Genomic DNA, 110,536 nt, shown 5'->3' with positions numbered 1-110,536 from the left:
CGTATACGTCCCCATACCCCTTGCACAGCGTGAACGTACGGCCGCCTGGCACTGCGACGCGCGTCTCATCGATACCGTCGCCCGCTTCGGCGAGCCATTCCAGGCGCCTGCCCCGGTCCGCGACTACGAGCCTCAGTCCGATGGCGCGGCGTCGATGCTCGCGCTCCGGCTCGTGGAGGGTGCCGTCCCAGTCATCGGCGAGCCGCTTGACCAGGCTGGCGATCAGAGTGTCGCCCGTATCCAGGGCGCTGGCAAGCTCATCCATGAGCCGAGGCGACAGGTGCCGGTCCCGCCCTGCTGTCCACACGCGCAGGCGCCGCAGCAACTCGCGTCCGGAAACCTTGTCGGGGTTGAGCGGCCGCAAGCGGGTGGCGGCGAAAAACCGGGTGAGGATCTGCCGGTCAGAGCCGCGCACCAGCGCCTGCGAGATAGGGAAGCCGATCTTCCAGTAGTACTCGTCAGTGCTGATCGTGCTGGTGCCGTAGAGACCGCCCGTCTCCTCAAGCCAGGTGTCCAGCTCCTCCCACATCCCTGCCACGTCCTCAAACGCGTGCACAAGTTTGTGGGCTCGAGGGGTAGAGGGCTGTTCGCCGAACAGCTGGCTCCACCGCCCGTAGAAGTTGCTCCTCAGCATGCCGTCAGAGGACTCCATGCAGGTAGCAGCCAGCACGGACAGGGCCAGCACCGGCAGGCTCGGCGGCGGGCCCACACTCCCGTTTTGCTCCCACATTTCGCACTCGCGCTGAATGCGGCTGAGCAGCGGCCTGTGCGGATCGCTCCAGTTAAGTTCGCCGACGACAGCCTGGGCAAGGCCCGTTCCTATGCGTTCGGCCAGCTCCCGTTCAAGCTCGGCATCGACGTACAGGACGGTGCTTCGCAGCGCATTGCCCGCACCGAAGAACTCTGCGCAGAGCACGTCGTGCCACTGCTTGTACTCGGACCCCATCAAACCTTTCCAGCTTCCCCACCCACAGCCGCGCGCCCCGTCTGCTGCTGCGGACACGCTCTTGCGTCCCGCCTCGGCAGCGGCCCCGCCATCCGCCCAGCTCAACCCACGCTACTCATGCAGCCCTTCGCGCGATAGGCAAAGGCGCTTGTTCGTCGCTCTTGCGGCCTACTGGCGCATCACTGCCGGGCCCCTCCGCCGATCGAAGCCCGGAGTCTGCTGCCGACGCCAACTGACTTCCCATCAACCAAACGGCATGACAATTGAGGAACCTCACAACAGTCCCCTCAGCCCGGAGAGATGCAAGAATAAGAACCGGTGGACACAGAATATCCACGACCTCTCCACAACATGAGGCACATGCCGCAATCGTGATGTTGCCTAGCGGGCAAGAAAGGCCAGAACAGGCACCACATCGTTCCGCCCTCCTGCCGCCATGCACCACTCCGGAGGCATGCCCCTTCCTGTCCATCCGCCCTGTATACGCAGCCGCCTATGCAGTCGACAGGGTTGAGGTGCGGCCACCAACGCGAGCATGTTGGGTGCTCAGCTCGCACGATCACCGCAGGCTGGTAGGAGTTTCAGTGAACCGCACACCGCACTGCTGGCCCCGGGGCCCCTTCCCAGTCCGCCGAGCGGCTTACAAAGCACCCGTGGACTACCTGTGGACGAAGCGCGCGCCGTCTGTGGTTCATAGGCCTGTGACCTGCTCGAACCTCGGAACCCGTAAGGCCCTCCGGAGCCGTGTGCGCAGGTTCGAATCCTGCCGGGGGCACCCTTTCTGAGGTGCCCAAAGACCCCGTCACCAGCGGAGACGCTGAGGCCGGGGTCTTTGCGTGTGTACCGGAAGCGCTGCTGTCTCCCACCCCTCCAAGACTGGTGCACCGAACAGCACAGACGCTTCCCCGGCCCACCCGCGACAGGCCACGGCCTGAATGCGGAACCGTCTATTCCCTGGGGCCCCGGGCACGCGGTGTGCATGGCATTGGCGCGTTCGCTTCCCGACGGCCCTGCCGAGTGGTGGATCTTCCTCGGCACGTTTGTTCTGTACGTGGTCGCCCGTTGGTTCTTCGCCTGGCAGCAGGCGCGCCGCGAGGGCGACAGACATCCGATGCGCGCCGCGTTGGCCGAGGAGGACGACCCGGACGCACTGAGAGCGGCATCGGTGGGTGGCTTCCGCTCCTACCGTCAGTTCTTCGGCTTCGCCGTCGGCACCCTCGCCGTGGTCCTGGTCGCCACGCTGACAGAGGGGCGGCTCCGTGTCGCCCTGCTGTGGATCGTCATTCCGATGCTGGTCATCGCCCTGTCCTACCTCGACTTCTGGCAGGCCCGGAAGGCGCGCTCAAGGACCGTTTGGACGGCCACGCGTTAGACGGTCACGCGTTCTGCGTTCTCGCCCCCGTCCCGGCGCGATGCCTTGACGGCGCGATGCCTTGACGACGCGTCGCGCCCCCGCGGGCGGCTACTCCCGGCCATCTCATCAACCGGACCGAACGGCCACCGCATGCGGGTCTTTCGGCCCCTGCTTCGGTCCGCCGGGGCCGCTGGATGGTCGAGGGGTGGCGCGATCGCGTCCACGCTGTACAACTGTCGGCTGGTGATGGCCATGCGCCGAACGCTTCTCCCCGCCCTGGTCCTGACCGTGGTTGCCGCCACTGCCACCGCCTGCGCCCCGCCGAGCACCGGAGGGACCGCCACCCCGTCGACATCGACATCGACGTCGGTGACCACGACCGTGGCCACAGCCACAGCCACAGCCACAGCCACGACAGCCCCCTCTCCCCCGCCGACCTCCGCACAGGGGCCACGTGGGCCCGGCGCCGTGGTCAGGGCCTACTACGACGCCATCAACGCGCACCACTACCGCACCGCCTGGAACCTCGGCGGCAAGCAGTTCAGCCCGACGTACGGCAGCTTCGTGGCCGCCTTCGCCGGCACGGCCCACGATCGCCTCCAGGTACTCCGGGTGTCCGGACCGACTGTGGCGGTCAGGCTGGAGGCCACGCAGACCTCCGGTGCGGTCAAGGTCTACAGCGGTACGTATCAGGTGTCGGGTGGAGTGATCACCGGCGCCAGCATGCGTCAGGTCGGGCTGTCCCCACCGAGCCGCACGCCGTCGTCTTCCCCGGGCGGCTTCGTGCACCCGGGTGCCTTCTGCTCTTCCGTGGGCGCGACCGGGTTCACCGACCGTGGGACTCCGATGGTGTGCTCGCTCAGGGCCGGCGACGACTACGCCCGGTGGCGGCACCGGTGAACGCCGTCGCATCACAACGCGGTGGCCGCAGCAGCAACCGCCGTCCCAAGCCGCCGTCCCAAAACCAGCCTCCCTGCACACCGCGCCGCCCGTCTCCAGCCGCTCCCCCGGTCGCCCCGGCACCCCCGGAGACCCACATCACAACCCGCAGGAGAACAAGCTCACAGCCGTTTCCTCTGCTGCTCCTTCGGGCGTCTGGCCTAGCATCCGAGCATGACGGTCCTGCCTGACGACGGGCTCTCGCTGGCCGCCGAGTTCCCTGACGCAACCCATGAGCAGTGGCAACACCTGGTGGCGGGTGTGCTGCGCAAGTCGGGCAAGGACGTCTCGGGTACGGCCGCTGAGGATGCTCTGTCCACTGCCCTGGAGGACGGGTTGCGTACCCGTCCTCTCTACACCGCGCGCGATGCCGCGCCCAATTCCGGTATGCCCGGGTTCGCCCCGTTTGTGCGAGGCGGTCGGCCCGAGGGCAGCACCGCCGGCGGCTGGGATTTGCGGCAGCGGCACACGACGGCCGCCGACGGCCTCGTGCTCGCGGATCTGGAGAACGGCGTCACCTCGCTCTGGCTGGTCCTCGGCGAGGGCGGCATCCCGGTGTCGGAGCTCGGGCGGGTTCTCGACGGTGTCTATCTCGATCTCGCTCCCGTCGTTCTCGACGCGGGAAGTGAAGTTCCCGCCGCCGCACGTGAGTTGCTGCGGATCTACGAGGAGCGCGGTGTCTCCGCGGACGCCGTCCGCGGCAGCCTCGGTGCCGATCCACTCGGGCACGAGGCTCGTACGGGGCGGGCGTACGACTTCGCCGACGTCGTACCCCTCGCACAGCTCTGCTCCGAACGGTACCCGGGGCTCCGCGCCCTGACCGTGGACGCGCTGCCCTATCACGAGGCCGGCGGCTCGGCCGCCCAGGAGCTCGGCTGTTCGCTCGCCACCGGTGTCGCCTGTCTGCGCGAGCTGACCGCGGCCGGGCTGACCGTCGAACAGGCCACCGCCCAACTGGAGTTCCGGTACGCCGCCACCGCCGACCAGTTCCTGACCATCACCAAGCTGCGCGCCGCGCGCCGGCTGTGGGCGCGGGTGACCGAGGTGTGCGGGGCGCCCGGTGCGCAGGTGCAGCATGCCGTCACCTCGCCGGTGATGATGACCCGGCGGGACCCCTGGGTGAACATGCTGCGGACGACGATCGCCACGCTGGCCGCCGGCGTCGGTGGTGCCGACGCGGTGACCGTGCTGCCCTTCGACGACGCGCTCGGCCTGCCCGACGCGTTCGCGCGGCGCATCGCCCGCAACACGTCGACGATCCTCATCGAGGAGTCGCATCTGGCCCGGGTCATCGACCCGGCGGGCGGCTCCTGGTACGTGGAGCGGCTGACGGACGAACTCGCCCACGCCGGCTGGGAGTTCTTCCAGCGGATCGAGCAGGCGGGCGGCCAGGCCGCCGCGTTGCGTTCCGGGCAGATCGAGCGGGATCTGGCCGCGACCTGGGAAGCGCGTGCCGGCAAGCTCGCCAAGCGGCGCGAACCCGTCACCGGAGTCAGCGAGTTCCCGTTCCTCGCCGAGCAGGCCGTCGTACGGGAGCCCGCTCCCGAGCCCCGGTCCGGCGGTCTTCCGCGCGTCCGTCGCGACGAGGCGTACGAGGCGCTGCGCGCCCGGTCGGACGCCCACCTCGCCGCCACCGGGTCCCGGCCGCGGATCTTCCTGGCCGCGCTCGGCCCGGCCGCCGCCCACACCGCGCGCCTCACCTTCGCCTCGAACCTCTTCCAGGCCGGCGGTATCGAGGCCGTGGCGGAGGGCACGTTCGAGGAGAGCGGCGCCACCGAGGTGTGCCTGTGCTCCAGCGACGCGCTGTACGAGGAGCGGGCCGCGACCGTGGCCGGCGAGTTCAAGTCGGCCGGCGCCAGGCATGTGTTCCTCGCGGGCCGCCCCGGGCAGTACGCCGATGTCGACAGTTACGTCTTCGCGGGCTGCGACGCCGTCGCCGTGCTGTCCGCCGCCCTCGACCGCATGGGAGTGTCCTGATGTCCGTCCCTTCCATTCCCGACTTCTCCGGGATCGAGCTGGGGACCCCGGCCACCGCCGGCGGCGCCGAGGAGTGGCGTACGGCGGTCAAGCAGGCGACGGGCGGGGACGAGCCGCTGTGGGAGACGCCGGAGGGCATCGCGGTCAAGCCGCTGTACACCGGGCGTGACCTGGAGGGCCTGGACTTCCTCGGCACGTACCCGGGTATGGCGCCGTATCTGCGCGGGCCGTACCCGACGATGTACGTCAACCAGCCGTGGACCATCCGCCAGTACGCGGGCTTCTCGACCGCCGAGGAGTCCAACGCCTTCTACCGGCGCAATCTGGCGGCCGGCCAGAAGGGTCTGTCGGTCGCGTTCGACCTGCCCACGCACCGGGGTTACGACAGCGATCACCCGCGCGTGACGGGCGACGTCGGTATGGCGGGTGTCGCCATCGACTCGATCTACGACATGCGGCAGCTCTTCGACGGCATCCCGCTGGACAGGATGACCGTGTCGATGACGATGAACGGCGCCGTTCTGCCGGTGCTGGCGCTGTACATCGTCGCCGCGGAGGAACAGGGCGTAGCGCCCGAGAAGTTGGCCGGGACCATCCAGAACGACATCCTCAAGGAGTTCATGGTCCGCAACACCTACATCTATCCGCCGAAGCCGTCGATACGGATCATCTCCGACATCTTCGCCTTCACCTCGCAGCGGATGCCGCGCTACAACTCCATCTCCATCTCCGGCTATCACATCCAGGAGGCCGGTGCCACGGCCGACCTGGAGCTGGCGTACACGCTCGCCGACGGGGTGGAGTACATCCGTGCCGGGCGTGAAGCCGGCCTGGACGTGGACGCGTTCGCGCCGCGGCTGTCGTTCTTCTGGGCGATCGGCATGAACTTCTTCATGGAGGTCGCCAAGCTTCGGGCGGCGCGGCTGCTGTGGGCGAAGCTGGTGAAGCAGTTCGACCCGAAGAACACCAAGTCCCTTTCGCTGCGCACCCATTCGCAGACCTCGGGCTGGTCGCTGACCGCGCAGGACGTGTTCAACAACGTCACGCGTACGTGCGTCGAGGCGATGGCGGCCACGCAGGGCCACACGCAGTCACTGCACACCAACGCGCTCGACGAGGCGCTCGCGCTGCCCACCGACTTCTCGGCCCGCATCGCGCGCAACACGCAGCTGCTGATCCAGCAGGAGTCGGGTACGACGCGGTCGATCGACCCGTGGGGCGGCAGCGCCTACGTGGAGAAGCTGACGTACGACCTCGCCCGCCGCGCCTGGCAGCACATCCAGGAGGTCGAGGCGGCGGGTGGCATGGCGAAGGCGATCGACGCCGGCATCCCCAAGCTGCGCATCGAGGAGGCCGCGGCCCGTACGCAGGCCCGGATCGACTCCGGGCGGCAGCCCGTCATCGGCGTCAACAAGTACCGCGTCGAGAGCGACGAGCAGATCGACGTGCTCAAGGTCGACAACTCCTCCGTACGGACGCAGCAGATCGAGAAGCTGCGGCGGCTGCGGGCGGAGCGGGACGAGACCGCGTGCCAGGACGCGCTGGACGCGCTGACGCGGGCCGCCGGGGGCGAGGGCAACCTGCTGGAGCTGGCGGTGAACGCCGCCCGGGCCAAGGCCACCGTCGGGGAGATCTCGGACGCGCTGGAGAAGGTGTACGGCCGGCACGCGAGCCAGATCCGTACCATCACCGGCGTGTACCGCAACGAAGCCGGGGAGTCGCCGTCCGTGGACCGTACCCGCACGCTCGTGTCCGCCTTCGAGGAGGCCGAGGGGCGCCGCCCGCGCATCCTGGTCGCCAAGATGGGCCAGGACGGCCATGACCGGGGGCAGAAGGTGATCGCGACCGCGTTCGCCGACCTCGGCTTCGACGTGGACGTCGGCCCGCTGTTCCAGACACCGGCCGAGGTGGCGCGTCAGGCCGTCGAGGCGGACGTGCACATCGTCGGGGTGTCGTCGCTGGCCGCCGGGCATCTCACGCTGGTGCCGGCGCTGCGCGACGCACTCGCCGAGGAGGGGCGCGAGGACATCATGATCGTGGTGGGCGGAGTGATCCCGCCGCAGGACGTGCCGACGCTGCTGGAGATGGGTGCGGCGGCCGTCTTCCCGCCCGGGACGGTGATCCCGGACGCGGCACATGATCTCGTACGGCGGCTGGCGGACGGCCTCGGGCATCAGCTGTGATCGAAGTCGACACGTATGTGAAGGGTGTGCTCGACGGGAAGCGTGCGATCGTTGCGCGCGCCATCACGCTCGCCGAGTCCACCCGTCCGCAACACCGGGTGCTGGCACAGCAGTTGCTGACCGAGCTGCTGCCGTACAGCGGGAAGGCGCGGCGGATCGGGGTCAGCGGGGTGCCGGGGGTCGGGAAGTCGACGTTCATCGACGCGTTCGGGACGATGCTGACCGGGCTCGGGTACCGGGTCGCGGTGCTGGCGGTGGACCCGTCGTCCACCCGCACCGGAGGCTCCATCCTCGGTGACAAGACGCGTATGGAACGTCTGGCCGTGGACCCCGCGGCCTTCATCCGGCCCTCCCCCACGGCCGGAACGCTGGGCGGGGTGGCCAAGGCGACGCGTGAGTCGATCGTCGTGATGGAGGCGGCCGGCTACGACGTGATCCTGGTGGAGACGGTCGGTGTCGGGCAGTCGGAGACCGCGGTCGCCAACATGGTCGACTCCTTCCTGCTGTTGACGCTGGCGCGCACGGGCGACCAGCTGCAGGGCATCAAGAAGGGTGTCCTGGAACTGGCCGACGTGATCGCCGTCAACAAGGCGGACGGGCCGCACGAGCGCGATGCCCGCGCCGCCGCGCGGGAGTTGGCGGGTGCGTTGCGCCTGATGCACGGCAAGGACGCCGCGTGGACGCCGCCGGTCCTGCACTGCAGCGCTCGCGAGTCGACGGGCCTCGAGACCGTCTGGGAGCGCGTCGAACAGCACCGCACCCTCCTCGACACCACGGGCCGCCTCGCCACCAAGCGCCGCGACCAGCAGGTCGACTGGACCTGGACCATGGTCCACGACGAACTCCTCGACCGCCTGCGCAACGACCCCTCCGTACGATCCCTCGCACCGAACCTCGAACAGCAGGTCCGCGACGGCGAGTTGACGGCGACGCTCGCGGCGGAGCGGATCCTCGCGGCGTTTCGGTGGGCCGAGGGGAGCGGGGCCACTCCCTGAGCCCGACGCCGGGGCGCCGGCGCCCCGAAGCTCGCTCGGAACGGGAACGTTTTCAGCTGGTCAGCACACTAGCGGGCTGGCCCGGTGGGCGTGTCGGTTGCGGATGGCGAAGACTGGCGGCGAGGAGCTCGAGCGTCGTAGGTGATGTCACGCTTCACGCCGTGCGCTTGCGTGACGTCGTCTTCTTCGCCGGGGTCTTCTTCGCCGCGGTCTTTTTCGCTGCCGTCTTCTTCGTGCTCTGTGTGGACTTCGCTGCCGTCTTCTTCGCCGCGGTCTTCTTGGCGGCCGACTTCTTCGCCTTCGAGCGTGGGAGGCGTGTGACTTCGGCATCCTTCGCGGGGGGTTCGCCGCGGGATTCCTTGGCGGCCTTGACGCTGTTCTCGAGGGCTGCCATCAGGTCGAGGACCTTGCCGCCCCGGGCCGGTTCGGGGGACTCCGGGGGCGCCTCGCCGGCCGCCTTCGCCGCCACGACCTCCTCCAGGGCCTCGCGGTACTCGTCGTGGAGTTCTTCGAGGTCGATCTCGCCCAGGGTGTCCATCAGGGCGTCCGCGAGGTCGAGTTCCTTGGCGTTGACCGTGACGTCCGTCTCCGGGGCGACGCCCTCGGGGGTGCGTACCTCGTCCGGCCACAGGAGGCCGTGCATGGCGATGGCGTCACCGACCACCCGCAGCATGCCCAGCCGTTCCTTGCCCCGTAGGGCGAACTTCGCGATGGCCACCTTGTGGCTGCGCTTCAGGGCCTCCCGCAGCAGGATGTACGGCTTGGCCGCCGGCGCGCCGCCCGCCGCGAGGTAGTACGCCGCGTCCATCTGGAGCGGGTCGATGCGGTCCGCCGGCACGAAGGCCACGATCTCGATCGTCCTGGCGGTGGGCAGCGGCAGGTGGGACAGGTCCTCGTCCGTGATCGGGATGATCGTGCCGCCCGCGTCCTCGTAGCCCTTGCCGATCTCCGCCCCGCTCACCTCCTTCTCCTCCAGCTCGCAGAACTTGCGATAGCGGATGCGACCGCCGTCCTCCACATGGATCTGACGGAAGGAGATGGAGTGGTTCTCGGTGGCGTTGACGAGCTTGATCGGGATGCTGACCAGGCCGAACGAGATGGCGCCGTTCCATATGGATCGCACGTGCAGCACCCTTTCGCTCTTTTTGCACCATTCCCTGCCGGTTTGCATGAGATTCTCATCGTATGACGCCGATCACGGAGGTGGCGGGAAGGCGCCTCGCGCTCAGCAACCTGGAAAAGGTGCTGTATCCCGCCACCGGATTCACCAAGGGCGAGGTGCTGCACTACTACGCCACCACCGCCGAGGCCCTGCTGCCCCACCTGCGGAATCGCCCCGTCTCGTTCCTGCGGTACCCCGACGGACCGGACGGCCAGGTCTTCTTCACCAAGAACGTGCCCCCGGGTACGCCCGACTGGGTCACCACCGCCGAGGTGCCGCGCACGGAGGGTCCGGCGCGGATGGTGCTCGTACAGGACCTGCCGAGCCTGATGTGGGCGGCCAACCTCGTCACCGAGTTCCACACGCATCAGTGGGTCGCCGGGGATCCGGGGGCCGCCGACCGGATCGTCTTCGACCTCGACCCCGGCGCGCCCGCCGACGTCGTCGACTGCTGCCAGGTCGCCCTCTGGCTGCGCGAGCGGCTCGCGGCCGACGGCATCGAGTCGTACGCCAAGACCTCCGGCTCCAAGGGGCTGCATCTGCTCGCCGCCGTCCGGCCGACCCCGTCCGAGCAGGTCAGCGACTATGCCAAGGGCCTCGCCGTGGAGGCGGAGCGCGCCATGCCCAAGCTCGTCCTGCACCGGATGACGCGCAGCCTGAGGCCCGGCAAGGTGTTCGTCGACTGGAGCCAGAACGCGGCCCGCAAGACCACCGCCACGCCCTACACGCTGCGCGCCCGGAGCGAGCCCACCGTCTCCGCACCGGTGACCTGGAGCGAGGTCGAGGCGTGCGGGGCACCGGCCCAGCTCACCTTCCTGGCCGCGGACATCGCCCCCCGCGTACAGGACTACGGCGACCTGCTGGCCCCGCTGCTCGACACGGACGGCGCCGGCTCACTTCCCTGACCCGGCTCACTTCCCCGACCCGGCTCACTTCCCCGACCCGGGTCGGCCCCACGCGGGCCGGACTCACTCGGATCAGCCCCCACGCGGGCCGGACCAGTCAGGCCAGATCTACTCAGGCCAGCGCCACGCGCCTCAGCCCCACCCGCCTCAGACCCACGCGCCTCAGACCCACCCGCCTCAGACCCACCCGCCTCAGACCCACCCGCCTCAGACCCACGCGCCTCAGACCCGCCTCCACGTCCGCCGGTCCCGCGCCATCGCGTGCAGCGCCTCCACGTCCGCCGGTTTCAGGACACCGCCGAGGCGGCTCAGGCCCGTGAGGTCCGTGTCGCGCAGCACGCGGACCTCGCGGAGCGGGGCCGGGACCGAGACGTCCGCGGGCTCCGTGAGGGCCAAAACCGGGTGGACCTCAGCCGTCAGCGCGTACGCCGCCCGGTCCGCGTCGGCGCGGACGCGGCGCAGCAGCGGCTCGGGCTCGCGGCGGCCCAGCGTGACCATGGGGTCCGCGACCGTCACCCGCTGCTTGCGGGCGTACAGCGTGTGGACGGCGTACAGACCGCCCGGGCCGATCGCCAGATGGTGGATGCGGTCGCCGCCGGGCAGCGGGACCGAGTGCAGGGCGTGCCAGCCCGCGCCGTCGAGGGCGTCCAGGGCCTCGCCGACCGACTGCTCCGCCGCCAGCGCCTTGCGGCGCGGGTCCGGGCGCAGCCGGTGGGCCGGGCCGGGTTCCCGGTCCAGGGCGATCAGCAGCGCCTCGCCGGGGCGGTTGGGCGCCAGGTCGTCGTCCGGGTGGAGGGAGAGCCGGGCCAGCTCGGCCGGGGTCGGGACCGGCGGCGGGCCGACCGTCACCGGGCCGGTGAGGAAGGGGCCCAGCGCTTTGAGCACGCCGTCCTCCTCGCCCTCGCTGAGCAGGTTGACCCGTGCGGCCTCGCGGTCGTACCAGGCGATGTTCCGCCCGTCCGTGTGGCAAACGTAGAGCCGCTCCTGGCCGTGTCGCCAGGACGGTATGACTCGCAGTCCGGTCATTGCGCCATCACCCCTGACCATGGGAACAGGCGGGGTGCTCCCCAGGCAAGAAGACGGCTACCTTTGGGAGGAGTTGGGAGGGGGACTTGGGGAGGCGTTGTTGCGTACCCGCAGGAAGCAGCCCGACGTACCGGCTCCGGACAGTCCATGGAGCGAGATCGTGCCCGGTCTGTGGATGGGCGGGCACCAGTTCAGGAACCGCACGGGCGATCTGGAGTTCGCCGTCGTACGGGACGAGTTCGATCTTGTGCAGACCCTGCTGAGACTGCCCGGACACGGGCCCGATCCCGGTGTGGAGCACCACGTCTGGGCGATACCGGACGGGCCGCTGGACGGCACGCAGCTCGCGGGCGTGATGCGTCTGGCACAGGCCGCGAGCGAGGCACTGGACGAGGGCCGCAAGGTCCTCGTCCGCTGTTACCACGGCTACAACCGCTCGGGGCTGGTGATCGCGCACGCCCTGGTGCGCCGCGGGCACTCCGCGGAGCAGGCGATCCGGCTGATCCGGTCCCGCCGCTCGCCGTGGGCGCTGCACAACGAGCTGTTCGTGGAGTATCTGCGGGCGGGGCTGCCGACGGCCCGGCTGCTGGAGGAGCTGGCGGAGTAGCGAGGTAATCGTTTCGCCGGACGAATAGGGTGGGCCGGGTCAGCGATCGTTACCAGCCACAGGAGTACTGTGCTCCGTTTCCGCGCCGCACGCACCGCGCTCGCCGTCGCCGTACTCGGCGCGCTGGCGTCGGGCTGCGGCGACGCGGGCGGGCTGAAGGGCGCGGGACCGGCCGCGACCGCGACCAGCCCGGCCAAGCTGTGGCCGAGCCTGACGCCCGCGTCCAGCCCGGCCTGGAAGTACGACAACGGCGACGCCGAGACCATGAAGGGCGTGACGGCCCCCGGCGGCGACCTGCGCAAGGTGGATCCGGCGGCGCTCGTGCGGGCGGAGATCGCCCAGCACCCGGACGACTACGCCGGCTCGAAGGCGCCGTACCGCGTCACGGTGCGCCGGATGGCCTACTGCGGCAAGGAGCCGGCGGACCCGAGGTGCCCCCTGCTCAAGCCGTACTACCGCGACATCACCGGCGACGGGCGCCCCGACCTGACGCTGGGCTTCCGGCTGCTGCCCGGCACCCAGACGGCCGTGCGCGTCTACACCGTCCAGGGCGGCCGGGTGATCCAGGTGATGTCCAACAACGACGCCGTGAGCGGGGTCGAGCTGGCCGGGCGCTCCGTGATCATCCATGCGCCGTCCGACCTCTCCGACTACGAGTACCGGTTCCAGTGGACCTGGGACCCGGATCAGCGGGTCATGCTGCTCACGCACGACGAGATGCTGCACATCGGCAAGCGCGAGCGCCCGTCGCAGCCGTCGGCGACGCCCTCCGTGGCACCCTCCTCCGCGTCCCCCTCGGCCACTCCATGACGGGACTCGGGCTCCCCCAGTGGGCCGGCACGCTCGCCGTGAAGGCGGCCGTCTTCATCACCGTGATGTGCTGCGCGCTCGCCGCGATGCTCGGCGTGCTCGTGCACGTCTCGGTCACCAACCAGACCGTCGGCCAGGCCCGCAGGCTCGCGCTGGCGCGGCTGTCGGACGCGACGAAGGCGTACGAGGCCGGGGACACGCTGCTGCCGGGCACGGGTGTCGATCCGCCGGGCCTGCCGAGGGCGCTGCGGGCGAAGGCGGTGGCCGGGGACCGCGGCACGATGGTCTCCGACCTGCACGGGCATCCCACGATGTGGGCGGCGGGTCCCGCCGACCGGCACCGGGCGCTGGCCGTCCAGGTCGACTACGCGCAGCAGTCCCGGACGATCGCCGGGCTCGACCGGGCGATCCTGTGGTCGTCGGGTCTGGCGATCGGGGTGACGCTGCTGATCGGCGCGTTCTCGGTGACCCGGGTGACCCGGCGGCTGCACGCCACGGCGCAGGTGGCCCGGCGGATCAGCGCGGGCGACCTGGACGCGCGCGTCGACGATCCCCGGACGAAGGATCCGACGCACCCTCAGGACGAGGTGGCCGCGGTCGCCGCCGCGCTGGACTCCATGGCGGCCTCGCTCCAGGGCAAGCTGCTGAGCGAGCAGCGGTTCACCGCGGACGTGGCGCACGAGCTGCGCACCCCGCTGACCGGGCTGCACGCGGCGGCCGAGCTGCTGCCGCCGGGGCGGCCGACGGAGCTGGTGCGGGACCGGGTGGCCGCGTTGCGCACGCTCACCGAGGACCTGCTGGAGATCTCCCGGCTGGACACCGGCCGGGAGCGGCTGGAACTCGACGCGGAGCAACTGGGCGCGCTGGCGGCCCGGGTGGTGCGCGCGTCCGGCACCGACACCTCGGTCGTCGTCCTGAAGGACGCCCGGGCGGAGACGGACCGGCGGCGCCTGGAGCGGGTCCTGGGCAACCTGGTCGCGAACGCCCACAAGCACGGACGCGCGCCCGTGTCCCTGACGGTCGACGGGCCGGTGGTGACCGTACGGGACCACGGCGACGGGTATCCGGACTACCTCCTCGAGCACGGCCCGCAGCGGTTCCGCACCGAGGGCGGCGCGAAGGGGCACGGGCTCGGGCTGACCATCGCCGCGGGCCAGGCGGAGGTGCTGGGTGCGCGGCTGACGTTCGCGAACGCCGTGGACGGCGGGGCCGTCGCGACGCTGACGCTCCCGTAGGACCGCGGGACGGGTGCGCTCCACTGGCCCACCACGACGCGCGACCCTCCAGCACTGCTCCTAACGTGGCGGTTAGTCAGCTTCGCCCCCATTTGTGGAGGTATCGGCAATGTCCCTGCGCACCCTTCTCACCCGCGTCGCGATAACCACCGCCGCCGGCGCTCTCATCACCTCCGTGGCCGTCGCGCCGGCGCTCGCGGACGACGACTGGGACGGCGGTGGCGGCGACTCCTCGGCCGGTTCGGCCGGTTCGGACCAGCACGACGGCTGGGACCAGGGCGGCGACCAGGGCGGCGACCAGCACCACTCCCAAGGCGTGGTCACCGCGGGCGAACTGCTGCTGCGCAGCGCGCCGAACCGCGGCAGCCAGGTGATCCGCGTGGTCCACCGCGGCCAGCGGGTCTCCATCTTCTGCAAGACACCGGGCCAGAGCGTGCAGGGCAACAACCTCTGGTACCTCCTCACGGACGGGACATGGGCATGGGGTTCGGCCCGCTACATCGAGACGATCGGGACTCCGCCGCGCTGGTGCTGACGGCCCGGGAGCAGGCAGGTTCCGCCGTACGCGCGGTCCGCCTGCCCCGGCGCCGCGGCATCGAACTCGCCCTCGTCGTCATCGCCGTCCTGCTCTCCGTGTACGGCTACTGCGCCGTCGGCCTCGCCAGGACCGGCACCGTCCCGCCCGGCGCCGCGGGCTACGGCGCCGGGCTCGGCGTGCTCGCGCTCCTCGCGCACACCGCGGTACGGCTGCGCGCCCCGTACGCCGATCCGCTGCTGCTGCCCATCGGCGTCCTGCTCAACGGTCTCGGTCTGGTGCTGATCTACCGGCTCGACCTGGAAACCCCGCACGACCACGCGGCCCCCACCCAGCTCGTGTGGTCCACGCTGGGCATGACCCTGTTCACCGTGATCGTCCTGATGCTCCGCGACCACCGGCTGCTCCAGCGCTACGCCTACGTCTGCGTCGTCGCCGCCCTCGCCCTGCTGCTGCTCCCGATCCTCTTCCCGGCCGTCAACGGCGCCCGCATCTGGATCCGGATCGCCGGATTCTCCATCCAGCCGGGCGAGTTCGCGAAGGTGCTGCTGGCGGTCTTCTTCGCCGCGTACCTCGCGGCCAACGGCAACGCGCTCGCCTACGCCGGCCGCCAGATCTGGCGGTTCCGGCGTCTGCAGCTCCCCACCGGCCGGGTGCTCGGCCCGATCCTCGCCATCTGGCTGCTGAGCGTCGGCGTGCTGGTGCTGGAGCGCGACCTCGGCACCTCGCTGCTGTTCTTCGGCCTGTTCGTGGTCCTGCTCTACGTCGCCACCGGCCGCATCGGCTGGATCGCCGTCGGCCTGCTGCTGGCGGCCCTCGGCGCGGTGGCCGTCGGCTGGCTGGAGCCGCATGTGCACGGCCGGGTCCAGGACTGGCTGCACCCCTTCGCGTCGATCGACGCCGGCCAGGGCCCCAACCAGATCGCCCAGTCGCTGTTCGCCTTCGCCGCGGGCGGAGCCCTCGGCACCGGCCTGGGCCTCGGCCACGGGATTCTCATCGGCTTCGCGGCGAAGTCCGACTTCATCCTCGCGACGGCCGGCGAGGAGCTGGGCCTGGCGGGCCTGTCCGCGCTCTTCCTCCTCTACGGCCTCCTCGTGGAGCGCGGCTTCCGGGCCGGACTCGCGCTGCGCGACCCCTTCGGCCGGCTGCTGGCGGTCGGGCTGGCCTCGATCGTGGCGCTCCAGGTGTTCGTGATCGCGGGCGGGGTGACCGGCCTCATCCCGCTGACCGGCATGGCGATGCCGTTCCTCGCGCAGGGCGGCTCGTCGGTGGTCACCAACTGGGCGATCGTGGCACTGCTGATCCGGGTGAGCGACTCGGCACGCAGCCAGTACGACGGGCAGGCGGTGCCCTGATGACGAAGCACATCCGGCACGCCGGCTTCTTCTGCGTCCTCCTGCTGGCCGCGCTCCTGGTCAACGCGGCCCGCATCCAGATCGTCAAGGCCCGCTCCTACGACGACAACCACGCCAACCGCCGCTCCCAGATCGCCCGTTACCACCAGCCGCGCGGCGACATCCTGGTCGGCGGCGAGCCGGTCACCGGCTCCCGGGACTCCGGCGAGCAGCTCCGCTACGAACGGACGTACCGGGACGGCCCGTTGTACGCACCCGTCACCGGCTTCGCCTCGCAGGTGTACGGCACGACCCTGCTGGAGCACGTCAAGGACTCGGTCCTGTCCGGCACCGACCCGGCGCTCTCGCCGTTCCCCCTGGTGAACGGCCTGACGCGGGCCCGCAGCCGGGGCGGCGACATCGTGACGACGCTCGACCCGGCGGCCCAGCGGGCGGCGTACGAGGGACTCGACGGGCGCAAGGGCGCGGTGGCGGCGATCGAGCCGGCGACCGGCCGGGTGCTGGCGCTGGTGTCGAGTCCCTCCTACGACCCGAGCGCGCTGTCGGGGAACGCCGCGGCGACGGCCCGCTCCTGGGCGCGGCTGAACGCCGATCCGGACAAGCCGATGCTCAACCGGGCGGTGCGGCAGACGTATCCCCCGGGGTCGACCTTCAAGGTGGTCACCGCGGCGGCGGCGCTGGACGCCGGCGTCGTCACCGATCTCGACAAGCCGACCGACTCGCCCGACCCCTATCCGCTGCCGGGCACCCGGACCACCCTGATGAACGAGGGCGACGGATGCGGGGACGCCCCGCTGCGGGACGCCTTCGAATGGTCCTGCAACACCGTGTTCGCGAAGCTCGGCGTGGACGTGGGCATGGCGAACATGGCGAGGACGGCGCGGGCCTTCGGCTTCAACGACACGCGGCAGCGGATCCCCTTCTCCGTGGCGCCGAGCACGTTCGACACCTCGATGGACCGGGCGCAGCTCGCGCTGTCCTCGATCGGGCAGTACAACACGCGGGCCACGCCGCTGCAGATGGCGATGGTCGCGGCGGCGGTGGCGAACCGCGGGCAGGTGCGCTCGCCGTACCTGGTGGAGCGGACGACCACGAACGAGGGCGCGACGGTGGCCACGGCGGGTTCGCGTCCCGCACGCGCCGCGATGCGCCCGGAGACGGCCGACCGGATGAAGGAGCTGATGGAGGACGTCGTGACGGAGGGCACCGGCACGAACGCCGCGATCCCCGGCGCGATCGTCGGCGGCAAGACCGGCACCGCCCAGCACGGTATCGGCAACGCCGGGATTCCGTACGCCTGGTTCGTGTCGTGGGCGCAGGCCGAGGGAGATCAGAATCCGAAGGTCGCGGTCGCCGTGGTGGTGGAGGACGGCTCGGCGGAGCGCGGGGACATCACCGGGGGCGGGGTGGCGGCCCCGATCGCCCGGGGTGTGATGGAGGCGGTGCTGAACTCCAAGGAATGAGACGGGGGTTACGGCCCGGCCGGCTCCCGACCTAACGTTCGGTACATGACTTCGGCCATCGGATACGAACTCGCCCAGGTGAACATCGCCCGTCTCAAGGCCCCGCTGGATTCCCCGCAGTTGAAGGACTTCGTCGACAGCCTCGACCCCGTGAACGCCGATGCCGACACCGCGGACGGTTTCGTCTGGCGCCTGGAGGGCGAAGGCGGCGACGCGACCGATGTGGCCGTCTTCGGCGACGAGTGGCTGATCATCAACATGTCGGTGTGGCGGGACACGAACGCACTGACCGCGTTCATGTACCAGGGCCGCCATCGCGAGATGCTGGCCCGTCGGCGCGAGTGGTTCGAGCGGATCCAGGAGGCGATGGTGGCCATGTGGTGGGTGCCGGCCGGGCACCGCCCGACGGTCGCGGAGGCCGAGGCGCGGCTGCTGCACCTGCGCGCCAACGGCCCCACGCCGTACGCCTTCACGCTGCGGACGCCGTTCCCGGCGCAGGGCGCGGAGCCGGTGGCGCTGGAGGTGCCGGTGGCGCCGGTGGTGCCGGTGGTGCCGGACGGGCTGGGCTGCTCGGTCTAGCGCCCCGCCGGCCGGCGCCCCGCCGCTCTAGCGTCCCGCCGCTCTAGCGTCCCGCCTCGATCGCGTCCGTCACCTCGGCCACGCGCTCCTGCTCCTCCGCGGCGAAGCGTTCCGCGTCCAGCTGTTCGGCGATCTCCTCGTCCTGGGCCATCAGCAGGTCCAGGTTGGAGTCGCCGAGTTCGAAGACGCCCATGTCGACGTACGCCTCCTGCAGGCGCTTGCCCCACAGGCCGATGTCCTTGACGCAGGGAACGATGCGGGAGAAGAGCAACTTGCGGAACAGCGCGAGGAATTCGGACTGCTCGCTGTACTCCTCCGCCTCGGCCTTCGGGATGCCGAAGTTCTCCAGGACCTCGACCCCGCGCAGCCGGTCGCGCATCAGGTAGCAGCCCTCGATGACGAACTCCTCGCGCTCGCGCAGTTCGGCGTCGCTCAGCTGCTTGTAGTAGTCGCGCAGCGCCATCCGCCCGAAGGCCACGTGCCGGGCCTCGTCCTGCATGACGTAGGCGAGGATCTGCTTGGGCAGGGGCTTGTCGGTGGTGTCCCTGATCATGCCGAAGGCGGCGAGGGCCAGGCCCTCGATCAGGACCTGCATGCCGAGGTAGGGCATGTCCCAGCGGCTGTCGCGCAGTGTGTCGCCCAGCAGGGACTGGAGGTTGTCGTTGATCGGGTAGAGCATCCCGACCTTCTCGTGCAGGAAGCGGCCGTAGATCTCCGCGTGCCGCGCCTCGTCCATCGTCTGGGTCGCCGAGTAGAACTTCGCGTCCAGGTCCGGGACCGACTCCACGATCCGCGCCGCGCAGACCATCGCGCCCTGCTCGCCGTGCAGGAACTGGCTGAACTGCCAGGAGGCGTAGTGCTTGCGCAGCTCGCCCTTGTCCTTCTCGGTGAGCTTCGCCCAGTGCTTGGTGCCGTACAGCGACATCGACTCGTCCGGGGTGCCGAGCGGGTCGCACGGGTCGACCTCCAGGTCCCAGTCGATCCGCTTCTGCCCGTCCCACTGCTTGTCCTTGCCCTTCTGGTACAGGGCGAGCAGACGGTCCCGGCCGTCGTCGTACTCCCAGCTGAACCGGGCAGCGCCGTTCGCAGGTACCTGCCAGTGGGGGTCACCGGGATCCATGGCGTACAGGTCGAAAGTCGGCATGCCCGCAGGCTCACACGTGGTAGACGCGGGGTCAACAAGTCGCGCACAGGGGATTGACGAGCTTGCTGACAAGCAGTCTCATAACCGATGGAGGACGTGACCCCCGGTAACAAGGTGGATGAACCATGACGATCCTGACGGAAGCGGACGCGCTGGAAGGGCTGCGCGACGCACTCGGAGCGCTCAAGGACCGCGAACAGGTGGCCGAGCGGCTCCTCGCCTCCTCCGCCAAGCACTCCTTCGACCCGGACAAGGAACTGGACTGGGACGCGCCCTTCGAGGAGGGCAAGTGGTTCTGGCCGCCGGAGCTGGTGTCGCTGTACGACACCCCGATGTGGAAGCGGATGAGCGAGGAGCAGCAGATCCTGCTCTCCCAGCACGAGGCCGCGGCCCTCGCCTCGCTCGGCATCTGGTTCGAGATCATCCTGATGCAGCTGCTGTGCCGGCACATCTACGACAAGGCGGCCACGAGCGCGCACGTGCGGTACGCGCTCACCGAGATCGAGGACGAGTGCCGGCACTCGAAGATGTTCGCCCGGCTGATCTCGCACGGCGGCACCCCCTGGTACCCGGTCTCCCGGGCGCACCAGAACCTGGGCCGCCTGTTCAAGACGATCTCGACCACGCCCGGGTCCTTCACCGCGACACTGCTCGGCGAGGAGGTCCTCGACTGGATGCAGCGGCTGACCTTCCCGGACGAGCGGGTGCAGCCTCTGATCCGCGGCGTCACACGCATCCACGTGGTCGAGGAGGCCCGGCACGTGCGGTACGCCCGCGAGGAGCTGCGGCGGCAGATGATGACCGCGCCGAGGTGGTCGCAGGAGTTCACGCGGGTCACCTCCGGTGAGTTCGCGCGGGTCTTCTCCGTCGCCTTCGTGAACCCCGACGTCTACACGAACGTGGGACTGGACAAGCGGGAGGCCATGGCGCAGGTGAAGGCGAGCGGGCACCGGCGGGAGGTCATGCAGACCGGCGCGGGCCGGCTGACCGACTTCCTGGACGAGATCGGGGTGCTGCGCGGCGTGGGACGCCGGTTGTGGAGGTCGTCCGGTCTCCTGGCGTAGGAGACGTGCAGGCGGGCGGTTACGCTGCGAGGCATGACCCCGCCCGCCGCCACCCCCGCCTACCGCCGCCTGAGCGTCGAGGAGCGACGCAGTCAGCTCCTCGACTCCGCGCTCGGGCTCTTCGCGCACCGCGCCCCCGAGGACGTCTCCCTCGACGACGTGGCGGAGGCGGCCGGGGTGTCGCGGCCGCTGGTGTACCGGTACTTCCCGGGCGGCAAGCAGCAGCTGTACGAGGCGGCGCTCAGGTCGGCCGCCGACGAACTGGAGAAGTGCTTCGACGAGCCGCGGGAGGGCTCGCTCCTCCCCCGGCTGGCGCGGGCCCTCGACCGCTATCTGGCGTTCGTCGACGAGCACGACGCCGGATTCAGCGCGCTGCTCCAGGGCGGCAGCGTGGTCGAGACGTCCCGTACGACCGCCATCGTGGACGGCGTGCGCCGGGCCGCCGCCGAGCACATCCTCAGCCACCTGGGCGTCACCGGCCCCGGCCTGCGGCTGCGCATGACCGTGCGGATGTGGATCACCGCGGTCGAGGCTGCGTCCCTGATCTGGCTCGACGAGGACAAGCAGCCGCCCCTGGACGAGCTGCGGGACTGGCTGGTCGACCAGTTCGTGGCCGTGCTCTCGGTGACCGCGGGCCGGGACGCCCAGACCGCCGCGCTGGTGCAGGCGATGGCGAAGGATGTCTGACACTGGTGCCGTGAAGAGCGAAGACACCCCGTTCGAGGGCGGCCCGCTGGACGGCCGCGTCCTGCCCGTCCTCGTGGGCCCCACCGGGCACCCGCCGAAGACGTACCGCATCCCGATCCCGGACGCCGCCGGCGGCCCGCCCACCATGGTCGTCTACCGGCGGGTCCAGCGCGGCCACAGCAGGCGGCTCGGACTGCCCCAGGGCTGGAAGTACGAGTACGACCCCACCGGCAGGGTCGACAGGCCGAAGTGGCCGTGGTCCAAGCCGGAGGTCAGGCCGGACGCCACGCCGGGCGGCGGGCCGGACGACACCGACGGGTGACGAGGTTGCGCCGAACCGCGCACACCCGGCGCGTGTCCGCGGCGCGGCCGTCAACACCTCACTGTGCGGAGCGGAAGGGCTGCCCCGCACCGGAGGTGATGGCGTGTCAGGAAAGGTTCTCCGTCTGGTGTGCACGGCGGCGGTGACCGCCGGCTGCGTCCTCGCGCCGCTGCCCGCCACGGCCGCGCCCCCGCCCGATCCCGGCGGCGCCGGCGTCGCACAGCAGCTGACGGACCTTCAGCAGCTGTACCGGCAGGCCGAGCAGGCCACCGAGACCTACGACGCCACCGCGGAGAAGCTGAAGAAGCAGCGCGCCGAGGTGGCCCGGCTGGACGGCGCGCTCGCCAAGGTCCGCCTCTCGCTCCAGGACAGCCGGGGCGCGGCGGGGCGGCTGGCCCGGCAGCAGTACCAGAACAGCACCGACATCTCCCCGTACGTACGGCTGCTGCTCGCCCGCGATCCGCAGCAGGCGCTCGACCAGGGCCATGTGATCGGCCGGCTGGCGCGGGAGCGGGCCGAGACGGTGGGCCGGCTCACCGGCACCGAGAAGCGGGCCGGCGCGCTCGCGCGTGCCGCCCGTAAGGCCCTCGACCAGCAACTCTCCCTCGCCGCACGGCAGAAGAAGGACCGGGACGACGTCCAGGGGCGGCTGAAGAAGGTCGAGGAGCTGCTCGTCTCCCTCACCCCCGAACAGATCTCCGCGCTGGGCGAGTTGGAGAAGAGCGGGGTCGACAAGGCGCAGCGGACCCTGGTCGCGTCCGGAGCGCTGGACGACAACCGGCCGCCCTCACCGGAGGGCGACCGCGCGGTGCGCTACGCCGTACGCCAGCTCGGCAAGCCGTACCGGTGGGGCGCCGAGGGCCCGGCGTCCTACGACTGCTCGGGCCTGACGTCGAAGGCCTGGGACCGGGCGGGCACCCCGATCCCGCGCACCAGCCAGGAGCAGTGGGCACAGCTGCCGAGGGTTCCCCTCGAGCAGCTGCGCCCCGGTGACCTGGTGGTCTACTTCCCCGAGGCCACCCACGTCGCGATGTACGTGGGCCGCGGCATGGTCATCCAGGCCCCCCGCACCGGCGAGAAGATCAAGGTCTCCCCGATCGCGACCTACCCGATCCTCGGAGCCCTGCGTCCGGACGAGCGCGACACCTAGGGCCTGTCGTTTGGATCATGCCGGCGTCGCGGGGTATGACACGCACATCTGCCGCGTTGTCGTCAGTCGCCGACGCTCCGCGTCGACTCCTCCTCCGCCTTGCAGCTGCACGCGCCATACCCCGCTCGGGTCGGCTCGCAAGCGCAGTCTCTCTCAGCCGTCCTGATCCAAACGACAGGCCCTAGGCGCCCGCCACGGACGCGAGGTACGCCTCCGTCTTGTCCGGCTCGTAGAAGAAGTTCTCGAAGTCGGCCGGGTCGTTGAAGGCGTTGGCGAAGCGGTCGGCGACCGGCTGGAGCTGGCCTGCGGCGCCGATGAGGTTGAGGATGTGCTCCGGCGGCGGGGCGAGCATCGCGTTGGTCCACTTGGTGACGTGCTGGGCGGTGTTCCAGTAGCGGTCGAACGTCGCCTGCATCCAGCTCTCGTCGAACTCCTTCTCGCCGTGCTCGACGATCGAGGCGAGGTACGCGGCCGCGCACTTGGAGGCCGAGTTGGAACCCTGGCCGGTGATCGGGTCGTTGGCGACGACGACGTCCGCGACGCCGAGCACCAGGCCGCCGCCGGGGAGCCGGCCGACGGGGTTGCGGACGGTGGGCGCGTAGCGGCCGGCCAGCGTGCCGCCCGCGTCGGTCAGTTCGACCTTGGTCGCCCGCGCGTACTCCCAGGGCGTGAACTTCTCCATGAGTTCCAGGGTCAGGGAGAGGTGCTCCGCCGGGTCCTTGACGCCGTTGAAGACGTCGAGCGGGCCACCGGGTATGCCCTCCCAGAACAGGATGTCCGCCGGGCCGGAGGTGGTGAGCGTCGGCATGACGAAGAGCTCGCCGACCCCGGGGACCAGGTTGCAGCGGACGGCTAGGAAGTCCGGGTGCTCCGGGCGGGGACCGAGACCGTGGACGTACGACACCGCCAGGGCCCGCTGCGGCTCGCTGTACGGCGAACGGGACGCGTCCCGGCCGAACATGGACACCAGCTCGCCCTTGCCCGCCGACACCAGCACCAGGTCGTACGTACGGGAGAAGTAGTCGAGGTCGGAGACCGCCGCGCCGTGGATGACCAGCTGGCCGCCGCGCTGCGCGAACGTCTCCATCCAGCCGGCCATCTTCACCCGCTGGTCGACCGACTGCGCGTACCCGTCCAGCTTGCCCACCCAGTCGATGGCACGGGCCGCGGGGCCCTCGCCCCAGGAGCCCGGGGCCGCGACCGAGACGCCGAGTCCCTCGATCTTCGGGGCCTGGGACTCCCAGAAGTTCAGCTGGAGATCGCGCTCGTGCTGCAGCGCCGTGTGGAACATGCACTGCGTGGACATGACCCGGCCGGAACGGATCTCGTCCGCCGTCCGGTTCGACATCAGGGTGACCTCGTACCCGTGCGACTGGAGGCCGAGGGCGAGCTGGAGACCGGACTGGCCGGCTCCGACGACGAGTATCTTCCGCATGCGGGTGAGGCTCCTAACGGGGTTTCACTCGGGTGTTTCGTCGAGCGCGTGGCCCACGAGGGACAGGAGGGTCTCGATCACCGAGATCCGGCGGCGCGCATCCATGATCATTACAGGTATGTGCGCGGGGATCGTCAATGCCTCCCGCACGTCCGCCGGTTCGAACAGCTCGCTGCCGTCGAAGTGGTTGACCGCGACGACGTACGGCAGCCCGCAGCTCTCGAAGTAGTCGAGCGCCGGGAAGCAGTCCTTCAGGCGGCGGGTGTCGGCCAGCACCACGGCGCCGATCGCACCGCGCACCAGGTCGTCCCACATGAACCAGAACCGCTGCTGGCCCGGCGTGCCGAACAGGTAGAGCACCAGGTCGTCGTCGAGCGTGAGACGGCCGAAGTCCATCGCCACGGTGGTGGTCAGCTTGCCGGGCGTCGAGGTGAGGTCGTCGGTCTCCTCGCTCGCCTCGGTCATCAGCGCCTCGGTCTGCAGGGGCGTGATCTCCGAGACGGCGGTGACCAGCGTGGTCTTGCCGACGCCGAAGCCTCCCGCCACGACTATCTTCGTCGCGATCGGGGCACGGGTGCGGTCCGTCTGCCAGGACTGCAGGTTCTCGTCCTCGTCGGCGAGCGGGGTGACGCCGGCGGCGGTGGCGGCGTCAGAGACGGCGGAGTCCATTCAGCACCCTTTCCAGCAGAGCGCGGTCCGGGCGGCCCGTGCCGTGACCGGTCCCGGTGCCGTACACACGGATCTTTCCCTGGTCCGCGAGATCGCTGAGCAGCACGCGGACCACGCCGAGCGGCATCTTCAGCAGCGCGGCGATCTCGGCCACCGTGCGCATACGGCGGCACAGTTCGACGATGGCCAGCATCTCGGGCATCACGCGGCCGCCGTTGCCGCCGTTCGTGAGTTCCTTGCGCTCCTCGGGGGCCTCCAGCGCGGCCACGAACGTCTCCACCAGGAGGACGTGGCCGAAGCGGGTACGGCCGCCGGTGAGCGAGTAGGGGCGTACGCGGGCCGGCTTGCGCTCGGCGCCGCGGACGGGGAGTTTCTTCGGCGAACTGCTCATCGGGCGCTCCCGGCGGACTCCTGCTCGAGGGATTTTCGTAGCTCGGTGCGGAGTTCGGGGGTCAGCACATGGCCGGCGCGGCCGACGAAGAGCGCCATGTGATACGCCACCACGCTCATGTCGCAGTCCGCGGAGCCGTGCACGCCGAGCAGCGAGCCGTCGCTGATCGACATCACGAACAGGCTGCCCTCGTCCATCGCGACCATCGTGTGCTTCACCCTGCCGGAGTCCATCAGCTTCGCCGCACCGATGGTGAGGCTGCCGATGCCGGAGACGATGGTGGCGAGGTCGGCGGCCGAGCCCCGGGGGCCGGACCGCCGCTGCTGGGCCACGGTCTTGGCCTCGGCGTTGCGGCCGGGGTCGGAGGAGAGCAGCAGCAGGCCGTCGGAGGAGACCACCGCGACCGACTGGATGCCCGGCACCTCCTCGACCAGGTTGGTCAGCAGCCAGTGCAGATTCCGGGCTTCACTGCTCAGTCCGAAGGTACTGGGCGCGCTCAACTGCTTGCCTCCTCGACAGTGCCCCCCGTGGCTTCTTCGGATACAGCTGTTTCGGTGGTCGGCACCTCGTTCTGGGCCGTCCTTTCGGCGATCTCCGCCTCTACGTCGCGGTAGCCGGCCTGCGCGCCCTGGCGGAAGCCGCCGAGTCTCCTGCGGAGGGCTTCCGCGTTGACGGAGCGGGGGCGTTGGGGCGCGGTCTCGGTCGGCGCGGTGATCTTGGGTGTGCGCTTGGGGAGACCCTTTGCGGTTACGGGTTCTTCTTCGTCCGGGGTGCGCTGGTGTTCCGCCTCGGCCTCGGCCTCGGCGGGTGCGGGTACCGGTGGCTGGGGTGGCGGCAACGGGTCCGGGTCCGTGGGCTGGAGCGGGATCAGCAGCTCCATCGTGGTCTCGGCCGGGGTCGGCGCGTGCTCGTCGGCCTCCGCGTCGGCTTCCGCGTCGGCGGCCTGCCGTGCGGCCTTCTCCGCCAGGGCGACCAGCGGGTCGGCCGCCGTGTGGCGGGCGTACAGCTCGTTGGAGTTGGCCTCGGCGTCGGCGCCCGGGAGGGAGAAGGAGTGGGCGGAGCCGGACACCGGTGCGGACGCGGCCGGGACCGCGGCCGAGGGGGCCGCCGCCAGCAGTGCCTTCTGCAGGACCACGACCGCCGCCACGCCGCCCTGCTTCTGCTCGCGCAACTGCACGCGGAGGCCGTGGCGGTGGGCGAGGCGGGCGACGACGTAGAGGCCGAGGCCGAGGCCCTCCTCGCCCTCGTGGTCGTAGGGCGAGTCCGGGTCGAACTCGGCGAGGCGGGCGTTGAGGCGGGTCATGCGCTCGCCGGTCATGCCGATGCCCTCGTCCTGGACGGAGAGCATGACCTCGCCGTTCTCCAGGAGCCAGCCGGAGATCTCGACGGGCCGGTCGGGCGGGGAGAACGTGGTGGCGTTCTCCATCAGTTCGGCCAGCAGGTGGGACAGGTCGTCGGCGGCGAAGCCCGCGATGTGCGCGTGCGGCGGCAGCACGGAGATGCGGACGCGCTCGTAGCGCTCGATCTCGCTGACCGCGGCGCGTACGACGTCGATCAGCGGGACGGGGTGCGCGCTCTGCTGCACGTGCTCGGTGCCGGCGAGGACGAGGAGGTTCTCGCTGTGCCGGCGCATCACCGTGGCGAAGTGGTCGAGCTTGAAGAGGGTGGCGAGGCGGTCCGGGTCGTGCTCGCGCTCCTCCAGGCCCTCGATGACGCCCAGCTGACGCTCGACCAGGCCGAGGGTGCGCAGGGCGAGGTTCACGAACGTGCCGCCGATGCTCTCCCGCAGCCGCTCCAACTGGGCGGCGGAACCGGCGAGTTCGGAGCGCAGCTCCTCGCGGGCGTCGGCCATCCGCTGGCGCTGCCCGACCAGGTGCTTGCGGTCGGCCTCCAGGGTGGCGATGCGCTCGTGCAGGGCGGCGGCGTGCGCGTGCAGGGCGTTGACGGAGCGCACGACCTGGGCGAACTCGTCGTTGCGGCCGGTGAAGGTGACCGGTTCCTCGGCGGCGGGGTTCTCCGCCTGGGCGAGGCGGGCGGAGCCGCGGCGCAGGACGGACAGCGGGCGGGTCAGGCTGCGCGCCATGGCCGTGGCGAAGCCGACGGCGACCAGCATCAGGACGCCGAGGACGGCGATACGGAGCTCCAGCGCGCTGACGTCGTCGTCGCGCAGCTGGGCCAGATCCTTGGTGCGGCGGTCGTAGAGGGCGGACTCCGCGCCGCGCATGGCGTCGATACGGGCGGAGAGCGCGGCGTCGGCCTTCGAGGCGCTGGTGCCGAGTTCGGAGGTGGAGAGCGTCGGCTGGTCGGTCAGCGAGCCGAGGTACTTCTCCGCGGAGTCGACCTCGGGGCCGGTGACCGTGGAGTCGTAGGAGTCGCGGGCGGACTTGGGCGCGGTGTCGCGGAAGTCGGCGAGGGCCGCGTCGGAGCGCAGGCGGGCCTGCTGGGCGGCGGCGGTCAGCGCGTCGCGCTGTTCGGTGTCGGCCGCCGTGGAGGTGGAGGTCCGCACCGGCAGGCCGGTGGTGGGGCTGATCACCGTCTGGGTGGACGAGGGGACGTTGAGGGCCGCGACCAGGAGCCCGCGGGCGGCGGCGGACTGCTGCACGGCGGAGTCCAGCTCGGCGAGCGAGTACGCGCCCGATCCGGCGCGGGGCGGCATCTGCTCCGCCAGCTGCTCGGCGAGCCGGTGCAGTTCGGTGATGGCCGTGGAGTACGCGCCGTGCGCCTCCAGGGCGCTGTTCTTGCCCGTGAGCGCGGAGCGGCGCAGGGCCGCGATGCCGTCGAGGTCGCCGCGGAGGGACGGGGAGATGTCGGGGTCGTTCAGCAACTCCTCGACCTGGCGGTCCACTCGCGCGCTCGCCTGCTCGCCGGGCGCCTTGGACTTGGGGCGGCCGGCGGCGATGTACGAGGTCACCTCGTCCCGCTCGTCGGCGAGCGAGTGGGCGAGGACGAGGGCGTTCTGGGTCTGCCCGGCGAGCGTCACCAGGTCCTGGGAGTCCGAGAGTTGCGCGGAGGCGGCGAAGACGGAGGGAAGTCCTGCCCCGGCGATGGCCGCGGCCACGACGGCCACGGCGACGACGAGACGGTTGCGGACGTGCGTGGGGCGGCCCTTGCCGGTGGTGGTGCTGCCGGGCGTGCGCTCCGCCTCCGTTGCGGGGTCCGTCTGCTTGCCTGTGCGACGAGGCCGCGTCTTCTGCACCGGTGCTCGCATTCCTGACTCGTGATACTCATGGGCCCGGGTGACGCTCCGTCAACTCTTGCCGACCGGGCGCTCCCTCGGTACGGTCCCCGACCCTCCCAGTGCCGGTGGGCAGTGGCCGAGCATCACCTGACCCGCCACCCGAAGGAGTGAACATCGGAGGGGAGTTGGCGAGCAAGTTCCACGGGCGCGTGCAGCGGCCGCGCGCGGCGGGCCGGTTGGACGTCCGCACGAGACGGTGGCAATATTCGCCGACACGGGTTCCCGGAACAACGGATTCCACCTCAAATCAGACGTCTGACCTGCGCGAGTGGACCCATTCGGCAACCAGTGTCGGTCTTTTGCGAACCTTGTGAAGACGTCGTGCAGACTGGCCGAATGCATACGGAAGTTGTTTCGGAGCCCGGCGATCCGGCCCGCCCCAACGAGGACTTCGCGGCTGTCGCGCTGCCCGCTTCCGGCCAGGGCGGCGCCGTCGTCGTACTGGACGGGGTGACGCCTCCGCGCGGCGGGACGGGTTGTCTGCATTCCGTTCCCTGGTACATCGCGCGGCTGGGCGGGGCGCTGACCGAACTGACCCTTTCCCTCCCGGATGTTCCACTGTCCGAGGTGCTTTCCCGCGCCATCGCCCGCACAGCCGCAGCACATGCCGCCACTTGTGACCTTTCTCACCCACGCACCCCTCAGGCAACGGTGGTTGTGGCGCGCTGGGGGACGGAGGCCGTCGAGTACCTGGTTCTGTCGGACTCCGCGCTGCTCCTGGAGTCGTCGGAAGGCTCGGTGACGGCGGTGCTGGACGACCGCCTGTCCCGCCTCCCGCGCTCGTCCCTGGCCACGGACGCGATCGTGGACTCGACGGTCCGCAACAAGGAGGGCGGCTTCTTCACGGCGGCGGCGGATCCGGCGGTCGCGGACCGCGCGGTCACGGGCACGCTCCCCCGCCGGGAGGTACGCGCCCTCGCGGCCCTCACCGACGGCGCCACGCGCTGGGTGGAGAAGTTCCACGAGGGCACCTGGGAGGACTGCTTCCGCCTCCTGCACAAGGAGGGCGCCCGCGCCCTGGTCCGACGGGTCCGCACCCTGGAGACCACCGACACGGAACGGGTGTTCCTGCGGCGCAGCAAGACGCATGACGACGCGACGGTGGTGCTGGTGGGACTGTGAGCCGGGCGCCTGCGGCGGGCGTCGCGACCCGAGCGGTCACACCCCAGCGGCCGGGCCGCGACGGGGCGGAGACCCAAGCGGAGACCCGAGGGACTTCGAGCCCTAACGGCCGCGCACGGCGATCGTCCCCAGCCGACCGTGACCCGCGCGACGGCACCACCAAAGGGCTCGCGCCCCGTTCGCTACTTCTCCATGCCCCGGTTCAACTGGCCCAGCAGGCGCGCGAGTTCCGCGACCTCGTGGCGGTTCCAGTGGTTGAGCTGGCTGACGTAGCGGGCCCGGCGGGCGTCGCGGACCTTGCGGACGCGCTCGTGGCCCTCGGCCGTGAGGTGGACCAGCCAGGCGCGGCCGTCGGCGGGGTCGGGTTCGCGGGCGACCAGGCCGAGGTCCTCCAGGGCGCGCAGCTGGCGGGACATGGTGGCCTTGCCGACGCCGATGTAGGCGGCGAGTTCCGTGGCGCGCTGGCGGCCGCACTCGTCGAGGCGGATCAGCAGGCCGTACGCCGCCGACTCCAGATCGGGGTGGACCTCGCGGGCCATCTCCCCCTGGTTGGCGCGGGCGCGCCGGAACAGGATCGTCAACTCGCGTTCCAGAGACAGGTATTCCTGGTCTGCACCACTCGGTGACGTTTGAGCCGGGAGCCGGCGCTCGTCCCCGTTTTCGCTTTCGTGCACGTCAGTCCCTGCCTCGGTTTTCCTGAACCTGAAAGTTTCCGCCAAACCCCGTCATTGCCGCAGCTCCCCAAGTATTTCGCAGGGCTAGACCAACGGCAGCCTCCGACCCCTCTTCCACGCGCTCTTCTACGTGCGTAGCTTCGATACCAGGCACCGACTGACATGCCCACGCCATTGCTCCCGATGGCCGGGCACCGGCCCCGTACGGCCCTCCCGCCGCACGGGCGCCCTCCCCCACAGAGCATCACCGACCTCTCGGAGGCACGCCATGCCCGTGCACAGACCCGGATCGGTACACCCCCGGCGCCCCTTGCTCGCCGGGCTCCTGCTCGCCGCCCTCTCGCTCGCCTTCGCCGTCCCCGCCGTCCCCGCCTCCGCGGCGGACACCCCCGCCCGCGGCTCGGCCCGCATGGGCATGGGTGTCGCCGCCCACGACGGCAGCGGCTCCGCCCCCGCCTCCACCGTCGCCACCCAGACCGAGGGCGTCGACGTCTCCGGCTACCAGGGCAACGTCGCCTGGTCGACCCTGTGGAGCAGCGGGGTCAAGTGGGCGTACACCAAGGCGACCGAAGGCACGTACTACACGAACCCCTACTTCGCCCAGCAGTACAACGGCTCGTACAACGTCGGCATGATCCGCGGCGCGTACCACTTCGCCACCCCTGACACCACCAGCGGCGCTACCCAGGCCAACTACTTCGTCGACCACGGCGGCGGCTGGTCCAAGGACGGCAAGACCCTCCCCGGCGTCCTCGACATCGAGTGGAACCCCTACGGCGCCGAGTGCTACGGCAAGTCGGCGAGCGCGATGGTCAGCTGGATCGCCGACTTCCTGAACACCTACAAGTCCCGCACGGGACGGGACGCCGTGATCTACACGGCCACCAGCTGGTGGACCGACTGCACCGGCAACTACGGCGGCTTCGCGGCCGCCAACCCGCTGTGGATCGCCCGGTACGCGTCGACCGTGGGGACGCTGCCGGCCGGCTGGGGCTACTACACGATGTGGCAGTACACCTCGTCCGGGCCGACCGTCGGCGATCACGACAAGTTCAACGGCGCCCTCGACCGGGTCGTCGCCCTCGCCAACGGCTGACGCACGGCCGGACGGCCGGCGCGAGAAGAAGGCCCGGGCCTCCTCACGGGACCCGGGCCTTCCCTCATCCGGTGCCGTCCGTCACGCCGCCACCGGAACCTCCGGCGCCGCCTCGCTCGTGGCGGCCGCGAGCGCCAGCTCCAGGACCTGGCGGACGTCGGTCACGGCGTGGACGTCGAGCTTGTCCAGCACCTCGGCCGGGACGTCGTCCAGGTCGGCCTCGTTGCGCTTGGGGATGATCACGGTCGTCACCCCGGCGCGGTGCGCGGCGAGCAGCTTCTGCTTCACGCCGCCGATCGGCAGCACCCGGCCGGTCAGCGAGACCTCGCCGGTCATGGCCACGTCCGTACGGACCAGCCGGCCCGACAGCAGCGACGCCAGCGCCGTCGTCATCGTGACGCCGGCACTCGGCCCGTCCTTCGGGACCGCGCCCGCCGGGAAGTGGATGTGCACACCGCGGTCCTTCAGGTCCGCGACCGGCAGCTCCAGCTCGGCGCCGTGGCTACGCAGGAAGCTCAGCGCGATCTGCGCCGACTCCTTCATCACGTCGCCCAGCTGACCGGTGAGGGTCAGGCCCGCCGCGCCCGTCTCCGGGTCGGCGAGCGAGGCCTCCACGAAGAGGACGTCACCGCCGGCGCCGGTCACCGCGAGGCCCGTCGCCACGCCCGGGACCGCCGTACGGCGCTCCGCCGGGTCCTGCGCGGCCTCCGGGACGTGGTGCGGCCGTCCGATCAGGGCGCGCAGGTCTGCGTCCGTGATGGTGAACGGCAGCTCCCGGTCGCCCAGTTCGTGCTGCGCCGCGACCTTGCGGAGCAGCCGGGCGATCGAACGCTCCAGGGTGCGCACACCCGCCTCGCGCGTGTACTCGCCGGCGAGCTTGCGCAGGGCGCTCTCGTCCAGGGTCACCTCGTCCTTGTCCAGGCCCGCCCGCTCCAGCTGGCGCGGGAGCAGGTGGTCGCGGGCGATGACGACCTTCTCGTCCTCGGTGTATCCGTCCAGGCGCACGAGTTCCATACGGTCGAGGAGGGCTTCCGGGATTGCCTCCAGGACGTTCGCCGTGGCCAGGAACACCACGTCCGACAGATCGAGCTCGACCTCGAGGTAGTGGTCGCGGAAGGTGTGGTTCTGCGCCGGGTCCAGGACCTCCAGGAGGGCGGCCGCCGGGTCGCCCCGGAAGTCGGACCCCACCTTGTCGATCTCGTCGAGCAGGACGACCGGGTTCATCGAACCGGCCTCCTTGATCGCGCGCACGATCCGGCCGGGCAGCGCGCCCACGTACGTACGGCGGTGGCCGCGGATCTCGGCCTCGTCGCGGACGCCGCCGAGGGCGACGCGGACGAACTTGCGGCCCATGGCGTGCGCGACCGACTCGCCGAGCGAGGTCTTGCCGACGCCGGGCGGGCCGACGAGGGCCAGGACGGCTCCGCCGCGCCGGCCGCCGATGACGCCGAGACCGCGGTCGGTACGGCGCTTGCGCACCGCCAGGTACTCGGTGATCCGCTCCTTCACGTCCTCCAGGCCGGAGTGCTCGGCGTCCAGGACGGCCTTGGCGCCCTGGATGTCGTACGCGTCCTCGGTCCGCTCGTTCCAGGGCAGTTCGAGGACCGTGTCCAGCCAGGTGCGGATCCAGGAGCCCTCGGGCGACTGGTCGCTGGAGCGCTCGAGCTTGTCGACCTCCTTGAGGGCGGCCTCCCGGACGCTCTCCGGCAGGTCGGCGGCCTCGACCCGGGCGCGGTAGTCGTCGGACTCCTCGGCCGAGTCCTTGCCGTCGCCGTTCAGCTCGCGCAGTTCCTTGCGCACGGCCTCCAGCTGACGGCGCAGCAGGAACTCCCGCTGCTGCTTGTCGACGCCCTCCTGGACGTCCTTGGCGATGGTCTCGGCCACGTCCTGCTCGGCCAGGTGGTCGCGCAGCTGCTGGGTGGCGAGCTTGAGACGGGCGACCGGGTCGGCCGTCTCCAGCAGTTCGATCTTCTGGTCGGTGGTCAGGAAGGGCGAGTAGCCGGAGTTGTCGGCCAGCTGGGACACGTCGTCGATGGCCTGCACACGGTCCACGACCTGCCAGGCGCCGCGCTTGCGCAGCCAGGCGGTGGCGAGGGCCTTGTACTCCTTGACCAGTTCGGTGACGTGACCGGGCAGCGGCTCGGGCACGCTCTCGTCGATCCTCGTCCCCTCGACCCACAGCGCCGCACCCGGCCCGGTGGTGCCGGCACCGATCTGCACGCGGCCGCGGCCGCGGATCAGTGCGCCCGGGTCACCGTCGGCCAGCCGGCCGACCTGCTCGACCGTGCCGAGCACGCCGGTGCTCGGGTAGGTGCCGTCGACCCGTGGAACGAGCAGGACCTTCGGCTTTCCCGGTTCGGACCGGGCGGCGGCCTGGGCGGCCTCCACCGCGGCGCGTACGTCGGCGTCGTTCAGGTCCAGCGGTACCACCATGCCGGGGAGCACTACCTCGTCGTCGAGCGGCAGTACGGGCAGAGTGAGCGAAGTGGACGTCGAAGCCATGATCTCCCCTTCGGCAGTCAAGTTGAGTTATGCCGACTCAATGCGTGGGGCTCCGCCGTTGTTCCCGGGTGTCCGTACCGTTCGCTGTCAGCGATCACAAGGGGGCAGGAGAGCCTACGACTCCCGGTGCCAGCGCCTGATCAGCGGCCAGGTCGCGACGCCTATCGCCAGCGAGATCAGATGGCCCCAGCTCGTCATCGGGTCGGTGAACTCGAGCAGGCTCTGCACCAGCATGCCGCCGAACAGGGCCAGCACCGGCCAGCGCAGCCACGGCCTGAGCAGTCCCGCGAGGGCGCCCACGCTGGCGGCGACGCCGAAGCTGATGCCGTAGTCGAGGCGGTGCAGGGAGCTGTCGGGGAGGTGGCCCACCAGGACCGCGAGGCCGACGGTGCCCTCGGTCGCGACGGTGGCGAGGACGTGCCCGGCCAGGAAGACGACCGCCGTGCGCGCCCCGCCTATCCGCCGCTCCAGCGCGGTCAGGACGAGCAGGAAGCAGAAGACGTACGGCGAGACGAGCCCGCCCGCCACCCACAGCGCGCTCGCCAGCAGCACCAGGGCGGGTGACTTCATCAGGTGCGCCACATCGGTGCTGGACGCCTGCTGCAGGGACTGCACGAGAGAGGCGGAGGCGTACGTGCCGAGCAGGGAGGTCAGGGCCAGGACGGCCGCGTAGCCGAAGGTGAACGGGGTGCCGGCGGGCGTCGGCAGGAGGCGCCAGGGGCGGCTCAGGACCCGGGCGAACGGGGCGGGCGCGACGGTGCCGGCGAGGTTCGGCCCGCCGCGCTGACGCGGCATCCCGTCCAGGAGTTCGGATACATCGGGAAGGGGCGCGGCCGAGGGGTCCGTTCCGGCCGTCGCGGTGGGTTCCACGGTGAGGCGCTCCTTCCGTCGCGCACCACCCTTCGCAACCACAGGGGCCTCTGTCTGTGACCGACACCACGCGGGAGCCGATTCACAGCAACCTCTCAAGCTTCTGTCGCGTCCGGCTGCCCGGGTGTCCGGAGGCGGCTCACGGCCTGAGGAGGGTCACCTCCCTTGCGTGGGCCGCGCGAGTCGCCTGGTCCCAGTCGCCGGTGCAGTACAACGACGCCTCGCCGATGGCGCCGTCACGCAGCTCGGCGCGCATCAACTCCCTGCAGTACCAGGTGCCTTGCCCGTCCACCCAGGACTCCTCGAACTCCATCACGAACCCGGTGGGAGTGGGGTCCACACGGTGCCGGGGCACCGTGCCGCGGGCGGGGTGGCTGCGCCGGCGCAGGGCGACGAGCTCGTCGCGCCCCCGGGTCTGCAGCCGCCACTGCGGGAGGGTCAGGTCGAGGAGGACGTCGTCCGTGAACAGCCCCTCGGGGGCGGTGTTGGACTCCAGGAACCGCACGAAGAGACCCGCGAGTTGCCCGATCCGGGTGTCGGTCCCGGTGGTCATGACGTCGCCCCCGCGAGGTTGCGTCCGACGACCTCCATCGTGCGGTTCAGCTCCGCGGTGGGGCTGAACTCGACGACCTCGGTGCCGGCGAAGACGAGCGGGAGGTGGCCGGGTGCGCCGTAGTAGGCGTCGCCGGCGTTGAAGACCTCGTCGTGGTCGGCGTACCGGAACACGATCCGGCCGGAGAGGACCTGGCCCCAGTGCGGGCACTGGCAGCGGTCGTCGGGCAGGCCCCGGAAGAGCGGGGCGGGGTCCATGTCCTGCTTCGTGGTCTCGTAGGAGACCGTGTACGGGCCGATCTCGGCGTAGCGTCCCTCGATGACGGGCTCGTCGACCTTGAGCTCGGCCTCGGCCTTGGTGGTGCGCGGCATGGTGTCCTGCCTTCCCTCGGAGCCTTGCGCCTCGGCGCTTCACTCAGAAGGCGTGAGATCGGGCGGCACGGTGTGAGGCGTGGCCTCACAGCCGCCACCCGGGCGGCTGTTCGGGCTCGTAGACGCAGAGGGTGCCGGTGCGCAGGGCCGTCGCGAGGTGGCGGCCGAGTTCGGGGTGGACGTCGGTGACGCGCCGCACCGCGGCCCGGATGCGGGCGGTGACGGCGGTACGGGCCCGTTCGGCGTGCGAGCCGGTGCGGCGCACCCGGCCCCCGATGCCGTACGCGGCCGCGAGCTGCCCGACGAGCGCGTCCCGTTCCACGGCGATCCGCTCCGAGCGCCCGGCGTCCCCGGCCTCGTCGGCGTCCCGGGCCTCCTCCTCCAGCTCCCGCAGCCGGCGCCGGTAGGCGGCCCGGGCGGTGGCGTCGACGACCTCGCCGGTGTCGCCCTGGGCACGCAACGCCCCGGCGTCCTGGCCGGTGGCGTCCGGCACCGCCAGCTCGACGGCGGGTACCGGTGTGCCGGGACGGGCGAGGAGGACGGCGATGTCGTGCAGGCCCTTGCTGTCCGGGAGCCGTACGTCGCGGCCGGCGTAGCGGAGATGCCAGAGGGGGCCTTCGCGGCGGAAGAGAGAGGTGTCGGCAGCGGGCGGGCGCGGCAGGGGCGCGGACCCCGTGACGCCTGTGCCCGCGCGCCCCTCGTCCGCGGTCTCCGCCGCGATGCGCTCCGTCAGGGCCGCGGTCTCCGCCGCGATGCGCTCCGTCAGCGCCACCGCGCCCGCCGCTTCGGCGGCCCGCAGCGCCCGCTCCCGGTGCTCGCGGGTGCGGTGCGGGTCCCCGAGGGCCGCCGCCAGCAGGGCGAGATGGCGGTCGACCGGGCCGCGTACCGCCGCGCCGATGCCCTCCACCGCGAACAGGCCGGCGTAGGGGACGAGCAGGTCGTAGAGATGGGACGCGCAGGGGTGGGAGCCCACGGCGGCCACCGTCTCCGCGGCCTGCGCCACCATCGGGAGCCACTCGCTGTCGCGGGGCGCCCCGCCGAGCCGGGGTGCGACGGCCGAGAGGCGGCGGGCGGCCTCGTCGGGGCGACCGGACTGCGCCGCCACGAGGGCGAGCGAGACGCGCGGCCACAGCATCGGGGACCGCTCCAGGACGGACGCGGCGGACCGCACCCGTTCCACGCCGGCCGTGTCGCCCGTGTCGGCGTACAGGCACCAGCGCTGGGTGACGGCGAGCAGGCCCGCGTTGCCGCTGCCGGCCCTGCGGCCCAGCTCCTCCACCTCGTCGAGCGCGGCCGCGCAGTCGTCGTAGCGGCCCTCCATCAACGCGCGCGTGCCGCGCCACAGCGGCACGTACCAGGCGTACAGGGGTCGTCTGAGCGGGCGCACGGACGTCTCGTACGCCGCTGCCTCCGCGTCGGCCTCGGCGAACGCGCCCGTCTCCATCAGGGCGACCAGCCGCAGCCGCCGGCCGAGGAGTTCGAGCACCGGGTCGCGCAGGTCGCGGGCGGTCGTCACGATCTGCCCGGTCCAGGCGAGGCGGTCCCGGCAGTGGTCGGGGCCGGGCCGTGCGTCGCACAGTGCGGCCAGCGCCGGGCCGATCGTCGCGGGGTCGCCTGTCTCGCGCGCGGTGCGGACGGCCTCCTCGGCGAGCGCGATCCGGTGCTTCTCCGGTTCCACGAGCCCGGCCGCGAGGGACAACCGCGCGGTGACGGCGGCACGCAGGGCGGCATGCCGGGGCTCGGCGGCGAGCGCGGCGCGCGCCTCGGTCAGCAGATCGAGCTGCTCACGGTCCTCCAGATCGACCTCGAACCCCACCGCCCCGGTGCCGAGCCCCAGCGCGGCCCGCGCCAGCAGATCCTCCCGCCCGGCCTCCCGCGCCAGCCCGGCGGCCGCGAGCAACGCCTCCCGCGCGGCCTCGCGCTCCCCGGCCCCGAGCCGGGCGGAACCGAGCCCGAGCAGCGCCTCGGCGATCCCGACGCGTACGGCGGGGGGCGCGGGCGTCCCTTCGTCCCCGCTCCCCGCCTCCCCTGCCGTGGCCCACGCCTCCGCCTCCCGCTCGTACCACCGGGCCGCGTCCTCGAACGCGCACAGCCCCTCCGCCCGGACCGCCGCCTCGCGCGCGAACCGCGCGGCCTCCCCCGCGTGTTCGGGGCCGGAGAGCAGGAGGTGGTGTGCGACCTCCGCGGGAGCGGTGTCGCGGCCGCGGCGGGCGTAGCCGGCCAGGACCTGGGCTGCGGCGCGGTGCAGGGCGGTGCGTTCGGCGGGGGCGAGGGTGTCGTGGACCGCGTCGCGGAGCAGATCGTGCCGGAAGGAGCCGCGGTCTGCCCCCGCCTCGGCCAGCAGTCCGGCCCCGGCGGCCTCGCCGAGCAGCGCGCGCACCTCGCCCAGCGGCACCTCCGCGGTCTCCGCGAGCACGTCCAGCCGAAAGCGGGTGCCGAGGACTGCAGCCACGTCCAGCACCCGCGCGGCCCGCGGCGTGAGGTCCTCCAGCCGGTCGCGTACGGCGTCCCGGACGGCGACCGAGGAGCGGCCGGTGCCGTCCCAACTGCCGCGGCGCAGCAGCTCGGTGACGAAGAACGCGTCGCCGCCCGTCCGCCGTACCAGCGAAGACAGCGCGTCCGGCGCGGGTGCCGCCCCCGTCGCCGCCTCCACCAGCGCCGCGACGTCCCGCTCGGGCAGCGGCCCGAGCGGCAGCGACCGCCCCCGGCGCAGCAGTTGCGCACGGGCCCAGCCGCGTCCGGCGCCCGCGCCCTGTTGCCAGGCCGTGTCGTCGTCACGGGCCGTCGCAAGGAGCAGCACCCCGCAGGTGCGGGCCGCGTCGGCGGTCTCCAGCAGCAGCCGCAGCGAGGACGCGTCGGCGGCGTGCACGTCGTCCAGTACGAGGAGCAGCGGCCCGCGCAGGGCGGCCGTGGCCAGCACTTCGGCCACGTCGCCCGCGAGCCGCAGCCGTGCCGTCTCCGGGTCGGTTCCGCGCGGGACGGCCGGGGCCGACCCGGCCACCAGGGCCCGCAGCGGCGGCGAGGCGGTCACCAGCCGCCCGCAGCGCACGTCGTCGGCGACCAGCTCCCGCAGCAGCCGCGACCACGGGCGGAAGGCGCGCCCGGCCGTCTGCGGCGGGCACCACGTCCACCGGGTGCGGAACGCGTCCGCGTGCGCGGCGGCCTCCTCGGCGGTACGGGTCTTGCCCGCGCCGGCGGGTCCGGTGAGCGTCACGAGTCCGCCCCGGCCGGACGCGGCGCGTTCCAGGGCGGCCCGCAGCTCGCCCAGCACGTCCTCGCGTCCCACGAACGGGTAATTCGCGGCCATGGCAGCCACCACGCACTTCTCGCCGGCCTCGCGGGCCTCCCGGTGCTTCGAGCGTAGGCACGGACGGCGGCCCGCGCGAGGCGCGCGCCGCACCGGCCCCGCGACCCCGCGGCCTCCAGGAAATTCCCCTGGCCGCGACCCCCGGTTCGGGCAGGATGGCACCATGACCGCCACCTACGACACCCCTGTGGTCCTGGACCGTCGCGAGGGCCCGTACGGCGAGGTCGTGCTGCGCCGGCACGGCGCGTTGCTGCAGATCATCGCCAACGGCTGCTTCCTGATGGACACCTCGGACGGCCGCTCGGAGCGGCTGCTCGTGGACGCCGCGCGCGACGCCCTGGGCCCCCGCCCGCGGCCACACGTGCTGATCGGCGGGCTCGGTGTGGGGTTCTCGCTCGCACACGCGGCGGCCGACCCGTACTGGGGGGCGATCACGGTCGTGGAACGCGAGCGCGCCATCGTCGACTGGCACCGCGACGGGCCCCTCGCCGCCCTTTCGGCGCAGGCCGTCGCCGACCGGCGCACGGAGATCGTCGAGGCGGATCTGATCACGTTCGTGAATGAGACATCCGCCACGTACGACGCCCTGTGCCTGGACATCGACAACGGCCCCGACTGGACCGTCACCGAGGGCAACGAGGGCCTCTACTCGCCGGCCGGACTCACAAGCTGCGCAAGGGTGTTGAAGCCGGACGGCATCCTGGCCGTCTGGTCGGCACAACCCTCTCCGGATTTCGAAGAAACCTTGTGGAATGCCGGGTTCCAGCGGGTGCGTACCGAAGAGATCCCGGTTGCCCGGGGCGTTCCGGACGTCGTCCACATCGCCGTCCGACCTGGATAGCCGCGGGACGGTGACTCCCCGTACTCTGCTTCTCTGGCGCGGATCATTCAAGCGTCAATCGCAAGCATGCGCAGGCAAAGCCAGTCAGAAGGAATGACCCCACGCATTCCGGAAAGCAACTCAGGGGCGGGCGATGGAGCAGACCCACACATCCCACAACGGCACGACGGCGACGCCGGGCGCACAGCGCCGGGTCCTGGTGGTCGAGGACGACCCGACCATCGTCGAAGCCATCGCGACCCGCCTGCGCGCCGAGGGCTTCCTCGTGCAGACCGCGGGCGACGGCCCGGCCGCCGTCGACACCGCCGAGGCCTGGCAGCCCGACCTGCTGATCCTCGACATCATGCTGCCCGGCTTCGACGGTCTGGAGGTCTGCCGGCGCGTGCAGGCCGCCCGTCCGGTGCCGGTGCTGATGCTCACCGCGCGCGACGACGAGACCGACATGCTGGTCGGGCTCGGGGTCGGTGCCGACGACTACATGACCAAGCCGTTCTCCATGCGGGAGCTGGCCGCACGCGTGCACGTGCTGCTGCGCCGGGTGGAGCGCGCCGCGCTGGCGGCGGCGACACCGAGGAGCGGCATCCTGCGCCTCGGCGAGCTGGAGATCGACCACGCGCAGCGCCGGGTGCGCGTGCACTCGGAGGACGTGCACCTCACGCCCACCGAGTTCGACCTGCTGGTGTGCCTGGCGAACACCCCGCGCGCGGTGCTCTCCCGTGAGCAGCTGCTGGCCGAGGTGTGGGACTGGGCGGACGCCTCGGGCACCCGCACCGTCGACAGCCACATCAAGGCGCTGCGCCGGAAGATCGGCGCCGAGCGGATCCGCACGGTGCACGGCGTGGGCTACGCGCTGGAGACCCCGACGCCATGAGCGGCGGGCCGGCCGCACGGAGAAGCCCCGGGGAGCCCTGGGGCGGTCTGCGCCCGTTCTCGATCAAGACGAAGCTGGGCGCACTGGTCGTCATCGCGGTCCTCATCACCACCGGGCTGATGATGATCGCGATGCGCACGGCGACGGAGCTGCGCTTCATCACCGTCTTCTCGATGGTCGCCACCCTGCTCATCACGCAGTTCGTGGCCCACTCCCTCACCGCACCGCTGGACGACATGAACGCCGTCGCCCGCGCCATCTCGCACGGCGACTACACCCGCCGGGTGCGCGAGAACCGCCGCGACGAACTGGGCGACCTGGCGCAGACGATCAACCGCATGGCCGACGACCTGGAGGCCCAGGAGCGGCAGCGCAAGGAGCTGGTGGCGAACGTCTCGCACGAGCTGCGCACCCCGATCGCGGGCCTGAGGGCGGTCCTGGAGAACATCGTGGACGGCGTCTCGCCCGCCGACCCCGAGACCATGCGCACGGCGCTGAAGCAGACCGAGCGGCTCGGCCGGCTCGTGGAGACGCTGCTGGACCTCTCCCGGCTGGACAACGGCGTCGTACCGCTGCGCCGCCGCCGCTTCGAGGTGTGGCCGTACCTGTCGGGCGTGCTCAAGGAGGCCAACATGGCCGTGCCCGCGCGCGCGGGCATCGCCTCCGGCTCCGGCACCCACACGCGTACGGACGTCCATCTGCACCTCGACGTCTCCCCGCCGGAGCTGACGGCGCACGCGGACCCCGAGCGGATCCACCAGGTAGTGGCAAATCTCATCGACAACGCGGTCAAGCACAGCCCGCCGCACGGCCGGGTGACCGTGCGGGCGCGGCGCGGCCAGCAGCCCGAGTCGCTGGAGCTGGAGGTGCTCGACGAGGGCCCCGGCATTCCCCGCTCGGAATGGCACCGCGTCTTCGAGCGGTTCAACCGCGGCAGCGCGGGCGCGTCCAACGGTCAGGGCGGCGACGGCGGTACGGGACTCGGTCTTGCGATCGCGCGCTGGGCCGTCGACCTGCACGGTGGCGGGATCGGCGTGGCCGAATCGGAACGGGGTTGCCGGATTCGTGTCACTCTTCCGGGAGAGACATCCGTTCTGAGTTGACGTAAGGTCCGAACCGGAGCCCCAAGATCCACGAGCGTCCGCGCTGACGGACACGTGTGATCAGGCACACGCCCCGCAGACCGGGCGCGACGGGCCTACTCAGGCGTTTGCCATCCCCCTTGTTTCGAAGCGGAACCCCGCTTGTTTCCCGCCATTTCCAGGCCCGAAACACGGTTTCCGGTGTGACTTACACGACGATGAACCGGCCCGGCCTGACCTTAGGGGTCTTGGGGGCGTAGCCTTAATTCCCGCTGTCCATCACCTTGTGAAGCGGAAGAGGGCGGTTGCCGCCGTGTCGCCACAGTCCCCCAGTAACTCGAGCATCTCGACCGACGCCGACCAAGCGGGCAAGAACCCCGCGGCCGCGTTCGGTCCCAACGAGTGGCTCGTCGACGAGATCTATCAGCAGTACCTCCAGGACCCGAATTCGGTAGACCGAGCCTGGTGGGACTTCTTCGCCGACTACAAGCCCGGGGCTGCGGCCTCGGCTCCGGCGGGTACTGCGGCCGCGGGGGCCGCAGGGACCACCGCCCCGGCGCCCGCGCCCGCCGCTCCGGCCCCGGCCGCACCCGCGGCTCCGGCTCCCGCGCCGGCCCCCGCGGCCCCGAAGCCCGCGGCCGCGGCTCCCGCACCCGCGCAGCCGGCCGCCGCGAAGGCACCTGCCCCGGCTCCGGCCAAGCCCGCCGCCGCCAGGCCGGCGGCCAAGGCCGAGCCCGCGACGGCGTCCGCCGGCGGCCCCGAGCTGGTGACCCTGCGCGGCCCCTCCGCCGCCGTGGCGAAGAACATGAACGCCTCGCTGGAGCTGCCCACGGCCACGTCCGTGCGCGCGGTCCCGGTGAAGCTGCTGTTCGACAACCGCATCGTCATCAACAACCACCTGAAGCGCGCCCGGGGCGGGAAGATCTCCTTCACGCACCTGATCGGCTACGCGATGGTGCAGGCCATCAAGGCCATGCCGACGATGAACCACTCCTTCGCGGAGAAGGACGGCAAGCCGACCCTGGTCAAGCCGGAGCACGTCAACCTCGGCCTCGCCATCGACCTGGTGAAGCCCAACGGCGACCGCCAGCTCGTCGTCGCGGCCATCAAGAAGGCCGAGACGCTGAACTTCTTCGAGTTCTGGCAGGCCTATGAGGACATCGTCCGCCGCGCCCGCGAGGGCAAGCTGACGATGGACGACTTCTCCGGCGTGACGGTCTCCCTGACCAACCCCGGCGGCCTCGGCACCGTCCACTCGGTCCCGCGCCTGATGCCCGGCCAGTCGGTGATCATGGGCGTCGGCTCCATGGACTACCCGGCCGAGTTCCAGGGCACCAGCCAGGACACCCTCAACAAGCTCGGTGTCTCCAAGGTCATGACCCTCACGTCGACCTACGACCACCGGGTCATCCAGGGCGCCGCCTCCGGCGAGTTCCTGCGCCAGGTCGCGAACCTGCTGCTCGGCGAGAGCGGCTTCTACGACGAGATCTTCGAGGCCCTGCGCATCCCCTACGAGCCGGTCCGCTGGCTCAAGGACATCGACGCCTCGCACGACGACGACGTCACCAAGGCCGCCCGGGTCTTCGAGCTGATCCACTCCTACCGGGTCCGCGGCCACGTCATGGCCGACACCGACCCGCTGGAGTACCGCCAGCGCAAGCACCCCGACCTGGACATCACCGAGCACGGCCTCACGCTGTGGGACCTGGAGCGCGAGTTCGCCGTCGGCGGCTTCTCCGGCAAGTCCCTGATGAAGCTGCGCGACATCCTCGGCGTGCTGCGCGACTCGTACTGCCGCACCATCGGCATCGAGTTCATGCACATCCAGGACCCCAAGCAGCGCAAGTGGATCCAGGACCGCGTGGAGCGCCCGCACTCCAAGCCGGAGCGCGAGGAGCAACTGCGCATCCTGCGCCGGCTGAACGCCGCGGAGGCCTTCGAGACCTTCCTGCAGACGAAGTACGTCGGCCAGAAGCGCTTCTCCCTGGAGGGCGGCGAGTCCGTCATCCCGCTGCTGGACGCGGTCCTCGACAGCGCTGCGGAGTCCCGCCTGGACGAGGTGGTCATCGGCATGGCCCACCGCGGCCGGCTGAACGTGCTGGCCAACATCGTCGGCAAGTCGTACGCCCAGATCTTCCGCGAGTTCGAGGGCAACCTCGACCCGAAGTCGATGCACGGCTCCGGCGACGTGAAGTACCACCTGGGCGCCCAGGGCACCTTCACCGGCCTGGACGGCGAGCAGATCAAGGTCTCGCTGGCCGCCAACCCCTCCCACCTGGAGACGGTCGACCCGGTCATCGAGGGCATCGTCCGCGCCAAGCAGGACATCATCAACAAGGGCGGCACGGACTTCACCGTCCTGCCGGTCGCCCTGCACGGCGACGCGGCCTTCGCGGGCCAGGGCGTGGTGGCCGAGACCCTGAACATGTCGCAGCTGCGCGGCTACCGCACGGGCGGCACGGTCCACATCGTCATCAACAACCAGGTCGGCTTCACCGCCGCCCCGGAGTCCTCGCGTTCGTCGATGTACGCGACCGACGTGGCCCGCATGATCGAGGCCCCGATCTTCCACGTGAACGGCGACGACCCGGAGGCCGTGGTCCGCGTCGCGCGGCTCGCCTTCGAGTTCCGCCAGGCGTTCAACAAGGACGTGGTGATCGACCTCATCTGCTACCGCCGCCGCGGTCACAACGAGTCCGACAACCCGGCCTTCACCCAGCCGCTGATGTACGACCTGATCGACAAGAAGCGCTCGGTGCGCAAGCTCTACACCGAGTCCCTGATCGGTCGCGGCGACATCACCCTGGAAGAGGCCGAGCAGGCCCTCCAGGACTACCAGGGCCAGCTGGAGAAGGTCTTCACCGAGGTCCGCGAGGCCACGTCCCAGCCGGGCGTCTCCCCGGTGTCGGACCCGCAGGCCGAGTTCCCGGTGCCGGTGACCACCGCGATCACCTCGGAGGTCGTGAAGCGGATCGCCGAGTCCCAGGTCAACATCCCCGACCACTTCCACGTCCACCCGCGTCTGCTGCCGCAGCTGCAGCGCCGGGCGTCGATGGTCGAGGACGGCACGATCGACTGGGGCATGGGCGAGACCCTCGCCATCGGCTCGCTGCTGCTGGAGGGCACCCCGGTCCGGCTGTCCGGCCAGGACTCGCGCCGTGGCACCTTCGGCCAGCGCCACGCGGTCCTCATCGACCGTGAGACGGGCGAGGACTTCACCCCGCTCCAGTACCTCGCCGAGGAGCAGTCCCGCTACAACGTCTACGACTCCCTGCTCTCCGAGTACGCGGTCATGGGCTTCGAGTACGGCTACTCGCTGGCCCGCCCCGACGCGCTCGTGATGTGGGAGGCGCAGTTCGGCGACTTCGTCAACGGCGCGCAGACGGTGGTCGACGAGTACATCTCGGCAGCCGAGCAGAAGTGGGGCCAGACGTCCGGCGTCACGCTCCTGCTCCCGCACGGCTACGAGGGCCAGGGCCCGGACCACTCCTCGGCCCGCGTCGAGCGCTTCCTCCAGCTCTGCGCCCAGAACAACATGACGGTCGCGATGCCGACCCTGCCGTCGAACTACTTCCACCTCCTGCGGTGGCAGGTGCACAACCCGCACCACAAGCCGCTGGTGGTCTTCACCCCGAAGTCGATGCTGCGCCTGAAGGCCGCCGCGTCGAAGACGGAGGAGTTCACGTCGGGTCAGTTCCGCCCGGTCATCGGCGACTCGTCGGTCGACCCGGCCGCGGTCCGCAAGGTCGTCTTCGTGTCGGGCAAGCTGTACTACGACCTGGAGGCCGAGCGCACCAAGCGCGGCGCCACGGACATCGCGATCGTCCGCGTCGAGCGGCTCTACCCGCTGCCGGGCGCCGAGCTGCAGGCGGAGATCGCCAAGTACCCGAACGTCGAGAAGTACCTGTGGGCCCAGGAGGAGCCGGCGAACCAGGGTCCCTGGCCGTTCATCGCCCTCAACCTGATCGACCACCTGGACCTCGCGGTCGGCGCGGACATTCCGCACGGCGAGCGGCTGCGGCGCATCTCGCGCCCGCACGGCTCTTCGCCGGCGGTCGGTTCCGCGAAGCGGCACCAGGCCGAGCAGGAGCAGCTGGTGCGTGAGGTGTTCGAGGCGTAGGCCCCGGCCTCAGGGCAACCGCGAGGGCCCGGCACCGAGTTCTTCGACTCGGTGCCGGGCCCTCGGCGTTCCGCGGACTACTCGTCGTCCTCGTCGTCCAGCCGGGCCAGCCACGTCGCCAGCCGCTCGACCGGCACCTCGAAGTCCGGGTTCAGGTCGACGAACGTCCGCAGCTGCTCGGCGAGCCACTCGAAGGTGACCTCTTCCTCGCCGCGCCGCTTCTCCAGCTCCTCGATACCGCGGTCGGTGAAGTACATGGGGTTTCTCCTGCTGCATCCGTACGTCGGGGTCCGGACACAAGCCTAAGCAGACGACGGCGGAGGCCGGACACGGTCCTCACCACCCGGCGTCAGTCGCGCGGCCTCATCAGCTCGTACGCCACCCCCGCCATCCCCTGCCCCAGCAACAACAGCCCCGCCACGATCCGGCCCGCGCTGCGCCTGCGTACGCCCCACACCGTGAGGGGAAGACCCGTGGCGACCTGGGCGAGGGTCAGGGCGCGCGACCGCGAGGTGCCGGACCAGGGCATCCAGGGGGCGAGGCGGCTGCCGTCGAGGGCGTCCAGTCCCGTGCGGACCGCCTCGGGCCAGCCGGGGCGTTCGACGGCGCGGGTGTCCGGACGGGCACCGGCAAACTCGCGGAGGCGGTCGGCGGGCTCGCCGGGGGCGAGGCCGGCGGGCAGGGAGACTCCCGCGCGCGTGAGGACCGCGAGCAGGGCACGCAGGCGCGCGGAGGCGTCGGCGCCGGGGTCGGCCTCCGTCAGGTCGTCCAGGGCCTGCACGTCCAGCACCGGGTCCAGGCCCAGACGGGCCGCGAACGTGCGCATCGCCTCGTCCTCGCCGGCCGGGGTGCCGTTCGCGAGCCAGACGTAGCCGACGGGACGGCGGAAACCGGAGGCGAGGGTGTAGCCGGCGCGGTCGGCGTCCCACCACAGCGCGAGTACGGGCCAGGGGGCGCCGACGGCGAGCGCGGTGGCCCAGCCGGTCAGGACGCGGTCGACGGGTTCGCCGCCGTCCCGCCATGGCCTGCCCTCGGGGACCAGGACGCTCCAGGTGTCGCCCGCGCCGGTGAGCAGCATCGGCTCGCTCAGCAGACGGGCCGCGAGGGCGACGGATTCGGGCACCGCCCGGCAGAGCAGCAGGGCGCCGGGCGAGGGACCGGTGGGACCGGCCGGACCGGTGCCGGGGACTTCCGTCGACATGCTCACAAACTAGGGCGATTCCGCTCCTTGGTCATTTTCGGGGAGTCACGGGTCACCAGAACGGGTGTCTTGACTTTCCCGGTCCGCGATATATCGTGAATTGCAGGAGACGCGATATGGCGCGTTGCGACGGGGAGGTCTGCACCATGTCCGAGTGGTCCGTCACGGAACCCAGGAAGCTGACGTTCGACGAGCCCGTGCGCGAACTCCACGTACGCATCGTCAACGGAACGGTGAACGTGGTGGGGACGGACGAAGGTTCCGCCCGCCTCGAAGTCACCCAGATCGAAGGCCCGCCCCTCCATGTGACCCAGCTGGGCGGCATCCTCACCGTGGCCTACGACGACCTGCCCTGGAAGGGCTTCCTCAAGTGGCTCGACCGCAAGGGCTGGCGGCGCAGCACCGTCGTCTCCCTCGCCGTCCCGGCCGACACCCGCGTCGAGGTGGGCGTCGTCGGCGCCACGGCCGTGGTCTCCGGGCTGGAGGGGAGCGCGGAGGTCAAGGGCGTCACCGGCGACACCACGCTGGTGCGGCTGACCGGCCGGGTCCGCGCGGACACCGTCTCGGGGAACGTGGAGGCGCAGGCCCTCAGCGGGGATCTGCGGTTCAACTCCGTCTCGGGCGATCTGACGGTCGTCGAGGCCGGTTCGTCCGTCAAGGCGGACTCCGTGAGCGGCTCGATGATCGTCGATCTCGATCCGGCAGGCCGCCCGACCGACATCAACCTGACCAGCGTCTCGGGCGAGATCGCCATCCGGCTGCCCCACCCGGTGGACGCGGAGGTGGAGGCGAACACCGCGAGCGGCACGGTCTCCAACGCCTTCGAGGATCTGCGGGTCGGCGGCCAGTGGGGCGCCAAGCGGATCACCGGCCGGCTCGGCGCGGGCAACGGCACCCTGAAGGCGACGACGGTCTCCGGCTCGATCGCCCTGCTGCGCAGGCCCCCGGCCGAGGACGACGTCTGGGACGTGGAGCCCGAGGACACCGGCCCCGAGAGCACCGGCCCGGAGGACGTCCCGGGCGAGGACATACGGCCGCCGGAGCAGGACACCGCCACCGCGGCCGGTCCGGCGAGCACCCCGGCGGACGAACCGCACGGCGACTCGGGGGACAATTCCGGTTCCGGCGCGGGCGACGGTCCGACCGACGCCCCGGCCGACGGCACGACCGACAAGAAGGTGCTCTGACATGCCCCCCGTCTTCGCCCACGGCCGCCTCCGCCTCTACCTGCTGAAGCTGCTGGACGAGGCCCCACGCCACGGTTACGAGGTGATCCGCCTCCTCGAGGAGCGCTTCCAGGGGCTGTACGCACCGTCGGCGGGCACCGTCTACCCCCGGCTGTCCAAACTGGAGGCCGAGGGCCTGGTCACCCACACCACCGAGGGCGGCCGCAAGGTGTACGCCATCACGGACGCCGGCCGCGCCGAACTGGCCGACCGCAGCGGTGAACTGGCCGACCTGGAGCTGGAGATCCGCGAGTCGGTCGCGGAGCTCGCCGCCGAGATCCAGGCCGATGTGCGGGGAGCCGCGGGTGATCTGCGGCGCGAGATGCGGGCCGCGGCCAGCGAGGCGCGCCGTGGCGGCACCACGGGGCGCGGCGAGAAGGACAGCCCCCTCGGCGACTTCGCGGACTACGCCGACAAGGAGTCGTGGCGCGCCGCGAAGGAGGAGATGCGGCGCGTGAAGCAGGAGTGGAAGGAGCAGGCCCGGCGCGCCAAGGACGAGAGCCGCCGCTCCCGCGAGGAGGCCCAGCGGGCCCGCCGCCAGGCCAAGGAGGCTCAGGAGCGGGCCCGGGCGCAGGCGCAGGAGGAGCTGCAGCGCATCGGCCGGCGGGTGCAGGAACAGGTGCAGGACCACTTCGCGCGCGGTGACTGGCCGACGGGGGTGCGCGAGGGCCTGACCGAACTGGCCAAGGAGTTCGGGGAGTTCGGGAAGGACTTCGGCAAGGAGTTCGGCAAGGACTTCGGGTTCGGACGGGGCGGCACGGGCGCCTCGGCGCCGCGGCCGGAGTACTCGTCCACCCCGGAGGACTTCCCCGCCGGGTACGAACCGGCCTGGGCGCACGAGGAGTCCAGCGGCGACGCCGCCCGCGACCTCGACCGCCTGCTCGACCGCTTCCGGGACGACATCCGCGACGCGGCCCGCGACCACGGCGTAACCGACGAGCAGTTGCGCGATGCGCGCGGCCATCTCTCGACGGCGGCGGCACACATCGGCGCGATACTGCGCCGGCCCAAGGTCTGAGTCGGCAGGACAGGCAGTCGGCAGGGCAGGCACCGGCACGGCCGAGCGGCCCGCCCGCTCAGCCCGCCTTGGCCTGCCCGTCGCCGTACAGGAGGCGGATCAGCGACTCGTGGGTCACCCCGTGGCCGGCGAGGACCTCGGCGGGGACGCCGGGGCGATCGGTCAGGGCCAGGAGGACGTGCTCGTCGCCGATGTGGCGGTCACCGTGGGCGACGGCGGTGTGCAGCGACCTCTCGAGGACCTGTTTGGCGCTGCGGCCGAAGGTGCGGCGGCCCGGCCACCAGCCCTTGTCCTTGCGGTCGCCGGACATCGCGCCCACGCCGTGCACCTCCTCGACCCGGGCGACGATCTCCGACACGTCGATCCCCAGTCCGGCGAGGGCGTCGGCGTCGGCCTGCGAGAGCCCGGCCCGCCGCCGCGCCTCGGCGACGGCCTCCCGTACAGACTCCTTGCGCTCACCGGCCAGCCCGAGCGAGGCCAGGGCGAACGACGCGCGGCTGCCCTCACGTTCGAGCAGCGCGAGCAGCATGTGCTCGGCTTCGACACACGGCGCCCCCGCCCGCTCGGCCTGCCCGACCGCCCCCTGCACCACCTCGCGGGCGTCCTTCGTGAACCGCTCGAACATCAATGCCTCCCGTACTTCTTGTGCACGGCCTGCCTGCTGACCCCGAGTTCCGCGGCGATCTCCTGCCACGACCAGCCCTGGTTGCGCGCGCTGCGCACCTGTACCGACTCCAGCTGCTCCAGCAGCCGGCGCAGTGCGGCGACGGCACGCAGTCCGATCCGTGGATCACGGTCACCGGCGCGCTCGGCGAGGTCTGTCGCTTCGGTCATGCTGTCAACTTACGTTGACAGTCCGCATCCGTCAACCCCGGTTGACAATGACGCCCGCGGAAACGCGAACGGCGGGCTCGGAAACCCGAACCCGCCGCCCGGAGAAGGCTAGAGAGAAAACCCGAGAAAACCGGGGAGAGGGAGAACGTCAGCCGTTGGTGAGCACGATCTTGCCGAACTGCCCGCCCGACTCCATCCGTTCGAAGCCCTCGCGCGCCCGGTCCATCGGCAGCACCTCGTCGATGACGGGGCGGACGCCCGTGGCGGCGCAGAAGGAGAGCAGGTCCTCCAGCTCGTCCTTGGTGCCCATCGTGGAACCGACGATCTTGAGTTCCAGGAAGAAGACGCGGGTGAGTTCGGCGTGCGAGGGCCGGTCACCGCTCGTCGCACCCGAGATGACGAGCGTGCCGCCGGGCTTCAGCGACTTCACCGAGTGGGACCAGGTGGCGGCGCCGACGGTCTCGATGACGGCGTCGACGCGCTGCGGCAGCCGGGCGCCGGACTCCACCGCCTCGACGGCGCCCAGTTCGAGCGCCCGCTTGCGCTTGGCCTCGTCGCGGCTGGTGGCGAAGACCCGCAGCCCCGCCGCCTTGCCGAGCACGATCGCGGCCGTGGCGACACCGCCGCCCGCGCCCTGGACGAGGACCGAGTCGCCCGGCCGCACGCCCGCGTTGGTGAAGAGCATGCGGTACGCCGTCAGCCACGCCGTGGGCAGACAGGCGGCCTCCTCGAAGGAAAGCTCCTTGGGCTTGGGCAGGACGTTCCAGGTCGGCACCGCGACCTGCTCGGCGAAGGTGCCCTGGTAGCGCTCCGTGAGGATGGAGCGAGGCTCCTTGGGGCCCACGCCGTGACCGCTCTGCCCGATCACGGAGTGCAGCACGACCTCGTTGCCGTCCTCGTCGACGCCGGCGGCGTCACAGCCGAGGATCATCGGCAGCCGGTCCTCCGGGAGGCCGACGCCCCGAAGCGACCAGAGGTCATGGTGGTTGAGGGAGGCGGCCCTGACGTTGACGGTGCTCCAGCCGGGACGGGCCTCGGGAGCGGGACGCTCCCCCAACTCGAGGCCGCTCAGCGGCTGGTCGCGGTCGATTCGGGCGGCGTAGACGGCGAACATGACGTTGACGATAGGTGGCGTTTGCAGCCGACGGAACAACAGCGCGCTGTGACACACGCCCTCTTGCCAAGGTGACGTGCTCGTTCGGTCACCTGAACGGGTGGGCGGGTGGGTAAAGAAATGGCCCCGCCGAAAGGACGGGGCCATCAAGCGGACGGCACGTCAGCGCCGCGCGACGCCTTCCGCCCGGGCCGCGGCGGCGACAGCCGCCGTGACGGCCGGAGCGACCCGCTCGTCGAAGGGCGAGGGGATGACGTAGTCCGCGGCGAGGTCGTCCCCGACGACCCCGGCCAGCGCCTCCGCGGCCGCGATCTTCATGCCCTCGGTGATCCGGGAGGCACGCACCTGCAGCGCGCCCGCGAAGATGCCCGGGAACGCCAGCACGTTGTTGATCTGGTTCGGGAAGTCCGAACGGCCGGTCGCCACGACCGCCGCGTACTTGTGCGCGACGTCCGGGTGCACCTCGGGGTTCGGGTTGGCCATGGCGAAGACGAACGCGCCCTCGGCCATCGAGGCGACGGCCTTCTCCGCGACCGTGCCGCCGGAGACGCCGATGAAGACGTCCGCGCCCTCCAGAGCCGCCTCCAGCGACCCGGTGATACCGGCCTTGTTGGTGAAGGAGGCGACCTCACGCTTGACCGGCGTCAGGTCCTCGCGGTCCGCCGAGACGACGCCCTTGCGGTCGGCGACGGCCACGTCGCCGATGCCGGCCTCGATCAGCATCTTGGCGATCGCGACACCGGCCGCACCGGCGCCCGAGATGACGGCTCGCAGGTCCCCGATGGCCCGCCCGCTCAGCCGCGCGGCGTTGCGCAGCGCGGCGAGCGTCACGACCGCCGTGCCGTGCTGGTCGTCGTGGAAGACCGGGATGTCGAGCCGCTCCTGCAGCTTGCGCTCGATCTCGAAGCACCGGGGTGCCGAGATGTCCTCCAGGTTGACGCCACCGAAGGACGGGGCGAGGCGCACGACCGTCTCGACGATCTCGTCGACGTCCGTGCACGCGAGCGCGATCGGCACCGCGTCGACGCCGCCGAACTGCTTGAACAGAATCGCCTTGCCCTCCATCACCGGAAGGGAGGCCTCGGGGCCGATGTCCCCGAGTCCGAGCACCGCCGTGCCGTCCGTGACGACGGCCACGACGGACGACTTCCACGTGTAGTCGTGGACGAGCGCAGGCTGCTCGGCGATCGCGGTGCACACCCGCGCGACGCCGGGTGTGTACGCGAGGGACAGGTCGTCCTTGTCACGGACCGGCACGGTGGCCTGCACAGCCATCTTGCCGCCGCGGTGCAGCGCGAACACCGAATCGAAGGAATCGAGGGGCTCAGCCCCGTCCTGATCCGTACTGTTGTCGCTGCGAGGATTGACGATCTCCGCTGCCACTTTGTCTTACCCCTTAGATCTTCATTGGTTGAGGGTGGCCACTCCTGGTGAGGGGTGGGCGGGACCGCGTATGCCCGATCTGTTGATGCGTACGGGTCATACGCGACGGGCGCGCCGCACACGCGCCCCGAGCCCCGGATGAGGGGTGTAAAGAACCTTCTTACCGGACGGACCGTACCGAGGACGAGCCCATTAAGTGGAAGGTCACATCCGGGGGCCGGAAGGTCACGTCTCGGTGACAAGAATCGTCACGAAATAGAGGGACACGTCCGCGACGAACCCTTGACCAGCGGTCGAACAGTGATCAACACCTCGGGGTGTGTTCCCGAATCCTGAGATACGGCGAAGATCTTCCGGCCGGAACGCCGGATTCCCGCAGATGGTCCGGTCATGTTGTACCGACCTGAGGCGGTTCGGGGGTCACCCGTTATCCGATTTTGACATGGCTGGCCCCCTGAACGGATGAGTCCGAATGGCAAGATGCCGTAAACACACGAGGTCGCGACACCCGATGGTGTGTGTTCTCGTCGACCCATCGGCAACTCCACCCTTCCGCCGGAGGAACCCAAAATGGCCGCAAGCTCCACCCGTCGTTCGACCGCCGCACGCACCCGTCTGGCAGCGGTCGGTGCGATCGCGGTCGCAGGCACCCTGATCCTCACCGGCTGCGGTGACCAGACCAAGAACAAGAACAGCGGCGGCAGCAGCAGCGCCGCGGCGAGTTCGGCCCCGCTGGCGAGCAAGCTGCCCGCGTCGATCCGCGACAAGGGCGTGGTCAAGGTCGGCTCGGACATCGCGTACGCGCCGGTCGAGTTCAAGGACAGCTCCGGCCAGACGGTCGGCATCGACCCCGACCTCGCCGCCGCCATGGGCAAGCAGCTCGGCGTGAAGTTCGACTTCGAGAACGGCACCTTCGACACCCTGATCACCGGTCTGCGCTCCAAGCGCTACGACATCGCCATGTCCGCGATGACCGACACCAAGGACCGCCAGCAGGGCATCGACTCCACCACCGGCAAGAAGGTCGGCGAGGGCGTCGACTTCGTCGACTACTTCAACGCCGGTGTCTCGATCTACACCAAGAAGGGCAACGACCAGGGCATCAAGACCTGGGCCGACCTTTGCGGCAAGAAGATCGCGGTGCAGCGCGGCACGGTCTCCGAGGACCTCGCCAAGGCCGAGGCCAAGAAGTGCCCGGCCGGCAAGAAGCTCGCCATCGAGTCCTTCGACAACGACCAGCAGGCCCAGACCCGTGTCCGCGCGGGCGGTGCCCAGGCCGGCTCCTCCGACTTCCCGGTCGCCGCGTACGCCGTGAAGACCTCCGGTGGCGGCAAGGACTTCCAGATCGTCGGCGAGCAGGTCGAGGCCGCCCCGTACGGCATCGCGGTCGCCAAGGGCAACACCCAGCTGCGCGACGCTCTCCAGGCCGCGATGGACGCCATCATCAAGAACGGCGAGTACGACAAGATCATCCAGAAGTGGGGCGTCGCCGCCGGTGCCGTGAAGGCCTCCGCGATCAACGGCGGCAAGTGACCGCGGCCCGCGGCCACTGAAAGGCAACACCCGTGACTGCAGACACCGAGAAGACGACGGGGACCGGGGGCACTCCCCCGGCCGGGGCGGAGGCCATCAAGGCCATCCCGGTCCGGCACTACGGCCGGTACATCTCCGCCGTGATCGCGATCGCCGTACTGGTCGCGATCATCTACGCATTCAGCCAAGGCAAGATCAACTGGGGCGCCGTCCCGAACTACTTCTTCGACAACCGCATCCTCAAGGGCGTCGGCCAGACGATGCTCCTGACGGTGGTGTCGATGGTGATCGGCATCGCCGGCGGCATCGTGCTCGCCGTCATGCGCCTGTCGAAGAACCCGGTGACCTCGTCCATCGCCTGGTTCTACATCTGGTTCTTCCGCGGTACACCGGTCCTGGTCCAGCTGTTCGTCTGGTTCAACCTGGGTCTGGTCTTCGAGTACGTCAACCTCGGGCCGATCTACAAGAACTACTGGTCGGACTTCATGACGCCGTTCCTGACGGCGCTGCTCGGCCTCGGCCTCAACGAGGCCGCGTACATGGCGGAGATCTGCCGCGCCGGCCTGCTCTCGGTCGACGAGGGCCAGACCGAGGCCTCGCACGCGCTCGGCATGAGCCACGGCAAGACCCTGCGGCGCATCATCATCCCGCAGGCGATGCGCGTGATCGTGCCGCCCACGGGCAACGAGGTCATCAACATGCTGAAGACCACGTCGCTGGTCTCGGCGGTCCAGTACTACGAGCTCCTGCGCTACGCCCAGGACATCGGCCAGACCTCCGGCGCCCCGGTGGAGATGCTGTTCCTGGCCGCGGCCTGGTACCTGATCCTCACCTCGGTCCTGAGCGTCGGGCAGTACTACATCGAGCGGTACTACGCACGCGGCTCCAGCCGCAGTCTGCCGCCCACGCCGTGGCAGCGGATCAAGTCCAACCTGGCGCCCGTGTTCAGCCGGAAGGGGGTCACGGCATGACCGGCAAGCTGAGCAAGTCGGACACGACCGTGCGCGACGCCGGCATCCCGATGGTCAAGGCCGAGGGCGTCCACAAGTCGTTCGGTGCCCTCGAGGTCCTCCAGGGCATCGATCTGGAGGTCAAGTCCGGCGAGGTGTTCTGCCTCATCGGTCCCTCCGGCTCCGGCAAGTCGACCTTCCTCCGGTGCATCAACCACCTGGAGAAGATCAACGCCGGCCGCCTGTACGTCGACGGCGAGCTCGTCGGCTACCAGCAGCGGGGCGACAAGCTGTACGAGCTCAAGGACAGCGAGGTCTCGGTCAAGCGCCGGGACATCGGCATGGTCTTCCAGCGCTTCAACCTGTTCCCGCACATGACGGCGCTGGAAAACGTCATGGAGGCGCCGGTGCAGGTCAAGGGCATCAACAAGGCCCAGGCCAGGGAGCGCGCCCAGCAGCTGCTGGAGCGTGTGGGGCTCGCCGACAAGGCCGCCAGCTACCCCTCGCAGCTCTCCGGCGGCCAGCAGCAGCGCGTGGCCATCGCCCGGGCGCTCGCCATGGACCCGAAGCTGATGCTCTTCGACGAGCCGACCTCGGCCCTCGACCCGGAGCTGGTCGGCGACGTCCTGGACGTCATGCGCGACCTCGCCGAGTCCGGCATGACGATGATCGTCGTCACCCACGAGATGGGCTTCGCCCGCGAGGTCGGCGACAGCCTGGTCTTCATGGACGGCGGCGTGGTGGTCGAGTCCGGCAACCCGCGCGACGTCCTGACCAATCCGCAGCACGAGCGAACGCAGTCATTCCTGTCCAAGGTGCTCTGAGGACTGCCCGAAATGGCGGATGCCGCCCACCCCGGCCGGGGTGGGCGGCATCCGCCATTTCGGGTCACTACAGGTACACGAAGGTCGTGAACTGCCCCTTACCGTGGAAGTCCTCGGCGTCGTAGCGCTTGTTGACCACTTTCCCCTTCGGGCAGGGGTAGACCTTCTTGGAGACGATCTTCTCGCCCGTGGTGATCGCCGTGATGCGGATCTTGCACTTCGGGTGGTCCTTCCCCATGGAGACGATCGCGTACGGGTGCCCGACGTGCGTGGCCTTTCCTCCTGTGAGTGAGCGCAGCCCATAGGCCGCCTGAACACCCGGGAGGATGATCACTACGGCCATCTCGTTGCGGGCCGCGCCGTGACATGGATCATCTACTTCAGCGCCAGCAGCAACGTGTCCGACGGCGAGCACCACACCGGCCGCGCCTCGCCGAAACCGTGCTCCAGCAGCACGCGCGCGTGCCACTGCGCCGACGGCATGTCGCCGTCAGCGTGGTCGCCGTAGATCTCGAAGCGGCGGGCCGTCGGGCCGGCGAGGGCGGGGTCCTTCGCGGCGAGCTGCCACCACTCCGCCCAGTCGAGGGCGCCGTCGCGCATGGCCTGATCCATGCGGGCGTGGCGCTGGACACGCTCGGCCGCGTTGATCCGGGGGGTGGTCTCGTCGATCATGTGGTCGGCGTTCATGAAGACGCCGCCGTGGCGGACGAGGGCCTCGATGCGGCCGTAGAGGGCGGCCAGGGGGTCGCTGTGCAGCCAGTGGAGGGCCGTGGCGGTGAGGACCGCGTCGTACGTCTCGTACGGCAGCCGCGCCGGCCAGGCCGGGTCCTTGAGGTCGGCCTCGACGAAGGTGACCCGGTCGTCGTCCTCGAAGGTGCCGCGGGCGATGGCCAGCAGTGCGGGGTCGAGGTCGATCCCGGTGCTGGTGGCCTTCGGGAAACGGCGCAGCAGCCGCGCCGTGATGCTGCCGGTGCCGCAGGCGAGGTCCAGGACGCGCGGCTCGGAACCGACGCAGGCCTCGACCATGTCGAGCATGATGTCGAACCGCTGCTCGCGGTCCGGCATGTACCACTCCTGCTGCCGGTCCCAGCTCTCCTGCCAGGCCTGCCAGTCCGTACCCGTCGTACCGGTTCCGGTCGTCGTGGTCATGGAATCCCCTCTTCTCCACCCATGCGTAATACCCTGGGAGCGTAGGCAGCTGTTACCTCCTCCCGCACACGACCATAGAGCGCCTCCGTAAGGACTACAAGTGGAACTGGCCTATTACTCGGACTACGCCGTACGTCTCGTCAACAGCGAGGAGCCGGCCCGGGGCAAGGACTCCCTGACCTCGGTCGAGGCCGTCCGCGAACTGTTCGGCGCCAACCAGTCGGCGGCCCGGCGCGCCACCGACGCCGACGTGACGCGGTTCCGTTCGGTCCGGGCGCGGCTGAGGTCCGTGTTCGAGGCGGCGGACAAGGGGGACGAGACGCTGGCGGTGGACCTGCTCAACTCGCTGCTGCTGGAGTTCCCGGTGAGCCCGCAGATCTCGGGGCACGACCACCGGGACGACGACGGCCGCCCGCTGTGGCACATGCACCTGGCGGACCACCCGTCGAACGCCACCGCGGGCTTCGCGGCCATCGCGGCGATGGGTCTGGCCTTCCATCTGACGGAGTACGGCGTCGACCGTCTCGGCCTGTGCGAGGCGGCTCCGTGCCGCAACGCATACCTGGACACCTCGACCAACCGCTCCCGCCGTTACTGCTCCGACCGCTGCGCGACCCGCGCCAACGTGGCCGCCTACCGCGCCCGCAAGCGCCTGGAGGCGGACCGGTCCGGCAGTACGGGCCTGGCGGCCGACAGCACCCAGCGGGCGAGCGCGAACGGCGAGCGCTGATCGCCCTTGAGGGGCCGGTATCGAAAGCGGACCTTGCCCAGCACCAGGTCCTCGGGCACGGTCCCGTAGTCCGTGCTGTCACCGCCTGCGTAGGAGTTGTCGCCGAGCACCCACCAGCCGCCGTCCCGGTACTCCGCCGCGCGCTTGACGACGAGCAGGTCCTGCTGGAAGGGATGGCGCAGAATGACCACGTCCCCGGGCCTGATCCGGGCCCCGTAGTGCACCACGAGGCGGTCCCCGTGGTGGAGCGTGGGCACCATGGACGGCCCGGTCACCTCGGCCGTCCCGAAGGGCAGCAGCGCCCGCCCACGCTCGATCTCCTGCGACAGCTCCGGCATACCCGGCACCTCCCCGGTACGTTCCTCCACCAGTCTCAGTCTGACCCCGGACTTTTGTCCTAAGCCCATGGGGGCACTCGCGAATTCGGCTCCTCCAGGGAGTAATGTCGCACCTGAGAAGACGATCACGAGGAAGGAACGCTTCATGCTTTCCCGCCTGTTTGCCCCCAAGGTCAAGGTCAGCGCGCACTGCGACCTGCCCTGCGGCGTGTACGACCCGGCCCAGGCCCGCATCGAGGCGGAGTCCGTGAAGGCCATTCAGGAGAAGATGGCCGGCAACGACGACCCGCACTTCCAGGCGCGTGCCACCGTCATCAAGGAGCAGCGTGCCGAGCTCGCGAAGCACCACGTCTCCGTGCTGTGGAGCGACTACTTCAAGCCCCCGCACTTCGAGAAGTACCCGGAGCTGCACCAGCTGGTCAACGACGCCCTGAAGGCCCTCTCGGCCGCCAAGGGATCGACCGACCCGGCCACGGGCCAGAAGGCCCTGGACTACATCGCCCAGATCGACAAGATCTTCTGGGAGACCAAGAAGGCTTGATCTTCGATCACCGTTTGACCTGCGATTTCCTTGGTCGTTTGGTCTTCCGGTCCGCACCCGGTCCGCAGGCCGCCGAGTACGGCGTCCATGACGGTCCGGGTGCGGTCTTCTTCGCCCGGCCACAGGTGGGCGTAGATCCGCAGCGTGATGACGGCAGCGGCGAAGAAGTGGCGCAGGTCGTGGGTCACCATGTACGGCAGCTCGACGGGCTTGCGGCCCTCGCGCGCGGTGACTCGTTCTCCGCTGCTTGGAGCGTTGCGGGCGCAGTCCCACTCCGTCTTCCAACGGCGGTCGTTGAACGACCCTCCCTACTCCATCGTGAACACCGTGGGCGGGGCGACCTCCTCGTCCGGCATGGGCGGGAGGGTGATCCGGCGGCACGGACTGGCCGCGATGACCTTGTCCTCGACGGCTGCGGTCATGAGGCGCACGAGGACGTCGTAGACGGTGCGCACGCTGCCGGGGCCGAGCGGCTCCGGACGGGCTCTTGGAGAGCACCCGGAGGTCGTTGCGGCGTATCCCCGCCATGGCGGGGAGCCGAGCGCCGGGACGAGGTGGAGCCGTAGCGCGTTGTCGGTGACGCGGTCACCAGCCTCGCCGGCGATGAGTGACTCCCGCACTTCTTCGCGTACGTCTCGAACGTGATCCGTCTGCGCGGCCATCGTCGGGCGGCTCGCCTTCGACGGCGCCATCATCCAGACCGGCAGTCCTGCCGCCTCGCTCACACCAACGCCCACGCGGAGCGAGCCGAGGCCGGCTGAAAGGGCCGGTCCGCCGGGTCACCGCCCGGCAGACCGGACGGCCTGACATCTGCTTCCTGATCACAGTGGATCTGATCACAGTGGATCATCAGCGGATGTGGCCGACGACCGAGCCGCCGCAATGGCAAGCAGTTCGGTGGCGGTGCGGCTGCCGTCGACCGGAACGGGCGAGTTCATCAGCCAGTCGGCGGTGTCGGCCGCCGCCGTGGGCGGAATGACGAGGAGGGTGCGGAACCCGTCACGATAGGAGCAGAGCGAGATCACGTTTTGCTCCTGGCCGGTCACCGACCACCCGGCGGTCACATAACCCCTGCCGACGGCGATCTGGTGCGGGATACGGGGCCACAGCTGGATCCCCAGAATGACTCTGGTGATGGTGCCCACCCCGTCCATCGCTTCCACCAGAAGGGGCAGTTCTTCGACGAGATCGCGGGAGTAGGGCCACCATGCTCCGTCGAGTCCGCCCGGGACGCCTTCGTACGGGGCCAGCGAAAGCCGCACTGGCAGCGGTGAGGAAAGTCGCGCGGAACGATCGGCAGTCGGTTCCATGACGTGAACCTGCCCCCGGGCACAGTCCGACCGGCCCGGCATTGTTGTTCACCGAGAACGGCACCGGCATGACCGCCTGCGCACGCAATGCCCTCGGCGTCCACGAGACTACTCCCAGCGAACTCGCCGGAATCGCGCACGCATGGGCCCACAGGCGCTGGAATGCCGCCGGCCAGGGCCCTTTGAGCGCCTGACCAGGGATACACGGACGCCTGTCCCCCGAAAAAGGGCCGTGCCGCCCCGCAGCGTGCCCAGAGGCGTCCAACGGGTCGCGGTGCCCGGCCACTGACGGGTGTCGAGCATCCAGTCAGCTGCTCCCTCTGGTAAGCGTGCGCGGCCCTCGCGGATCAGCGACTCGCGGAGTACGCCGAACAACGTTCTGCGCGTCACCGAGTACAAGCCCGAGAGGGAAGCCCTCGGCGCGCCGGCGGTCGAGATCCGCCTCTTGACCGCCCAGGGCACTTGGCCACGTGCCCTGGCAGACGTCGCCCCGAGCGGACGAGAATGGGTGACAGCAGGAGGCAGCGGCTTGTGGGAAGGTTGCCCCCGGATCACTGCCGGAGGTGAGTGGGGCATGACTGAACTGCCGCGCGAGGAGCAGCTGGCGGCGGCATTCGTCGACCTCGCCGACACATTGGTGCAGGACTTCGACGTCATCAACTTCCTCCATTCGCTCGCCGAACACTGTGTGAGCCTGTTGGAGGTCTCGGCGGCCGGGGTCCTGCTGGCCACTCCCGGCGGCCAGCTGGTGGACGCCGCGGCCTCGGACGAGCGCACCCGCCGGCTGGAACTGGCCAGCATCGAGTGGGACGAGGGTCCCTGCCGTGACTGCGTCCGGACCAAGAAGCAGATCCCCGACGTACCGCTGGCGACCAAAGCAGCCACGATGCGCTGGCCTCGGTTCGCGCCGCGGGCCGTGGAGGCCGGCTTCACCTCGGTCGTGGCTGCTCCACTCCGGCTGCACGACCAGGTGATCGGGGCCCTCAATCTCTTCCGGGACCGCCCCGGCCCCCTGGACGACTCCCAGCTGCGGCTCGGTCAGGCGCTGGCCGACACCGCGACGATCGGCGTGCTTCAGCAGAGGGCGGTGAGTGAGCAGATGACCGTGACAGCGCAGCTGCAGGCCGCCCTGGACAGCCGGGTCATCATTGAGCAGGCCAAGGGCTACCTGGCCAACCGCCGTGGCATCGGTGTCGAGGAGGCGTTCACCCTCATGCGCCGCCATGCGCGCGATCACCGGACGCGGCTCACCGAGATCGCTCGCCAGGTGCTGCAGGGCACGGCCGACGCATCGCTCCTCCCGCGGCGTGATCGGTGAAGACCCGCCCTATCTGCCCTGGCTGGTGGGTCGGTCCTCGTCTGAACTGCGTGGCGCCGGGAAGGGGGCGGTTGCGGTGACCCATCCGGTGATGGCCGACTACCTGCGCGCCCTCAGCTCACACACCGGCCCCGGCCTGGCACCGCTGCCCCTCTCAGCCTGCGCCGACATGCTGGGCCTGGACGGCCTCGGTCTGCTCCTCTCACCCGGCGACCGAACCGAACTGGTGCAGTCCTTCGGCGAGCGCACGCTCGCGCTGGAGGATCTGCAGCAAGTCCAGGGCCAAGGCCCCAGCCTGGACGCCGCTCGCCACGGAGCCCTGATGCTGCTGCCCGACGTGGCCGACACCGCCACGTTCGCCACCGTCCGCTGGCCGTCCCTGTCCGGCGCCATCGAGGCGCTGGGCGTACGCGCGGTGTTCTCCTTCCCCCTGCGCATCGGGGTCATCGCGCTCGGCGCGCTCACCGGTCATCGGACCCGACCCGGACCGATGACCACCGACCAGCTCACCGACGCCTTCAGCCTGGCCGACACCCTCGCCCAGATCGCCATCACCACCGCCGCCCACGCCGACCTGCCCCACACTCCGCTCATCGACGACCCCGGTCTCCACTTCGCCGAGGTACATCAGGCCACCGGCATGCTCGCCGACGCGCTGGACACCGACTGCGACCACGCCCTGATCCGGCTGCGCGGCTACGCCTTCAGCCACGACCGACCGCTCCTGGACGTCGCCCGGGACGTACTGACCCGCCGGCTGCGCCTGGAGGTCAACGGCGAGAGCACCCCCTGACTCCGCCTCGGTCGGCGATACGGCGATTCGGCGGCCCGGCCACCTTCGCTCCTGGTGCCGGCTCCCAGGCCAGACATGGCCGGAAGTGGCCGGAGCCGCACCGCCGTCGACGCGGCTCCGACCCTCGCCCCGCCGGTTCGTCCTCGACCGTCGCGACCCGTCGCCACCCATCGAGAAAAGGCCGGGTCGGTGACCTACAGGGACGATCCCCGCAGGTCACCGACCTGGCATGAAGGGGCCCGGCCGGAAGACCGGCCGGGCCCCTTCAGCTCGTCCGGCGGCCGTCGTCGTCCTCGCCCGCCTCCAGGAGGCCGGCCGCCGCGCCCACGATCCTGGGGTCGGGGCTGCCGACGACCTCCTCGTCCTTGTCGCTGTAGTCGAAGCGGGCCAGGACGCTGCGCATGGCCTCGACGCGGGCCCGCTTCTTGTCGTTGCTCTTCACCACCGTCCAGGGCGCGTGCTCGGTGTCCGTTCGCGGAACATGGCGACCTTCGCGGCGGTGTAGTCGTCCCAGCGCTCCAGGGACGCGAGGTCCATGGGGCTGAGCTTCCACTGCCGTACGGGGTCGACCTGGCGGATGGTGAAGCGGGTGCGCTGCTCGCCCTGGGAGACCGAGAACCAGAACTTCACCAGGTCGACGCCGTCGTCCACGAGCATCCGCTCGAACGCCGGCGCCTGGCGCATGAAGCGCCGGTACTCGTCGTCCGAGCAGAAGCCCATGACCCGTTCGACGCCGGCCCGGTTGTACCAGGAGCGGTCGAACATCACGATCTCGCCCGCGGTCGGCAGATGCTCCACGTACCGCTGGAAGTACCACTGGCCGCTCTCGCGCTCGGTCGGCTTCACCAGCGCCACCACCCGTGCGCCACGCGGGTTGAGGTGCTCCGTGAACCGCTTGATGGTGCCGCCCTTGCCGGCCGCGTCCCGTCCCTCGAAGACGATGACGATCCGGCGCCCCGTCTCCTTGACCCAGGTCTGCAGCTTCAGCAGCTCGATCTGCTGGAGCCGCTTGTGCCACTCGTACTCCTTGCGCTCCATCCGGTGGCCGTACGGGTAGTTCTCCCGCCAGGTGTCGACCGGGGACCCGTCGGGGCGGATGAGTACGGGCTCGTCGGGGTCGCTGTAGTCGACCGTCAGGTCGGCCCGTTCGGACAGCAGGTCCGGCGTCGTCATCCAGTCCTCCTCAACAGCTCGGTCGGTCGATCGGTCAGTGGAACTGCGGCACGATCAGACAGATGCCGTACACCACCACGGCCGCGCAGGCCAGGAAGCACAGGCCCGCCTGCGCCCTGCCGAGCGACGACGCGCCGCCTCCGTCCTCGCGCGCGCCCTCGTGGCGGGCGAGGCCGAGGACGCCGAGGGCGAAGACGACGACCACGGCGACCGTGACCCCGATGCTCACCGCGGTCACCTTGCCCAGTGCACTCCAGTCCAGATCCATGACTCTCTCTCCTGACTCAGGCGGCCGTGCCGACGGGGGCCGGCGTGGCGCTGACGGCCACCTCGTGGTGGTCGTTGACGTTGTCGGCGTGGACGGGGTTGCGGCGCGAGAGCAGGACGATGCCCGCGGCGACCGCGGCGCCCACCAGTGCGACCACGACGATGCCGAAGGTGCCGCCGTGCTTGACGACGCTCGCCGAGATGCCGCCGACCAGCGCGGCGCAGGGCAGCGTGATCAGCCAGGCGGCGGCCATGCGTCCGGCAACGCCCCAGCGGACCTCCGCCAGCCGCCGGCCGAGGCCCGCGCCGAGGATCGAGCCGGAGGCGACCTGCGTGGTGGACAGGGCGAAGCCGAGGTGCGCGGAGGTGAGGATGACGGCCGTGGAGGCCGTCTCGGCGGCGAAGCCCTGCGGGGACTGGATCTCGGTGAGGCCCTTGCCCATCGTGCGGATGATGCGCCAGCCGCCGATGTAGGTGCCGAGGCCGATGGCGAGACCGGCGGTGGCGATCACCCACACCGGCGGGCCGGCGTCGTGGTCGAGGGCGCCCGCCGAGATCAGGGTCAGCGTGATGATGCCCATGGTCTTCTGCGCGTCGTTGGTGCCGTGGGCGAGCGAGACCAGCGAGGCGGAGCCGATCTGGCCGAACCGGAAGCCCTTGCTGACGGGCTCCCTCCGGGCGCGGGCGGTGAGCCTGTAGGCGACGTAGGTGGCGATCAGGGCGGCGACGCCGGCCACGACCGGCGAGGCGACGGCGGGGATCAGGATCTTCTCGACAACCTTGTCGAAGTGCACGGCGTCGGAGCCCGCGCCGACCCACACGGCGCCGATCAGCCCGCCGAACAGGGCGTGCGAGGAACTGGACGGCAGACCGACCAGCCAGGTGAGCAGGTTCCACAGGATCGCCCCGATCAGCCCCGCGAAGATCATCGCCGGGGAGACGAGCGTGTCGTCCACGATGCCGCCGGAGATCGTCCTGGCGACCTCGGTGGACAGGAACGCGCCGACGATGTTCAGCACGCCGCTGATGAGCACCGCGACCTTCGGTGTGAGCGCTCCGGTGGCGATGGACGTGGCCATCGCGTTCGCGGTGTCGTGGAATCCGTTGGTGAAGTCGAAAGCGAGAGCCGTGACGATCACGACCGCAACGAGGAACGTGATGTGGTCCATTCCATTAGGGGAACAAGCGCTTTCATACGGCAGGCGAACGCGAGGCGAAGCGCGTGCCAGGTCGCGGCACCCGGCCGGTGAGCACCGTGCGATGCTGACGTGGTGAACCGTGAGGATCTGGTACGCCTGCGCCAGGCGCGCGACCGCATGGACCGGGAGTACGCCGAGCCGCTCGACATAGCCGCCCTCGCCCGCACCGCCCTGATGTCGCCGGGCCACTTCCAGCGCAGCTTCCGAGATGCCTACGGCGAGACCCCGTACGGCTATCTCATGACCCGCCGGGTCGAACGCGCCAAGGCCCTGCTGCGCCGCGGCGACATGACCGTGACGGAGGTCTGCATGGCGGTGGGCTGCACCTCCCTCGGCTCCTTCAGCGCCCGCTTCACGGAGCTGGTGGGCGAGACACCGAGCTCCTACCGGGCCCGCTCGCACGAGGAGAGTGCGGAGATCCCGCCCTGCGTGGCGCGGGCGTACACGCGCCCGAGACGGGCGTAGCACCCCTGACGACCTTAGGTTGGACTCATGGACCTGAGACTGAGCAACTGTTTCATCGCCGTCGACGACCACGACAAGGCCGTCGCCTTCTACTGCGACGTCCTTGGCCTGGAGATCCGCAACGACGTCAAGTACGAGGGGATGCGGTGGGTGACCGTCGGGTCGCCGCTGCAGCCGGACGTGTCGATCGTCCTGGAGCCGCCCGCGGCCAACCCCGACCTCTCCCCCGCCGACCGGGCCGCGATGGAGCAGCTGCTGGCCAAGGGCATGCTGCGGGGGGTCAACTTCACCACCGAGGACTGCGACGCCCTCTTCGCCCGCGTCCGGGAATCGGGCGCCGAGGTGATCCAGGAGCCGACGGACATGCCGTACGGCGTCCGGGACTGCGCCTTCCGCGATCCGGCGGGGAACATGCTGCGGTTCATGGAGCGTGCCGCCTGAGCACGCGCGGCGCCACGCGTCATTCGTCCAACCGGGCCGCCCGCCCGCGCAGATAGCGCTGTTCGGGCAGGCTCAGTGTCTGCGCGGCCGCCGACTCGTAGGCGCGGCGGGCCCCGGCCAAGTCGCCCGCGCGCTCCAGGAGATGGCCGCGGGCCGCGTCGAGGCGGTGGCCCGGCTCCGGGCCCAGCAGATCCAGTTCGGCGAGCCCGGCCCGCGGTCCGTCCACCATGGCGAGGGCCACGGCGCGGTTGAGGCGTTCGACGGGGCCCGGGACCTGACGGACCAGCACCTCGTAGAGGCCGAGGATCTGCAGCCAGTCGGTCTCGGCCGCGGACGGCGCCTCGTCGTGCAGGGCGGCGATGGCGGCCCGCACCTGGTAGGGGCCCGCGACGCACCGGGACAGCGCCCCCGTGACCAGCGCGACGCCCTCCTCGATCGCCGCCTTGTCCCAGCGGGAGCGGTCCTGCTCGTCGAGGGGCACGAGTTCGCCGTGCGCGCCGGTGCGGGCGTCGCGGCGGGCGTCGGTGAGCAGCATCAGGGCCAGCAGACCGGCCACCTCGCCGTCACCGGGCAGCAGCCGGTGGACGCCACGGGTCAACCGGACGGCCTCGCCCGCCAGTTCACGGCGCTGCAGGCTCGCGCCGGACGTCGCCGTGTAGCCCTCGTTGAAGATCAGGTAGAGGGTGTGCAGGACGGCGGGCAGCCGGATCTCCCAGTGGTCCGGGCGCCCGAAACGCACGCCCCGCAGCTTCTGTTTGGCCCGGCTGATCCGCTGCGCCATGGTCGCCTCGGGGACCAGGTACGCGCGGGCGATCTCCGCGGTCGTCAGGCCCCCGACCGCGCGCAGGGTGAGCGCGATCCGGGCGGGCGGGGCGAGGTCGGGATGGCAGCACAGGAACAGGAGCGTGAGGGTGTCGTCCTCGCGCGGCGCGCGGTCCTGCCCGGTCGCGAGCCGCTCGGTGAGCGCCGCCGCGCGCTCTTCCCGCGCCCGCCGCGCCTCCTCCGACCGCAGCGCGTCGGTCAGCCGCCGCGCGGCCACCTTGATCAGCCAGCCGCGCGGGTTGTCCGGCAGGCCCGCCGCGGGCCACTGCGCGGCCGCCGCCAGCAACGCCTCCTGTACGGCGTCCTCGGCGGCGTCGAAGTGGCCGTAGCGCCGCACCAGCGCGCCGAGGACCTGCGGCGCGTGCAGGCGCAGCAGGTCCTCGACCTCGGTGGGCGTGTCCATGGGGGTGCTCGGACGCCGGGACGGACTCACACGTCCGCGGAGATGCTGTCGATGGGCCGGATCACCACCGGGTAGGTGGGCGCCCCGGCTGGCTGGGGGCACTGCAGGACGCGCTCGGCGATCTCGGTGACGCGCTCCAGGCTCGCGCAGTCCAGGACCCAGTAGCCGGCCAGCAGTTCCTTGGTCTCGCTGTACGGGCCGTCCGTGATCACGCTCCTGCCGTCCTCGCCCAGGCCGACGAACCGGGTCTTCGCCGGCTCGGTCAGGCCCTGCCCGTCGACCATCTCGCCGGACTCGGCGAGGTCGTCGTTGAGCGCGCCCATGAAGGCGTACATGGCCTGGACCTCCTCCTGGGTCCAGGCCGGGGAGTGCTCGTTGCCCTTGCCCTGCATGGCCTCGTAGTCCGCCTGCGAGCCCTGCACCATGACCAGGTACTTCATCGTTCCGCTCCTTCGGCTCTCGCCGCCCGTGGCGGGCGGCTCTCACACGGGACGTCGGAGCCGGGCCGGGATTCTCGACACCGGGTTCGGAGAATTCCGGGGGCGGGGTTCAGGGTTGCGGCGCGGCCGTCTCTCCGGGCTCCTCGCCTACGCCCTCGTGGCCGCGCGCCTCGCAATCGGAAACGTGGGCCTCGCACTCGGGATTGCGGCATGGGCCCGCCACCCAGCGCGGGACCCACACGCCCAGCGTCTTGTGGCGCCTGACTACGCTCTCCACGGGCTGTCCGCACACCGGACAGTGGTGTTCTGAGCTGCCCATGCCCTCAGCGTAGGACGGTCGGCGCCCGCGCGCGTCCGTACGGACGAGCACGCCGTCGCCGAGGGTGCGCCGACCCTGGTCAGCCGCGCGGGTCGCGCCACATCGGCCACATCTGCGGGCCGTCGGGGAGGTCGAGGGGGCGGTCGGCGAGATCGAAGCCGAGGCGCTCGTACAGTGCCCGGCTGCGGGCGTTGCTGGCCTCCAGATAGGCGGGCAGGCCCTCGCGGTCGCAGCGGTCGAGGACGTGCCGGACGAGCTTCGTGCCCAGTCCCTCGCCCTGCCGTTCCGGCGTCACGCCGATCATCCACAGGTACTCGTGGGCGCGCCCGGCCGGGTGGGCCTCCGCCGTCAGCCGCCCTATCAGCTCGATGCGCTCGTTCCCGGGGTCGACGGCTTCCCGGAGCTGTGCGAACCCGTCGTCCTCGCCACCGTGCTCCTCGGCGGGCACGGACAGCCACAGCGCGCACGCGCTGCCGTCCTCGGTGACGTCGATCCGGCCCTCCTCCAGCACGATCGCGGTGAACGCGGCCATCAGCCGGTGGTGCGTCGTACGGCGGTACTCGTCCCCGGGAAAGACCCAGCCGCTGACCGGATCGTCCTGGAACGCCTCGTCCAGCAGCCGCACGACCAGCTCCCGGTCCCCCTCGTCCGCCGTGCGGATCGCCACGCCCATGCCCCGTCCCTCCACCTCAACCGACCTTGGCCGTACGGCTGTTGAGCCTATACGGGACCGTGCGGCCGGCAAGCCGAAGGGGCGGGCCCCGCACACCGTGGGGATGTGCGGGACCCGCCGGGCCGGAGCCACGGGGCCGTGCGGGGTCAGGAGCCGCACGGCCCCGGCGGGCTCCGGGGTTCGGGGTGTCGCGGTCAGCTGCTGCGCCGTGTCACGAACTCCAGCAGCGCGAGCAGCCCGCCCGCCTCCGCCGGGTCGGCCACCACCCGGGACAGCTCGCCCATCGCGCGGGCCATCCGGTCGGCGGCCTGCATCTGCGCCCAGTCACGTCCGCCGGCCTGCTCTACGGCGAGCGCCGTGCGCGCGATCTCCTCCTCGTCCTCCTTCTCGTACGGCATCGCATACAGCTCGGCCAGTTCGGAGGCCGCCGGGGTGCCCGAGGTGAGCGCGGCGACCACCGGCAGGGACTTCTTGCGGGCCGCCAGGTCCGCGCCGGCGGGTTTCCCGGTGCGGTGCGGATCGCCCCATATGCCGATGACGTCGTCGATGAGCTGGAAGGCGAGACCGGCCTGGCGGCCGAACGCGTCCAGCGCCTCGACGTCCTCACGCGACGCTCCCGCGTACAGCCCGCCCAGCGCGCAGGCGCATCCGATCAGCGCGCCCGTCTTGGCCTCGGCCATGGTGAGCACCTCGTCGAGGGTGACCTCGCCCGGGCCGCGCCGCTCCATCGCCGTGTCCGAGTGCTGACCCGCGCACAGCTCGACGACGCAGGCCGCGATCCGGGCGGCGGCCGGAGAGGACGCCGGGTGCGGGTCCTCGGCGAGCATCCCGAGGGCCAGGGCCTGCAGGGCGTCCCCGGCGAGGATCGCGTCGGCGTCACCGAACACCGTCCACGCGGTGGGCCGGTGGCGGCGGGTGGTGTCCCGGTCCATCACGTCGTCGTGCAGCAGCGTGAAGTTGTGCACCAGCTCCACCGCCGCGGCCGCCCTGACGGCAGCCTCGCGCGCCGCCGGCCCACCGAGCGCGGCGGCCGCGGTGAGGACGAGCGCGGGGCGGATCGCCTTGCCCGCGTTGCCCGCGGCCGGGGTGCCGTCCGCGTGCTCCCAGCCGAAGTGGTAGAGCGCGATCCGGCGCATGGAGCCGGGCAACGAGGCGATGGCGGCGCGCAGTTCGGGGTCGACGGACGCCCGGGTGCGCTCAAGGATCACGGCCGCCTCGTGCCCGTCGAGCGGCTGCGCGGCCGGGACGTGCTGTTTCGCCTCCGTGAGGAACTCGGCCATGGGATCTCCCTCGGTCAGTTCGCGGACGGTGGCAGTTCCGCTCCGGCTGGGCGCATACGACCGGGATCTACCCACGCCGGTGGGCCCGGACACGGCCTCCAGGTGCCGAAACGTCACCTCCAGCGGCCGATCTCGACGTTCTCCAGGACGCCGAGCGCGTCCGGCACCAGGACCGCGGCCGAGTAGTACGCCGTCACCAGGTACTTGATGATCGCCTGCTCATTGATACCCATGAAGCGCACGGACAGGCTCGGCTCGATCTCGTCCGGGAGACCGGCCTGCTGGAGCCCGATGACGCCCTGCTCGGCCTCGCCGGTACGCATGGCGATGATGGAGGTCGTACGAGCCTCGGAGACCGGGATCTTGTTGCACGGGTAGATCGGCACACCGCGCCACGTCGGGATGCGGTTGCCCGCCACCTCCAGGGTCTCGGGGACGAGTCCGCGCTTGTTCAGCTCGCGGCCGATCGCGGAGATCGCGCGCGGGTGGGCGAGCAGCATCTTGGTGCCGCGGCGCCGGCTGAGCAGCTCGTCCAGGTCGTCGGGGCTGGGCACGCCGTCGTGCGGCTGGAGCCGCTGGTCGTATTCGCAGTTGTGCAGCATGCCGAACTCGCGGTTGTTGACCAGCTCGTGCTCCTGGCGCTCCTTCAACGCCTCCACGGTGAGCCGGAGTTGCTGCTCGGTCTGGTTCATCGGCTGGTTGTACAGGTCGGCCACGCGTGAGTGGATGCGCAGCACGGTCTGGGCGATGCTCAGTTCGTACTCGCGGGGCCTCGCCTCGTAGTCGACGAAGGTGTGCGGGATGTCCGGCTCGCCGCTGTGGCCCGCGGCGAGGTCGACGACCTTCTCGCCGTACTTGTTGGTGCGCTGCTCGGGGATCGCGCGCAGCTCCTGGAGGTGCTCGCGCAGGGAGTCGGAGCGCTCCGCGACCTGCTCGAGGTCCTGACGGGACAGGCTCAGCACCGTGCACGCGGTGTCCGCGCGGGCCGTGTACTCCCAGATGGCTTCCGGGTCGAGCAGCGAGGCGTCGCCGAAGTAGGAGCCGTCGGCGAGCACGCCGAGCACCGCGTCGTCGCCGTAGGGGCCCGTGCCGATCTTCTCGACCCTGCCGTGCGCCAGCAGGTGGACCTCGTCGGACCGGCTCCCGAACGAGGCGATCACGGAACCGGGCGCGAACTCCTGCTGGCGGCAGCGCTGGGCCAGCTCGGCGAGCACCTCCTCGTCCTCGTACGACCGCAGTGCGGGGAGTTCGCCGAGTTCGGCCGGGATGACCTCGACGCGGTCACCGGTCTTCACGAACGTGATGCGGCCGTCCCCCACGGCGTAGGTCAGTCGCCGGTTGACCCGGTACGTACCGCCCTGGACGTTGACCCACGGCAGCATCCGCAGCAGCCAGCGCGAGCTGATCTCCTGCATCTGGGGCGCGGACTTGGTGGTGGTGGCCAGGTTCCGTGCGGCGGCCGTGCCGAGGCTCTGCTGCGGCTTGCCCTGTTCCGAACGGACCTCTTCGCCTACCGACATATGAGAATTGCCCTCCCGGTCTTGCGGCGACGCGGACGGCGCCGTGCATCGCGACTTGCACGGACCAGCCTTCCATCACGGAGCGTGCCGGTGCCATTACACGATCGAGCGGGGTTGGATCTTCGCGCGGCTGGGCACAAATGGGGCTCCTGTCCGACGACCGCATGCGCGAGGTGGCCGGATCCGGCCCCTCCGGATCGCGACGATGTGTGACCGAGTGCTCACTGTCGGTACAACCCCGAGCACGGAGGGTCGCGTCGGGCGGCCGTCGGCACAGCATGAAGGAGGCGGTCATGGCCACACCCATGTCCGCAGGAAGTTTCCTGGCCGCCCTGCGGGCGGAGGGCCTCACGGTCGTCGGGGTCGGCGACTGGGAGCATCACAATCGCAACGAGAGGGGCCCGTGGGGCCCGGTGCACGGCGTCATGATCCATCACACCGTGACGAGCGGCAGCGACCGCACCGTCGAGCTGTGCAGGGACGGCTACGCCGACCTGCCCGGCCCGCTGTGCCACGGCGTGATCACCAAGGACGGCAGAATCCACCTGGTCGGCTACGGCCGCGCCAACCACGCCGGCCTCGGCGACGACGACGTGCTGCGCGCGGTGATCGCCGAGAAGGCGCTCCCGCCGGACAACGAGGCGAACACCGACGGCAACCGCTACTTCTACGGCTTCGAGTGCGAGAACCTCGGCAACGGCGAGGACCCCTGGCCCGCGGCCCAGCTGACGGCCATCGAGCAGGCGGCCGCGGCGCTGTGCAGGCACCACGGGTGGACGGAACGGTCGGTGATCGGCCATCTGGAGTGGCAGCCGGGGAAGGTGGATCCGCGCGGGTTCACGATGGCCTGGCTGCGCGAGCGGGTGCGGGATCGGCTGAAGTAGCCGGGGCGCGGTGTGCGAAGGCGCCGGTCGGGGCGTGACAATGCTGCCGTGAGCAGCCCCGACGCCCCCGACCTCGCCGCCCTGGGTCCTCGGCTGCCCTCACCTCTGCGGGAGGCCGAGGACGACCGCTTCGCCCGCCGCGGCCTGCGCCTGCTGCTCAAGCGCGACGATCTCATCCACCCGGAGCTGATCGGCAACAAGTGGCGCAAGCTCGCGCCCAACCTGGCCGCCGCGCACGGCCGTACGGTTCTCACCTTCGGCGGCGCCTACTCCAACCACCTGCGCGCCGCGGCCGCCGCGGGCCGCCTGCTCGGGCTGCCCACGGTGGGCGTGGTCCGCGGCCAGGAGCTGGCCGGCCGCCCCCTCAACCCGTCCCTGGCCCGGTGCGCGGCCGACGGCATGCGGCTGCACTTCGTCGACAGGTCCACGTACCGCCGCAAGACCGAACCGGACGTCCTCGCGCGCGTGCTGCGCGCGGCCGGCGCCGAGGACGCCTACGTCGTCCCGGAGGGCGGCAGCAACACCGAAGCCGTACGGGGCTGCCGGGCCCTGGGCGAGGAGCTGCGCGGCCGCGCGGACGTCGTCGCGCTGGCCTGCGGCACCGGCGGCACGCTGGCCGGGCTGGCCGCGGGGCTGGCCCCCGGTCAGCGCGCGCTCGGCATACCCGTCCTCAAGGGCGGCTTCCTGGCCGCCGACACGGCAGAGCTCCAGCAGCGGGCGTTCGGCGGCCGGCGCGGCGAGTGGGCCCTCGACGACCGCTTCCACTTCGGCGGTTACGCCCGCACCTCCGCCGGGCTCGACGCGTTCGCCGAGGACTTCGAGAACCGTCACGGCCTCCCGGTCGAACGTCTTTATGTCGCCAAGTTGCTGTACGGACTTGTCGCCCTCGCGGAAGAGGGCGCGTTCCCTCGCGGGACGGCGGTGGCGGCCGTGATCACCGGGCGGCCCTTTCCGTAGACCGCCGCCGCCCGTCCGCGCTCCCCGCAGGCCGACACGGCTCAGCCCTGCGCCGTCTCCCGGTAGGCCGCCGCCTCCTCCAGGTCCAGCCGGCGCAGCAGCGTCCGCAGCATCTCGTCGTCGATGTAGCGGCCGTCCCGCAGTCTCACGAACATCGCGCGCTCGGCGCCGATCATCTCCCGGGACAGCCGGCGGTAGGTGTCGTCGACGGATTCACCGGTGACCGGGTTGGTCTGCCCCAGGCGTTCCCAGACGGCGTTGCGGCGGCGCTCCAGGACCTGGCGCAGGCGGTCGGCCAGCGGCGGCGGGATGGCGTTGCGCTCGTCCGCGAGGAGCTCGTCCAGGCGCCGCTCGGCGACGCGGGAGGCCTGGGCCTGGGCGTTGGCCTCCGCGAGGGTCTCGGCCTGCACGTCCCGGCCGGGGAACTTCAGCAGGCGGATCAGCGGGGCCAGGGTGAGCCCCTGCACCACCAGGGTGCCGATCACGGTCGTGAAGGTCAGGAAGAGGATGAGGTTGCGCTGCGGGAAGGGGCCGCCGCCGTGCACGGTCAGCGGGATCGAGAAGGCGATGGCGAGTGAGACGACGCCCCGCATGGCGGCCCAGGACATGACGACAGGCCCTCTCCAGGTGGGGTTGTCCTCGCGTTCCCTGATCCGCGCGGAGAGCATGCGGGGGACGAAGGTGCCCGGATACACCCAGACGAACCGGCTCACCACGACCACGAGGAAGACGACCAGCGCGTACCAGACGGCGTCGACGCCCTTGTACTCGCCGAGCCCCTTGAGGACGACCGGCAGCTGAAGGCCGATGAGCGCGAAGACCGCGGACTCCAGGACGAAGGCGACCACCTTCCACACCGCCTCCTCCTGGAGTCGGGTGGCGAAGTCGACCTCCCACGCGCGGTGTCCGATGTAGAGGGCGACGACCACGACCGCGAGGACACCGGAGGCGTGCACCTGCTCGGCGACGGCGTAGGCGACGAACGGGATCAGCAGGGACATGGTGTTCTGGAGCAGCGCTTCCTTGATGTGGGTGCGCAGCCAGTGGATCGGCGCCATCAGCACCAGTCCGACCACGACGCCGCCGACCGCCGCCAGCAGGAACTCGCCGATCCCGCCGATCCAGGAGGCACCCTCGCCGACGGCGGCCGCGAGGGCCACCCGGTAGGCGGTGATCGCGGTGGCGTCGTTCAGCAGCGACTCGCCCTGGAGGATGGTGGTGATCCGGGACGGCAGCCCCACCCGGCGGGCGACGGCCGCCGCCGCGACCGCGTCCGTCGGCGCCACCACGGCGCCGAGCACGAGCGCCGCGGTCAGCGGCAGTCCGGGGACGACGAGATAGGCGATCCAGCCCACGACGAAGGTCGCGAACAGCACGTACCCCACCGACAGCAGCGCCACCGGCCGCACCGTGGCCCGCAGATCTAGGTACGAGCTCTCGACGGCCTCCTTGTGCAGCAGCGGCGGCAGCACCAGGGGCAGCACGATCTCCGGGTCCAGGGTGTAGTCCGGCACCCCTGGCACGTAGGAGACGGCGAGCCCCACCGCCACGAGCAGCAGCGGGGCCGGCACCGGGGTGCGCCGGGCGACCGCGGCGATCGCGGTGCTGCCCGCCACCAGCAACAGCAGTGGCATCACGTCCATCGTCCTCGCCCGCCCTCGTTTTTCCGCGCGGTCCCCCGCACACCCGTCGTAATCTGGCAATCATGAAACAGTGCACGCATGCCGACGCGCTGCCCGACCCGCGACCCGGTCCGCTCAGCGAGACGTGCGAGGAGTGCCTGCGCGACGGCACCCACCCGGTCCAGCTGCGGTTGTGCCTCACCTGCGGCCATGTCGCCTGCTGCGATTCCTCACCGAACCGGCATGCAACGATCCACCACAAGGACACGGGCCATCCGATCATGCAGACCTTCGAGCCCGGTGAGAACTGGCGTTGGTGCTTCGTGGACCACGTTCTCGTGTGACCCTGGACGACCGGGGCGCGTCCCACGAGCCGGACGGTTCGACCGTCTGACGTCTGGGTACGTCAACCCGGCGCGCGTTCTTCCCATTTGGAGCCGCAGACCTCTAGACACGGAGCGTATCCACAGTTTTACTGTGAGTGACGGCAAGGGGTTGGGGTCCCGGGGACAGGAAACTTGAGAGCGCGATAGCGTCACCGCTGAACCACACATCGCGTTATCCCGGGGGGCGACCCTCGGCCCCGATTAGCTTGTACCACCTTGGAGGTGAGGGTGTCCCAGATCGCAGGCGAGCCCGCGACCCAGGACTTCGTGGAAGTCCGGCTGCCGGCTGCGGGTGCCTACCTGTCGGTGCTGCGTACGGCGACTGCCGGTCTCGCGGCGCGCTTGGACTTCACCCTCGACGAGATCGAGGACCTTCGCATCGCGGTGGACGAGGCCTGCGCGATCCTGCTCCAGCAGGCCGTGCCCGGCTCGGTGCTCAGCTGCGTCTTCCGGCTCGTCGACGACTCGCTCGAGGTCACCGTCTCGGCCCCGACCACGGACGGCCATGCTCCCTCGCGGGACACCTTCGCCTGGACCGTCCTGTCCGCGCTCGCGGGCAAGGTCTCCTCGGCCGTGGATGAGGACAAAACCGTTTCGATCAGCCTCTACAAACAGCGCGGCGCGGGACCCGGGCCGGCGTGAGGACAGGGGACGGGCCGGTGCGTGACGAAGAGCGCGGCACACGAGAGCTGCCGGCCGAGGGCACAGGCGGGTCCCGACGCGTGCGGGACGCCGCCGGCGGCACCGACGGGATCGACGGCATCCCCGAGCAGGCCCGGCCGCATCCGGAGGAAGACTCCGCGGCACCCGGCTTCCCGCAGGACGCGCAGCGGGAACGCGAAGGTGCCGTGCAGAGCACGCCTCCGGCCGGGCAGCACGGGGTCACCCCGGTCCGAGCAGGGGCGAGGGCTCGGAGAAGGGCGACGGGCGGGACGATGAGCGAGCACGAGCGAAACGCCGAGGGCGACGGCCAGGACCAGCCGAGCGTGCAGCAGGCCACACAGCACGACGCGCAGGACCGCAGCGGTGCCCGCGCGATGTTCGTCGAGCTGCGCATGCTGAAGGACGGCAGCGCGGAGTACGCGGAGCTGCGCAACAAGCTGGTCCGCATGCACCTGCCGCTCGTCGAGCACCTGGCGCGCCGTTTCCGCAACCGCGGCGAGCCGCTGGACGACCTCACCCAGGTCGCCACCATCGGTCTGATCAAGTCGGTCGACCGCTTCGACCCGGAGCGCGGCGTGGAGTTCTCCACGTACGCGACCCCGACGGTCGTCGGCGAGATCAAGCGCCACTTCCGTGACAAGGGCTGGGCGGTGCGGGTGCCGCGGCGCCTGCAGGAGCTGCGCCTCGCGCTCACCACGGCGACCGCCGAGCTCTCCCAGCAGCACGGCCGCTCCCCCACGGTCCACGAGCTCGCCGAGAAGCTGGCGATCTCGGAGGAGGAGGTCCTGGAGGGCCTGGAGTCGGCCAACGCCTACTCCACCCTGTCGCTGGACGTCCCCGACACCGACGACGAGTCACCGGCGGTCGCGGACACGCTCGGCGCCGAGGACGAGGCCCTGGAGGGGGTGGAGTACCGGGAGTCGCTCAAGCCGCTCCTGGAAGACCTTCCGCCCCGGGAGAAGCGCATCCTGCTGCTGCGTTTCTTCGGCAACATGACCCAGTCGCAGATCGCCCAGGAGGTCGGCATCTCGCAGATGCACGTCTCCCGGCTGCTGGCCCGCACCCTGGCCCAGCTGCGCGAGAAGCTTCTGGTGGAGGAGTAGAGCTCCGGCGAGAAGCGAGACTACCGCTTGCCGTCCTGCGCGCGGCCCGGGCCCCGGATCCCGAGGGCCTGGGTCGTGGCGGGATTGATCAGCAGGACGAGCGCGATGACGGCGACGACCGCGATCGCGATGCCCGCCGGGATGGCCACGCTGTCGGCCTGCAGCAGGTTGTAGGCCACCGGCAGCGCCATGATCTGGGTGATGACGGCGGGGCCGCGGCTCCAGCTGCGCCGGGCGAGCAGTCCCCGGGCGGCCAGCAGCGGCAGCAGGGCGAGAACGACGAGCGTGATGCCGCCGGTGACGGCGGACCGACGGTCGTCCGGGTTGCCGGCCAGTCCCTCGACGAGCATCCAGACGCCCCCCGCGACCAGCGCGAACCCCTCCAGCCCGGCGAGCGCCGCGGCATACGTCAGGCGGCGCGGGCGGGGACCGGCCTCTTCCTCGGTGGCGGGGGTCTTCTCACTGGTCACCTCAGAAGGGTAGCCCCGGGGGCGCGGGCCCCCGGGGCGAGGTTGAGCGGGCACCCCGTGGTGAGCCTCACGCCCTCACCTCTTACCTGATCCCTACCTCGCCCTGTGCCCGGTACTTCCCAGTAGGTACGCTGCCCTTCATGCGTGCACTTCTCGTGGTCAATCCAGCTGCAACCACCACAAGCGCACGTAGGCGCGACGTTCTGATCCACGCGCTCGCGAGCGAGATGAAGCTCGAGGTGGTCATGACGGAGTACCGCGGCCACGCGCGCGACCTCGGCCGGCAGGCGGCGGAGAGCGACGACATCGACCTGGTCGTGGCCCTCGGCGGCGACGGCACGGTGAACGAGGTGGTCAACGGCCTGCTCCACAACGGCCCCGACCCGGAGCGCCTCCCCCGCCTCGCCGTGGTCCCCGGCGGCTCCACCAATGTCTTCGCCCGCGCCCTGGGCCTGCCCAACGACGCCGTCGACGCGACCGGCGCACTGCTGGACGCACTGCGGGAGGGCAGCGAACGCACCGTCGGCATGGGCATCGCCGCGGGCACCCCGGGCACCGAGGACGAGGCGGTGCCGGCCCGCTGGTTCACCTTCTGCGCGGGGCTCGGCTTCGACGCGGGCGTGGTCGGCCGGGTCGAGCAGCAGCGGGAGCAGGGCAAGAAGTCCACGCACGCCCTTTACCTCCGCCAGGTCGTACAGCAGTTCCTTCAGGAACCGCACCGCCGGCACGGCACCATCACGCTGGAGCGGCCGGGCCAGGACCCGGTGAACGATCTGGTGCTCTCCATAATCTGCAACACCTCGCCCTGGACGTATCTGGGCAATCGTCCGGTGTACGCGGCGCCTAAGGCTTCGTTCGACACCGGGCTCGACGTACTCGGTCTCAACCGTATGTCGACCGTCTCGGTTGCCCGGTATGCGACCCAGTTGCTCACTTCGTCCCCCGAACGCGGCGCTCATGGAAAGCACACCGTGTCGCTGCACGACCTGGACCAGTTCACCTTGCATTCGAAGGCGCCTCTACCCCTTCAGATGGACGGCGACCACCTGGGACTGCGTACGAGCGTGACGTTCACAGGCGTACGCCGTGCACTGCGTGTGATTGTGTGAGCAGAAAGGGCTGAAGTCCTTTCACTCGAACGTTTAGGCCAGGATCCACCCCATGGAAGTACGGCTGTGACCTAGTCGACACCGAGGAATCAAAAAAAACTTTCCGGAAGGGGTTGTATCCGCCGCTGAGGTTTGCGAGTCTCTACGTGGCGGTCGGGACAGCCCGCAACACCAGCGTCCACAGGCCACCGGAACCCCTCTTCACATCAAAGGACCACACCGGGGAGACTCGGCGGTAGGCCCTTCACTTGTTGAGGGATTCGTGAAAGCGTTCACATTCACAAGCAACCCGCATGTAATACCAAGGAGAGGTAGCAGCCATGGACTGGCGTCACAACGCCGTTTGCCGCGAGGAAGACCCCGAGCTCTTCTTCCCCATCGGCAACACCGGTCCTGCGCTGCTGCAGATCGAGGAAGCCAAGGCCGTCTGCCGTCGCTGCCCCGTTATGGATCAGTGTCTGCAGTGGGCGCTCGAGTCCGGTCAGGACTCCGGCGTCTGGGGTGGTCTCAGCGAGGACGAGCGTCGCGCGATGAAGCGCCGTGCCGCCCGCAACCGGGCCCGTCAGGCTTCTGCCTGACACACCCGCCCCGCGACAGCCTGAGCTTGGCGGCGCGTACAGCGAGTACGCATCTCCCGCCCCCGAGCCGCAGCGCGCAGTACCCCCGATGCGCAGCACAAGCTGGCAACGAGCATTTCAGCCCCGGACCTCATGGTCCGGGGCTTCTTGCTGTGCACCGCCGGGGCGGGAACGTCCGTACGCGGCGGTCTACTTGTCCGCCTGCACCGGCACGTCCAGGATCACCCGGGTGCCGCGCTCCGGCGCCGGGACCATGTCGAACGTGCCGCCCAACTCCCCTTCCACCAGGGTCCGTACGATCTGCAGACCCAGGTTGCCCGAGGTGTGCGGGTCGAAGCCCTCGGGGAGACCGACGCCGTCGTCCTGGACGGTGACCAGGAGGCGGGCCTCCTTCGAGGTGCCGCCGCGGACCGCCGAGACCTCGACCGTACCGGTGTCCCCCTCGCGGAAGCCGTGTTCGAGGGCGTTCTGCAGAACCTCCGTCAGGACCATCGACAGCGGGGTGGCCACCTCGGCGTCCAGGATGCCGAAGCGTCCGCTGCGCCGGCCGGTGACCTTGCCCGGGGAGATCTCGGCGACCATCGCCAGGACGCGGTCGGCGATGTCGTCGAACTCCACGCGCTCGTCCAGGTTCTGGGAGAGCGTCTCGTGCACGATCGCGATCGATCCGACCCGGCGGACCGCTTCTTCGAGAGCCTCCCGGCCGCGGTCGGACTCGATGCGCCGGGCCTGCAGACGCAACAGCGCGGCGACCGTCTGGAGGTTGTTCTTCACCCGGTGGTGGATCTCCCGGATGGTCGCGTCCTTGGTGATCAACTCGCGCTCGCGGCGGCGCAGTTCGGTGACGTCGCGGAGCAGGACCAGCGAACCGATGCGCGTGCCCTTGGGCTTGAGCGGGATCGCGCGGAACTGGATGACCCCGTCGTGCGCCTCGATCTCGAACTCGCGCGGCGCCCAGCCGCTGGCCACCTTGGCGAGCGCCTCGTCCACCGGGCCGCGGGTCGGGGCGAGTTCGGCGGTGGTCTTGCCGAGGTGCTGTCCGACCAGGTCGGAGGCGAGGCCCATGCGGTGGTAGGCGGAGAGCCCGTTCGGGGAGGCGTACTGGACGATGCCGTCCGCGTCGAGCCGGATCAGGCCGTCACCGACGCGCGGCGCGGCGTCCATGTCCATCTGCTGGTCGGGGAACGGGAAGGAGCCGGCCGCGATCATCTGCGCCAGGTCCGAGGCGCTCTGCAGATAGGTCAGTTCGAGGCGGCTCGGGGTGCGCACCGTGAGCAGGTTGGTGTTGCGCGCGATGACGCCGAGGACGCGGCCCTCCCGTCGTACGGGGATCGACTCGACCCGGACCGGGACCTCCTCGCGCCACTCCGGATCGCCCTCGCGCACGATGCGGCCCTCGTCGAGCGCCGCGTCCAGCATGGGGCGGCGGCCGCGCGGGACGAGGTGGCCGACCATGTCGTCCTGATACGAGGTGGGGCCGGTGTTGGGGCGCATCTGGGCGACCGAGACGTACCGGGTGCCGTCGCGGGTGGGGACCCACAGGACGAGGTCGGCGAAGGAGAGGTCGGACAGCAGCTGCCACTCCGAGACCAGCAGATGGAGCCACTCGAGGTCGGAGTCGTCGAGTGCGGTGTGCTGGCGGACCAGTTCGTTCATGGAGGGCACGTGTGCGAGCGTACCTGGCGGTTTGTACGGCTCCGAAATATGCGCTCCCCCGAAGACACCCGCGGGCCGCGGCGCCTGGGAGGGACCCTCAACCCTCCCGGCACCGCAGCCCGGAGCAACATCGGCCGTGGGGTGTGCGGTCCCGGTCGGCCGAAGGATGAGGACCCGGGGCAGTCAGGGCAGAGAGCTCCGGTTCCTCCGTCCGTCCTCCTGTGCGGGGAGGACGGAAGCTCGCTTGCTTCGCACGCTGGACTCAAGTGCTTCAACGCAATTGTGGACTAGACCACTCTGTGTGTCCATGCGTTGAAGGCTGTTTGTTGTTGTCGTTCTGCGGCCGCTGCGACTACCAGGACGCCCTGGCATCCAGCACGCAGCCTAACCCTTGTGGGTTCATGTGCGCGGCCAGATGGCCATGGCAATTTCGGCGAGCGCCTCGAGTTCCGCGCGGCTCGCGCCGTCGCGTGCCTGCTGGGACATGCCCTGCATGACCGCGCCCGTGTGCCGGGCGAGTGCGGCGGCGTTCGTGCCGGCCGGCAGCTCCCCCGCGGCGATGCCCGCCCTTGTACGACTCTCGAAGGCGGCGATGTCGGCGTTGCGCCGCTCGCGCAGGGACGCCTCGACCTCGGGACTCGTGCAGTTCGTGGCGGCGTGGACGACGAGGCAGCCGCGCGGACGGCCGGGGGCCGTGTACTGGGCGGCGGCCTCGCGCAGCATCCGCTCGACGGCCGCGCGGGCGGTGGGCTCCTCGGCGAGGGCCCGGTGGGCGAAGGAGCCGTAGCGCGCGCAGTACGAGGTCACGACCTCCTCGAACAGGGCCCGCTTGTCGCCGAAGGCCGCGTACAGACTCGGTGCGCCGATGCCCATGACGCGGGTGAGGCCGGAGACCGAGGTCGCCTCGTACCCGTGCTCCCAGAAGGCCATGAGCGCCTTCTCCAGCGCGGTCCCGCGGTCGAAGGACCGGGGACGGCCGCGCGGCCTGGACGCTGCGCCGGCCTTCGTCCTGGTCTCCTCGCTGCCCACCATGGGGCGAATTGTATAGCGGGTGCTAGAGAAATGGTTCAGTGCGTCTCCGTCACCTTCGCCAGTGCGCGCGGCGCGTCCGGGTCCTGGCCCCGGGCGATGGTGATCTCGTGGGCGAGGAGTTGCAGCGGGATGATCTCCAGGATCGGCTGGACCTCCTCGGCCACGCCCTCGGTGGGCAGGACGAAGCCGGCGGAGGCCTGCTCGACCTGGCTCCGGGGGCCGACGACGAACAGGTCGGCCCCGCGCCCGCGCAGCCGGTCGAGGACGGGCTGGAGGGCCTCGCCGCCCCTGCCGTCGGTGACGACCGCGATGACCGGTGAGACGTTGTCGACCATGGCGAGCGGGCCGTGCAGGAGGTCCGCGCCCGAGTAGGAGAGGGCGGGGATGTAGCTGGTCTCCATGAGCTTGAGGGCGGCCTCCTTCGCCGTGGGGTAGCCGTAGCCGCGGGAGGTGATGACCATGCGTTCGGCGAAGCGGTAGCGGGCGGCGAGGGCGCGGACCTCGTCCTGACGGCCGAGCAGCTGCTCGGCGAGGCCCGGCAGCACCTTCGCGGCACCGCCGTCGCCGCCGCGCAGCCCTTCGACGAAGAGGTACAGGGCGAGGAGGGAGGCCGTGTAGGTCTTGGTCGCGGGGAGGGCCTTCTCCGGCCCGGCCATGATGTCGACGTGGTACTCGGAGACGCCGGCCAGCGGTGAGTCGGGGTTGTTGGTCACGGCGAGGGTGATCGCTCCGGCCTCGCGGGCGGCGCGGGTCGAGGCCACCAGGTCCGGGGAGCCGCCGGACTGGCTGACGGTGATCACCAGGACGTCGGTGAGGTCGGGGCGGGCGCCGTACGCCGTGGTGGTGGACATCGACGAGAGACCGCAGGGCAGGCCGAGGCGGATCTCCAGGAGGTACTTGGCGTAGAGGGCGGCGTTGTCGGAGGTGCCGCGGGCGGTCAGCAGGACGAAGCGGGGCTTGCGGGCGGCGATGTCCCGGGCCACCTCCCGGATTGCGGGGGCGCCCTCGTCGAGAAGGCGGCGCAGCACGGCGGGCTGCTCGGCCATCTCACGGGCCATGATCCGGCCGGGGGCGTCGTGCCGGGGGTCCGGTGCCGGGGCCGGCGTCGTGGCGGTCATGGTGGGTTCCTCCTGGATCTCGCGGCTTGCCGAGCGGGTACCACGGCGCGGCGGCACCGCGCCCCATTCCACTCCCCCGGCGCGAATGATGCCTGTCCTTCCCATGGAATGGCGATGTCCTCCTGGCCGCCCGCGGGGAAGGAGCGGCGGTTGTCCACCCCTGGGGCGAGGGGGCCGATTCTGTTAGATTGGTCTAAACCACACAGCCCTTCAGATCGGCAGGCCCAGCGTGGAAGTTGTCATCGTTCCGGACGCCAAGTCGGGCGGCGAGCTCATCGCCGAGGCCATGGCGCAGCTCCTGAGCCGCAGGCCCGACGCGCTGCTCGGAGTGGCCACGGGCTCCACCCCGCTGCCCGTCTACGAGGCGCTGGCGGCCAAGGTGAGCTCCGGTGCCGTGGACGTCTCGCGGGCGCGGATCGCCCAGCTCGACGAGTACGTGGGCCTGCCGGCCGAGCATCCTGAGTCCTACCGTTCGGTGCTCGGGCGCGAGGTGCTGGAGCCGCTCGGGATCGGGATGGACGCGTTCATGGGTCCCGACGGGACGGCCGCGGACGTGCAGGGGGCGTGCGAGGCGTACGACAAGGCGCTGGCCGGGGCCGGCGGGGTGGATCTTCAGCTGCTCGGGATCGGGACCGACGGGCACATCGGGTTCAACGAGCCGTGTTCGTCGCTGGCCTCGCGGACCCGGATCAAGACGCTGACCGAGCAGACGCGGATCGACAACGCGCGCTTCTTCGGCGGCGACATCGAGCAGGTGCCGCATCACGTCATCACGCAGGGCATCGGGACGATCCTGGAGGCCCGGCACCTGGTGCTGCTGGCGACGGGTGAGGGCAAGGCGGACGCGGTCGCCGCGACCGTGGAGGGGCCGGTGGCCGCGGTGTGCCCGGCCTCCGCGCTGCAGCTGCACCCGCATGCGACGGTCGTGGTCGACGAAGGGGCCGCGTCCAAGCTGAAGCTGGCGGACTACTTCCGGCACACGTTCGCCGACAAGCCGGCGTGGCAGGGGATCTGAGCCGCTCACGCTCGCCGCACGCGCGAAGGCGCCGGGCCCGTCGCCGGGTCCGGCGCCTTCCGTCTGCACTGCCTCCGCGCGGCCGCCCGCGGGCGAGCGGCCCAGGCGGTCGATTCAGCCGATGCCCGCGATGACCTCCGCCGCCGCCCGGCCGCAGACGCGGGCGGCGCCGTGGGTGGCGATGTGCAGGGCGCCCCGGGGAGCGGCCTGCGGGAGACCCATCTCGACCACCACGGTGTCGGGCCGGGCCGCCAGCAGGGTGTCGAGGGCGGTCGCCATCCAGGGGTGGCGGTGCTCGTCGCGGACCACGGCCACGATGCGGCGGGAGCCGGCCGCGGCCAGGGCCGCGCTCCCCGCGTCCTCGCCGGAGAAGCTGCCGGTCTCGGTGCCGGGGAGGAGGCGGAAGAGTTCCGCCGCGACGCCCCAGGGGGTCTGGTCGCCGACCGCGAAGTTGGCGGCGGGGGTGAGGGCGGCGACGTAGGGCGGCTCGGTGAGCGGGGTGAAGTGCCCGGCCGCGGTCACCTTCACGGCGCGGCGGGCCGCGCGCAGGCCCACCTCGTCGTCGGGGGTGCGGTCCGGGTCGGTCTTCGCCGCCTCCGCGGTCCAGCGGGCCAGGGACCGTACGCGTGCGGCGGCGTCCGCGAGGCGCTCCTCGGGGAGTTCGCCGGCGCGCACCGCCGAGACGAGGGCGTCGCGCAGGCGCCGTACCGTCTCCTCGTCGGAGAGGCCGCCGCCCACGCAGATCGCGTCGGCGCCGGCGGCCACGGCGAGGACGCTGCCCCGCTCGATGCCGTACGTGCTCGCGATGGCCTTCATCTCCATGCCGTCGGTGACGATGAGGCCGTCGTAGCCGAGTTCGCCGCGGAGCAGTCCGGTGAGCGCGCGGGGCGACAGCGTCGCCGGGCGGTCCGGGTCCAGGGCGGGGACGAGGATGTGCGCGCTCATCACGGCGCGGCTGCCCGCGGCGATGGCGGCGCGGAAGGGGGTCAGGTCGCGGGCGTCGAGCACCGAGGCTGCCACGTCGATCCGCGGCAGCGCGTCGTGGGAGTCGACGGCCGTGTCGCCGTGGCCCGGGAAGTGCTTGGTGCAGGCGGCGACGCCGGCGGACTGCAGGCCGGTGACGTAGGCGGCGGTGTGCCGGGCGACCAGGTCGGTGTCGGCGCCGAAGGAGCGGACACCGATCACCGGGTTCTCGGGGTTGGAGTTCACGTCGGCCGACGGGGCCCAGTTGAGGTTCACCCCGCAGGCGGCCAGGCGGCGGCCGAGCTCGGCGGCCACCTCGCGGGTGAGCTCCACGTCGTCCACCGCGCCCAGCGCGTTGTTGCCGGGGAAGGAGGAGCCGGTCCGCACCTCGAGGCGGGTCACGTCCCCGCCCTCCTCGTCGATGGCGACCAGGACGTCGTCCCGTTCGGCCCGCAACTGCGCGGTCAGGGCGGCCACTTGCTCGGGCGTGGCGATGTTGCGGCCGAACAGGCCGACCGAGGCGAGCCCCTCGCCGAGGCGGCGCAGCACCCAGTCGGGGGCGGTGGTCCCGGTGAACCCGGGCTGGAGGATGGTCAGCGCGTCCCGTGTGAGGGTGTCGGTGCCGCTGGCGAATGTCGTCATCGGGTGGCGTTATCCCTTCACTGCGCCCGCGGTCAGCCCCGCGGCCATCTTGCGCTGGACGAGGAGGAACAGCACGACGATCGGCACGGCCATCATCGTGGCTCCCGCCATCATCGGGGCGTATTCGGTGCCGTGCTTGGTGGTGAAGTTGCCGAGCCAGACGGTCGCGGTCTGGTGCTTCTGGCTGAGCAGCATGAGGGCGTAGAGGTACTCGTTCCAGGCCTGGATGAAGGCGTAGACCGAGGTGGCGACCATGCCGGGGGCGAGCAGCGGGAAGACCACGCGGATGAAGGCGCTGGTGCGGCTGCACCCGTCGACCATCGCCGCCTCCTCCAGCTCCTTGGGGATGTTGACGATGAAGCCGCGCAGCGTCCACACCGTGAAGGGGAGGATGAAGGTCAGGTACGTGATGATCAGGCCCGTGAGCTTGTCGTACTGCTCCAGGTCGTTCAGCAGCAGGAAGACCGGGATGATCATGGCGACCAGCGGGACCATCTGCACCGCCAGGATGCCGACGATGACCACCTTGCGGCCGCGGAAGGCGAACCGGGAGATGGCGAGGGCGGCCAGCACGCCGACGATCATGCCGATCACGACGACCGCGAGCGACACGATGAGGCTGCGGCCGACCGGGCCCCAGAAGTCCGCGATGTCCAGTGCCCGGCGGAAGTTGTCGAGCGTGAACCCGGTCGGGAACAGGCTCGGGTCCGGGTCGATGGCGTCCTTCGCCGGCTTGAAGGCCGTGTTGAGCATCCAGTAGAGCGGGAAGCCGGCGACCAGGAAGACGAGGAGACCGAGCAGGTTCCAGCCGAGCCGGGACGTTCCGCGACGCCGGCCGGCCGTGGTGACGGCGCTGCCGCCCGTGGTGGCGGCGCTCATGCCGGTCATTCGACCTCTCCGATCTTCAGCATCTGACGCATGTAGACGGCGACGACACCGAGCAGCAGCAGCACGGTCAGCAGGGCGATCGCCGAGCCCTGGGCGTAGTCGTTGACCACGAACGCCCGGTCGTAGGAATAGGTGTTGAGGATCTGGAACTCGGGCTCCGGGTGGCCGCCGCGCATCACGAAGACCTGCGGGAAGACGCCCATGTCCCAGATCACCGACAGGGTCGTGAGCATCACGATGATCGGCTTCAGGATGGGCAGGGTGACATAGCGGAAGACGCCCAGGGCGCCCGCGCCGTCGAGCCGCGCCGCCTCCTCCAGCTCCTTCGGGACCTGCGTGAGGCCCGCGCTGAGCGTGATGACGACGAAGGGCACGGCGCCCCACACCACGAGCAGCATGATCACGGCCAGCCCCTGGGGCCCGCTCGCGAACCAGTTGTGGCCGACCATGTCGACGCCGGGGAGCTTGCTCAGCACCGCGTTGAGGACGCCGTAGTCAGAGTCGAAGAGCCACTTGAAGACCGTCGTGGCCACGATGACCGGCATGCCCCAGCTGGCGATCAGCACGATGTTGATCATCGTCTTCACCCAGCCGGACACCTTCTGCAGCAGCAGGGCGACGAGCATGCCGAGGACCATCGTGAGGATCACGCAGCCGGCCGCGAAGACGATGGTCCGCAGGACCACGGTCCAGAACTCGCTGTCGCCCAGCACCTTGGAGAAGTTGTCGAAGCCGACCCACTCGGCGGGCTTGAAGCCCCACAGCTGGGACTGGCCGAAGTTCTGGAAGGAGAGCGTGACCAGCCGGAAGAGCGGATACGCCATCACCAGGGCGAGGACCAGCAGGCAGGGCGCGAGCAGCAGCCACGGCGTGGCCGCGCCGCCCGAGGTCCGGGCTCTGCGTGGGTTCTTCGCGACCGGCGGTGGTGGCGCCTGCCGCGGCGGCGGCACCTTGGCGGGGGTGGTCGTGTCTGCGGCACTCATGGCGCGCTCCTCAGCGGTCCCTCAGGTCGTACGAAAGCGGAGCCCGTATGTCGTACGGGAAGCAGGGCCCCCGGCCGTCGAGGCCGTACGGGGCCCTGCTGCGAAGGTCACTTGGTGTTGATGACCTTGTCGATCGCGGTGTCCGCCTCCTTCGCGGCGGCCTCGACCGACTTCTTGCCGGTGCCGATGTTCTGCAGCATCGTCTGCAGGACCTGGGCCTTCTCGACCTGACCCCAGCCGGGGGCCATCGGGACGAACCAGTTGGACTCGGCGGCGGTGGCCGGGACCACGGTGGCCGGGTCGTTCTTCAGGGACGCGAGGTCCGTCTTGTTGTTGGGCAGGTTGCCCTTGGCCATCAGGGCCTTCTGGCCGGAGGGACCGGTGAAGGCGTTGATCCACTCGGCGGCGACGGCCTGCGCCTTGGACTTCACCGGGACGGCGAGGTCCGAACCGCCCAGGAAGACGGGCATGTTCTTGCCGGACGGACCCGGCATCACGAAGTTCTCGAGGTTGTTCTTGAGCTTGCCGGTCTTGTCGTTCTTCGGGTCGGCGGAGGTCGCGCCCTCCCAGGCCGCGCCGAAGATCATGCCGGACTTGCCCTGGCCGTAGACGATGTAACGGTCCGACTCGTCCTTGGTCTTGTCGCCGTGCATGTACTTGTCGACGACGTTCTTGAACTCGGTGAGGCCCTTGATGGACTCCGGCGAGGACAGGTTGGCCTTCCACTGGCCGCCGTCCTCCTTGGCGATGGAGCCGCCGGCGTCGTAGACGAAGGACATGGCCGCGTACCAGTCACGGGTGGGCTGGTACCAGGCGGAGAACTTGTCGCCCTCCTTCTTCTGCACCTTGTCCAGGGCGGCGGTGAGCTCGGCGTACGTCTTCGGCGGGGTCTTCACGCCGGCCGAGGCGAAGACGTCCTTGCGCCAGTTGCCGACACGGCCGCCCGCGTAGTACGGGACACCGTAGGTCTTGCCGTCGTACGTCACGGAGGCCTTGAGGCCGTCCAGCCAGGCGGAGGAGTTGGTGAACTTCGCCGGGTCGACGGGCGCGAAGGCGCCCTTGACCATGTAGCCCAGCATCTCGGTGTTGCCCATCTCGACCACGTCGGGGGCCTTGTCGGTGGCGAGGACCGCGTCGAGCTTGGTGTTCTTGTCCGGCCAGCCGTAGTACTCGTGGTTGATCTTGATGCCGGGGTGCTTCTTCTTCACCGCGGCGTCGGCGGACTTCACCAGGTCCGGCCAGTTGTTCTGGGCGTCCACGGTGAGCCAGACGGTCAGCTCCTTGGCGTCCGCGCCGCTGCTGGAAGAGCCTTTGTCGTCGTTGCCACCGCACGCCGCGATGGAGACCATCATGCCCGCGATACCGATCGCGGCTATGAGCTTGCGCTTCACGCCACCCTCCTCAGGGATGCCCACACCTCCCGCCCCCCAGGCCGGGACCTGAACCAATGGTGTAGACCAGTAGGGGGAGCTTGGACCAGACCAGAAGACCTGTCAAGGGTGCTTGAAACGCCTCTGACCAGCCGTTATGCGACCTACATATGCAAGAACCTTTAAGTAAGAAGGCAGCGAAAACACCGATGCCGGAGTACTCTCTTCCGCTAGACCATTTGACCTGTGGACTAGACCAAAAGAGACGGCGCCGGTATACAGAAGGGATCACGAAGTGACCCGCATCCGGAGCCGGGAAGGCAGAGCATGAGCACCGAGGTCAGCAGTGCGGAGAACGAGGGTGGAGCGAGTGTCCGTACCGCGCGCGTGCCCAAGTACTACCGCCTGAAGAAGCACCTGCTCGAGATGACGGAGACGCAGTCGCCCGGCACCCCGGTGCCGCCCGAGCGCACCCTGGCCGCCGAGTTCGACACCTCCCGCACCACGGTGCGCCAGGCCCTCCAGGAGCTGGTGGTCGAGGGCCGGCTGGAGCGGATCCAGGGCAAGGGCACCTTCGTGGCCAAGCCCAAGGTCTCGCAGGCGCTGCAACTCACCTCGTACACCGAGGACATGCGCGCCCAGGGCCTGGAGCCGACCTCCCAGCTGCTGGACATCGGCTACATCACGGCCGACGACCGCCTCGCCGAGCTCCTCGACATCACGGCGGGCGGCCGGGTGCTGCGCATCGAGCGCCTGCGCATGGCCAACGCCGAGCCGATGGCGATCGAGACGACCCACCTCAGCGCCAAGCGCTTCCCCGCCCTGCGCCGGTCACTGGTCAAGTACACCTCTCTCTACACCGCCCTCGCCGAGGTCTACGACGTCCATCTCGCCGAGGCCGAGGAGACCATCGAGACCTCGCTGGCCACCCCGCGCGAGGCCGGCCTGCTCGGCACCGACGTGGGGCTGCCGATGCTGATGCTCTCCCGCCACTCGCTGGACCGGAACGGGCAGCCGGTGGAGTGGGTGCGCTCGGTGTACCGCGGCGACCGCTACAAGTTCGTCGCACGCCTCAAGCGCCCCCAGGACTAGGGCCTGTCCGCTCGCAGTACCGGGAACTGTCCACCCGCGACCGGGCCTTCACTGAATCGATATACCGATATGCGGACGGGGTCTTCCGCTTCCGGGACACGGTGACCTAGATTGCCTGCGCATTACACAGGTGATCACAGGTGAACGCGAGGGGACGGAGCCGCACGATGTCCGAAGTGCCCGAAGTAAGACCGCCGGTGGTGACCCCGATGCGTGTGGTCATCGCCATCTGCCTGATCGCACCGTTCGTCGCGATGCTCTGGGTCGGCTCGTACTCCAAGTCCGATCCGGAGTTCATCGGCATCCCGTTCTTCTACTGGTACCAGATGCTCTGGGTGCTGATCTCCACCGCGCTGACGATGACGGCGTATCAGCTGTGGCAGCGTGACCAGCGCGCCCGTGCCTCGCAGAAGGGCGGTGCGTCGGAATGAAGGACGGCGTGAACGGCGTCGCGCTCGGCGTCTTCATCTTCTTCTTCGTGGCCGTGACGGCCATGGGCTTCCTGGCGGCACGCTGGCGCAAGGCCGAGAACGAGCACTCCCTCGACGAATGGGGCCTGGGCGGCCGGTCGTTCGGCACCTGGGTCACCTGGTTCCTGCTCGGCGGTGACCTCTACACGGCGTACACGTTCGTCGCCGTACCCGCGGCGATCTACGCGGCGGGCGCGGCCGGCTTCTTCGCGGTGCCGTACACCATCCTGGTCTACCCGCTGATCTTCACGTTCCTGCCCCGCCTGTGGTCGGTCTCCCACCGGCACGGGTACGTGACGACCTCGGACTTCGTGCGCGGCCGCTTCGGCTCGAAGGGCCTGTCGCTGGCCGTCGCGGTCACCGGCATCCTCGCGACCATGCCGTACATCGCGCTCCAACTGGTCGGCATCCAGGCCGTACTGGACGTGATGGGAGTCGGCGGCGGCGACAACACGAACTGGTTCGTGAAGGACCTGCCGCTGCTGATCGCGTTCGGTGTCCTCGCGGCGTACACCTACTCCTCGGGTCTGCGGGCCCCCGCCCTGATCGCGTTCGTGAAGGACGCGCTGATCTACATCGTCATCGCGGTGGCGATCATCTACATCCCGATCAAGCTCGGCGGCTTCGACGACATCTTCGCGAAGGCGGGCGCGGCGTTCGCGCAGACCAACCCGGCGACCGGCAAGCCGCGCGGTGCGCTCGTGCCGCCGGAGGCGGGTCAATGGACGTACGCCACGCTGGCGTTGGGCTCCGCGCTGGCGCTCTTCATGTACCCGCACTCGATCACCGCGACGCTGTCCTCGCGCAGCCGTGAGGTGATCCGACGCAACACCACGATCCTGCCGCTGTACTCCCTGATGCTGGGTCTGCTGGCGCTGCTGGGCTTCATGGCGATCGCGGCCGGCGTCAAGGTCACCAACGGGCAGCTGGCGATCCCGCAGCTGTTCGAGAACATGTTCCCCGACTGGTTCGCGGGTGTGGCCTTCGCGGCCATCGGCATCGGCGCGCTGGTGCCGGCGGCGATCATGTCGATCGCGGCCGCGAACCTCTTCACCCGCAACATCTACCGGGACTTCATCAAACCGGACGCCACACCGAAGCAGGAGGCCCAGGTCTCCAAGATCGTGTCGCTGCTGGTGAAGGTCGGCGCGCTGGTCTTCGTCCTCACCATGGACAAGACGGTCGCCATCAACTTCCAGCTCCTGGGCGGCATCTGGATCCTGCAGACCTTCCCGTCCCTGGTCGGCGGCCTGTTCACCCGCTGGTTCCACCGCTGGGCGCTGCTCGGCGGCTGGGCGGTCGGCATGATCTACGGCACCGTCGCCGCGTACGGTGTCGCCTCGCCGACCCAGAAGCACTTCGGCGGCTCGGCGAAGGAGATCCCCGGGATCGGCGAGATCGGCTACATCGGCCTGACCGCGTTCGTCATGAACGTGGTGGTGACGGTGGTCCTGACCTTCGTCCTCAAGGCCGTGAAGGCCCCGGAGGGCATCGACGAGACCGCGGCGGACGACTACACCGTGGACGCCGGCGCCCCGGGCGTGCAGGTGGAACTGCCGCCCGCGACGGCGGCGGAGTCGCGCTAGCAGGTGCGCTGTTCAACGGGCCGCCGGGGAAACCCGGCGGCCCGTTGCCGTACCCCGGAGGGTCCGCGTTCCGGAGCGGGACCGGCAGCCGGTCCCCGGCTGCGACTTCACGCTCCTCACCCATGAGTTGACGCTCCGAGATCACCGCGACACAACATATGGGGGTGCTTCTCACACCCGGCACAAGATGTATGCTCATGCTCGCTGTCGCCGCAGGGGAATCCGGTGCGAATCCGGAACTGTCCCGCAACGGTGTACTCATGCGTGTTCGCACACGTATGGGCGTCAGTCCGAGGACCTGTCGACAGTGCGCCCGGCCACCGTGGCCCGGGTGCTTCGACGTCCGGGCCTCGTGGAGTGGGCCGGTGGACGCGGCGCCGTCGTGCGCTCGTGGCTGCCCCCGCCCTCCGCAAGGCCCCCGTGCCGAGCGAGGGAGAGCCCCACGTGACCATCGCGCCAGCCGAACCGGCTTCAGCGACCCCGTCTGCGACAGCGGCCGCCGCCGACGGTCCCGGTGCCGCACTGCTGCGGACCCTGACCGAGCTGACCGCCGACCTCCCCGACGCCGACCCCGGCCGGGTCGCCGCCGCCGCGTTGCGCGGACGCTCGGCGCGGGCGGACGAGACGGAACTGCGCGAGCTGGCCACGGAGGCGGCCGCCGGCCTCATCTCGGAGGACCCCGCCTACTCGCGGCTGGCCGCGCGGCTGCTGACGGTCTCCATCGCCGCGGAGGCCGCCTCGCAAGGCGTCACGTGCTTCACCGGGTCGGTCGCCGTCGGGCACCGCGAAGGTCTCATCGCCGACCGCACGGCGGAGTTCGCCCGTCTGCACGCCGCCCGTCTCGACGCGCTCGTGGACCCTCAAGGGGACGACCGATTCGGCTACTTCGGCCTGCGCACCCTGTACAGCCGCTACCTCCTGCGGCACCCCATCACCCGCAAGGTGATCGAGACGCCGCAGTTCTTCATGCTGCGGGTGGCGGCCGGCCTCGCCGAGGACGACACCGTGCGCTCCGTCGGTGAAGTCGCCGCGCTCTACGGCCTGATGAGCCGCCTCGACTACCTCCCCTCCTCCCCGACGCTCTTCAACTCCGGTACGCGGCACCCCCAGATGTCGTCCTGCTACCTCCTCGACTCCCCCAAGGACGAGCTGGACTCCATCTACGACCGCTACCACCAGGTCGCCCGTCTCTCCAAGCACGCCGGCGGCATCGGGCTGTCGTACTCCCGTATCCGCTCGCGGGGTTCACTGATCCGCGGCACCAACGGGCACTCCAACGGCATCGTCCCGTTCCTGAAGACCCTGGACGCCTCGGTCGCCGCCGTGAACCAGGGCGGCCGGCGCAAGGGCGCGGCCGCGGTCTACCTGGAGACCTGGCACTCCGACATCGAGGAGTTCCTGGAGCTGCGCGACAACACCGGTGAGGACGCCCGCCGTACGCACAACCTGAACCTCGCGCACTGGATCCCGGACGAGTTCATGCGCCGGGTCGACGCCGACGCCGAGTGGTCGCTGTTCTCCCCGGCGGACGTGCCGGAGCTGGTCGACCTGTGGGGCGAGGAGTTCGACGCGGCGTACCGCCGGGCGGAGGCCGAGGGCCTGGCCCGCAGGACCGTGCCGGCCCGCGAGCTCTACGGCCGGATGATGCGCACCCTGGCCCAGACCGGCAACGGCTGGATGACCTTCAAGGACGCCGCCAACCGCACCGCCAACCAGACGGCCGAGCCGGGCCGCGTCGTCCACTCCTCCAATCTCTGCACGGAGATCCTGGAAGTCACGGACGACGGCGAGACAGCGGTCTGCAACCTGGGCTCGGTGAACCTCGGCGCCTTCGTCCAAGGCGGTGACCTGGACTGGGAGCGGCTGGACGAGACCGTCCGCACGGCGGTCACCTTCCTGGACCGCGTGGTCGACATCAACTTCTACCCGACCGAGCAGGCGGGCCGCTCCAATGCGCGCTGGCGCCCCGTCGGGCTCGGCGCGATGGGCCTGCAGGACGTCTTCTTCAAGCTGCGGCTGCCCTTCGACTCCCCCGAGGCCAAGGCCCTGTCCACCCGTATCGCCGAGCGCATCATGCTCGCCGCGTACGAGGCGTCCGCCGACCTCGCCGAGCGCAACGGACGGCTGCCGGCCTGGGAGCAGACCCGTACGGCCCGCGGCGTCCTGCACCCCGACCACTACGGCGTGGAGCCGGCCTGGCCGGAGCGCTGGGCGGCGCTGCGGGACCGTGTCGCCGCCGTCGGCCTGCGCAACTCCCTGCTCCTCGCCATCGCGCCGACCGCCACCATCGCGTCCATCGCCGGCGTGTACGAGTGCATCGAGCCGCAGGTGTCGAACCTCTTCAAGCGCGAGACCCTGTCCGGCGAATTCCTCCAGGTGAACTCGTACTTGGTCAACGACCTGAAGGAACTCGGCGTCTGGGACGCCCGCAGCCGCGAGGCGCTGCGCGAGGCCAGCGGCTCGGTGCAGGACTTCGCCTGGATCCCGGAGGAGGTACGGCGCCTGTACCGCACGGCGTGGGAGATTCCGCAGCGCGGCCTGATCGACATGGCCGCGGCGCGCACCCCGTACCTGGACCAGTCCCAGTCCCTGAACCTCTTCCTGGAGACGCCGACCATCGGCAAGCTCTCCTCGATGTACGCGTACGCCTGGAAACAGGGTCTGAAGACGACGTACTACCTGCGCTCGCGCCCGGCGACCCGCATCGCCCGCGCGGCCCGCGCCGCCGTCCCCGTCCAGCAGGCCGCCGACCCCGAGGCGGTCGCCTGCTCCCTGGAAAACCCCGAGTCCTGCGAGGCCTGCCAGTAATGACGACCCAGAACAAGAACCTGCTCGACCCCGGCTTCGAGCTGACTCTGCGCCCGATGCGCTACCCGGACTTCTACGAGCGCTACCGGGACGCCATCAAGAACACCTGGACCGTGGAGGAGGTCGACCTCCACTCGGACGTGGCCGACCTGGCCAAGCTCAGTCCCGCCGAGCAGCATCTGATCGGCCGGCTGGTCGCCTTCTTCGCGACGGGCGACTCGATCGTGGCGAACAACCTGGTGCTGACGCTGTACAAGCACATCAACTCCCCCGAGGCGCGGCTCTACCTGAGCCGCCAGCTCTTCGAGGAGGCCGTGCACGTCCAGTTCTATCTGACGCTCCTGGACACCTACCTCCCCGACCCGGAGGACCGCACGGCGGCCTTCGCGGCGGTGGAGAACATCCCCTCCATCCGCGAGAAGGCCGGGTTCTGCTTCAAGTGGATGGACTCGGTGGAGAAGCTGGACCGCCTGGAGTCGAAGGCCGACCGCCGCCGCTTCCTGCTCAACCTCATCTGCTTCGCCGCGTGCATCGAGGGCCTGTTCTTCTACGGCGCCTTCGCCTACGTGTACTGGTTCCGCAGCCGCGGCCTGCTGCACGGCCTCGCCACCGGCACCAACTGGGTGTTCCGCGACGAGACGATGCACATGTCCTTCGCCTTCGACGTGGTCGACACCGTGCGCAAGGAGGAGCCGGAGCTCTTCGACGACGGGCTCCAGCAGCAGGTGACGGACATGCTGCGCGAGGCCGTCGAGGGCGAGCTGCAGTTCGCCCGCGACCTGTGCGGTGACGGCCTGCCCGGCATGAACACCGAATCGATGCGCCAGTACCTCGAGTGCGTCGCCGACCAGCGCCTGACCCGCCTCGGCTTCGCCCCGGTGTACGGCAGCGAGAACCCCTTCTCCTTCATGGAGTTGCAGGGCGTGCAGGAGCTGACCAACTTCTTCGAGCGGCGCCCGTCGGCGTACCAGGTGGCCGTGGAGGGCACGGTCGACCTCGACGAGGACTTCTGACGTCACCTTCCGGGACGGCCCATGGAGCATCCATGGGCCGTCCATGGACCTTCTATGGAGCGGCAAAGTTATCGGGGCCGCTCTGGTTCAGCCTCCCGAACCGGGACTACGTTCTCGCCGTCAAAAGTGTCATGCCCGCGACGACACCGCCGCCGCTACGCGCGTCACTGGCCTGCCATCAGCGTCGAGAACCCCACTCCAACGACGGAGGCAGTACCCCCATGCGTGAAAAGCCCAGACGGAGCCTGCGAAGACTCCTGACCACCGTCATACCCGCCCTCGCCCTCGGTCTCGCCGGACTCGTCGCGGCACCGGCACACGCGGCGCCCGCGGTCTCGCACCCCTCCCCCGTCACACAGAACGCGAAGGCCCTCACCTCCCCCGACCGGCAGACCTTCCACCCGACCGGCACGGCCGGCCAGAAGGTGCCGACCGCCCACCTGTGCGCCACCGCGCAGCCCGGTCACGCGTCCTGCTTCGCCCAGCGCCGCACCGACATCAAGCAGCGGCTGGCCTCCGCGCTCGCCGCGGCGGCGCCCTCCGGCCTCGGCCCGGCCAACCTGCACAGCGCCTACAACCTGCCTTCAACAGGCGGATCCGGCCTGACGGTCGCCGTCGTCGACGCCTACAACGACCCCAACGCCGAGTCGGACCTGGCGACCTACCGCTCGCAGTACGGCCTGTCCTCCTGCACCAAGGCCAACGGCTGCTTCAAGCAGGTCAGCCAGACCGGCTCCACCACCTCGCTGCCGACCAACGACACCGGCTGGGCGGGCGAGGAGGCGCTGGACATCGACATGGTCAGCGCGGTCTGCCCGAACTGCAGCATCATGCTGGTCGAGGCGAACTCCGCGAACGACACCGACCTCGGCATCGCCGAGAACGAGGCCGTGTCGCTCGGTGCCAAGTTCGTCTCCAACAGCTGGGGCGGCAGCGAGTCCTCCTCGCAGACCAGCGAGGACACCTCGTACTTCAAGCACCCGGGCGTCGCGATCACCGTCTCCTCCGGTGACTCCGCCTACGGTGCCGAGTACCCGGCTACCTCGCAGTACGTGACCGCCGTCGGCGGCACCGCGCTCTCCACCTCCTCCAACTCCCGCGGCTGGACCGAGTCCGTGTGGAAGACGAGCAGCACCGAGGGCACCGGCTCCGGCTGCTCCGCGTACGACCCCAAGCCGAGCTGGCAGACCGACACCGGGTGCAGCAAGCGCATGGAGGCCGACGTCTCCGCGGTCGCCGACCCGGCCACCGGCGTGGCGGTCTACGACACCTACGGCGGCTCCGGCTGGGCGGTCTACGGCGGTACGAGCGCCTCGTCGCCGATCATCGCCGGCGTCTACGCGCTGGCCGGCACCCCGGGCTCCAGCGACTACCCGGCGAAGTACCCCTACAGCCACACCGGCAACCTGTACGACGTGACCAGCGGCAACAACGGCTCCTGCTCCCCGTCGTACTTCTGCACCGCGGCCACCGGCTACGACGGCCCGACCGGCTGGGGCACCCCCAACGGCACCACCGCCTTCGCCACCGGCACCAGCTCCGGCAACACGGTGACCGTCACCAACCCGGGCAGCCAGTCCACGGCGACCGGCAGCTCGGCGAGCCTGCAGATCAGCGCGTCCGACAGCGCGGGCGCCGCGCTCACCTACAGCGCCACCGGCCTGCCGACCGGGCTGTCCATCAACAGCTCGACCGGCCTGATCTCCGGTACGGCGTCCACCGCGGGCACCTACCAGGTCACCGTCACCGCGAAGGACAGCACGGGCGCCTCGGGTTCGACCTCCTTCACCTGGACGGTCGGCTCCGGTGGCGGCACCTGCACCTCGGCCCAGCTTCTGGGCAACCAGGGCTTCGAGTCGGGCAACACCGGCTGGACCGCGTCCAGCGGGGTCATCACCAACGACACCGGTGAGGCCGCGCACGGCGGTTCGTACTACGCCTGGATGGACGGCTACGGCAGCACCCACACCGACACCCTGTCCCAGTCGGTGACCGTACCCACCGGCTGCAAGGCGACCTTCACCTTCTACCTGCACATCGACACGTCGGAGACCGGCAGCACTGCCTACGACAAGCTGACGGTCACCGCCGGATCGAAGACCCTGGCGACGTACTCCAACGTCAACGCCGCCTCCGGGTACGCCCAGAAGTCCTTCGACCTGTCCTCGCTCGCCGGGTCCACCGTCACCGTGAAGTTCAGCGGTGTCGAGGACTCCTCCCTGCAGACCAGCTTCGTCGTCGACGACACGGCACTGACGACCAGCTGACCGACGTCACACCCCGGGCCCCGGCCGCCGCCTTCGCGGCCGGGGCTCCGGCGTGGAACGGGCGTGGATCCGGGCGGGCCGGTGACACGTCAGAGGGAAGAGGAGGCCCCCATGCGCCGAACGATCCCCCACACGACCCTGGCACTCGCCGCGCTCGCTCTCGTCCTGGCCGGCTGCGGCGGCCAGTCCGACAGCGGCAAGGGCGGCAGCAGCAGCGTGTCGTCCTCCCCCACCCCCACGACGAGTGCGTCCACCCGCCCGACGGGCAGTCCCACGGGATGTGCCGTGGCGTCCACGCTCACCGCCCACGACAGCGGCCGCACCGTGTGCCTGGCCGTGGGCGAGACGATCCGCATCAGCCTCGACGGCACCGCCAAGCGGCCCTGGAAGCCGGTCGCCGTCAAGGGCTCGGGGCTTCAGGCCGCCAACAGCGGCTTCGTCCTCCAGCCCGGTGACGCGAGCGCCGCCTACAAGGCCGTCTCGGCAGGCAGGACCCGGCTCGAGTCCACACGGCCCCTGTGTGCCGCGCAGACCGGCCGGGTCTCGTGCCTGGGTCTTCAGGAGTGGTGGGTCACCGTGGTCGTGAGGTAGCGCTGAGCGCGGGCGGATCGCCCGGTCGGCCCGAGCACCTCCGGCTCGCGGCGCCCTCGCCCGGCCTCACGGAGCTGCCGGTCGATACGACGGTCGCGCGCGATGCCGATCACCGACGGGAGAACCATCAGGACGAGGATTCCGAGAACGGTCAGCATTCCGATCAGTCCTTCGATGTGTGCCGTATCCATAGACACCACTGTCGCGCCGTTAGCTCCTTACAAACAGTGGCAGGACTGCCGTAGACCCTCGATTTACTGCCACGAACGAGGCACACTGGAGAGATGCTGCAGAACGTCGCCGCCGTCGTCCTGGACGGCGTGAATCCCTTCGAACTGGCCGTCGTCTGCGAGGTGTTCGGCATCGATCGCAGCGACGACGGACTGCCCGTGTACGACTTCGCGGTCGCCTCGGCCGAGGGGCCGCTGCTGAACACGCGCGCGGGCTTCTCCATGAACATCGCGCACGGCCTGGAGCGGCTGGAGGAGGCGGATCTGATCGCCGTGCCGGCCGGCGCCCGCTACGGAAGCCGGGAGTTCCCGCCCGAGCTGCTCGAGGCGCTGCGTCGCGGGGTCGGGCGCGGCGCCCGGGTGCTCAGCGTCTGCTCCGGCGTCTTCGTGCTCGCCGCGGCCGGGCTGCTGGACGACCGCCGCTGCGCCGTGCACTGGCACGACGCCGACCAGCTGGCCCTGGCGTATCCGCGGCTGACCGTCGAGCCCGACGTCCTGTACGTCGACGAGGACCCGGTGATCACCTCCGCGGGCACCGCCGCCGGCATCGACGCCTGTCTGCACATCGTGCGCAAGGAGCAGGGCCCGGAGGTCGCCAACAAGATCGCCCGGCGCATGGTGGTGCCGCCGCACCGCGACGGCGGGCAGGCCCAGTACATCGAGCGGCCGCTGCCCCGGTCGCACGGCGACACCGTCGCCGAGGTGCTGGTGTGGATGGAGCGGCATCTCGACGAGGAGGTCACCGTCGAGCAGCTCGCCGCGCGCGCCCACATGTCGCCGCGCACCTTCGCCCGCCGCTTCCAGCAGGAGACGGGCACCACTCCGTACCGCTGGATCCTGCGGCAACGGGTGCTGCTGGCCCAGCGGTTGCTGGAGGGGACGGACGAGACGGTGGACGCCATCGCCTGGCGGGCCGGGTTCGGCAACGCGGCGGCGCTGCGCCACCAGTTCGTCCAGGCGATCGGCACCACACCGAACGCCTACCGGCGCACGTTCAGGGGCCCCGAGGCGGCCGCCTGACGGCGTCAGTCGTTCGCGACCACGGGGTAGCGGGGCTCGTTCTCGGCCATCTGCCGCAGCGCGTCCTTGCGTTCACGCTTGGAGAGGCGGTCGATGTAGAGGTAGCCGTAGAGGTGGTCGGTCTCGTGCTGGAGGCACCGGGCGAAGTAGCCGGTGCCGCGGACCTTGATCGGGTTGCCCTTCTCGTCCTGCCCGGTCACCTCGGCGTAGTCCGGGCGGGCCAGCGGCGCGTACGCCGTCGGCACGGACAGGCAGCCCTCGTTGCTGTCGTCCAGCCGGCGCTTCTCGGCGGGCAGGTCGACCAGCTTGGGGTTGCAGACGACACCGACGTGCCGCAGGCCCTCGTCGTCGCCGCAGTCGTAGACGAAGACCTTCAGGTCGACGCCGATCTGGTTGGCGGCCAGGCCCACGCCCTCGGCGGTGCGCTGTGAGGCGAACATGTCCGCGACCAGCTGCTCCAGCTCGGGGCCGAACTCCGTGACGTCCCTGCACTCCTTGTGCAGCACCGGGTTGCCGACGACCGTGATCGGCCGCGACGTGCCCCGCTCGCGCCAGGCGGCCTCGCGCTCCTCGGTCTCCTGGGAGTCGATGACGAAGCCCTCGTCGTCCACGGGGAGCACGCCCGCGTGCTGCTGATCGGTGTCCTGCTGCGCCATGACCGACGTATGCCTTCCTGAAAACCGGGGTGTGATGCTGATACAGGGTACGGGGGACGCGCCCCTCCGGGGGCGCGGGGAACTGCGCGACCAGCCACGACGAAACCGGCACCCGGCAACGGCGTCAGCAGACCTCCTCGAGATCCCGCCAGTCCCGGGAGTCGGGGCTGTCGGCGACCCACCCGTCCAGCAACCCCCGCACCAGCGCGGCCGGCGCGGCCACGCCGCACTCCCGCTCCGGCACCCACAGCTGCCCGTCCGTCCGGTGCCCCAGCGGCCCCGGATGCCCCGGCTCGCTGTGGTCGTGCGGGTCGAGATGCTCACCGTCACCCTCGTCCGAGGGCATACGGGACTCCGAACACATACGGCACAGCAGGCGCACCGACGACGACCAGTCCTCGGCCGCGAAGCCCGCGTCGGCCGCGAGCTGCTCCAGGGCGTCCCGGTCCGCCTCCGTGGCGGCCTCCAGCAGCACCACCCAGGTCGGCACCGGCGAGGGCGCCCACAGCTCGATCTCGTCGAAGACCGGGTACGAGTGCCCGGCCGCGGTGGTCCGCTCGCCGTGCGGCACCCCGTCGTGCAGCACGACCTCGCCCCAGCGCCGCCCGGAGGACGGCAGCGGAATGGACAGCACCTCGATCCGGGCGGGGTCGAGGCGCCGGCCCCACACCACCTCGGCCTCCCCCTCGGGGGACAGCCGTACGGCCGCGCTGCCCAGGTCCATGCCCACCGGCTCACCGGCCGAGGTGCCCGCGCCCGGCGCCTGAAGCCCGTACGCCTGCCAGGCCCGCCGGGCCAGCGGCCAGTCCTGGAGGGCGGTGGCGGCGATACCGACGTTCCACCAGTCGGGCGCCCCGGTCTCCCGGTCCAGCAGCGCGACGGCACGCAGACCGGCCGCGCGCGCCTGCTCCCAGTCGTGCCGGAACTTGTGCAGCAGGGCGAGGTTGAACCAGGACTCCGACAGCCAGGGCTCCAGGTCGGCGGCACGTGTCAGCAGCGCGCCCGCGTCCTCGTACCGGCCATCGCCGATCAGGGTGAACGCGCGGTCTGTGGCCTGCCGCCAGGAGGCGGAGGGCCGGTGCCGTCCCTTGCCGAAGATCCTCACGATTCCCGCCTGCCAGTTCCTTGGAGTGGGCTGGCTAGTGCTGCCCCCCAACACCCTCTCATTCGCATCCAACCACGTACGGCTGGAAGGCCGCTCATTACCCATGGGTTACCCAGCCGAAGGCAAGGTCAGACTGTCTCTTGCGAGGACCCGGGCGAGCGATTCCACCACTTCGGGCGCGTACTCCTCCGCCGTGGCGAGCCGCAGTTCCTCCAGGGCCGTGAGGGGGCCGCCGGGCCCGGCGTCGCGCGCCTTCTCCTCGTAGGCGTTCACGGCCCGCACGATCCGGGCGGCGACGGGCTGCTCCCGGTAGGGGTCGGCCTGCCGCTCGACGACCACGGCGACCGCCGCGTCGACCCCGGTCTGGCGCACGACCGCCCCGCCGAGCAGGGCGATCCGCCGCTGCTCGGCCGTGGGCAGCAGCGCGGTGGCGCCCGCCGGTACCGGGTCGACCAGGCTGAGCTGGCCGATGTCGTGCATCAGGGCCGCGTACTCCAGCACGGTCAGCTCGGGCCGGGTGAGCCCGAGGTCCCGGCCGACGGCTCGGCTGAGGCCCGCCACCCGCCGGGCGTGCCCCGCGGGGGTGTACCCGGCGATCTCGGTGGCGCGGGCGAGGGAGGCGATGGTCTGCCGGTTGGTGGTCCGCACGGCGGCGTACCGGCGGAAGGACAGCTGGGTGAGCAGCAGCGGCAGGGAGAACACGGGCAGCGCCCACAGCCCGGCGACCGCGACCGCCAGCGCCATCACCGCGCCCGTGGCGCACACCGCCGAGCCGATGCCGAGGAGGGCGTGCAGTTCGTCACGCAGCAGCGGGCCGAAGGGCCATTCGGTCCGGGCGTGCGCCAGCGCGGCGGCGAGCACGGCGTCGCACAGCGCGGTGAGGGCGAGCAGGGCCAGGAGCAGCAGCGCGTACGCCGGACCGTGCCAGGCGTCGAACACGCCCCGGCTGTAGAGGGGTTGGAAGCACACGGCGGCGAACCCGACGGTGAGGACGCGCCGTGCGAGGTGGTCGAGCACGGGCCCCTGCCCGCGTGCGACGTGCGGCACGCTGCCGAGCAGGGCGGCCGCGAGGACGACGGCGACGACCTGGGTGACGCCGTGGTGGGTGGGCCGCCCGGCGTCCTCTCCGAGCAGCGCGTACGACAGGGCCCCGGCGGCCCCGAGCGGTGCGGCCTCCCGGACCCGGGCGCCGGTCCAGCGGCTGAGCTCCCCGACGGTCACGAGCACGCCGAAGGCGAGCGCGGTGGGGCGCTCCTGGAGGCCCGTCCGGCAGGTGACGGCGAGGGAGCCCGCGGCGAGGAGGGCGGCGGCGGTGTGGATGAGGACCGTCAGCGGTGGACGGCGGCTCATCGGTGGGCTCTCGGGCGGTCGGCGACGGGCGCCGCCGGTGCCGGGACGGGCGGCTGCTCCTGTGCGGTGACCGCCGGGTGCCAGCCGTGGCGGCCGAGCGCCCGCACCAGTGCGGTGACCATCCGCGGGTCGAACTGCGAGCCCGCGCACCGCTGAAGCTCCTCCAGAGCGACCGGCACGGGCCGGGCCCGCCGGTAGGAGCGCGTGGACGTCATGGCGTCGAAGGCGTCCGCCACGGCCACCACCCGCGCCGACTCCGGGATCTGGACGCCCACCAGCCCGTACGGGTAGCCGCTGCCGTCCAGCCGCTCGTGATGGTGCAGGACGGCGGCGCGGGCCTCACCCAGAAAACCGATTCCGCGCACCATCTCGTGGCCGTACTCGGGGTGCAGCTCGATCACCCGCCGCTCCTCGGGAGTCAGCGGTCCGTCCTTGCGCAACAGCCGTGTGGGGACGCCGAGTTTGCCCACGTCGTGCAGGATTCCGGCGAACCGCAGCACCTCGGTGCGCCCGTCGTCCAGGCCGAGTTCACGCGCGATCATCATCGACGCCTGGCCGACGCGCTCGCTGTGGCCGCGGGTGTACTCGTCCTTGATGTCGACGGCCTGTACGAGCGCGCGGATCGTCGCCTGGTGGGCGGCGCGCTCGCGGTGGTACTGCGCGAAGGCCCACCAGGACACGCACATCGGGAGCAGCACGAGCAGCGCGGCGACGGGGCCGTACGGGCTGCGCCACAGGACGGCCATCATCAGCCCGGCGAGCCCGTGCACGGCGACCGGCGCGAGGGAGCGCGCGAACAGTCCGCGCCAGGCCCGGCGCAGCGGCACGCCCTCGGCGAGCGCGCGGATCCCGCCGTCCAGGGCGGTCAGCACCAGGGAGAACGTGAGCACGGCGGCACCGGCGGGCACCAGCACGTACGGGAAGTCGGAGGCCACGACCGCGTCCCGCCCGCCCAGTGACCAGTGCACCCGGCTCGCCGCCCAGACACCGAGGACGAGCTGGGCGGCCCGCCAGATCCGGCGCGCCTGCCGCGGCCGCTGGTGGACCCGGGAAAGCAGCGCCCCCGGCAGCGCGACCAGGGCGGCGGCCGGCGGGGGCAGCAGGAAGGCCCCGGCGAGGAGCACGGGGTAGAACGTTCCGGCGAAGCGCCAGCGGGCGGCGGCCTGCTCGCAGCAGGCGTAGAGCGCGGCCAGCAGTGCGACCGCCCACCAGGGTGTGTGCGTGGCGGGCAGCGGCAGCAGGCACAGCAGGGCGCCCAGGACCGTGCAGGCCACGTACGCACGTGCCCGTGCCGGAACCGCCTCCATCACGCCCCTCCGCCGGCCGATGCTGCTCAGGCTGAGGAGCGTAGAGGGGCTGCAGGGGGCCGCGGGGCCGGGAACGGTGGATTAGCACGTTCGAGTGACGGCAGCCCGTTCCAGGCGCGCCCGGCGGGAGTTCCGTGCCCCGGGCGGGAGTTCAGGACTCCTGCGGGCTCGCGGTGATGTCGTGCTCGGGGACCGCCTGGCCGGAGCGGATCAGATCGATCCGCCCCATGACCTTGGACCTCAGGTCCGTCGGCACGTCGTCATGTCCGCAGCACCGCTTCACGAGCTTCTTCACGGCCTGCTCGAGGCCGTACTTCTCGAGACACGGCGAGCACTCCTTGAAGTGCTGCTTGAACTTGTCGCGATCGACTTCCGGCATCTCACTGTCGAGGAACTCGTAGAGATGATCGAGGACTTCACTGCAGTCCGTCTCGTGCGGCTCTCCGCAGCTCATGAGCCCGAGCCTTTCGCTTCGTTCGACTCTCCGGCGCCGGCCGGGACGAGCCCGCGCTCACGGGCGTAGTCCTCGAGCATGCCGCGCAGTTGACGGCGGCCCCGGTGCAGCCGGGACATCACCGTACCGATGGGTGTCCCCATGATGTCCGCGATCTCCTTGTACGCAAAGCCCTCTACGTCGGCGAGGTAGACGGCGATGCGGAATTCCTCGGGGATCGCCTGGAGCGCTTCCTTCACGTCCGAGTCCGGCAGATGGTCGAGCGCCTGCGACTCCGCGGAGCGCAGACCCGTCGACATGTGCGACTCGGCGCGGGCGAGCTGCCAGTCCTCGATCTCCTCGGCCGCGGAGCGCTGGGGTTCACGCTGCTTCTTGCGGTACGAGTTGATGAACGTGTTGGTGAGGATCCGGTACAGCCACGCCTTGAGGTTGGTGCCCTCGCGGAACTGGTGGAAGGACGCGTACGCCTTGGCGTACGTCTCCTGCACCAGGTCCTCGGCATCAGCCGGGTTACGCGTCATGCGCAGCGCGGCCGAGTACATCTGGTCGAGGAATTCGAGCGCGTCCCGCTCGAAGCGCGCGCTGCGCTCCGAGGTCGACTCCGCGCTGATGCCCTGGCCCTCGGGCTGCTCCGCCTGGCCGTTGTCGGTCCCTGCGTCGGTCCCAGTGACCGGACCCACCTCCTCAAGATTCCGGGCGGAGCCGAAACCGGTCCCACCAGAATCGGAGGATAGACGACGACCCGTCCCGCCCGCCCCTCGAATAGGGGTGGTCTTGGCCGCAGTCAGCACCGTCCAGTCCAGGTCAGTGCGGCTGCCGCGGCTCGGACATGCGGTCGAACCCATGCGGCTGACTTCCTCTCCGAAGACGTCGGTGCTGGTGTTTCAGCACTTCTGTCGGGCACAACAGAGCTCCGGGCCGCAACATTCCCGGGCCGTCACAGCAGTGACCCGGTCCACTCGGCGACCGCGTCCGTGATGATGGCCACGGCGTCGTCCTGGGTGACCGACGCCTTCTTCGGCACCGCGAAGCCGTGATCGCCGTAGGGCACCTCGGTCAGCTCGTAGGTCCCGGCGGGGAACTCCTCCGGCTTTCCGAAGGGGTCGTTCCCGCCCTGGACGACCAGGGTGGGCACCCCGGAGCCGAGCAGTTCCCCGGCGCGGGACTTCTCCGGGCGGCCCGGCGGGTGCAGCGGGAAGCTGAGGGCGAGGACGGCGTGCGCGCCGAGTTCGGTGGCCGTACGGCAGGCGACGCGGGCGCCGGCGCTGCGTCCGCCGGAGACCACCGGCAGGCCGGGGCGGGCCAGCGCGGGCCAGATGCCGCGCCAGCCGGTGTCCAGGGTCTTCGGCGGCGTCGCGACCTTCTTGCCGGCCACCCGCCAGGGCTGCTCCACGAGGGCGACGGTCACGCCGTGCCGGGGCAGCACCTGGGCGAGCGCCCGCAGGTCCCGCGCCTCGATGCCGCCGCCCGCGCCGTGGCTCACGGCCAGCACGAGCCGTGCCTGCCGGGCCGGATGCCAGGTGATGCGGGCGTCCCCCGCCTCCGTGCCCATGATCTCGGTCGTCACGTCATAAGAGGTCGTCACGTCAGAAGAGTGTGCCCTCTTCCGGCCCTTCCAGCTCCTTCAGCAGCTCGGGGCCGTTGTTGCGGACGTTGCTGACGGCGGTGGACACCGGGTAGGCGCGCATCAGGCCGGGCGGCGGCGGGGCCAGCAGCTCGCGCAGGCCGTCGACGTCGGTGCGGGAGGGGTCGAGCCAGGAGTCCCAGCGGTCCGCGGTGAGCATCAGCGGCATCCGGGGGTGGATCTCGGCCAGCGTGTGCGGTCCCTCGGCCGGGGACACGGCGAGCGGGCTCGTCTCCGCCTCCGTGGTGATGACCGAGCAGGTCACCCACCAGGCCTGCGGGTGGTCGTCCGGCAGGGTCTTGTCCCGCCAGAACTCGTACAGCCCGGCCATCGCGAAGACCGAGCCGTCGGCGGGCAGCACGAAGTAGGGCTGCTTGCGCGGCCGCTTCGTCTTCCCCTCCACCTCCAGGTCGCGCTCCTGCGTGCCGGTGACCCACTCGTAGTAGCCGTCGGCGGGGATGATGCAGCGGCGGGAGGAGAAGGCCCGCTTGTACGACGGCTTCTCGTGGACGGTCTCCGCACGGGCGTTGATCATCCGGGCGCCGCCCTCGGGCGTCTTCGACCAGCTCGGCACCAGCCCCCACTTGAGCTTGCGGAGCTGGCGAACCGGCCGCGGTTCGTCCACGTCCTTAAGAGGGCGGTCGAGAACGGCGTAGACCTCCTTGGTCGGGGCCACGTTGTAGTCGGGCGCCAGGGTCTCCTCGGGCTCCCACTTCTCGATCTCAAAGATTCCTGCGAGATCCTCTGGCCTACGACTCGCTGCATACCGTCCGCACATACGTGCCACACTGCCAGATCCGCCGAGAGCTACGGGAGCCAAAGCCACTGATGGACAGCACCGCCTCCTCACTCGCCTCCCTCTGGGACCGGGTCTTCGGCACCCAGCCCGACCCCGACCTGTGGGTGGTGATCGCGACGCTGGTCGCTGCGCTCGCCGTGACCGTCCCGCACAACGTCTGGCGCCTCTCACGCAACGCCATCACCATCGCGCACGAGGGCGGCCACGGCCTGACGGCGCTGCTCACCGGCCGTCAGCTCACGGGCATACGGCTGCACTCGGACACCAGCGGCCTCACCCTGAGCCGCGGCAAGCCGCACGGCCTGGGCATGATCCTCACCGCGGCCGCCGGCTACACCGCTCCCCCGCTCCTCGGCCTGGGCGGCGCCGCCCTGCTCGCCGCCGGCCACATCACGCTGCTCCTGTGGCTGGCGACCGCGCTGCTCGTGGCGATGCTGGTGATGATCCGCAACGCGTACGGCGCCCTGACCGTGGTCATCGCCGGCGGCACCTTCCTCCTGGTGTCCTGGCTGGCCGGCCCCCAGGTGCAGGCTGCGTTCGCGTACGCGGTCGTCTGGTTCCTGCTGGTGGGTGGCGTCCGTCCGGCGTTCGAGCTCCAGGCGAAGCGCAGCCGTGGGGGTGCGGGCGACTCGGACGCGGACCAGCTTTCGCGCCTGACACACGTACCGGCCGGGCTGTGGCTCTTCCTCTTCCACGCGGTGTCGCTGTGCTCGCTGATAGGCGGGGGACGCTGGCTGCTCGAGGTGTGACCAGCCCCAACGGCGCCGCACCGGATGCACCGCCTCCTTATAAAGTGGGCCCATGGCCCCACAAGACGCACGTACCGCCCTCTGGCCCGCCCCCCACGCGAGCGGAGCCGTCGACGCGACGGTCCACGTACCGGGGTCCAAGTCGGTCACCAACCGCGCCCTCGTCCTTGCCGCCCTGGCGAGCGAGCCGGGCTGGCTGCGCCGTCCCCTCCGCTCCCGCGACACCCTGCTGATGGCCGGCGCCCTGCGCACCATGGGCGTCGACATCGTCGAGGGCGTGGGCCCCGACGGCACGGGCGAGACCTGGCGTGTGCTGCCCACCGGCCTGCGCGGCCCGGCCACGGTCGACGTCGGCAACGCCGGCACGGTCATGCGCTTCCTGCCCCCGGTCGCCGCGCTCGCGGACGGCCCCGTCCGCTTCGACGGCGACCCGAGGTCCTACGAGCGCCCCCTGCACGGCGTGATCGACGCCCTGCGCGTGCTCGGCGCCCGTATCGACGACGACGGCCGTGGCGCGCTGCCGCTCACGGTGCACGGCGGCGGGGCGCTGGACGGCGGCCCGGTGGAGATCGACGCGTCCTCCTCGTCCCAGTTCGTGAGCGCCCTCCTGCTCTCCGGCCCGCGCTTCAACCAGGGCGTCGAGGTCCGCCACACCGGCTCCTCCCTGCCCTCGCTCCCCCACATCCGCATGACCGTCGACATGCTGCGCGCGGTCGGCGCCCAGGTGGACACGCCGGAGTCGGGCGGCGAGCCGAACGTGTGGCGGGTGACGCCGGGCGCGCTGCTCGGCCGGGACCTGACCATCGAGCCCGACCTGTCCAACGCCCAGCCCTTCCTGGCCGCCGCGCTGGTGACCGGCGGCAAGGTCGTGATCCCCGACTGGCCGGCCCGCACCACGCAGCCCGGCGACACGCTGCGGGAGATCTTCACCGAAATGGGCGGTTCCTGCGAACTCACCGAGTACGGACTGGAGTTCACCGGTTCGGGTGCCGTTCACGGTATCGATGTGGACCTGGGCGAGGTGGGCGAGCTGACCCCGGGCATCGCTGCCGTCGCGGCCCTCGCGGACTCCCCCTCCACCCTGCGGGGCGTGGCTCATCTGCGGCTGCACGAGACGGACCGCCTGGCCGCGCTCACCAAGGAGATCAACGAGCTCGGCGGCGACGTCACCGAGACCGCCGACGGCCTGCAGATCCGCCCGCGCCGCCTGCACGGCGGCATCTTCCACACCTACGAGGACCACCGCATGGCGACCGCCGGCGCGATCATCGGCCTCGCGGTCGAGGGCGTGCAGATCGAGAACGTGGCGACGACGGCGAAGACCCTGCCGGAATTTCCCGAAATGTGGACCGGAATGCTCGGGGCGTAGGGGCGTTACGGACATGCGCCGCTACGGCAAGCACACCGACGAGGACGACATCCGCAGCCGCCCCAACCGCAAGGGCAACCGGCCGCGTACCAACATCCGGCCCAAGCACGAGGAGGCAGTGAAGGGCCTGGTCGTCACCGTCGACCGGGGCCGCCTCACCTGTCTCGTCGAGGACCGCGTGGTCACGGCGATGAAGGCCCGCGAGCTGGGCCGCAAGGCCGCGGTGGTCGGCGACCGGGTGGCCATCGTCGGCGACCTGTCCGGGGCCAAGGACACCCTCGCCCGTATCGTCCGCATCGAGCCGCGCACCTCGGTCCTGCGGCGCACCGCGGACGACGACGATCCCTACGAGCGCGTCGTCGTCGCCAACGCCGACCAGCTCGCCATCGTCACCGCCCTCGCCGACCCGGAGCCGCGCCCGCGCCTGATCGACCGCTGTCTGGTGGCGGCGTACGACGGCGGTCTCGACCCGCTGCTCGTCCTCACCAAGTCCGATCTCGCCTCGCCCGACGAACTCCTGGAGATGTACGGGGCGTTGGGCGTGCCGTACGTCGTGACGAGCCGTGAGGAACTGGAGAGCGGCGCGGCGGTGGAACGCGTCCGCAAGCAGCTGGACGGCAAGATGACGGCGTTCGTCGGGCACTCGGGCGTGGGCAAGACGACCCTGGTCAACGCGCTCGTCGCGCAGGAACGGCGACGCAGTACCGGCATCGTCAACGCCGTCACGGGCCGCGGCCGGCACACCACCACCTCGGCACGCGCGATCCCCTTGCCGGACAGTGCGGGCTGGGTCGTCGACACCCCTGGCGTGCGCTCCTTCGGCCTGCACCACGTGGACCCGTCCCGGGTCATCAAGGCCTTCCCCGACCTGGAGCCCGGCACCGAGGGCTGCCCGCGTGCGTGCAGTCACGACGAGCCGGACTGCGCGCTGGACCAGTGGGTGGCCGACGGACACGCCGACCCGGCCCGCCTCTACTCCCTGCGGCGACTGCTGTCGACCCGTGAGCGGACGGACGGCGACTGAGCCTCGGCAAGGCGACTGATCTCAGCGGTGTTTGTGAGTGCGCGAGCCCGGTAAGTGCATAATCGCACCGAGCCGGACATACGGGAGGACAGCACATGGCGTGGCTGCTGGTGGTGGTGGCCGGGTTGCTCGAGACCGGTTTCGCCGTGTGCCTCAAGCTCTCGCACGGGTTCACACGGCTGTGGCCCACGATCGCGTTCTGCATATTCGCGCTCGGCAGCTTCGGTCTGCTGACCCTGTCCCTGCGGAAGCTCGACGTCGGCCCCGCCTACGCCGTGTGGACCGGCATCGGCGCGGCCGGCACCGCGATCTACGGCATGATCTTCCTGGGCGACCTGGTCTCCACCCTCAAGCTCGTCTCGATCAGCCTGGTCATCGTGGGCGTGATCGGCCTGCAGCTGTCGGGCTCGGCGCACTAGGAACGCCCCGTCACACCGCCTGCGGCCGGGGCAGCGCCGTGCGGACCAGGTCCCCGACGCCCCCCTCGCCCGGTGGGGCCGCCACGCAGGACAGGGCGATCCGCATCACCAGCTCGCAGGAGCGGGCCAGTTCCGCGGTGTCCGACTTCAGCGCCCCGGGCCCCGACAGCACGGCCACGGCCCGGTCGCGGACCATCGCCACGAAGTCGCCGGGCGACGGCAGCGGGCCGTCCGCCCGCCGCTGCGCCGGCACCGCCGAGGAGGACGGGACCGCGGAGAGCGTCGGCGAGGGCAGGCGCTCGCTCCAGCAGCCGGTCAGC

Annotated in this window: 106 protein-coding genes, 2 pseudogenes and 1 riboswitch (2 of these 109 only partly in view); of the genes and pseudogenes, 54 read left to right on the top strand and 54 right to left on the bottom strand. The window is 70.9% G+C overall.

What is annotated here, in order from left to right; genetic code table 11:
• Positions 1-946: the 5' portion of a hypothetical protein gene (locus ACIBN2_RS16630; protein WP_399135090.1), read on the bottom strand. Its footprint begins 1,148 nt before the window's first position; the window shows 946 of its 2,094 coding nt (coding positions 1-946); it begins with the start codon at positions 944-946; the stop codon falls past the left edge of the window.
• A 979-nt stretch (positions 947-1,925) separates the two neighbouring features.
• On the opposite strand from ACIBN2_RS16630, the gene ACIBN2_RS16625 reads away from it, so the two are divergent.
• The 5 genes from ACIBN2_RS16625 (at position 1,926) to meaB (ending at position 8,394) form a co-directional block, all read left to right on the top strand.
• Positions 1,926-2,318: a hypothetical protein gene (locus ACIBN2_RS16625; protein ID WP_399135089.1), complete on the top strand. Its 393-nt coding sequence runs from the start codon at positions 1,926-1,928 to the stop codon at positions 2,316-2,318.
• 450 nt (positions 2,319-2,768) lie between these two features.
• Entirely contained in the window at positions 2,769-3,200 is a 432-nt protein-coding gene (locus tag ACIBN2_RS16620; protein ID WP_399135087.1) for a hypothetical protein, read from the top strand.
• Between the two features lie 213 nt (positions 3,201-3,413).
• Complete coding sequence (locus ACIBN2_RS16615) at positions 3,414-5,216, top strand: methylmalonyl-CoA mutase family protein (protein WP_399135085.1); 1,803 nt, start codon at positions 3,414-3,416, stop codon at positions 5,214-5,216.
• Positions 5,216-7,399 carry a methylmalonyl-CoA mutase gene (gene scpA, locus ACIBN2_RS16610; RefSeq protein ID WP_399135084.1) on the top strand — a complete coding sequence of 728 codons (2,184 nt, stop codon included), beginning with the start codon at positions 5,216-5,218 and terminating at the stop codon, positions 7,397-7,399. Before ACIBN2_RS16615 ends, scpA begins: the two co-directional genes overlap by 1 nt.
• Positions 7,396-8,394 (top strand): methylmalonyl Co-A mutase-associated GTPase MeaB, encoded by a 999-nt coding sequence (meaB, locus tag ACIBN2_RS16605; RefSeq protein WP_399135083.1) that lies wholly within the window; start codon positions 7,396-7,398, stop codon positions 8,392-8,394. The genes scpA and meaB overlap by 4 nt, the downstream gene beginning before the upstream one ends.
• A 154-nt stretch (positions 8,395-8,548) precedes the next feature.
• Here the strand turns inward: meaB and ACIBN2_RS16600 are convergent, their stop codons facing one another.
• Positions 8,549-9,526 (bottom strand): Ku protein, encoded by a 978-nt coding sequence (locus ACIBN2_RS16600; protein WP_399135082.1) that lies wholly within the window; start codon positions 9,524-9,526, stop codon positions 8,549-8,551.
• Positions 9,527-9,579: 53 nt separating this feature from the next.
• Here ACIBN2_RS16600 and ligD point away from each other — a divergent pair, with 53 nt between their 5' ends.
• Entirely contained in the window at positions 9,580-10,461 is an 882-nt protein-coding gene (ligD, locus tag ACIBN2_RS16595) for a non-homologous end-joining DNA ligase (protein WP_399135081.1), read from the top strand.
• A gap of 222 nt (positions 10,462-10,683) precedes the next feature.
• Here ligD and ACIBN2_RS16590 read toward each other — a convergent pair whose 3' ends face one another.
• A complete protein-coding gene (locus tag ACIBN2_RS16590; protein WP_399135080.1) occupies positions 10,684-11,487 on the bottom strand; it encodes a nuclease-related domain-containing protein in 804 nt (267 codons plus the stop codon).
• 100 nt (positions 11,488-11,587) lie between these two features.
• On the opposite strand from ACIBN2_RS16590, the gene ACIBN2_RS16585 reads away from it, so the two are divergent.
• The 7 genes from ACIBN2_RS16585 to ACIBN2_RS16555 all read left to right on the top strand — a co-directional run bounded on the left by ACIBN2_RS16585 (position 11,588) and on the right by ACIBN2_RS16555 (position 18,071).
• A complete protein-coding gene (locus tag ACIBN2_RS16585; protein ID WP_399135079.1) occupies positions 11,588-12,094 on the top strand; it encodes a dual specificity protein phosphatase family protein in 507 nt (168 codons plus the stop codon).
• A gap of 69 nt (positions 12,095-12,163) precedes the next feature.
• A complete protein-coding gene (locus ACIBN2_RS16580; RefSeq protein WP_399135077.1) occupies positions 12,164-12,904 on the top strand; it encodes a hypothetical protein in 741 nt (246 codons plus the stop codon).
• Positions 12,901-14,139 (top strand): ATP-binding protein, encoded by a 1,239-nt coding sequence (locus tag ACIBN2_RS16575; protein ID WP_399135076.1) that lies wholly within the window; start codon positions 12,901-12,903, stop codon positions 14,137-14,139. The genes ACIBN2_RS16580 and ACIBN2_RS16575 overlap by 4 nt, the downstream gene beginning before the upstream one ends.
• A gap of 109 nt (positions 14,140-14,248) precedes the next feature.
• Entirely contained in the window at positions 14,249-14,674 is a 426-nt protein-coding gene (locus tag ACIBN2_RS16570) for an SH3 domain-containing protein (RefSeq protein WP_399135075.1), read from the top strand.
• The gene (locus ACIBN2_RS16565; RefSeq protein WP_399135267.1) at positions 14,620-16,029 is read left to right on the top strand and encodes an FtsW/RodA/SpoVE family cell cycle protein; all 1,410 of its coding nucleotides are present in this window, start codon (positions 14,620-14,622) and stop codon (positions 16,027-16,029) included. Before ACIBN2_RS16570 ends, ACIBN2_RS16565 begins: the two co-directional genes overlap by 55 nt.
• Positions 16,029-17,492, top strand: coding sequence for a peptidoglycan D,D-transpeptidase FtsI family protein (locus ACIBN2_RS16560; RefSeq protein ID WP_399135074.1), 1,464 nt, complete (start codon positions 16,029-16,031; stop codon positions 17,490-17,492). The genes ACIBN2_RS16565 and ACIBN2_RS16560 overlap by 1 nt, the downstream gene beginning before the upstream one ends.
• 45 nt (positions 17,493-17,537) lie before the next feature.
• Positions 17,538-18,071 carry a DUF3291 domain-containing protein gene (locus tag ACIBN2_RS16555; RefSeq protein WP_399135072.1) on the top strand — a complete coding sequence of 178 codons (534 nt, stop codon included), beginning with the start codon at positions 17,538-17,540 and terminating at the stop codon, positions 18,069-18,071.
• A 43-nt stretch (positions 18,072-18,114) separates the two neighbouring features.
• Here the strand turns inward: ACIBN2_RS16555 and ACIBN2_RS16550 are convergent, their stop codons facing one another.
• Positions 18,115-19,215, bottom strand: coding sequence for a ferritin-like domain-containing protein (locus tag ACIBN2_RS16550; protein ID WP_399135070.1), 1,101 nt, complete (start codon positions 19,213-19,215; stop codon positions 18,115-18,117).
• Between the two features lie 125 nt (positions 19,216-19,340).
• Here ACIBN2_RS16550 and ACIBN2_RS16545 point away from each other — a divergent pair, with 125 nt between their 5' ends.
• The 4 genes from ACIBN2_RS16545 to ACIBN2_RS16530 all read left to right on the top strand — a co-directional run bounded on the left by ACIBN2_RS16545 (position 19,341) and on the right by ACIBN2_RS16530 (position 22,438).
• Positions 19,341-20,279, top strand: a complete 939-nt coding sequence (locus ACIBN2_RS16545) for a diiron oxygenase (RefSeq protein WP_399135069.1) — start codon at positions 19,341-19,343, stop codon at positions 20,277-20,279.
• A gap of 33 nt (positions 20,280-20,312) precedes the next feature.
• Positions 20,313-20,966, top strand: coding sequence for a TetR/AcrR family transcriptional regulator (locus ACIBN2_RS16540; protein WP_399135067.1), 654 nt, complete (start codon positions 20,313-20,315; stop codon positions 20,964-20,966).
• Positions 20,967-20,976: 10 nt separating this feature from the next.
• The gene (locus ACIBN2_RS16535) at positions 20,977-21,288 is read left to right on the top strand and encodes a hypothetical protein (protein ID WP_399135066.1); all 312 of its coding nucleotides are present in this window, start codon (positions 20,977-20,979) and stop codon (positions 21,286-21,288) included.
• A 103-nt stretch (positions 21,289-21,391) separates the two neighbouring features.
• Positions 21,392-22,438: an NlpC/P60 family protein gene (locus tag ACIBN2_RS16530; protein WP_399135065.1), complete on the top strand. Its 1,047-nt coding sequence runs from the start codon at positions 21,392-21,394 to the stop codon at positions 22,436-22,438.
• Between the two features lie 181 nt (positions 22,439-22,619).
• Here ACIBN2_RS16530 and ACIBN2_RS16525 read toward each other — a convergent pair whose 3' ends face one another.
• Genes ACIBN2_RS16525 through ACIBN2_RS16505 form a run of 5 tightly spaced genes read right to left on the bottom strand, consistent with a single transcriptional unit; the run spans position 22,620 to position 28,129 of the window.
• Entirely contained in the window at positions 22,620-23,873 is a 1,254-nt protein-coding gene (locus tag ACIBN2_RS16525) for a styrene monooxygenase/indole monooxygenase family protein (protein ID WP_399135063.1), read from the bottom strand.
• 24 nt (positions 23,874-23,897) lie between these two features.
• Positions 23,898-24,542: a GTP-binding protein gene (locus tag ACIBN2_RS16520; RefSeq protein WP_399135062.1), complete on the bottom strand. Its 645-nt coding sequence runs from the start codon at positions 24,540-24,542 to the stop codon at positions 23,898-23,900.
• The gene (locus tag ACIBN2_RS16515; protein WP_399135060.1) at positions 24,523-24,933 is read right to left on the bottom strand and encodes a DUF742 domain-containing protein; all 411 of its coding nucleotides are present in this window, start codon (positions 24,931-24,933) and stop codon (positions 24,523-24,525) included. The genes ACIBN2_RS16520 and ACIBN2_RS16515 overlap by 20 nt, the downstream gene beginning before the upstream one ends.
• Entirely contained in the window at positions 24,930-25,433 is a 504-nt protein-coding gene (locus ACIBN2_RS16510; RefSeq protein ID WP_399135059.1) for a roadblock/LC7 domain-containing protein, read from the bottom strand. Before ACIBN2_RS16510 ends, ACIBN2_RS16515 begins: the two co-directional genes overlap by 4 nt.
• Positions 25,430-28,129 carry a nitrate- and nitrite sensing domain-containing protein gene (locus ACIBN2_RS16505; protein WP_399135058.1) on the bottom strand — a complete coding sequence of 900 codons (2,700 nt, stop codon included), beginning with the start codon at positions 28,127-28,129 and terminating at the stop codon, positions 25,430-25,432. The genes ACIBN2_RS16510 and ACIBN2_RS16505 overlap by 4 nt, the downstream gene beginning before the upstream one ends.
• Before the next feature lie 378 nt (positions 28,130-28,507).
• Between ACIBN2_RS16505 and ACIBN2_RS16500 the strand changes: the two genes are divergently transcribed.
• Entirely contained in the window at positions 28,508-29,293 is a 786-nt protein-coding gene (locus ACIBN2_RS16500; RefSeq protein WP_399135057.1) for a protein phosphatase 2C domain-containing protein, read from the top strand.
• Between the two features lie 182 nt (positions 29,294-29,475).
• Here ACIBN2_RS16500 and ACIBN2_RS16495 read toward each other — a convergent pair whose 3' ends face one another.
• Positions 29,476-29,967, bottom strand: a complete 492-nt coding sequence (locus ACIBN2_RS16495; RefSeq protein ID WP_399135056.1) for a MarR family winged helix-turn-helix transcriptional regulator — start codon at positions 29,965-29,967, stop codon at positions 29,476-29,478.
• A 268-nt stretch (positions 29,968-30,235) separates the two neighbouring features.
• Between ACIBN2_RS16495 and ACIBN2_RS16490 the strand changes: the two genes are divergently transcribed.
• Positions 30,236-31,063, top strand: coding sequence for a lysozyme (locus tag ACIBN2_RS16490; protein ID WP_399135055.1), 828 nt, complete (start codon positions 30,236-30,238; stop codon positions 31,061-31,063).
• A gap of 81 nt (positions 31,064-31,144) precedes the next feature.
• Here the strand turns inward: ACIBN2_RS16490 and lon are convergent, their stop codons facing one another.
• The 5 genes from lon to ACIBN2_RS16465 form a co-directional block, all read right to left on the bottom strand.
• Complete coding sequence (lon, locus tag ACIBN2_RS16485; RefSeq protein ID WP_399135053.1) at positions 31,145-33,565, bottom strand: endopeptidase La; 2,421 nt, start codon at positions 33,563-33,565, stop codon at positions 31,145-31,147.
• A 114-nt stretch (positions 33,566-33,679) separates the two neighbouring features.
• Positions 33,680-34,435 carry a rhomboid-like protein gene (locus tag ACIBN2_RS16480; protein WP_399135052.1) on the bottom strand — a complete coding sequence of 252 codons (756 nt, stop codon included), beginning with the start codon at positions 34,433-34,435 and terminating at the stop codon, positions 33,680-33,682.
• A 139-nt stretch (positions 34,436-34,574) separates the two neighbouring features.
• Positions 34,575-34,988 carry a hypothetical protein gene (locus ACIBN2_RS16475; protein ID WP_399135051.1) on the bottom strand — a complete coding sequence of 138 codons (414 nt, stop codon included), beginning with the start codon at positions 34,986-34,988 and terminating at the stop codon, positions 34,575-34,577.
• Positions 34,985-35,359, bottom strand: a complete 375-nt coding sequence (locus ACIBN2_RS16470) for a hypothetical protein (RefSeq protein ID WP_399135050.1) — start codon at positions 35,357-35,359, stop codon at positions 34,985-34,987. The genes ACIBN2_RS16475 and ACIBN2_RS16470 overlap by 4 nt, the downstream gene beginning before the upstream one ends.
• An 85-nt stretch (positions 35,360-35,444) precedes the next feature.
• The gene (locus ACIBN2_RS16465) at positions 35,445-38,666 is read right to left on the bottom strand and encodes an ATP-binding protein (RefSeq protein WP_399135049.1); all 3,222 of its coding nucleotides are present in this window, start codon (positions 38,664-38,666) and stop codon (positions 35,445-35,447) included.
• A 163-nt stretch (positions 38,667-38,829) separates the two neighbouring features.
• Here ACIBN2_RS16465 and ACIBN2_RS16460 point away from each other — a divergent pair, with 163 nt between their 5' ends.
• The 4 genes from ACIBN2_RS16460 (at position 38,830) to ACIBN2_RS16445 (ending at position 45,580) form a co-directional block, all read left to right on the top strand.
• Positions 38,830-39,507 carry a spermidine synthase gene (locus ACIBN2_RS16460; protein WP_399135048.1) on the top strand — a complete coding sequence of 226 codons (678 nt, stop codon included), beginning with the start codon at positions 38,830-38,832 and terminating at the stop codon, positions 39,505-39,507.
• A 133-nt stretch (positions 39,508-39,640) separates the two neighbouring features.
• The gene (locus ACIBN2_RS16455; protein ID WP_384268422.1) at positions 39,641-40,378 is read left to right on the top strand and encodes a response regulator transcription factor; all 738 of its coding nucleotides are present in this window, start codon (positions 39,641-39,643) and stop codon (positions 40,376-40,378) included.
• On the top strand, positions 40,375-41,481 hold the full coding sequence (locus ACIBN2_RS16450; RefSeq protein ID WP_399135047.1) for an ATP-binding protein: 1,107 nt from the start codon (positions 40,375-40,377) through the stop codon (positions 41,479-41,481). The genes ACIBN2_RS16455 and ACIBN2_RS16450 overlap by 4 nt, the downstream gene beginning before the upstream one ends.
• Before the next feature lie 292 nt (positions 41,482-41,773).
• A complete protein-coding gene (locus tag ACIBN2_RS16445; RefSeq protein ID WP_399135046.1) occupies positions 41,774-45,580 on the top strand; it encodes a multifunctional oxoglutarate decarboxylase/oxoglutarate dehydrogenase thiamine pyrophosphate-binding subunit/dihydrolipoyllysine-residue succinyltransferase subunit in 3,807 nt (1,268 codons plus the stop codon).
• A gap of 77 nt (positions 45,581-45,657) precedes the next feature.
• Here ACIBN2_RS16445 and ACIBN2_RS16440 read toward each other — a convergent pair whose 3' ends face one another.
• Both ACIBN2_RS16440 and ACIBN2_RS16435 read right to left on the bottom strand, forming a co-directional pair.
• On the bottom strand, positions 45,658-45,837 hold the full coding sequence (locus ACIBN2_RS16440) for a DUF6104 family protein (RefSeq protein ID WP_003992906.1): 180 nt from the start codon (positions 45,835-45,837) through the stop codon (positions 45,658-45,660).
• A gap of 92 nt (positions 45,838-45,929) precedes the next feature.
• Positions 45,930-46,781, bottom strand: a complete 852-nt coding sequence (locus tag ACIBN2_RS16435) for a hypothetical protein (protein ID WP_399135044.1) — start codon at positions 46,779-46,781, stop codon at positions 45,930-45,932.
• A gap of 146 nt (positions 46,782-46,927) precedes the next feature.
• Here ACIBN2_RS16435 and ACIBN2_RS16430 point away from each other — a divergent pair, with 146 nt between their 5' ends.
• Both ACIBN2_RS16430 and ACIBN2_RS16425 read left to right on the top strand, forming a co-directional pair.
• Entirely contained in the window at positions 46,928-47,968 is a 1,041-nt protein-coding gene (locus ACIBN2_RS16430; RefSeq protein WP_399135042.1) for a DUF4097 family beta strand repeat-containing protein, read from the top strand.
• 1 nt (position 47,969) lies between these two features.
• Entirely contained in the window at positions 47,970-49,025 is a 1,056-nt protein-coding gene (locus ACIBN2_RS16425; protein ID WP_399135041.1) for a helix-turn-helix transcriptional regulator, read from the top strand.
• Between the two features lie 58 nt (positions 49,026-49,083).
• Here ACIBN2_RS16425 and ACIBN2_RS16420 read toward each other — a convergent pair whose 3' ends face one another.
• The 4 genes from ACIBN2_RS16420 to ACIBN2_RS16405 form a co-directional block, all read right to left on the bottom strand.
• Positions 49,084-49,650, bottom strand: a complete 567-nt coding sequence (locus ACIBN2_RS16420; protein ID WP_399135039.1) for a Clp protease N-terminal domain-containing protein — start codon at positions 49,648-49,650, stop codon at positions 49,084-49,086.
• Positions 49,650-49,859 carry a helix-turn-helix domain-containing protein gene (locus ACIBN2_RS16415; protein ID WP_033525401.1) on the bottom strand — a complete coding sequence of 70 codons (210 nt, stop codon included), beginning with the start codon at positions 49,857-49,859 and terminating at the stop codon, positions 49,650-49,652. Before ACIBN2_RS16415 ends, ACIBN2_RS16420 begins: the two co-directional genes overlap by 1 nt.
• 148 nt (positions 49,860-50,007) lie before the next feature.
• On the bottom strand, positions 50,008-50,973 hold the full coding sequence (locus ACIBN2_RS16410) for a zinc-binding dehydrogenase (RefSeq protein ID WP_399135038.1): 966 nt from the start codon (positions 50,971-50,973) through the stop codon (positions 50,008-50,010).
• Between the two features lie 162 nt (positions 50,974-51,135).
• Positions 51,136-52,356: an NADP-dependent malic enzyme gene (locus tag ACIBN2_RS16405; RefSeq protein WP_399135037.1), complete on the bottom strand. Its 1,221-nt coding sequence runs from the start codon at positions 52,354-52,356 to the stop codon at positions 51,136-51,138.
• Between the two features lie 570 nt (positions 52,357-52,926).
• Between ACIBN2_RS16405 and ACIBN2_RS16400 the strand changes: the two genes are divergently transcribed.
• Genes ACIBN2_RS16400 through ACIBN2_RS16390 form a run of 3 tightly spaced genes read left to right on the top strand, consistent with a single transcriptional unit; the run spans position 52,927 to position 55,663 of the window.
• On the top strand, positions 52,927-53,889 hold the full coding sequence (locus ACIBN2_RS16400) for an ABC transporter substrate-binding protein (RefSeq protein ID WP_399135036.1): 963 nt from the start codon (positions 52,927-52,929) through the stop codon (positions 53,887-53,889).
• 32 nt (positions 53,890-53,921) lie between these two features.
• Entirely contained in the window at positions 53,922-54,860 is a 939-nt protein-coding gene (locus ACIBN2_RS16395) for an amino acid ABC transporter permease (protein WP_399135035.1), read from the top strand.
• Entirely contained in the window at positions 54,857-55,663 is an 807-nt protein-coding gene (locus tag ACIBN2_RS16390) for an amino acid ABC transporter ATP-binding protein (protein WP_399135034.1), read from the top strand. The genes ACIBN2_RS16395 and ACIBN2_RS16390 overlap by 4 nt, the downstream gene beginning before the upstream one ends.
• A gap of 67 nt (positions 55,664-55,730) precedes the next feature.
• Here the strand turns inward: ACIBN2_RS16390 and ACIBN2_RS16385 are convergent, their stop codons facing one another.
• Entirely contained in the window at positions 55,731-56,006 is a 276-nt protein-coding gene (locus tag ACIBN2_RS16385) for a hypothetical protein (RefSeq protein ID WP_399135033.1), read from the bottom strand.
• Between the two features lie 32 nt (positions 56,007-56,038).
• On the bottom strand, positions 56,039-56,812 hold the full coding sequence (locus ACIBN2_RS16380; protein WP_399135032.1) for a class I SAM-dependent methyltransferase: 774 nt from the start codon (positions 56,810-56,812) through the stop codon (positions 56,039-56,041).
• A 100-nt stretch (positions 56,813-56,912) separates the two neighbouring features.
• Here ACIBN2_RS16380 and ACIBN2_RS16375 point away from each other — a divergent pair, with 100 nt between their 5' ends.
• On the top strand, positions 56,913-57,542 hold the full coding sequence (locus ACIBN2_RS16375; protein ID WP_399135031.1) for a CGNR zinc finger domain-containing protein: 630 nt from the start codon (positions 56,913-56,915) through the stop codon (positions 57,540-57,542).
• Here ACIBN2_RS16375 and sodX read toward each other — a convergent pair.
• Positions 57,446-57,880 (bottom strand): nickel-type superoxide dismutase maturation protease, encoded by a 435-nt coding sequence (sodX, locus tag ACIBN2_RS16370; RefSeq protein ID WP_399135266.1) that lies wholly within the window; start codon positions 57,878-57,880, stop codon positions 57,446-57,448. The genes ACIBN2_RS16375 and sodX overlap by 97 nt on opposite strands.
• 145 nt (positions 57,881-58,025) lie before the next feature.
• Here sodX and sodN point away from each other — a divergent pair, with 145 nt between their 5' ends.
• On the top strand, positions 58,026-58,421 hold the full coding sequence (gene sodN / locus ACIBN2_RS16365) for a superoxide dismutase, Ni (RefSeq protein WP_399135030.1): 396 nt from the start codon (positions 58,026-58,028) through the stop codon (positions 58,419-58,421).
• Here sodN and ACIBN2_RS16360 read toward each other — a convergent pair.
• Both ACIBN2_RS16360 and ACIBN2_RS16355 read right to left on the bottom strand, forming a co-directional pair.
• Positions 58,373-59,070, bottom strand: a pseudogene (locus ACIBN2_RS16360) (site-specific integrase); the annotation flags it as partial. The gene sodN and the pseudogene ACIBN2_RS16360 sit on opposite strands and share 49 nt — an antisense overlap.
• A gap of 187 nt (positions 59,071-59,257) precedes the next feature.
• Positions 59,258-59,731 (bottom strand): DUF5994 family protein, encoded by a 474-nt coding sequence (locus tag ACIBN2_RS16355; RefSeq protein ID WP_399135029.1) that lies wholly within the window; start codon positions 59,729-59,731, stop codon positions 59,258-59,260.
• Positions 59,732-60,305: 574 nt separating this feature from the next.
• On the opposite strand from ACIBN2_RS16355, the gene ACIBN2_RS16350 reads away from it, so the two are divergent.
• Both ACIBN2_RS16350 and ACIBN2_RS16345 read left to right on the top strand, forming a co-directional pair.
• Positions 60,306-61,049, top strand: coding sequence for an ANTAR domain-containing protein (locus ACIBN2_RS16350; protein ID WP_399135028.1), 744 nt, complete (start codon positions 60,306-60,308; stop codon positions 61,047-61,049).
• A 76-nt stretch (positions 61,050-61,125) separates the two neighbouring features.
• Positions 61,126-61,842: an ANTAR domain-containing protein gene (locus ACIBN2_RS16345; RefSeq protein WP_399135027.1), complete on the top strand. Its 717-nt coding sequence runs from the start codon at positions 61,126-61,128 to the stop codon at positions 61,840-61,842.
• Between the two features lie 265 nt (positions 61,843-62,107).
• On the opposite strand, the pseudogene ppk2 reads toward ACIBN2_RS16345, so the two are convergent.
• The 3 genes and pseudogenes from ppk2 to ACIBN2_RS16330 all read right to left on the bottom strand — a co-directional run bounded on the left by ppk2 (position 62,108) and on the right by ACIBN2_RS16330 (position 64,451).
• Positions 62,108-63,015, bottom strand: a pseudogene (ppk2, locus tag ACIBN2_RS16340) (polyphosphate kinase 2).
• Positions 63,016-63,049: 34 nt separating this feature from the next.
• Positions 63,050-63,283 (bottom strand): hypothetical protein, encoded by a 234-nt coding sequence (locus tag ACIBN2_RS16335; RefSeq protein ID WP_399135026.1) that lies wholly within the window; start codon positions 63,281-63,283, stop codon positions 63,050-63,052.
• Positions 63,284-63,299: 16 nt separating this feature from the next.
• Positions 63,300-64,451, bottom strand: coding sequence for an anion permease (locus ACIBN2_RS16330; protein ID WP_399135025.1), 1,152 nt, complete (start codon positions 64,449-64,451; stop codon positions 63,300-63,302).
• A gap of 102 nt (positions 64,452-64,553) precedes the next feature.
• Here ACIBN2_RS16330 and ACIBN2_RS16325 point away from each other — a divergent pair, with 102 nt between their 5' ends.
• A complete protein-coding gene (locus ACIBN2_RS16325; RefSeq protein WP_399135024.1) occupies positions 64,554-64,946 on the top strand; it encodes a helix-turn-helix transcriptional regulator in 393 nt (130 codons plus the stop codon).
• Positions 64,947-64,973: 27 nt separating this feature from the next.
• Positions 64,974-65,387, top strand: a complete 414-nt coding sequence (locus ACIBN2_RS16320; RefSeq protein ID WP_399135023.1) for a VOC family protein — start codon at positions 64,974-64,976, stop codon at positions 65,385-65,387.
• 19 nt (positions 65,388-65,406) lie between these two features.
• Here ACIBN2_RS16320 and ACIBN2_RS16315 read toward each other — a convergent pair whose 3' ends face one another.
• The 6 genes from ACIBN2_RS16315 to ACIBN2_RS16290 form a co-directional block, all read right to left on the bottom strand.
• On the bottom strand, positions 65,407-66,612 hold the full coding sequence (locus ACIBN2_RS16315; RefSeq protein WP_399135021.1) for an RNA polymerase sigma factor: 1,206 nt from the start codon (positions 66,610-66,612) through the stop codon (positions 65,407-65,409).
• Between the two features lie 26 nt (positions 66,613-66,638).
• On the bottom strand, positions 66,639-67,052 hold the full coding sequence (locus tag ACIBN2_RS16310) for a YciI family protein (RefSeq protein ID WP_399135020.1): 414 nt from the start codon (positions 67,050-67,052) through the stop codon (positions 66,639-66,641).
• A gap of 109 nt (positions 67,053-67,161) precedes the next feature.
• Complete coding sequence (locus ACIBN2_RS16305; RefSeq protein WP_399135019.1) at positions 67,162-67,371, bottom strand: hypothetical protein; 210 nt, start codon at positions 67,369-67,371, stop codon at positions 67,162-67,164.
• 79 nt (positions 67,372-67,450) lie between these two features.
• A complete protein-coding gene (locus ACIBN2_RS16300; protein ID WP_399135018.1) occupies positions 67,451-68,044 on the bottom strand; it encodes a GNAT family N-acetyltransferase in 594 nt (197 codons plus the stop codon).
• 194 nt (positions 68,045-68,238) lie between these two features.
• On the bottom strand, positions 68,239-69,324 hold the full coding sequence (locus ACIBN2_RS16295; RefSeq protein ID WP_399135017.1) for a family 2 encapsulin nanocompartment cargo protein polyprenyl transferase: 1,086 nt from the start codon (positions 69,322-69,324) through the stop codon (positions 68,239-68,241).
• Positions 69,325-69,437: 113 nt separating this feature from the next.
• Positions 69,438-70,844 (bottom strand): family 2B encapsulin nanocompartment shell protein, encoded by a 1,407-nt coding sequence (locus ACIBN2_RS16290; RefSeq protein ID WP_399135016.1) that lies wholly within the window; start codon positions 70,842-70,844, stop codon positions 69,438-69,440.
• Between the two features lie 293 nt (positions 70,845-71,137).
• On the opposite strand from ACIBN2_RS16290, the gene ACIBN2_RS16285 reads away from it, so the two are divergent.
• Both ACIBN2_RS16285 and ACIBN2_RS16280 read left to right on the top strand, forming a co-directional pair.
• Positions 71,138-71,728: an N-acetylmuramoyl-L-alanine amidase gene (locus tag ACIBN2_RS16285; protein WP_399135015.1), complete on the top strand. Its 591-nt coding sequence runs from the start codon at positions 71,138-71,140 to the stop codon at positions 71,726-71,728.
• 48 nt (positions 71,729-71,776) lie between these two features.
• On the top strand, positions 71,777-72,685 hold the full coding sequence (locus tag ACIBN2_RS16280; protein ID WP_399135014.1) for a 1-aminocyclopropane-1-carboxylate deaminase/D-cysteine desulfhydrase: 909 nt from the start codon (positions 71,777-71,779) through the stop codon (positions 72,683-72,685).
• Between the two features lie 41 nt (positions 72,686-72,726).
• Here ACIBN2_RS16280 and ACIBN2_RS16275 read toward each other — a convergent pair whose 3' ends face one another.
• On the bottom strand, positions 72,727-74,328 hold the full coding sequence (locus ACIBN2_RS16275) for a Na+/H+ antiporter (protein ID WP_399135013.1): 1,602 nt from the start codon (positions 74,326-74,328) through the stop codon (positions 72,727-72,729).
• Between the two features lie 62 nt (positions 74,329-74,390).
• Here ACIBN2_RS16275 and ACIBN2_RS16270 point away from each other — a divergent pair, with 62 nt between their 5' ends.
• The 3 genes from ACIBN2_RS16270 to ACIBN2_RS16260 all read left to right on the top strand — a co-directional run bounded on the left by ACIBN2_RS16270 (position 74,391) and on the right by ACIBN2_RS16260 (position 76,459).
• Positions 74,391-74,651 carry a UBP-type zinc finger domain-containing protein gene (locus ACIBN2_RS16270; RefSeq protein ID WP_399135012.1) on the top strand — a complete coding sequence of 87 codons (261 nt, stop codon included), beginning with the start codon at positions 74,391-74,393 and terminating at the stop codon, positions 74,649-74,651.
• Positions 74,652-74,921: 270 nt separating this feature from the next.
• Entirely contained in the window at positions 74,922-75,335 is a 414-nt protein-coding gene (locus tag ACIBN2_RS16265; RefSeq protein WP_004925829.1) for an anti-sigma regulatory factor, read from the top strand.
• On the top strand, positions 75,332-76,459 hold the full coding sequence (locus tag ACIBN2_RS16260; protein ID WP_399135011.1) for an RNA polymerase sigma factor SigF: 1,128 nt from the start codon (positions 75,332-75,334) through the stop codon (positions 76,457-76,459). The genes ACIBN2_RS16265 and ACIBN2_RS16260 overlap by 4 nt, the downstream gene beginning before the upstream one ends.
• 20 nt (positions 76,460-76,479) lie before the next feature.
• On the opposite strand, the gene ACIBN2_RS16255 is transcribed toward ACIBN2_RS16260, so the two are convergent.
• Positions 76,480-76,929: a hypothetical protein gene (locus ACIBN2_RS16255; RefSeq protein WP_399135010.1), complete on the bottom strand. Its 450-nt coding sequence runs from the start codon at positions 76,927-76,929 to the stop codon at positions 76,480-76,482.
• 140 nt (positions 76,930-77,069) lie between these two features.
• On the opposite strand from ACIBN2_RS16255, the gene ACIBN2_RS16250 reads away from it, so the two are divergent.
• Both ACIBN2_RS16250 and ACIBN2_RS16245 read left to right on the top strand, forming a co-directional pair.
• Positions 77,070-78,038: a diacylglycerol/lipid kinase family protein gene (locus tag ACIBN2_RS16250; protein WP_399135008.1), complete on the top strand. Its 969-nt coding sequence runs from the start codon at positions 77,070-77,072 to the stop codon at positions 78,036-78,038.
• A 320-nt stretch (positions 78,039-78,358) separates the two neighbouring features.
• Positions 78,359-78,616 (top strand): WhiB family transcriptional regulator, encoded by a 258-nt coding sequence (locus tag ACIBN2_RS16245; protein ID WP_006142322.1) that lies wholly within the window; start codon positions 78,359-78,361, stop codon positions 78,614-78,616.
• Between the two features lie 189 nt (positions 78,617-78,805).
• On the opposite strand, the gene ACIBN2_RS16240 is transcribed toward ACIBN2_RS16245, so the two are convergent.
• The 3 genes from ACIBN2_RS16240 to ACIBN2_RS16230 form a co-directional block, all read right to left on the bottom strand.
• The gene (locus tag ACIBN2_RS16240) at positions 78,806-80,281 is read right to left on the bottom strand and encodes a sensor histidine kinase (RefSeq protein WP_399135007.1); all 1,476 of its coding nucleotides are present in this window, start codon (positions 80,279-80,281) and stop codon (positions 78,806-78,808) included.
• A 390-nt stretch (positions 80,282-80,671) separates the two neighbouring features.
• Positions 80,672-81,304, bottom strand: coding sequence for a TetR/AcrR family transcriptional regulator (locus ACIBN2_RS16235; RefSeq protein WP_399135006.1), 633 nt, complete (start codon positions 81,302-81,304; stop codon positions 80,672-80,674).
• A gap of 35 nt (positions 81,305-81,339) precedes the next feature.
• A complete protein-coding gene (locus ACIBN2_RS16230) occupies positions 81,340-82,422 on the bottom strand; it encodes an SIS domain-containing protein (protein ID WP_399135005.1) in 1,083 nt (360 codons plus the stop codon).
• 229 nt (positions 82,423-82,651) lie between these two features.
• Between ACIBN2_RS16230 and nagB the strand changes: the two genes are divergently transcribed.
• Positions 82,652-83,437, top strand: coding sequence for a glucosamine-6-phosphate deaminase (nagB, locus tag ACIBN2_RS16225; protein WP_399135004.1), 786 nt, complete (start codon positions 82,652-82,654; stop codon positions 83,435-83,437).
• A gap of 114 nt (positions 83,438-83,551) precedes the next feature.
• On the opposite strand, the gene ACIBN2_RS16220 is transcribed toward nagB, so the two are convergent.
• From ACIBN2_RS16220 to ACIBN2_RS16205, 4 genes are all read right to left on the bottom strand, one after another.
• Positions 83,552-85,042 carry a glycoside hydrolase family 3 protein gene (locus ACIBN2_RS16220; protein ID WP_399135003.1) on the bottom strand — a complete coding sequence of 497 codons (1,491 nt, stop codon included), beginning with the start codon at positions 85,040-85,042 and terminating at the stop codon, positions 83,552-83,554.
• 9 nt (positions 85,043-85,051) lie between these two features.
• The gene (locus ACIBN2_RS16215) at positions 85,052-85,921 is read right to left on the bottom strand and encodes a carbohydrate ABC transporter permease (protein ID WP_399135002.1); all 870 of its coding nucleotides are present in this window, start codon (positions 85,919-85,921) and stop codon (positions 85,052-85,054) included.
• 5 nt (positions 85,922-85,926) lie between these two features.
• A complete protein-coding gene (locus ACIBN2_RS16210; RefSeq protein WP_399135001.1) occupies positions 85,927-86,913 on the bottom strand; it encodes a carbohydrate ABC transporter permease in 987 nt (328 codons plus the stop codon).
• Between the two features lie 107 nt (positions 86,914-87,020).
• Positions 87,021-88,304, bottom strand: a complete 1,284-nt coding sequence (locus ACIBN2_RS16205) for an extracellular solute-binding protein (protein ID WP_399135000.1) — start codon at positions 88,302-88,304, stop codon at positions 87,021-87,023.
• Between the two features lie 306 nt (positions 88,305-88,610).
• Here ACIBN2_RS16205 and ACIBN2_RS16200 point away from each other — a divergent pair, with 306 nt between their 5' ends.
• The 7 genes from ACIBN2_RS16200 to ACIBN2_RS16170 all read left to right on the top strand — a co-directional run bounded on the left by ACIBN2_RS16200 (position 88,611) and on the right by ACIBN2_RS16170 (position 98,110).
• Complete coding sequence (locus ACIBN2_RS16200) at positions 88,611-89,375, top strand: GntR family transcriptional regulator (protein ID WP_399134999.1); 765 nt, start codon at positions 88,611-88,613, stop codon at positions 89,373-89,375.
• Positions 89,376-89,542: 167 nt separating this feature from the next.
• Positions 89,543-89,806, top strand: a complete 264-nt coding sequence (locus ACIBN2_RS16195) for a DUF3311 domain-containing protein (RefSeq protein ID WP_399134998.1) — start codon at positions 89,543-89,545, stop codon at positions 89,804-89,806.
• A complete protein-coding gene (gene mctP / locus ACIBN2_RS16190) occupies positions 89,803-91,431 on the top strand; it encodes a monocarboxylate uptake permease MctP (protein ID WP_399134997.1) in 1,629 nt (542 codons plus the stop codon). Before ACIBN2_RS16195 ends, mctP begins: the two co-directional genes overlap by 4 nt.
• Before the next feature lie 216 nt (positions 91,432-91,647).
• Positions 91,648-91,730: riboswitch (cobalamin riboswitch) on the top strand.
• 145 nt (positions 91,731-91,875) lie between these two features.
• Positions 91,876-94,239: a ribonucleoside-diphosphate reductase subunit alpha gene (locus tag ACIBN2_RS16185; RefSeq protein WP_399134996.1), complete on the top strand. Its 2,364-nt coding sequence runs from the start codon at positions 91,876-91,878 to the stop codon at positions 94,237-94,239.
• Complete coding sequence (locus tag ACIBN2_RS16180; RefSeq protein WP_399134995.1) at positions 94,239-95,252, top strand: ribonucleotide-diphosphate reductase subunit beta; 1,014 nt, start codon at positions 94,239-94,241, stop codon at positions 95,250-95,252. Before ACIBN2_RS16185 ends, ACIBN2_RS16180 begins: the two co-directional genes overlap by 1 nt.
• Positions 95,253-95,473: 221 nt before the next feature.
• Positions 95,474-97,519 carry a putative Ig domain-containing protein gene (locus ACIBN2_RS16175; RefSeq protein ID WP_399134994.1) on the top strand — a complete coding sequence of 682 codons (2,046 nt, stop codon included), beginning with the start codon at positions 95,474-95,476 and terminating at the stop codon, positions 97,517-97,519.
• A gap of 111 nt (positions 97,520-97,630) precedes the next feature.
• Positions 97,631-98,110 carry a hypothetical protein gene (locus tag ACIBN2_RS16170; protein ID WP_399134993.1) on the top strand — a complete coding sequence of 160 codons (480 nt, stop codon included), beginning with the start codon at positions 97,631-97,633 and terminating at the stop codon, positions 98,108-98,110.
• Here ACIBN2_RS16170 and ACIBN2_RS16165 read toward each other — a convergent pair.
• Positions 98,077-98,301, bottom strand: a complete 225-nt coding sequence (locus ACIBN2_RS16165) for a hypothetical protein (protein ID WP_399134992.1) — start codon at positions 98,299-98,301, stop codon at positions 98,077-98,079. The genes ACIBN2_RS16170 and ACIBN2_RS16165 overlap by 34 nt on opposite strands.
• 93 nt (positions 98,302-98,394) lie before the next feature.
• On the opposite strand from ACIBN2_RS16165, the gene ACIBN2_RS16160 reads away from it, so the two are divergent.
• On the top strand, positions 98,395-99,360 hold the full coding sequence (locus ACIBN2_RS16160) for a GlxA family transcriptional regulator (RefSeq protein ID WP_399134991.1): 966 nt from the start codon (positions 98,395-98,397) through the stop codon (positions 99,358-99,360).
• 5 nt (positions 99,361-99,365) lie between these two features.
• Here ACIBN2_RS16160 and def read toward each other — a convergent pair whose 3' ends face one another.
• The 8 genes from def to ACIBN2_RS16120 form a co-directional block, all read right to left on the bottom strand.
• Positions 99,366-100,016, bottom strand: a complete 651-nt coding sequence (gene def, locus ACIBN2_RS16155; protein WP_399134990.1) for a peptide deformylase — start codon at positions 100,014-100,016, stop codon at positions 99,366-99,368.
• A gap of 124 nt (positions 100,017-100,140) precedes the next feature.
• Positions 100,141-101,121, bottom strand: coding sequence for a tetratricopeptide repeat protein (locus tag ACIBN2_RS16150; RefSeq protein ID WP_399134989.1), 981 nt, complete (start codon positions 101,119-101,121; stop codon positions 100,141-100,143).
• Positions 101,122-101,229: 108 nt separating this feature from the next.
• Positions 101,230-102,471 carry an HD-GYP domain-containing protein gene (locus tag ACIBN2_RS16145; RefSeq protein WP_399134987.1) on the bottom strand — a complete coding sequence of 414 codons (1,242 nt, stop codon included), beginning with the start codon at positions 102,469-102,471 and terminating at the stop codon, positions 101,230-101,232.
• Positions 102,468-103,778, bottom strand: a complete 1,311-nt coding sequence (locus ACIBN2_RS16140; protein WP_399134986.1) for an HD-GYP domain-containing protein — start codon at positions 103,776-103,778, stop codon at positions 102,468-102,470. Before ACIBN2_RS16140 ends, ACIBN2_RS16145 begins: the two co-directional genes overlap by 4 nt.
• A gap of 151 nt (positions 103,779-103,929) precedes the next feature.
• Entirely contained in the window at positions 103,930-104,232 is a 303-nt protein-coding gene (rsrA, locus tag ACIBN2_RS16135) for a mycothiol system anti-sigma-R factor (protein ID WP_399134985.1), read from the bottom strand.
• Positions 104,229-104,912 carry an RNA polymerase sigma factor SigR gene (gene sigR / locus ACIBN2_RS16130; RefSeq protein WP_384250453.1) on the bottom strand — a complete coding sequence of 228 codons (684 nt, stop codon included), beginning with the start codon at positions 104,910-104,912 and terminating at the stop codon, positions 104,229-104,231. The genes rsrA and sigR overlap by 4 nt, the downstream gene beginning before the upstream one ends.
• 257 nt (positions 104,913-105,169) lie before the next feature.
• Positions 105,170-105,784 carry an alpha/beta family hydrolase gene (locus tag ACIBN2_RS16125; RefSeq protein ID WP_399135265.1) on the bottom strand — a complete coding sequence of 205 codons (615 nt, stop codon included), beginning with the start codon at positions 105,782-105,784 and terminating at the stop codon, positions 105,170-105,172.
• 34 nt (positions 105,785-105,818) lie between these two features.
• Positions 105,819-106,634, bottom strand: coding sequence for an SOS response-associated peptidase (locus ACIBN2_RS16120; RefSeq protein ID WP_399134984.1), 816 nt, complete (start codon positions 106,632-106,634; stop codon positions 105,819-105,821).
• Between the two features lie 50 nt (positions 106,635-106,684).
• Here ACIBN2_RS16120 and ACIBN2_RS16115 point away from each other — a divergent pair, with 50 nt between their 5' ends.
• The 4 genes from ACIBN2_RS16115 to ACIBN2_RS16100 all read left to right on the top strand — a co-directional run bounded on the left by ACIBN2_RS16115 (position 106,685) and on the right by ACIBN2_RS16100 (position 110,216).
• Positions 106,685-107,404: a M50 family metallopeptidase gene (locus ACIBN2_RS16115; protein ID WP_399134982.1), complete on the top strand. Its 720-nt coding sequence runs from the start codon at positions 106,685-106,687 to the stop codon at positions 107,402-107,404.
• Positions 107,405-107,456: 52 nt separating this feature from the next.
• A complete protein-coding gene (gene aroA / locus ACIBN2_RS16110; protein WP_399134981.1) occupies positions 107,457-108,773 on the top strand; it encodes a 3-phosphoshikimate 1-carboxyvinyltransferase in 1,317 nt (438 codons plus the stop codon).
• 13 nt (positions 108,774-108,786) lie between these two features.
• A complete protein-coding gene (rsgA, locus tag ACIBN2_RS16105; RefSeq protein WP_399134980.1) occupies positions 108,787-109,797 on the top strand; it encodes a ribosome small subunit-dependent GTPase A in 1,011 nt (336 codons plus the stop codon).
• Positions 109,798-109,892: 95 nt separating this feature from the next.
• Entirely contained in the window at positions 109,893-110,216 is a 324-nt protein-coding gene (locus tag ACIBN2_RS16100; RefSeq protein WP_390665705.1) for a DMT family transporter, read from the top strand.
• Between the two features lie 10 nt (positions 110,217-110,226).
• On the opposite strand, the gene ACIBN2_RS16095 is transcribed toward ACIBN2_RS16100, so the two are convergent.
• Positions 110,227-110,536 carry the 3' portion of a TetR/AcrR family transcriptional regulator gene (locus ACIBN2_RS16095; protein ID WP_399134979.1) on the bottom strand. Its footprint extends 299 nt past the window's final position, so 310 of the gene's 609 nt are visible here — the last part of the coding sequence; the start codon falls outside the window, past its right edge — the gene reads right to left on this strand; its stop codon occupies positions 110,227-110,229.

This window comes from Streptomyces sp. NPDC050534, from assembly GCF_044457745.1.
Lineage (GTDB): Bacteria > Actinomycetota > Actinomycetes > Streptomycetales > Streptomycetaceae > Streptomyces.
This window is presented reverse-complemented; position numbering and strand designations above follow the sequence as displayed.

What these genes read in the sequence shown, in the direction of transcription:
- ACIBN2_RS16300 (WP_399135018.1), bottom strand. Translation starts at nt 68,044, where the DNA reads ATGGGCGTGGCGATCCGCACGGCGGACGAGGGGGACCGGGAGCTGGTC.
- ACIBN2_RS16235 (WP_399135006.1), bottom strand. Translation starts at nt 81,304, where the DNA reads ATGGTGGGCAGCGAGGAGACCAGGACGAAGGCCGGCGCAGCGTCCAGG.
- ACIBN2_RS16125 (WP_399135265.1), bottom strand. Translation starts at nt 105,784, where the DNA reads ATGGGCACGGAGGCGGGGGACGCCCGCATCACCTGGCATCCGGCCCGG.
- ACIBN2_RS16215 (WP_399135002.1), bottom strand. Translation starts at nt 85,921, where the DNA reads ATGAGCGCCGCCACCACGGGCGGCAGCGCCGTCACCACGGCCGGCCGG.
- ACIBN2_RS16455 (WP_384268422.1), top strand. Translation starts at nt 39,641, where the DNA reads ATGGAGCAGACCCACACATCCCACAACGGCACGACGGCGACGCCGGGC.
- scpA (WP_399135084.1), top strand. Translation starts at nt 5,216, where the DNA reads ATGTCCGTCCCTTCCATTCCCGACTTCTCCGGGATCGAGCTGGGGACC.
- ACIBN2_RS16490 (WP_399135055.1), top strand. Translation starts at nt 30,236, where the DNA reads ATGCCCGTGCACAGACCCGGATCGGTACACCCCCGGCGCCCCTTGCTC.
- ACIBN2_RS16400 (WP_399135036.1), top strand. Translation starts at nt 52,927, where the DNA reads ATGGCCGCAAGCTCCACCCGTCGTTCGACCGCCGCACGCACCCGTCTG.
- ACIBN2_RS16390 (WP_399135034.1), top strand. Translation starts at nt 54,857, where the DNA reads ATGACCGGCAAGCTGAGCAAGTCGGACACGACCGTGCGCGACGCCGGC.
- ACIBN2_RS16290 (WP_399135016.1), bottom strand. Translation starts at nt 70,844, where the DNA reads ATGTCGGTAGGCGAAGAGGTCCGTTCGGAACAGGGCAAGCCGCAGCAG.
- ACIBN2_RS16195 (WP_399134998.1), top strand. Translation starts at nt 89,543, where the DNA reads ATGTCCGAAGTGCCCGAAGTAAGACCGCCGGTGGTGACCCCGATGCGT.
- ACIBN2_RS16160 (WP_399134991.1), top strand. Translation starts at nt 98,395, where the DNA reads ATGCTGCAGAACGTCGCCGCCGTCGTCCTGGACGGCGTGAATCCCTTC.
- ACIBN2_RS16220 (WP_399135003.1), bottom strand. Translation starts at nt 85,042, where the DNA reads ATGACGACATTCGCCAGCGGCACCGACACCCTCACACGGGACGCGCTG.
- ACIBN2_RS16410 (WP_399135038.1), bottom strand. Translation starts at nt 50,973, where the DNA reads ATGTTCGCCGTCTACGCCGCCCGAATCGACCGCGACCAGCCGCTGAGC.
- ACIBN2_RS16525 (WP_399135063.1), bottom strand. Translation starts at nt 23,873, where the DNA reads ATGCGGAAGATACTCGTCGTCGGAGCCGGCCAGTCCGGTCTCCAGCTC.
- ACIBN2_RS16100 (WP_390665705.1), top strand. Translation starts at nt 109,893, where the DNA reads ATGGCGTGGCTGCTGGTGGTGGTGGCCGGGTTGCTCGAGACCGGTTTC.
- ACIBN2_RS16555 (WP_399135072.1), top strand. Translation starts at nt 17,538, where the DNA reads ATGACTTCGGCCATCGGATACGAACTCGCCCAGGTGAACATCGCCCGT.
- ACIBN2_RS16465 (WP_399135049.1), bottom strand. Translation starts at nt 38,666, where the DNA reads ATGGCCGCGAATTACCCGTTCGTGGGACGCGAGGACGTGCTGGGCGAG.
- ACIBN2_RS16575 (WP_399135076.1), top strand. Translation starts at nt 12,901, where the DNA reads ATGACGGGACTCGGGCTCCCCCAGTGGGCCGGCACGCTCGCCGTGAAG.
- sodN (WP_399135030.1), top strand. Translation starts at nt 58,026, where the DNA reads ATGCTTTCCCGCCTGTTTGCCCCCAAGGTCAAGGTCAGCGCGCACTGC.
- ACIBN2_RS16520 (WP_399135062.1), bottom strand. Translation starts at nt 24,542, where the DNA reads ATGGACTCCGCCGTCTCTGACGCCGCCACCGCCGCCGGCGTCACCCCG.
- aroA (WP_399134981.1), top strand. Translation starts at nt 107,457, where the DNA reads ATGGCCCCACAAGACGCACGTACCGCCCTCTGGCCCGCCCCCCACGCG.
- mctP (WP_399134997.1), top strand. Translation starts at nt 89,803, where the DNA reads ATGAAGGACGGCGTGAACGGCGTCGCGCTCGGCGTCTTCATCTTCTTC.
- ACIBN2_RS16180 (WP_399134995.1), top strand. Translation starts at nt 94,239, where the DNA reads ATGACGACCCAGAACAAGAACCTGCTCGACCCCGGCTTCGAGCTGACT.
- sodX (WP_399135266.1), bottom strand. Translation starts at nt 57,880, where the DNA reads ATGCCGGAGCTGTCGCAGGAGATCGAGCGTGGGCGGGCGCTGCTGCCC.
- def (WP_399134990.1), bottom strand. Translation starts at nt 100,016, where the DNA reads ATGGCGCAGCAGGACACCGATCAGCAGCACGCGGGCGTGCTCCCCGTG.
- ACIBN2_RS16165 (WP_399134992.1), bottom strand. Translation starts at nt 98,301, where the DNA reads ATGGATACGGCACACATCGAAGGACTGATCGGAATGCTGACCGTTCTC.
- ACIBN2_RS16210 (WP_399135001.1), bottom strand. Translation starts at nt 86,913, where the DNA reads ATGAGTGCCGCAGACACGACCACCCCCGCCAAGGTGCCGCCGCCGCGG.
- ACIBN2_RS16315 (WP_399135021.1), bottom strand. Translation starts at nt 66,612, where the DNA reads ATGGACACGCCCACCGAGGTCGAGGACCTGCTGCGCCTGCACGCGCCG.
- ACIBN2_RS16170 (WP_399134993.1), top strand. Translation starts at nt 97,631, where the DNA reads ATGCGCCGAACGATCCCCCACACGACCCTGGCACTCGCCGCGCTCGCT.
- ACIBN2_RS16425 (WP_399135041.1), top strand. Translation starts at nt 47,970, where the DNA reads ATGCCCCCCGTCTTCGCCCACGGCCGCCTCCGCCTCTACCTGCTGAAG.
- ACIBN2_RS16460 (WP_399135048.1), top strand. Translation starts at nt 38,830, where the DNA reads ATGACCGCCACCTACGACACCCCTGTGGTCCTGGACCGTCGCGAGGGC.
- ACIBN2_RS16250 (WP_399135008.1), top strand. Translation starts at nt 77,070, where the DNA reads ATGCGTGCACTTCTCGTGGTCAATCCAGCTGCAACCACCACAAGCGCA.
- ACIBN2_RS16310 (WP_399135020.1), bottom strand. Translation starts at nt 67,052, where the DNA reads ATGAAGTACCTGGTCATGGTGCAGGGCTCGCAGGCGGACTACGAGGCC.
- ACIBN2_RS16275 (WP_399135013.1), bottom strand. Translation starts at nt 74,328, where the DNA reads ATGGACGTGATGCCACTGCTGTTGCTGGTGGCGGGCAGCACCGCGATC.
- ACIBN2_RS16115 (WP_399134982.1), top strand. Translation starts at nt 106,685, where the DNA reads ATGGACAGCACCGCCTCCTCACTCGCCTCCCTCTGGGACCGGGTCTTC.
- ACIBN2_RS16560 (WP_399135074.1), top strand. Translation starts at nt 16,029, where the DNA reads ATGACGAAGCACATCCGGCACGCCGGCTTCTTCTGCGTCCTCCTGCTG.
- ACIBN2_RS16545 (WP_399135069.1), top strand. Translation starts at nt 19,341, where the DNA reads ATGACGATCCTGACGGAAGCGGACGCGCTGGAAGGGCTGCGCGACGCA.
- ACIBN2_RS16380 (WP_399135032.1), bottom strand. Translation starts at nt 56,812, where the DNA reads ATGACCACGACGACCGGAACCGGTACGACGGGTACGGACTGGCAGGCC.
- ACIBN2_RS16175 (WP_399134994.1), top strand. Translation starts at nt 95,474, where the DNA reads ATGCGTGAAAAGCCCAGACGGAGCCTGCGAAGACTCCTGACCACCGTC.
- ACIBN2_RS16415 (WP_033525401.1), bottom strand. Translation starts at nt 49,859, where the DNA reads ATGACCGAAGCGACAGACCTCGCCGAGCGCGCCGGTGACCGTGATCCA.
- ACIBN2_RS16570 (WP_399135075.1), top strand. Translation starts at nt 14,249, where the DNA reads ATGTCCCTGCGCACCCTTCTCACCCGCGTCGCGATAACCACCGCCGCC.
- rsrA (WP_399134985.1), bottom strand. Translation starts at nt 104,232, where the DNA reads ATGAGCTGCGGAGAGCCGCACGAGACGGACTGCAGTGAAGTCCTCGAT.
- rsgA (WP_399134980.1), top strand. Translation starts at nt 108,787, where the DNA reads ATGCGCCGCTACGGCAAGCACACCGACGAGGACGACATCCGCAGCCGC.
- ACIBN2_RS16335 (WP_399135026.1), bottom strand. Translation starts at nt 63,283, where the DNA reads ATGGATCTGGACTGGAGTGCACTGGGCAAGGTGACCGCGGTGAGCATC.
- ACIBN2_RS16435 (WP_399135044.1), bottom strand. Translation starts at nt 46,781, where the DNA reads ATGTCGACGGAAGTCCCCGGCACCGGTCCGGCCGGTCCCACCGGTCCC.
- ACIBN2_RS16430 (WP_399135042.1), top strand. Translation starts at nt 46,928, where the DNA reads ATGTCCGAGTGGTCCGTCACGGAACCCAGGAAGCTGACGTTCGACGAG.
- ACIBN2_RS16500 (WP_399135057.1), top strand. Translation starts at nt 28,508, where the DNA reads ATGCATACGGAAGTTGTTTCGGAGCCCGGCGATCCGGCCCGCCCCAAC.
- ACIBN2_RS16140 (WP_399134986.1), bottom strand. Translation starts at nt 103,778, where the DNA reads ATGGAGGCGGTTCCGGCACGGGCACGTGCGTACGTGGCCTGCACGGTC.
- ACIBN2_RS16565 (WP_399135267.1), top strand. Translation starts at nt 14,620, where the DNA reads ATGGGGTTCGGCCCGCTACATCGAGACGATCGGGACTCCGCCGCGCTG.
- ACIBN2_RS16550 (WP_399135070.1), bottom strand. Translation starts at nt 19,215, where the DNA reads ATGCCGACTTTCGACCTGTACGCCATGGATCCCGGTGACCCCCACTGG.
- ACIBN2_RS16540 (WP_399135067.1), top strand. Translation starts at nt 20,313, where the DNA reads ATGACCCCGCCCGCCGCCACCCCCGCCTACCGCCGCCTGAGCGTCGAG.
- ACIBN2_RS16590 (WP_399135080.1), bottom strand. Translation starts at nt 11,487, where the DNA reads ATGACCGGACTGCGAGTCATACCGTCCTGGCGACACGGCCAGGAGCGG.
- ACIBN2_RS16355 (WP_399135029.1), bottom strand. Translation starts at nt 59,731, where the DNA reads ATGGAACCGACTGCCGATCGTTCCGCGCGACTTTCCTCACCGCTGCCA.
- ACIBN2_RS16320 (WP_399135023.1), top strand. Translation starts at nt 64,974, where the DNA reads ATGGACCTGAGACTGAGCAACTGTTTCATCGCCGTCGACGACCACGAC.
- ACIBN2_RS16230 (WP_399135005.1), bottom strand. Translation starts at nt 82,422, where the DNA reads ATGACCGCCACGACGCCGGCCCCGGCACCGGACCCCCGGCACGACGCC.
- ligD (WP_399135081.1), top strand. Translation starts at nt 9,580, where the DNA reads ATGACGCCGATCACGGAGGTGGCGGGAAGGCGCCTCGCGCTCAGCAAC.
- ACIBN2_RS16350 (WP_399135028.1), top strand. Translation starts at nt 60,306, where the DNA reads ATGACTGAACTGCCGCGCGAGGAGCAGCTGGCGGCGGCATTCGTCGAC.
- ACIBN2_RS16145 (WP_399134987.1), bottom strand. Translation starts at nt 102,471, where the DNA reads ATGAGCCGCCGTCCACCGCTGACGGTCCTCATCCACACCGCCGCCGCC.
- ACIBN2_RS16625 (WP_399135089.1), top strand. Translation starts at nt 1,926, where the DNA reads ATGGCATTGGCGCGTTCGCTTCCCGACGGCCCTGCCGAGTGGTGGATC.
- ACIBN2_RS16245 (WP_006142322.1), top strand. Translation starts at nt 78,359, where the DNA reads ATGGACTGGCGTCACAACGCCGTTTGCCGCGAGGAAGACCCCGAGCTC.
- ACIBN2_RS16200 (WP_399134999.1), top strand. Translation starts at nt 88,611, where the DNA reads ATGAGCACCGAGGTCAGCAGTGCGGAGAACGAGGGTGGAGCGAGTGTC.
- ACIBN2_RS16330 (WP_399135025.1), bottom strand. Translation starts at nt 64,451, where the DNA reads ATGGACCACATCACGTTCCTCGTTGCGGTCGTGATCGTCACGGCTCTC.
- ACIBN2_RS16295 (WP_399135017.1), bottom strand. Translation starts at nt 69,324, where the DNA reads ATGGCCGAGTTCCTCACGGAGGCGAAACAGCACGTCCCGGCCGCGCAG.
- ACIBN2_RS16270 (WP_399135012.1), top strand. Translation starts at nt 74,391, where the DNA reads ATGAAACAGTGCACGCATGCCGACGCGCTGCCCGACCCGCGACCCGGT.
- lon (WP_399135053.1), bottom strand. Translation starts at nt 33,565, where the DNA reads ATGGCTTCGACGTCCACTTCGCTCACTCTGCCCGTACTGCCGCTCGAC.
- ACIBN2_RS16385 (WP_399135033.1), bottom strand. Translation starts at nt 56,006, where the DNA reads ATGGCCGTAGTGATCATCCTCCCGGGTGTTCAGGCGGCCTATGGGCTG.
- ACIBN2_RS16475 (WP_399135051.1), bottom strand. Translation starts at nt 34,988, where the DNA reads ATGACCACCGGGACCGACACCCGGATCGGGCAACTCGCGGGTCTCTTC.
- ACIBN2_RS16285 (WP_399135015.1), top strand. Translation starts at nt 71,138, where the DNA reads ATGGCCACACCCATGTCCGCAGGAAGTTTCCTGGCCGCCCTGCGGGCG.
- ACIBN2_RS16305 (WP_399135019.1), bottom strand. Translation starts at nt 67,371, where the DNA reads ATGGGCAGCTCAGAACACCACTGTCCGGTGTGCGGACAGCCCGTGGAG.
- ACIBN2_RS16615 (WP_399135085.1), top strand. Translation starts at nt 3,414, where the DNA reads ATGACGGTCCTGCCTGACGACGGGCTCTCGCTGGCCGCCGAGTTCCCT.
- ACIBN2_RS16420 (WP_399135039.1), bottom strand. Translation starts at nt 49,650, where the DNA reads ATGTTCGAGCGGTTCACGAAGGACGCCCGCGAGGTGGTGCAGGGGGCG.
- ACIBN2_RS16470 (WP_399135050.1), bottom strand. Translation starts at nt 35,359, where the DNA reads ATGCCGCGCACCACCAAGGCCGAGGCCGAGCTCAAGGTCGACGAGCCC.
- ACIBN2_RS16450 (WP_399135047.1), top strand. Translation starts at nt 40,375, where the DNA reads ATGAGCGGCGGGCCGGCCGCACGGAGAAGCCCCGGGGAGCCCTGGGGC.
- ACIBN2_RS16440 (WP_003992906.1), bottom strand. Translation starts at nt 45,837, where the DNA reads ATGTACTTCACCGACCGCGGTATCGAGGAGCTGGAGAAGCGGCGCGGC.
- ACIBN2_RS16515 (WP_399135060.1), bottom strand. Translation starts at nt 24,933, where the DNA reads ATGAGCAGTTCGCCGAAGAAACTCCCCGTCCGCGGCGCCGAGCGCAAG.
- ACIBN2_RS16120 (WP_399134984.1), bottom strand. Translation starts at nt 106,634, where the DNA reads ATGTGCGGACGGTATGCAGCGAGTCGTAGGCCAGAGGATCTCGCAGGA.